Below are 108987 nucleotides of genomic sequence, written 5' to 3'. Positions count from 1 at the left end.
CAATCCGGGCCTGACCGTCGCCTGCATCGTCGGGGACGGCGAGGCCGAGACCGGGCCGCTCGCCGCCGCCTGGCACGCGAACAAGTTCCTCGACCCGCGCTCCGACGGCACGGTCCTGCCGATCCTGCACCTCAACGGCTACAAGATCGCCAGCCCGACGGTCCTCGCCCGCATGCCCGCGGACGAGCTGCGCAGCCTTCTCGTCGGCTACGGCTACGCGCCGGTCTTCGTCGAGGGCGACGACCCGGCCCCGATGCACCAGGCCATGGCCACGGCCCTCGATGCCGCCTTCGACACCATCGCGGAGATCCGGGCGCGCGCCGGACGCGGCGCCGTCGAGCGGCCCCGCTGGCCCATGATCGTGCTGCGCAGCCCCAAGGGCTGGACGGGGCCGCATTGCGTGGACGGCAAGCCCGTCGAGGGCACATGGCGCGCGCACCAGGTGCCGGTCGCCGCCGTCCGGGAGAACGCGGAGCACCGGGCGATCCTCGAAGCCTGGATGCGCTCCTATCGTCCGGAGGAGCTGTTCGCGGAGGACGGCGCCCTCGTCCCCGAACTCGCCGCGCTGCCGCCGAAGGGGGCGCGGCGCATCTCGGCCAATCCGCACGCCAACGCGCACAAGAGCGCGCCCCTGCGCCTACCCGACCTGAGCGTGGCGGCCGTCGCGGTGCCGGAGCCCGGCCGCACCAGGGCCGAGGCCACCCGCGCGCTCGGGACCTACCTTCGGGAGGTGCTGACCCTGAACGCGCCGACGCGCAACTTCCGCATCATGGGGCCGGACGAGACCGCCTCGAACCGCCTCGACGCGGTCTTCGCGGTGACGAGCCGCGCCTGGCAGGAGGCGATCCTGCCGGGCGACGAGAACCTCGCCCGCGACGGCCGCGTCATGGAGGTGCTGAGCGAGCACCTCTGCGAGGGCTGGCTGGAGGGCTACGTGCTGACCGGGCGGCACGGCCTGTTCGCGACTTACGAGGCCTTCGCGCACGTGGTCGATTCGATGGTGAACCAGCACGCCAAGTGGCTGAAATCCGCGCGCGACCTGCCCTGGCGCCGGCCGGTGCCGTCCCTTAACATCCTTCTCTCGTCCCATGTCTGGCGGCAGGACCACAACGGCTTCAGCCACCAGGACCCCGGCTTCATCGACTTCGTGGCCAACAAGCGGGGCGACACGGCCCGCATCTACCTGCCGCCGGACGCGAACACCCTGCTCTGCGTCATGGACCATTGCCTGCGCACCTACGACCGCATCAACGTCGTCGTGGCCGGCAAGCAGCCGGCCCTGCAGTGGTTGAGTCTGGACGAGGCCGTCCGCCATTGCGCGGCCGGCGTCGACATCTGGGACTGGGCCTCCAACGAGGGTGCGGGGGAGCCGGATGTGGTGATGGCCTGCGCGGGCGACGTGCCGACCCAGGAGACGCTCGCCGCGGTGGATTGGCTGCGCCGACATGTCCCCGCGCTCAAGGTCCGGGTGGTGAACGTCGTCGACCTGATGACGCTGCCTGCGCCCGAGACGCACCCCCACGGGCTCGACGACGCAACCTTCGACAGCCTGTTCACCTCCGATCGGCCCGTGGTGTTCGCCTATCACGGCTATCCGTGGCTCATCCATCGGCTGACCTACAAGCGGACGAACCATGGCAACTTCCACGTCCACGGCTTCATCGAGGAGGGCACGACCACGACGCCCTTCGACATGTGCGTGCTGAACCGCCTCGACCGCTTCCACCTCGCGCTCGCCGCGCTGCAGACGGTCCCCCATCTCGGGGCATGCGCCGAGCATGCCGAGCAGGCGCTGCGGGATGCCTTGGCGGCCCATCACGCGTATGTCCGTCGCACCGGCGACGACCTGCCGGAGGTGCGGGATTGGGTCTGGCCGGACCGGCATGCGCATCCGCATCCGGACCGTCGGCGGATCGACGGCGACATCATGCAGTGCGGTCCGACCACGGGGGAAGAGCCTCGCCCGGGCGAAACCCTGGACGACTGGACGGTCGTCACCTGAGGCCGGGCGATGATCCGCGTCCTCGACGCCGGCGCCTCCAGCCTGCGCCGCGCCCTGTCCCGGCCGGGTGCCGACGACCCGGCGTGGCGCGCCCGCGGTCGCCGACACCGGTCATGAGCCGGCGCTCCCGATCGGAGGCCTCGACGCGCCGGTGCTGGGCGCGCTGGACGAACCCCTACCCCTGGCGTCCCATCCTGCCCGCGATCGAGGCGCGCGCGATCGCGGTATCGGTGCCCGACCTTCGGGGGCGCGCGACGGCCCGAAGCGCGCAGGCCGCAGAGGGCATCCCGATGCACGCGTGCCGCGCGAGGCGTCTTCGGGCCGTCTTCGGGGCCGTGCCATCCCCCGGGCTGGACGCAATCGCGGATGAGTCCTTCCGCGAGGACCGCTCCAAACCCGGATCCGGGGGGAGCCGAACCCGGGCCGTGTCCACCCCGGGTCAGGGGGGCGGGAAATCCAGGTTCAGGTAGGCAGGGTCGAATTCGGCGACCTTCCGGAGACCGTCCCAGTCCTCGATGGTCATCCATCGGCATCGCTTGGACACGAGCCCGGCCTGCTGGAGCCTCTTCATGGTTCGGTTCGCGTGGACCGATGTGAGGCCCAGGGCGCTGCCGAGTTCCGTCTGCGTCAGGGGCATCGGAAATCGGAAGGCCTCGGTCATGCCGGCCACCGCGGCCCGGGTGAAGAGTTCGCAGATCAGGTGCGCCATCCCCGCATAGGCTTGACGGTGCCCCGCATTCAGGAGCCAGCGGCGGGTTATGGCCGCCTCGGTGGCGGTTTCGACCTGAATCAGACGGCCGATGCCGGGATGCCGCTCGACGAGCCCGTGCAGGACGCCGTGCGGAATGATGCCGATGCGGCATGGGGTGAGCGTGGCGATGACATGATCCATCTCGCCCCGCAGAAGGCCCTGCAGGTCCAGGGCGTCGCCGGCGAGTTGCAGGCCGAGAATCTGCGGCCTGCCGTCCTTCAAGGGGACGTACCGGCACGTCCAACCCTCCAGCAGAAGGCGGCATTCGGTCGGCGTGTCGCCCTCGCGCACGATGTCCGTGTCCGCCTCGACGTTCACGACCCGGGATACGGATGCGGCGAGGGCATCGATCTCCGCGGCCCAGACGCCGCCGGACCGATCCAGCCTGCGCCGGATGGTCAAGGTCCAATCCACGCCCGACGGGCGCGTGGGGTCGCGGGCGAACTTCCGCCGGCCCGTCTGCGCGTCCCGGGCGCGTGCCAGGGGGAGTGTCGGGGGGAGTGTCGGGGGCCGTGTCGGGCCAGGGGGGGATTGCGCCGCCTCGCGTCCCTGGGCGGTGATCGCTTCGTGGCTCAGCTTTGAGCGCGTCTTCCCTTCGGCTATCGACATCATGCGCCCCCAGTCTCACTGGATGGAAACAGGTCGGCGCCGCGCCGCGGTCGTGCCTTGCGGTGGATCAAAGGCGCCCGGTTCGAAGCCTCCACGCCATCCGGCATCGCGGCACGATGCACCGCCTGCCGCCCGGCGGCCCCCGGAGATCATCGCCGCACCCTGAGGGACGGCGGGGGGCTGTACGCTCCATCGCGCTCACGCGCGCACACCCCCCATCCCGACCCCGCCATCGCGGCCGTCGCGCCCCTCCGTCGAACCGACGGAACGGGCTGCGATGTCGGCCGGCCGCACCCATCGGTACAGGAGACGGTCGACCGCGCCGACCCGGGCGAGAGACAGATCGCGCCAGAAGGTGCGCCCCAGCGTCAGAAGGGTGCTCTCGGCGGGCCCGAACTCCGACGGAGGCGGGCACGGAGGCGGGCACAGGGGCAAGACGGGACAGTCCGCGCCCCCGCCCGTCATGATCCGTCCCCGCCGTCCGGATGGGTGAGGCGGGCGACCTTGAACGTGCGGTAGACCGCGCCGCCGGCATCCCGGATCGAGACGTACTCGCCTTCGACGAAGACGTGGGTACCCAGATGGTAGCCGGCCTCGTCATCCTCGTTCGTCCAGTCCTCGTAGTCGATCAGCCAAGTCGCGCCGCCCTCGCCACCGGCCCGGTGCACCAGGCGGCCGTGCCGGTCCGGCTCGCCGATCCAGAAGCGGCGGACGCGGCACCGGTCGCGGGTCTCGCGCCAGAGCGCCGGGTCGAGGTGCCCGTCTGGCGTGAGGGGCGCCACGATCTCGTAGCCCCGTCCGGTGCTGCCGTCCGGATGCTCCGGGCAGCGCGCCAGCGTCAGCGTCACGCGAGACAGTCCGGGCCGGGCATCGGGTTTCCCCGGAGGTCGTCCACCCTGGAGCGGGGCGGCGTCGAGCGCGTGCGATTCGCCGGACATGGCGGTCCTCCTCAGCTCAGGGCCACGATGCGGTCCTCGACGGCGCGCACGCCCGGCACCGACCACGCGGCGCGCTCGGCCGCATCGCGCTCGGCCCAGGCCGTCACCGCCCCTTCCAGGGTCACCTTGTCCCCCGTGACGGTGACCTTGATCCCCTCCGCCTCGAACAGGGCGCCCCGCCGGAACGCCTCCAGGATCTTGTCCTTGACCGCCGCCGGCGGCACCTGCCGCCGGATTTCGATGAGGTTGGTCACGCCGTGCACGCCGGTGAGCTTCCGGACGGCCGCCTCGGCGCCCGCCACTTGGTACTGCCAGTCCACCGTGCCGGTCAGCGTGACCCAGCCGCCGGCCACCTTCACCTGGATGGCGTCCTTCGGCAGATGCACCGACCAGTCGATGATCGCGAGCGCCCGGGCGGCGATCTGGTCGTCGGCCACCTTCTTCTCGTCGGCGTAGCGGACCGCGATCTCCTGCGCGATGGCGCGCACGCCCCGGACGCGGCGCACGGCGCGCTCCGCCTCCACCTTCTCGGCGTAGCTGCCGACATGGCCGGTGAGCGTCACCACCCCTTCGGAGACGGCGACGCCGATATCCCCGGCGTCCAGGCTCGGGTCGAAGTCGAGTTCGTCGAGCACCGCCCGGCGCAGGTCCTTATCGGTCATGGGGTCCTTCCTCATGGCGTGTCTCCCGATCGTTCTGGCTGGCGCGGGGGCTCCTCGGCGCTGCGGCGCGGCCTAGACGGAGGAGCCTCGATTCAGCGCGACGCCGACGCGCCGCTCGGCCTGGGCGAGCGCGGCGCACCGCTCCAGCTCCGTGCGCAGGCGGGGGATCGTCGCGTCGATGCCGGCCGCCCCGAGATCGGACCGAAGCCTGTCGATCAGCGCTTCGTCCTCGGTCACGACGGCGTACTCCGTGATTGCGGTGACGTAGTCTTCCGCCGCCTGGCCGGTCAGGTTCATCCGCTCGGAGGCCCAGGCGGCCAGGAGCCGGTTGCGCCGGTTGCGGGCGTGGAACCGCGCCTCTTCCTCCTGGACGAAGCGGCGTTCGGCGGCTCGCTCGCGCTCGTCGAACGTCGTGGTCATGGAAGCCTCCATCCCGTGAGCGGTGCCGGACCGCGCCGGCTGCGGTTCGGCCATCCTTCAACCGGCCGGCGCCGCCGGCCTTGAGGCAGATCAAGGTTCGGCGCGCCGATGGCGGGCGCGGTGCGGCGGGCGGGCGGCCCAGGGCTTCACGGTCTCGACCGCCGCGAGGTAGGCGAGGGTGATCAGCGCGATGCCGAGGAGCGTCTGGAGGGGCGGGGCCTGGAAGCCGAACCAAGGCCCTGCCGGCGTGAAGGGAAGGGCCAGCGCGGCCGCCAGCGCGGCGAGTGAGGAGCACGCCAGCGCCGCGCTCGGACGATCCCGCCAGGGGCGCCCGCTCGTCCGGATGACGAAGATCACGAGGATCTGCGTCGCCATGGATTCGAGGAACCAGGCCGTCCGGAATTCCTCCGCCGAGGCACCGAAGAGGAAGAGCAGGGCGCCGAAGGTCAGGAGGTCGAACAGCGACGAGAGCGGGCCCATCACGCCCGCGAACCGGAGGATGGCCGCCATGTCCCAGACCTGTGGCCGGGCGGTCGCGGACGGCGCCACATGGTCGAAGGGGATGCCGACCTCCGAGAGGTCGTAGAGCAGGTTGTTGAGAAGGATCTGCGTCGGCAGCATCGGGAGGAACGGCAGCGTCACCGACGCGACCGCCATCGAGAGCATGTTGCCGAAGTTCGAGCTCGCGCCCATGCGGATGTACTTCAGGATGTTGGTGAAGGTCCGCCGCCCCTCCTCGACGCCGTCGGCGACGACCGCGAGGTCCGAGGCGAGCAGGATCATGTCGGCCGCGGCCTGCGCGACCCCGGTCGCGCCCTCGACGGAGAGGCCGATATCGGCCTGCGCGAGGCCCGGCGCGTCGTTGATACCGTCACCCAGGAAGCCCACGATCGCGCCCCTGGCCTGAAGCGCCCGCACGATGCGCGCCTTCTGGTCCGGGGTGAGCCGTCCGAAGGCGTCCACCTTGCGGGCCTGCACCGCGAGCGCCGCATCGCTCAGGGCCGCGACCTCGGAGCCGGACAGGACCGTGGTGGTGTGAAGCCCCACGAGGCTGGCAAGGCGGCGCACGACCACCGGGTCGTCGCCGGACAGGATCTTCAGGCGCACGCCGGCGCGCGCGAGCCGCGTGACGGCGGCGGCGGCCGTCGGTTTGGGCGGGTCGGCGAAGGCGCAGAAGCCCTCGAAGACGAGGTCGGCCTCATCCGCGGTTCCGGGCGGCCGCATGGGCCCCGACCAGGGCCGCGACGCGACCGCGATGGTGCGCAGCCCCTCCTCGGCCAGGCTCCGGACCTGCCCGAGGGCCGCGCCGCGTTCCTCCGGGCCCATCGGCTCCGTCCCCTCGCCGGCGCGGCGCGCGGTGCACAGCGCCAGGACCGCCTCCGGTGCGCCCTTCAGGATCAGCAGCGGCCCCTCCGGTCCCTGCGCGAGGACCGACCCGGTGCGGCGCCCGTAGTCGAAGGCCCGCTGGCCGGCCAGGACCCACGCCCGGCCCGCGTTCGGGTGATGGTCGACGAGGGCCGCGTCGAGCGAGCTGCGATCCCCGCCGAGATCGGCCGCGACCGCCGCGAGCCGCGACGGCCGCGCGTCCTCGCGGCCCGCCGGATCGAGGCTGCGGCCCAGGGCGATCTCGGCCGAGGTCAGCGTCCCGGTCTTGTCGGTGCACAGCACCGTCATCGCGCCGAGGTCGTGGATCGCGGCGAGCCGCTTCACGATGACCTTGCGGGCCGCCATGCGCAGAGCGCCCCGCGAGAGCGTCACCGTCGTGACCATCGGCAGCAGTTCCGGGGTGAGGCCGACGGCGAGCGCGACCGCGAACAGGAGGGAGTCGAGCACGGGGCGGCCGAGCACGACGCGGGCGGCCAGGACGCTGAGCACCAGGGCCAGGGTCAGCCGGGCGACCATGAGCCCGAAGGCGTGGAGGTCGCGCTGGAAGGGCGAGGATGCCCGCGCCTCGGCCAGAACCGAGGCCGCCGCGCCGAACATCGTGGCGGGGCCGGTCGCGACGACGAGGGCGGTTGCCTTGCCCGTCCGCACGACGGCGCCGCGGAACACGGCGTTCGAGGCCTCCGCCGGCTCTGGAGACGTCACCGGCTCGGCCCGCTTCTCCACCGGGTAGGGCTCGCCGGTCAGGGCGGCCTCGGCCACCGTGAAGGCGTCGCCGTCGATCACGAGGGCATCGGCCGGGACGATGTCGCCGGCCCGCATGCGCAGGATGTCGCCGGGAACCACCTGCTCCACCGGGACCGTGACGAAGCTGCCGTCCCGCCTGACCTCCGCCTTCAGCGCCACCGTGTGGCGCAGGGCCTCGGCGGCCCGTGTGGCGTGGCCCTCCTGCACCGTGTCGAGGCCGATGGATAGGCCGAGGATGGCGACGATGATGACGCCTCCCACCACGTCGCCGGTCACGACCGAGACGAGGCCGGCCGCGATCAGGATCAGGGCGAGCGGTTCGAGCAGGCGGCGGAGCACGGCCTGCAGGGCGCCGCCGGCCCGCGTCCCGGCATCGCTGTTCGGCCCGTAGCGTTCGAGCCGTCGCGTGGCGTCGACCGCGCCGAGCCCGTCGAGCCCGCATCGGAGCTCGGCGCAGAGCGTCTCGAGGCCGCGCACCCAGAACGCCCCGCTCGGCCCGGGCGACGACAGCTCCGTCGGAGTGGCGATGTCGCGCGCGCGCGCCGGAACCGCCGTCATCTCCATGGGTCGACCCGTCGCTCTCCCGCTCGCGGCGGCACGACATCACCGGTTGGGACTGGGGTCGTTGCGGTGGATCAAGCCGCCGCCGCTCTGGCTGACGGCCAGCAGATGCTGCACGGCCGCCGTCAGCGGCCGGTCCCGCGACGGATCGATGAGGCCGTCCGCGACGAAGCCGTCCTGCAGCGAGCCGCCGCCCGCACCGGGCTCCGGCGATAGGCGGCCCTGCGTCCCGGCCGCCATGCCGTCCGGGGTCACCACGCGGTCGGGTGCGATGCCGTTGCCGTCCACCCGGCGGCCCGCGGGCGTGACGAACCAGGCCGTGGTGAGGCGCAGCGCGCGCCCGTCGCGGTGGGCATAGGTGGTCTGGACCGCCCCCTTGCCGTAGGTGCGCGTCCCGATGAGAATCGCGCGCCGGTGATCCTGAAGGGCGCCGGCGACGATCTCGGCCGCGGACGCGGTCCCGCCGTCGACGAGCACGACCAGCGGAAGGCCGTCGATCACGTCGGCACCGGTCCTGTCCAGCGCGAACCGCTCGACGCTGCCGGGGTCCCGGCCGACCAGGCGCACGATTTCGCCCCGTCCGAGGAAGGCCCCGGCCACCGCGACGGCCTGCACGACGAGGCCCCCCGGATTGCCGCGCAGGTCCAGGATGAACCCCGTGAGCCTGTCACGGCCGATGCCGGCCTTCAGGTTCGCCACCGCCCTGAGCAGCCGGCCGGTCGTGAATTCGTCGAAGTGGTCGAGCCCGAGATAGGCGACGGTATCCAGGGCTTTCAGACGCACCGGATGCAGCGGCAGCCACTCCCGGATCAGGACCATCTCGGCCGGGGCAGGCTCGCCCGGCCGGACGACCCGCACGCGCACCGCCGAGTCCGGCTCTCCGCGCAGGCGGTCGGCGACCTGGTCGGGCGCGATGCGCCCGATGGCGACGCCGTCGATCTCCTGGATGATTGTCCCGGGCGTGAGGCCGGCGCGCGCGGCCGGGGCATCGGGAAGCGTGCGCCGCACCGTCCCGTCCGCGTCGACGACCACGCCGATGCCGGCATAGCTCCCCGTATCCTGCTCATCGAGCCGGCGGAACTCGGCCGCGGTGAGGTAGTGTGAATGCCGGTCCAGCGCGGCGAGCATCCCGACGATGGCCGCGTCGATCAACGGACCGTCGCCGCGCATGTCGGCCGCCCGTGACCGGATGGCGTGGAATGCGGCCCCGAAGAGCCGCAGGTCCCGATAGGGCGAGTCCTGGAACCCGTCCGGGCGTAGGCCGACGTCGGGTGCGGCGGGGCTCGTGAGCAGCGCGCCGGCAGCGCCGGCGAGCCAGGCCGCCCCGGCGAGGCAGCACGCGGCGCCGCGACCGAGGGCCGACCGGTCGCGTGCCGCCTTGCTTGCGATCGGTTTGAACGGCATCGCCCGGTTCGACGTCCACGCGCGCGGTGAGGATGGCTCTCCGCGCCCGGCCTCGCCTTGACGTGCGTCAACGTCACCGCGTGTGCGGAGGCGGGCCCTGCGCGATGGCGATCGTCGTCGGAATGCTCGCTGCCCGCTCCGGCCGATCCGGCGGGGTCGGGGTCGCCGGTGACCCGTCGGGTGGCCGGGCCGCCGGCCAGCCCGTCACGCCGGCGCTCCCCAGGAGCGACAGGACCGTCGCGCGCAACGCGTCCACGGGCTGATCGGCGCGGAGCTCGTGCCACGCGAGGGCGCCGCGACCCCGCGCGACCTGGGCCGCCAGGACCGTCGCGGTGGCATCCGAAGGGTCGCCGGCGCGGCTGTCGATGCGGCGCGCGAGCAATGGGGCCGGGGCCTCCAGCCAGACGCCGCAGAACCGGGCCCCCCGGTCTCGGGCGAGGGCCTCGATCTGCGCCCGCTCCGTCGGTCGGTCGAAGACCGCATCGGCGACGACGCAATGGCCCGCGGCCAGGACCCGCCCGGCGTCCCGCCGCAGGATCGCGTAGACGCGCCGCGACACGGTCTGGGCATAAGCCGCCGCCGGGAGCCGCGTCAGGGCGTCGACCCCGTGCAGGCGCTTGCGGATCCGATCGCTCGACAGGATCCGGGCGCCCGGGGCCGCGCCGATCCAGGGGGCCGCCGCCGCCGCGACGCTCGACTTGCCGGAACCGCTGAAGCCGCCGACCGCCAGGAGGCCCGCCGGCCTGTCGGTCAGCAGGTCTTCCCCGAGGGCGAGATACGCGCGCGCCTCGGCGGTCCTGGCGGCGGCGGCCGCGCCGGTTCCGTCCGCCGCTTGAGCCGCCGTGACGTGGGCGCGGATCACCGCGCGCAGCGCCATCAGGACCGGCAGCAATCCGAGACCGTCGGTCTCGTCCGCCCCATCGAGGTAGCGATTGAGCAGGAGGTTGGCGAGGTCGAAGCGCGACCGGTGCCAGAGGTCCATGAGGACGAAGGCGAGGTCGTACAGGATGTCGGTCGTCGCGATGGTCTCGCTGAACTCGATGCAGTCGAACGGCGTCGGCTTGCCCTCGAACAGGCAGATGTTACGCAAGGTGAGGTCGCCGTGGCAGCGGCGGACCTTGCCGGCGGCGCGGCGGGCGTCGAGCAGGGGGGCATGCCGCGCCAGAACCGCCCGGAACCGCGCCGTCAGCGTCGCCACCGCGCCGGTCGAGGCGAGCCCCGTCGCCCGGAGCGCCGCCGCGTTCAAGTCGACGAGCGCCGTCAGGGCGGCGGCCCCGCCCTTGTCGCGGTGAATCTCCGCGCCGGCATGGAAGGCGGCGATGACCTGGGCAAGGTCCGCGATATGGTCCGGTCCGAGGCGACCCTCGCACGCCAGGGTGTCGAACAGGTCCGCCTCCGGGAACCGCCGCATCTCGACCACGGCGTCGACGAGGCTCCCGGTCCCGTCGAAGGCCAGGCCCCCGTCCGGTCCGCGCGTGATCCGCCGGGCGCCGAGGTAGAGCGCGGGTGCCGTGCGGCGGTTGAGCACGACCTCGGCCTCGCAGGCGGCGAGGCGCCGCTCGGGGGTCGAGAAGTCGAGATAGGGGAAGCGGACGGCGCGCTTGAGCTTGAACACGCGGCTGCCGGCCAGGAAGAGCCGGGAGATGTGGGTGGTTACGGTCTCCACCTGTCCCATGCCCGACAGGGCCTGCGTCAGGAACGCGGCGACGGCGTCCTGGTCCCCGGTCGACATGCGGATCGATCCTCGCTGACCCTGGGCGTCGCGCGGGCCGCGGGCGGCGCGGTTTGCCAAGCAGATTTCTGGGCCGATTTCTGGGAGGCGGGCAGGTCTCGCAGCCGCCACAGCCAGGAGCCGGCCGAGACGAGGAGGGCGACGCCGAAGCCCACGTGAGCCCAGGCCGCGGCGTCCTGGAAGCCCAGCGCCCAGGGGGCCGCGCAGGACCAGAGACCGGCCGCCCCGATGGCGTACACTTCTCCCTCACGGGTGCGCATCAGCGTCAGGGCCGCCAAGGCCAGGATCGTCGCCCCGGTGATCCAGGCGTTCCAGGCCGCGATGTCCTCGGATCGGAAGCCGAAGTACCAGGGCGCCAGGATCAGGCCCGCCCCCAGCATGAGGTTCCAGCCCCCCAGGAAGACGTCTTCCGGCTGGTTGTCGATGGTGCGCATCGCCCCTCGTCCCCGGGGTGTGGCGGGCCCTGGGCCGCCGCCGACCGAGATGTGCGCCGATGTCGCCGGATCGGCCTTGAGATGGATCAAGGGCGCCGCCGCCGCGGTGGGGCACGCAGGGACTTTCAGGAGTCTGTGATGGCCGCACCAGCCGACAAGACCGACCCCTTCGATCCATTCGGCGTCGCCGCCGCGATGACCGGATGGTGCTGCCTCCTGAAGGCGGCGCAGGAAATCCGGGACATCGACCAGGAGATGATGGAGACGATGATGGAGGCCGACGCCGCGGCGCCCGCGGGCCTGTCGCCGGAAGCCGGCGCGAAACTCCAGGGCGTCGTCAGCCTGATGCGACGCCTGCAGCTCGACCCCGAAGCCGTTCGGCGGAGCGAGCCCGAGACCATGCGGGCGCTCGAGGCCGCTTGCCGGGCCTGCGGCGCGCGGAGCCGCTGCGAACGCGAGCTCCGGGCCGGAACGGCGGCCCGCACCTACCCGGACTTCTGCCCGAACGCCGCGCGCCTCGACCGGCTGCGCCATGCTTGAGCGGGATCCGGCCGAGGATCCCGAATGGCCCAGCCCGCCGGCCGCGACCGGGTGCCCGGCGGCGGGGACGAAACCCGTCCATGCCCTGCCGGTCGCGGAGGTTCCAGGGCGTTTCGAGACCGCCCTGCCCGCGGGCCTGACCGATGCGGAGGCCCGGCGACGGCGCGCGCGGTTCGGCGCGAACGTGATCGCCACGACCGAGAGGGCCGGCAGGCTGTCCCTGCTCCTGCACCAGCTCGCGAGCCCCGTCGTCTACCTGCTCGCCGCGGCCGGCGGGCTCTCGCTCTACTTCGGGGATTGGCAGGAGGCGGCCGCCGTCATCGCGGTGCTGGCCATCAATACCGGCCTCGGCTTCTTCACCGAGCTGCGGGCGGTCCGATCCGTCGAGGGCTTGCGGTCGCTCGGGACGCGCTCGGCCCGCGTCCGCCGCGACGGGCACATCCGGGTCCTGCCCGCCGAGGATCTCGTCCCGGGCGACATCGTGCTGATCGAGGGCGGCGATGCGGTCCCGGCCGACATCCGGCTGGTCGAGGCGTCGAACCTGGGCGCCGACGAGTCGACCCTCACGGGGGAATCCGTGCCGGTGGACAAGTCGGCACAGCCGGTCGCCGCGGAGGCACGCCTCGCGGAGCGCGCGTCGATGCTGTTCCGGGGCACGCTGGTCACCCGCGGGAGCGGTGCGGGTGTCGTGGTCGCGACCGGCGCGGCGACCGAACTCGGGGCGGTGTCGCGCCTCGTCGCGCAGGCCGACCCGGAGGGGTCGCCCCTGGAACGGCGCCTGGGCCGCCTGTCCGGCCAGATGGTCTGGGCGGTCCTGGGGGTGGCCGTTCTCCTGGCCGGCCTCGGCATCGCAACCGGCAAGGATCTCCGCCTCATGACCGAGGCCAGCATCGCGCTGTCGGTCGCGGCCATTCCGGAAGGCCTGCCCATCGTCGCGACCCTGGTGCTCGCGCGCGGCATGTGGCGGATGGCCCGCAGGAACGCGCTGATCGAGCGCCTGTCGGCCGTCGAGACGCTCGGCGCCACGACGGTCATCCTGACCGACAAGACGGGGACGCTCACCGAGAACCGGATGACGGTGCGGCAATTGTCGGTGCCCTCCGGGCAGGGGGACCTGGCCGAGGGAGGGCCCTCGATCGAAGCCGGACGCCTGCTCCGCGTTGCGGTGCTCTGCAACGACGCCGCGCTCGGATCGGGCGCCGGAGACGGCAGCGGCGACCCGATGGAACAGGCGCTCCTGCGGGCGGGGCGGTCCGCCGGCTTCGACCGCGCGGCCCTCGGGCGCGACCGGCCTCTCGTGGGAAAGCACGCCTTCGAGGCGGCCGTCCGCATGATGGCCACCGTCCATGCTGCGGGGCCGGGCTTCTGGGTAGCGGTCAAGGGCGCCCCGGAGGCCGTGCTCGCCGCCTCGCGGCGCACCGGTGACGGCGCGCATGATCGTCCCCTCGACGCGGGCGACCGCACCCTGTGGCGACGCCGCGTCGAGGATCTGGGGGCACGGGGCCTGCGGGTCATCGCCTGCGCCGAGAGGACGGTCGCGGACCCGGGAAGCCCGCCCTTCGAGGATCTCACGTTCCTCGGGCTGGTCGGGTTGGAGGACCCGGCCCGGGAGGACGTGCCGGCGGCGATGGCGGCCTGCCGCGCCGCGGGCATCCGCGCGGTGATGGTCACCGGCGATCACGCCGTAACCGCCCGGAGCATCGCCCTCGCGGTCGGTCTCGCCGGTCCGGGGGACCGCATCGCGGAGGGCGTCCCCGATGCCGGCCTGCCGGACGGGCTGGAGGATGTCGCGGTCTTCGCCCGCGTGAGCCCGGCCGAGAAGCTGGCGCTGGTCCGCGCCTACCAGGCGAAGGGCGAGGTCGTCGCCATGACCGGCGACGGCGTCAACGACGCCCCGGCGCTGAGGCAGGCGGATATCGGCGTCGCGATGGGCCGGCGGGGGACGGACGTGGCGCGCGAGGCCGCCGCCATGATCCTCCTCGACGATGCCTTCCCGACCATCGTCGGCGCGATCCGCGAGGGGCGGATCATCTTCGACAACATCCGCCGGTTCGTCACCTATCTGCTGGCCTGCAACCTGAGCGAGGTGATGGTCGTCGGGCTCGCGGTCGTGTCGACGCTGCCGCTACCGATCCTGCCGATGCAGATCCTCTACCTGAACGTCGTGACCGACGTGTTCCCGGCCTTCGCCCTGGCCCTCGGCGAAGGCCGGGACGACATCCTCCGGCGACCGCCGCGGGATCCGAAGGAGCCCATTCTGGGGCGGGCGCAATGGACACGGATCGGCCTGCACGCCGCCGCGATGACGGCGGCGACCTTCGCGGCCGGCGCCGCCGCCACGTTCTGGCTCGCCTTCGATCCGGCCTCGGTCGTGACCGTCACGTTCCTGACGCTCGCCTTCGCGCAGCTCTGGCAGGTGTTCAACATGCGCGCCTCCAGCGCGCCGCTCCTCCGCAACGAGGTCACCCGGAATCCCTGGGTCTGGGCCGCCCTGCTCCTGTGCACGGCGCTGCTCGTCGGCCCGGCCTATCTCCCGCCGGTCGGCCGCCTGCTGGGCCTCGTCCCGCTCGATCGGAACGGCTGGATGCTCGTCCTCTCGGTGAGCCTCGCACCGCTCCTGGTCGTCCAACTCGCCACCCTGGCGGCAGGAGCCCGCCGGCCGTCCGGGCGCGACGGCCGTCCGACATGAGGTCCGGTGCACCTCCGCGCCCACGGCCCGCGCGCCTTCGTGTAAGCTGTCGTCCATGAGCAGGATCACGACGGACCCGACCGCAGCGGATTGGGATGCACGGGTGGAGCGGCTGACCGGCCGCCTTCCCGGGCGCCTGCGCGATGCGGTCACGTGGCTGAGAAAGCCCTCGCGGCGGCCGGCGCGGTTGGCGGCGGCGCTCGCCCTGATCGGCGGCGGCTTGCTGTCGTTCCTGCCGATCCTCGGCCTCTGGATGCTGCCCCTCGGCTTCGCCCTCCTGAGCGAGGACATCCCGGCGCTGAAGCCGCGGCTCGAAGCGATGGCGCGGGCGGTGGAGCGGTTCGTGTCCCGCTTCCGCAAGAAGCCCTGACCGGATCGGGTGATCCGGCGCGGTCGCCGACGGTCCGGCGTTGAGCTGGATCAAGGTCGAGCGGCCGCACCCGTCGAGACTCGGGCGATCGGCAGCCCGGAGCTCTCATGTCCCTCCCGTACTCATCGCCCCTCGCCGCCTTGCGCGACATCCTGGTCGCCGTCACCGAGGAGGGCCGCGGCGACGAGCCCGGAACGGCGCTTGGCTATGGCCTCACGCTCGCCGCCGCGGCGGGCGCCCACCTCACCGTGCAGTCCGCGGCCCGCCGTCTCACCATGGTGGGCGGGGCGGGATTGGGGTTCGTCGACGGCCTCGTCGCGGACGAGAACCGGCGCCTGCGCGTCCTTGCCCAGGCCGTCGCCGAACGCGCCGCCGGGGATGCCACCCGTGCGGGGGTGACCTGTACGACCGAGGCGCCCGCGCTGGCCTACCCGGATCTGATCGCCCGGCTCACCGCCCGCGCGCGCCTGGCCGACCTGACCATCCTGGACGCGGAGGCGCGGGAGGTCGATCTCGACCGCGACCTGATCGACGGACTCCTGTTCGGCAGCGGTCGCCCGCTCATCGTGGTGCCTGCGGGCTGCTCGGCCTGGCCTGCCGGTCGGATCGTCGTCGCCTGGGACGGCAGCGCCCAGGCCGCGCGGGCGGCGAACGATGCCCTGCCGTTCCTGCGCGCCGCCGAGGCGGTCGAGATCGTGTCCGTCGTCGGCGAGAAGGACCTGTCGGCCGCGGTCGCCGGCGCCGAGTTCGCACCGCACCTCGCGCGCCACGGCGTGACCGTGTCGGTGAACGTCCTGCCGGTCGTCGACGACGTCGCGGAGACGCTCAGGACCCAGGCGGGCCTGTTCCGCGCCGACATGCTGGTGATGGGCGCCTACCGGCACGCCCGCCTGAAGGAATGGTTCTTCGGCGGCGTGACCCAGTCGCTCCTGGCCCGCAGCCCCCTTCCGCTGTTCCTCGCCCATTGACGGCGCGGCAGCACGATCCGTCGCGACCCGCCGGGGCGGCGTCGCGCTCAGTCCTCGATCATGCGGTGGAGCCGGGCCCGTCTCAGGCTGACCTGGCGGCCGCCGACGCGTTGCAGGGCCCCGTCCTCCTCCAGCTGCGAAAGGGTGCGCGACACGGTCTCGATGGTCAGCCCGAGAAAATCGGCGATGTCGCGCCGGGTCATCGGAAGGGCGAAGGTCCCGGTGCCGCCCAGGCGTGCGTCCACGTCGATGAGGAAGCTTGCCACGCGCTCCGCCGCCGAGCGGCGCCCGAGCAGCAGCATGTGATCCTGGGCGTGCCTCAGATCGTTCGTGGCCATGTCCCAGAGCTGGCAGGCGAACTCGGCCCGGTCGGTCGCGGCGCGCTCGACCTGCCGCCGTTTGAAGATCAGCACCTTGGTGTCGGTGAGCGCCTCGGCGCTGTGGCGGTGGATCTTGCCCTGCTCGAACCCGAACAGGTCGCCGGGCAGGCGGAAGCCGGTGATCTGACGACGGCCGTCGCTCAGCACCTTGTGCGTGCGCACCGCGCCGCTGACGACCTTGTAGACGAACTCGGCCTCCTCGCCCTCGCCGTAGACTTCCTCCTCGCGGGCGTAGGAGAACGGCGTCCCGATCACCTCGGGGCAGCCCGCGAACAGGGCGCTCGCGTCCAGGCTCGGGAAGGGCGCCGAATGGCCTGCCGGGATCTGCGTGGACGTCCGTGCGGTGTAGTCGGTGCTCATCGCTTCGCTCCTCACCTCGTCGTGGGAGCGAGATTGGCCGTCCTCGGGGAGCGATGAAATTCCGGTTCGTGTCTTAAGCGAACTTGCTTACGGACAATTACGTAGTGCCGCGCGTCGGGCTCAGAGGCCCGCGGTCGTCGCGAATGCCCAGGCGGGAACCGGGTCGGGGAGCCCGGGCAGGCCGGAGCGCCCCGCGAGGAGGGCGCCCACCAGGGTGGCGAGCCCGTATGCCAGCACGCCCAGAACCAGCGTGAGGACGTCGGCATGACGGCGCAGGGCGTGGATGCCCGCGCAGCCGACCGTGAAGGACGCGGCGGCCGCGAGCGCGACGGGGTCGAGGGGCATGGCAGCCTCCTGGAAACGATGCCGTGAGGGAGGCGGCCGCGCGCGGCGCAGGGCTGCCGCGGCCGTTCCGGCGCCCGGCCCGCCTCAGACCGAGCGCGCCTGGGGCGACACGTAGAGCCGCCGGAGTTCGAACGCGGCCAGGGCGGCCACCGCGAGCCCGACCCCGACATGCACCCCCATGGCGCCCCTGGTCTCCGCGAAGCCCAGTGCCCACGGCGCCATGGCCGCCCATAGGCCGAGGGCGAGGTTGAGGTACTCTTCCCAATCGTAGGTCCGGCCGAGTGCCAGCAACGCGACGACGGTGATGGCGCCGCCGCTGAGAAAGGCGTTGCGTGCGGCGGCGGAATCGTAGCTCAACTCCAGATACCAGGGTGCGAGGACGAGCGTGATCCCGAGGAGGATGTTGAGCGCGTTCGGGATCATGTCCTCGGTTCGGTTCTCGATGGTTCTCATCGGCTTCCCCCTGACGAAGGGGCCCCGGCGGCCGGACCGAGCGGGCGTCCGGAGCGCGAGCGGCAGACGGCCTGCCGCCTTCCCGATTTTCAGGGTCTCCGTATTGGTGCGGCGATACATTGATCCAGCTCAAGATCTTTGTGTAGGTTTCGCCACAATGTTCATGAATAAGCTTGGCAAATCGTCGGGCCGTGGAGACAAGGGCGACGTGGTCCGGTCCTTTTGCTTGGCCGTACGCTGTGACGGAGCGTTCAGAGCCCTTCGGATCGTCCGCCGCCGCATGCGGACGCCACGCTCGCCTCGGCCAGAGTGGCTCGGCCTCGGGCACGCCGGCGCGCGCCGGTTTGCCGGTCTGGTTTCCGCCGGGTGTGGTCAGGCCGGCTGGTGGAGGGGCGCGGGGCGTGGCGCTGGGGCGGCGTCTCGGGCGGTGTCTCGGGCGACGTCCGGGGCGAGGAGTCCGAGGAGCGCGTCGAAGGCGAGGGGCTTGTCGACCAGCGGGATCCCGGCGGCGCGGGCCCGGGCGCGGATGGCGGGGTCGGGGTGTCCGGTGATCAGGACCACGGGCACGCGGGCATCGAGGTCGTGGAGCCTGGCGCAGACTTCCAGGCCGTCGAGCCCCGGCAGGATGTGGTCGAGGAGGACGAAGGCCGGGCTCGGCCCCGGGAAGGCGGCCAGCAGTTCCGGTCCGTCCGCGAAGGTCTCGACCCGGAGGCCCTCGCTTTCCAGGAGGAAGCGGGTGGAGTGGAGGACGGCCGCGTCGTCGTCCACCACGTAGATGAGGTCGGTCAGGGCAGGCATGAGGTGTATCGGCGGCTGGATCGGCGGCTGGATCGGCAGGTTCGTCGGCGGGGTGCCGGTCCGGGTTCGGGACCGCCAGGATGGGGCGCGATCCGGATCCCGGCCTTGACCTGCCTCAAGGCCGGCTCAGGCCAGGCCCGCCAGCACCGCCCAGCGCACCAGCTCCTGCAGGGTGCCGGCCTGCGTCTTGGCCATAAGCTTCGCCCGGTAGATCTCGACGGTGCGCGGACTGATGTCGAGCGTGCGGCCGATCTCCTTGCTGGTGCCGCCGGCGACCAGCTGGTCGAGGACCTGCCGCTCGCGCTCGCTCAGGGTGCCGACCCGCCGGACGAACTCCCGCAGCGTCGGATCCACCGCCTCGGCCGCGCCGTTGCGTTCCAGGGCGGAGCGCAGCGCCTGCAGGAGGGTCTCGTCGTCGAACGGCTTCTCGATGAAGTCGCAGGCGCCGAGCTTCATCGCCTCCACCGCGAGCGGGACGTCCCCGTGCCCGGTCATCATGATAACCGGAAGCTTGTGGCCGGATGCCCGCAGGCGGCGGAGCAACTCCAGGCCGTTGAGACCGGGCATGCGGATATCGGTCAGGACGCAGCCCGCTGCCGGCTCGACGAGCCGTTGGAGAAAGTCGGTCGCAGTCTCGTAGAGCCGCACCTCGAAGCCTTCGGTGCCGAGCAGGAAGCCGACCGAGTCCCGCATGGCCGGGTCGTCGTCGACCACGTGCACAAGGCTAGCTGGCATGACCGAGGTCTCCATCGTGCGCGGCCGGCAGCGTCAGCCGGAAGGTTGCCCCGCCGGCCTCGTTGCGCTCGACCCATAGGCGGCCGCCATGAGCCTCGACGATGGTGCGGCAGATCGAGAGCCCGACGCCCATCCCGCTCGCCTTGGTGGTGACAAAGGGTTGGAACAGCCGGTCCGCCACCGCGTCCGAGATGCCCGGCCCGGTGTCCACGACGGCAATCTCGACGTGGTCCGTTCCCGCGGGGCAGGCCTCGACGCGCAATTCGCGCCGGTGCCCCTGCTGCATGGCCTCGCGGGCGTTGCGCATCAGGTTGATCAGGACCTGCTGAACCTGAACGCGGTCGGCCAGGACGGACGTGACCCTCGGATCCACGTGCACGCGCGCGACAACGCCTTGCTCCCGGGCCCCGACCAGGGCCAGCGTGCTGGCCTCCTCGATCAGGCTCGCGACGGGCTCGACCCGCTTCTCGGTCTCGCCGCGGGTGACGAACTCGCGCAGGCGCCGGATGATTTGTCCCGCCCGCAAGGCCTGCTCCGCGGCCTTATCGAGCACCTCCACCGTCTTGGCGACGTTCTCGGGACTGGGATGCGCCAGAAGGCGCTTGCAGCCCTTGGTATAGTTGCTGATGGCCCCGAGCGGCTGGTTCAACTCGTGGGCCAGCGTCGAAGCCATCTCGCCCATCTCGCTGAGGCGGGACATGTGGACCAGCTCCGCCTGGAGTTCCTCGAGACGGGCCTGCGTGCGGCGTTGCTCGGTCAGGTCGTTGATGAACCCGGTGAAGAAGACCTGCTCGCCCGCGCGCATCTCGCCGATGGCCAGCTCCATCGGGAAGGTGGAGCCGTCCCGCCTCAGGCCGGTCACGACCCTGTTGGTGCCGATGATGCGGCGCTCGCCGGTCCGCCGGTAGCGGTCGAGGTAGGCGTCGTGCTCGCTCCGCATCGGCTCCGGCATCAGGATGCGGACGTTCCGCCCGACCGCCTCGTCGGCCGCGTAGCCGAAGAGACGCTCGGCCGCCGCGCTGAACCAATGGATCCGGCCTGCCTCGTCGATGACGACCATGGCCTCCGGCACGGTGTCGAGGATCGAGCGCAGGTGAGCCTCGCGGGCCCGCAGGTCGACCTCGGCCCGCTTCTGCTCGTCGATATTGAGCACGACCCCGCGGAGCCGGAAGGGGCTGCGTTCCGGGTCGAGTTGCACCCGGCCGCGCGAGCGCAGCCAGCAGACATGCCCGTCGGGGCGCAGGACGCGGTAATCGACCTCGTAGCTGCCCCCCTCCCGCACGGCTCTCTCGATGGCCTCCGCGCGGGCTGGACGGTCCTCCGGATGCACGAGGGCCTGTGAGGCGGCGAAGGTGGTCAATCGTTCGGCCGGGACGCCGAACAGGCGGGCACAGGTCGGCGACACCGTGGCGCGACCGGTCACGATGTCCAGCGACCAGATGCAGATGCCCACCTCGTCGAGCGTCAACCGCAGGTCGTCGCCGGTCTGAGCGGTGGCATCGTCGCGAGGGTGGCCGGGCGCGTCGACGGGGTTCGTCATCGCTTGCACCCGGAGAGGTCCTGCGGGCCGCGACGATGAAAACGCATCCGTCCCGAACTTCCAATCGGTTGCGCCATGACAACCAAAAATTACTGCATTTTGGAATCAGTGAACAGCCTTATGGCAGTGTTGTTGGTCGAATATAGACGATCCCGTCGGGCGAATGTGCGAAATTGAACACTCCGCATCGTGGGCCGCTTGAGGTGGATCAAGGCTGCCCAGCCGCGACGGGACGAACCATGGGGCCGGCACGAATCGGAGACGCTCCATGTCCAGCCCCTCCCGCTCCCCACTCGCGGGCATCCGCGACGTCCTCGTCGGCACGACCGTGGAGGGCGAGTTCGATCCCCCCATCGCGGCGATCGGCTACGGGCTGACGCTGGCCAAGGCGGCCAATGCGCACCTCACCGTGCAGTCGGCCTCCTGGCGCCTCACGGGCGACGACGCGTGGCTCGGCGAGTTCGACTACGTGGGCGAGGCCCTCGTGGACCGCCGTCTCGACGCGCTGGCGCGCTCCATCGCGGAGCGTGCGGCCGGCGATGCGGCCCAGGTCGGCGTTGTCTGCACGACGGAGGCGCCGGGGCTGACCTACCCGGACGTCGTGACCCGGCTGGCCACGCAGGCGCGCCTGCACGACCTCACGGTCCTGGACGCGGGACCGCGACGGTTCGACCTCGATCGCGAGACCATCGAGCGGGCGCTCTTCGAGAGCGGGCGGCCGGTCATCGCGGTGCCGCCGGGCCGCGACGCCTTCGCCGCACGGCGGATCATCGTCGCCTGGGACGGCAGCGCGCAGGCGGCGCGGGCCGCCAACGATGCCCTGCCGTTCCTGCGCGCCGCCGAAGCGATCGAGGTCGTCTCGGTCTGCGACGACGCGGAGATCCACGAGGCCGTCCCCGGGGCCGAGTTCGCGCCCCACCTCGCGCGGCACGGCGTGAACGTCGTCGTCAACGACCTGCCGAAGGGGGACGGCATCGCCGAGACCCTGCGCAGCCAGGCCGGCCTGTTCCGCGCCGACCTGGTCGTGATGGGAGCCTACCGGCATTCCCCCAAGCGGGAGTTCTTCCTGGGCGGGGTCACCCGCTCGCTCCTGCGGAACAGCCCCGTGCCGCTGTTCCTGTCCCATTGAATCTAGGGGGTCGGCGATGCGCAAGCGACCAACAGCCCGGAGCGGCACGACCACCGGGCCGACGCGCAAGCGTGAGCCGCCGCCCCGTGGCGCCCCGGCGCGCCCCGAAGCCGCGGAGGCGGTGCCGCCGGTGCGCCCCGAACCCGTCGAGGCAGTGCCGCCGGTGCGGGCGCCGAACGCGCCCGATTGGGCCAACCCGTTGACCGAGGAGGAGCGCCGCGCCCTCGAGGCCGGATGGGGCTTCGTCGAATGATGGCCCCGCGGGCGCCGTCGGCTCCCCGGCCCGTGCGGGGGTGTCAGAGCCGGGCCCGCGCGAGTTCCTCGATGGCCTGGATCAGGCGGCGCAGGTCGGCCGGGTCCGGCTGCGCCGGGGCACGCGCGGTCAGGGCTGCGATCAGCCTGTCGACGTAAACGGAGGCGCCGGAATAGGCGAGGCTCCAGTCGGCGAAGCGCCGCCGGTCGATGTCGTCGTACAGCAGCACCGCCACCTCCGTATGGCGCGGGTCGCGACGGATGCTGTCCATCAGGGCATCGACCGCGGGACGCGGCCCCTCCAGGATCTGTGCGAACCGGGTGCGCGACGCCACGAGGGCTCCCGTGACCCGGAGCCGGGCGTTCCGGGACAGAGACGTCTCGACGATGTTCCGGACGTCGGCCTCGGAGGATGTCCGCCGGCTGACGTAGAGAAGCCGACTGTCCATGGCTCTGCCTCCCTGCCGCCGCCCAGCGCGACCCTGACGCGTCCGGGCCGGCGAGCCTGGCCTCGTCGCACGGATCGGACCGGAACGCGGGCGCCGCGGGATGGTGCCGTTCGACGCCCGCGATCGGGAAGCGCTCGTCCAGCCTGCGAACGGCGGCCCCGACGAAGCGCGGGCTCAGTGGCTCATCAGGCAGCAGCGTGGGGAGCGTTCCAGGAGATCGCGCGTGACGCCGCCGAACATCCATTCCCGCAACCGGGAATGGCCGTAGGCGCCCGTGACGATCAGATCCGCATCCTGCCGCAGGGCGAACCGCAGGATCTCCGAGCCGGCATCCTCCTCCGTTTGCAGGTGATGGACGGCGACGTGCGCGCCGTGCCGCGCGAGGTGGCCGGCCACGTCGTCCGCACCGTCGGGCCGGGCGTCGGCGCCGACGGTCGCCACGTGGACCCGGTCCGCCGCCCGCAGGAATGGCAAAGCCGCCGACACGGCCCGCCGCGCTGCGGGACCGTCCCGCCACGCGATAACGATGCGCGACCCCGTCAGGCTCGCGAGCCCCGGCGGCACCACCAGGACCGGCCTGCCGGCCTCCATGAGGACGGGCCCGGGCGGCACGCCGAGCGGTCCCGGATCCGCGTCGCCCGGTCCCCGCCGGCTCAGGACCACGAGGTCCGCGGCGCGGGCCGTCTCGATGACGTGCGTGACGGCGTCCGCGAAGCCGGCGCGCCAGTCCGTGCCGATCCCCTCGGTCTCGGCACGCCGGAACAGGGCCTGCGCCTGTTCGAGGATGGTTTGGACCTGTGCCGTGTTGCGTTGCTCCTGCGCGACGGCATCGTAGACATCGCGGACCAGGAGGGGGGCCGGCACCGGATGGGCCGCCGCGCCCGTGAGCGTCGCCGCGAAGCGCCGGGCGAGGCCGGCGGCGAGGCGCATCCGGTCCAGCGCCGCTTCGCCGAGGTCGGCGGAAACGAGGATGTTGGCGTAGTCCATGGCTCAGCTCCGGCCCGCGTCGATGCCGACGCGGGGAGCCTCGCTGGAGCCGCGAGGGGCCACCTTGATCCAGCGCAAGCCCGCCGGTTGCCGGCGGGCGTCAGGGATGGCCCACGGCCTCCGCCGTCGGCTCGCGCCCGTCCCGGGGGCCGCCGAGCACGCGCATGGCGTTGAGGATCACCGCGACGTCGATGGCCTCCTGAAGGAGCGCCCCCTGAAGCGGCGAGAGATGGCCCAGCGCCGCCGCAACCATGCCGGCGAGGGACAGGCCGAGGCCGATCCACACGCTCTGGAGGGCGATGGCGCGGGCGCGCTTCGCGATGTGGATCGCCTGCGGCAGCGGCGCCAGGCTGTCCACCAGCAGGACGACGTCGGCCGCCTCGGCGGCCGCCGCCGCGCCCCGGGCGCCGAGGGCCACGCCGAGATCGGCCGCCGCCAGCGCGGGCGCGTCGTTGACCCCGTCGCCCACCATCATCACGGGGCCGTTCCGACGCTCGGCGGCCACGGTGCCGGTCTTGGCCGCCGGATCGAGGTCGGCCACGATGGCGTCCACGGGCAGCCCGGCGACGAGCGCCTCGGCGACGCCGCGCCGGTCGCCGGTCGCGAGCACCACGCGCGTGATCCCGCAGGCGCGAAGGTCCATGAGCGCCCGGCCGCCATCCGTCCGCAGCGGGTCCGCGAAGTCCAGGACCGCGGCCGGCGTGCCGTCGACGGCGACCAGGACCGTCGATGCCGCCGCCGCGGCCTGTCGGGGGCCGGCCGCCGGCGGGAAGACGATGCCGTGCCGGCGCATCAGGCGCGCGCCTCCGACGATGACGAGCCGCCCCTCCACCCGGCCGCTCGCCCCCTCGCCGGGGGATTCCGCGACCATCGAGGGCTGCGGAAGGATCAGGCCGCGCCCCCGGGCCTCCTCGACGAGGGCCCGCGCCACCGGGTGGCCCGAGGCCTGATCGACGGACGCCGCGAGGCGCAGGACCTCGGCCTCCCCGTGCGCGCCGAGGGTTCGCAGGGCGGCGAGCCGGGCGGAGCCGCGGGTCAGGGTGCCGGTCTTGTCGATCACCAGGACCCGCACCTGGGCGAGCATCTCCAGCGCGCCGCCGCCCTTGATCAGCACGCCGATGCCGGCCGCGCGCGACAGTCCCGAGACGAGGGCGACGGGCACCGCCAGGATCAGCGGGCACGGCGTGGCGACGACCAGCACCGCCAGGGCCCGGATCGGGTCGCCCGTGGCGGCCCAGGCGCCGCCGGCCAAAGCCAGCGTGAGGGCGAGGAATCCGAGCCCGTAGCGGTCCGCCAACCGCGCCATCGGCGCCTTCTGGGCCCGGGCGGCCTCGACCAGGCGGACGATCCCGGCATAGGTGCTCTCGGCCGCGGGTCGCTCCGCCAAGAGGGTGAACGGCGTGCCGGCATTCACCGTGCCGCTGAGCACGGGCTCGTTCGCCTTGAGGGTGACCGGAAGCGCCTCGCCGGTCAGGCTCGACCGGTCGAGCACCGCCCGGCCCGCCGCGACCCACCCGTCCACCGGCACGACGTCACCGACACGGACCAGGATCCGGTCCCCCGGGACCAGCGCCGCGAGGGCGACCTCCTGCAACACACCGCCCTCCTCGCGCAGGGCGGTGCGCGGCTGGCGCGCGATCAGCGCCGTCATCGCCGCCCCGGCCCGGCCCGTGGCATAGGCCTCCAGCGACTGGCCGCCCGCGTACATCAGGGCGATGACGGCACCGGCCAGCGTCTGACCCAGGAGGAGGGCGCCGCCCATCGAGAGAAGGGCAACGAGGTCCAGCCCGACATCGCCGCGCGCCAAGCTCGTCACGACCTGCGTCAGGAGGACGGCCAGGACCGCCAGGGTTGCGAACGCCCAGGCCGCCGTCGCGAAATCCGGACGCCCGAGCGCCTGCGCCAGGAGGCCCGCGCTGAGGCCCGCCAGCGGCAGGACGGCCAGCCACCTTCGCACCCGCGTCCCCCACTCGGCGGCCGACCATCCTGTTCCGGTTGAGCCTACCGCCGCCGTGGCCATGTCGAGGGTGCCTCCGTCCGCGCCGCCGAGCTAGGGCCCGCCTGGCTCGCGGGCCTTGCGTTGGATCAAACCGTCCCCGTCGAACCGGGCCGGGCTCAGGCCCGTGGGGCGGGACCACGCCAGGTTCCGGCCCCCGCGATGCCGGCGCTCCGACCGGGACGGGGCTGCGGACGACGGTGAATCCGTTGGGCATCGCGGGCTCGGTCCGGCTCTCGACGCGTCGCGTCGGCTTCTCCCTTCGCGACCGGAGCGGGGGAGCGAGGGCCGAGTCCCGGGCGCGGACGGGCCGCGGCCTGCGATGCCCGAGAGATCCGGAACTGGCGCCGAGCCTTGGATCGGGTCGCGGGGCGGCGCGTCCGGCGGCGTCCGACCTGTCCGGTCGGGTTTTTCTCAATAATATCTGAGCGAATATTTGTATTGGATTTGAGATATTGATCTGAATCAATGCGGATCGTACCGGAACTTCATTCGTGGCCCGGATGTCGAGACAGGAGATCCCGATGGCTTCTGAGACCGTGACGCCTCTTCAGGCACCGTCGTCCACCGACCCGATGGAGTCCATCAAGGCCGGCCTGGGTACAGGCTTCGGCGCCTGGCGCGCCTTTGCCGTCGATCTGCCGCTGCGCATCGCCACGGAGACGGTGCGCTTCACGGGCTGCCGTCTCCAGGCCCAGGCGGACCATCTGGCGGCGCTCACCCGATGCGGCTCGCTCAAGGATGCGTTCGAGCTTCAGACGGCGTTCCTGACCAGAAGCATGGCCGACTACCAAGCGGAGGCGCGCACGCTGTCGCACGAGGTCGTCGAGGCGGCCTCCGCCGAGGGGGTGTCCAAGGCGGCCTGAGGGGCCGGACCGCCGCGCCATTCCGAGCGCGCCCGTCTCGATGGCTTCTGCTGCGGTGGGGGCAGGACGGGGGCGGCATGATGGGGGTGGCAGGACGGGCCGCAGGTCGGTCAGCCGACCCGTTCCGCCCTCCGCCGGGTGTTCGCGCGCCGGCCCGATGCGCGCCGTATTTCGCTCTGGCCGGTCTGGTTTCCGCCGGGTGTGGTCAGGCCGGCTGGGGGAGGGGCGCGGGGCGTGGCGCCGGGGCGGCCTCTCGGGCGGTGTCTCGGGCGGCGTCCGGGGCGAGGAGCCCGAGGAGCGCGTCGAAGGCGAGGGGCTTGTCGACCAGCGGGATCCCGGCGGCGCGGGCCCGGGCGCGGATGGCGGGGTCGGGGTGTCCGGTGATCAGGACCACGGGCACGCGGGCATCGAGGTCGTGGAGCCTGGCGCAGACTTCCAGGCCGTCGAGCCCCGGCAGGACGTGGTCGAGGAGGACGAAGGCCGGGCTCGGCCCCGGGAAGGCGGCCAGCAGTTCCGGTCCGTCCGCGAAGGTCTCGACCCGGAGGCCCTCGCTTTCCAGGAGGAAGCGGGTGGAGTGGAGGACGGCCGCGTCGTCGTCCACCACGTAGATGAGGTCGGTCAGGGCAGGCATGAGGTGTATCGGCGGCTAGGTCGGCGGCTGGATCGGCAGGTTCGTCGGCGGGGTGCCGGTCCGGGTTCGGGACCGCCAGGATGGGGCGCGATCCGGATCCCGGCCTTGACCTGCCTCAAGGCCGGCTCAGGCCAGCACCGCCCATCGCACCAGCTCCTGCAGGGGACCGGAAGGCGTGTCGTTTCGTTGTCCTCCGGTTTTGTTCGCGGGCATTCCCCGGTTCTGGTGTGGGTTATAGAATTGCCAAATTTGTCCGCCTACGCTCTCGACCGCATGAATTGAATATCGTCTGAGCGTGAAGACTGCCATGAACAGCACGACACAGCAGGATCAACTCGAGATCGTGAGCGCGCTGGCGGCGTCGCTGGCCGATCGGATGCTGATGGAGCGCCTGACCCAGGGAACGCTGCCGCTGGCGAATGCCAGCCGCCTCTGGACCGCGTCGCTGCTGCTGGAGGAGCACGAGCGCCCCATTCCCCGCATCGTGGCGGACGTCCTGGAACAGGTGCGGCATGTCGAGCCCGCGGAGGCGCCGGAGGGGATGGACCTGGAGTCCGGGCTGGAGTCCGGGCTGGAGTCCGGACCGGAGCCCCGACCGGAGCCCTTGCCGGACGTGACGGCCGAGCGGCATGCCGGCGCGGCCGCGCCGCGCCGGCGCCGGCTCACCCGCCTGCTCCGCCCGTTCCGGCAGGGAACCGAGGCCTGACGCTCCCGGCGTCGGCGGGTCCTGCGGGCGCGACTTGATGTCGGCCCGCCGTCGTTTCGGATCCGGAGTTTCCCGACGGCGCCCGGGACGCTAAGACCCTCTCCAGTGCGGTGGCGGATCCCGTCCCGCGAACGGGCTTCGGGATACGAGTGATGAGCACCCCTGAACGGCGCGTCCGGACCCTGTTCGACGAGGCGGCCATCGCCAGGCGCAACGATGAACTCGCCCAGGAGATTTTGGCTGCCGGGCCCGAGGACCTCCTCGTCGTGGCCGTGCTCAAGGGAAGCTTCATGTTCGCGGCCGACCTGCTCCGGTCGCTCCACCGGGTCGGCCTCGCGCCGCAGGTCGAGTTCGTGCACCTGTCGAGCTACCGTACGGGGACCGTGTCCAGCGGTCAGGTCGAGATCCTGCGCGACGTGCAGAGCGAGGTGCGCGGGCGGGATGTGCTGCTCGTGGACGATATCCTGGAATCGGGCCGCACCGTCGTCTTCGCCAAGGACCTGCTGATGGCCCGCGGCGCCCGGCGCGTCCTCACCGCGGTGCTGCTGGAGAAGCCCGGCAAGCGCGCCGTGACGATCGACGCGGATTTCGTCGGCTTCGTCTGCCCCGATGTCTTCGTCGTCGGCTACGGCATGGATGCCGCGCACGCCTTTCGGCAGTTGCCCTTCGTGGGCGTGGTCGATTACGGGGATGGCGGCCCGGATCTGTTCGATGCCTGACCGAGACGCCGCGGCGCGGCATTTTCGCCGCGCTGCACGGCAGGATTGACGATTCGACGTGCGACGTCTTGACAGGCGGCAAATTCGCCTGTGTCTGTCGACGTTTGGGCGTCCGCATCATCGCGACGGGGCGCTCGCGGGCTTCGGGGACGATCACGGGACCACATGGCGCGCATCCTCCTGGTGGATGACGAAGAGACCGTCCGGGGCTTCCTCAAGCGGGGGCTGGAGATCGACGGCCATGCGGTCGTCACGGCCAGCGATGGCAGTGACGGGCTCGATCGCCTTAACGAGGCCGACGGCGGCTTCGATCTGATGCTCACCGATATCCGCATGCCGCTCATGGACGGCATCGCGCTGGCCCTGGCGGCCAAGCGCGATTTCCCCGACCTGACCATCCTGCTGATGACCGGCTTCGCCGATCAGCGCGAGCGCGCGCGGGGGCTCGATGCCATCGTCACTGATGTCCTGACCAAGCCCTTCTCCCTGGCGGATCTGCGCGCCACGGTGAAGCGGGCGCTGGCGGCCTGAGGCGACCGGCTCGGCGGGACAGTCCACCCGTTCAGACGAACTTAAACATTTCCCTTAGGTTGAGCTTCACGAAGGCGTGCCAGTCTGCTCCCGACTGGATCAGACCGAGTGCGCCCTCGCCATGTATCGCCGGGACCGGGACATCGACGCGGCAGCCTATCAAGCGGACCGCTATGCCTGGGAGCCGGACGATGCGACCTGGCGGGCGGATCGGGACGAGCCGCAGCGGGCACGCAAGGGCTTTTTCGGGCGGCTGTCTTCGCTGATCAAGATCTCCGTCCTTGCGGTGCCGGCGGCGCTGTTCCTGTATGGCAGCTTCGCCGATTGCAGCGGCCGTCCGGCGGCGGGCTGGCTCGGCCTCGTCGGGGCCGGTGCCTGCGCCCGCAACGAGATGCTCGGCAACGTCCTCTCGATCCAGGACAACCTCGCCCTCCTGAAGCGGCTCATCAACTGAACCTTCGGCGTGTCGTGCCGCCGCGCTCTGCTCCGCTCCCCGTGAGTCCGCCATGTCCAGCCGCCCGCTTCTTCCCGCCGCGTCCGAAGGTGCGTCCGATGCCCTCGAGGAGGCGAAGTTCCGCGCCCGCATGGCACGGGTCGGCCCCGAAGCGGCGAACCGTCCCCCCCGCGGGAGCCGGGCACCCGAACGGGGGCGCCGCCTCCGGCTCGGCTGGAAGGGCTGGCTCGTCGTCGACAGCCTGGTCGTGCTCCTGGTCGTCGCGGGGGTGGTGGCCTGGCCGCCGATCCAGGCCTGCCGATACCAGGACCAGACGGTCGGCTTCTACGCCGGCGATTCCGTCGGGAAGTGCATCCGCCGCGGCATCGCCGACCGCCTCGATACCGCGGACCAGCGCTTCAAGCGCCTGATCCGCCGCTCGGGCCAATGAGGCGGGCCGCCGCAATTCTTCGCGCCCCTCGGGTTGAGCGGCGGCACGGCGGCTGGTAGCAAGCGTCTCGCGAGCCGGTGTAGCACAGCGGTAGTGCAGCGGTTTTGTAAACCGAAGGTCGGGAGTTCGATCCTCTCCACCGGCACCAGACGTTTTCCGCACGATCAGAGTGGGTTGGGCCTGCTCCCGGAGCGCGGCGACCGCTCTCCTCACGCAGCGGTCGGGACATCGCCCCTTCGAATCGCCTCCCCCTGGAAGAATCCCGGGACCGGGTCTTCCGTCGACGGACCCGCGCGCGGGGGCGCGCCAGGACGGGTCTGGTCGCGGCCCGTTCGGCTTCGGGAGGAGCGAGACCGCGCCCGGTCGGACAGGCGGCCCGGAGCGCGGTCAGCGTCCGTTCAGGTGCCTCCGCGCATCCTCGGTACAGCCAAGCTGAAAACAAGTATTTCTGAATTGTAACTGAGTATATATCCTGAAAATTCGGCCCAAGCTGGGCCATTTGATAATTAAAATTAGATGAATGCGCAGTTCAGAGCCGATTAAATCCGTCGCGCCTACCAGCCCTGCCGGACAGCGATGAGATGCGTCTCCGCCGCGCCGAGACCGGTCCGGCGGAGGCCGGGCCTCCGGGGCCGCATCGGGCACGGCAGGGGGCGCGACCATGTCAGGGAACGAGGACGATCGGGCGAGGGCGGGCTCCGCCGGAGCGCCGGATGCGACCGAGGGATGCGCCGCGGTCGGGCCGCGCCCGGCGCGGCGGGCCGGTGCGCCCGGTCGTTTGATCGACGGCGCGGCGCGGGACCGGATCGGGCGCGGCCTGCGCCTGCACTACGCCGGGGTGCTGGCGCTGCCGATTCCGGACCGGCTCCGGACGCTGCTCGACGACCTCGCCGCCTGCTCCGACACGGAGGCCTCGCAATGACCCTGATGCTGCAAGCCGCCCCCGCGGGGAGCGGATCCGGTCCGGCGCCCGTCGGGGCCGATGCCGAGATGCGCGACCTCCTTCTGGGCGCGATCCCGGCCCTGCGGGCCTTCGCGTTCTCGCTGACCTACGACCTCGACCGCTCGGACGATCTCGTGCAGGACACGCTGGTGCGCGCGTGGATCAACGCCGCCAGCTTCCGCCGCGGGACCAACCTGACCGCGTGGCTGTTCACGATCCTGCGGAACCTGTTCTACTCCGAGCAGCGCAAGCGCAAGCGCGAGGTTGAGGATGCCGACGGCGTGCATGCCGGGCGGCTCAGCGCCCTCCCGGAGCAGGAGATCCGGATGGAGATGGCGCAGTTCCAGAGCGCGCTGAACCGTCTGCCGCCGGCTCAGCGCGAGGCGCTGGTCCTGGTCGGCGCTCAGAGCTTCACCTACGAGGAGGCCGCGGCGATCTGCGGCGTCGCCGTCGGCACGATCAAGAGCCGGGTCAGCCGCGCCCGGATGCGCCTGATCGAGGTTCTGGGCATGAACGGCGCCGACGATATCGGTCCCGACGCGCAGACCCGTGCGGCCCTGGACGGTCCCTAGGCCGCTTACCGTCGAAGGGGATGCCGGCTCGGCGGGCCGGGAGCCGCGCCGGCGCCTACTTGATGAGCGTCATGATCTCGCGGAACCGCGGGTGGCGCGCCGTGCCGAGCCACTCGAACACCACCATCTCGGTGGTGACGATCTCGGCCCCGTGGGCGGCCATCCGGGTGAGCGCGGCCGCCCGGCTCTCCGTCTGCCGCGAACCCACGGCATCGCACACCACGCAGGCGCGGCGCCCGGCCTCGAGAAGCCCCAGAACAGTCTGCAGCACGCAGATATGCGCCTCGCAGCCGGTGACCACGAGGTCCCGATCCGCGGGCAGCCGCTCGAGGAAGCCCGGCGTCCGGGTGGCACTGAAGCTCATCTTGGGGAAGGCCGTCCCGGGCTCGGGCGCCAGTTCCGGCACGGTGGGGCCGAGGCCACCGGCATTCTGCTCGGTGACCAGGATCGGGACGTCGAGGCGATGCGCGGCGGCGGCGAGGCGGCCCGTATTGGCCAGGATTCCGGCTCCGTCGGCGATCACCGGCATCAGCCGGACCTGAACGTCGATGATCAGGAGAAGCGAGCGAGCGGGATCGATCAGGGGCATCGGTTCGGATCTCGCATGGGGCGCGCACGCCGGAACGGGTTCGGTCGGACGTCCGGTCCGCTCATGTGGTGCTGCGGCTGCCTGCCTGCCGGATTGGGCATGCCGGACCATCGGCCGTCCGCTCACCGAGGCCGGCGACCGCGCGACCCGGCACCCGTCCGATCCGGCAGGCGTGCCCGCGAGGCCGATCGGACGTGCGATATCCGACGCGGGCTGTGGTCGCCACCGCTGCCGGCCGGAGGGCGGGGCGCGCCCCCACTCTCCCGACGGCCTGGGGCGCCTCAAGGGTGATGCGAGGCCGGGCTGCTGCCGCTGCACCATGGCGTCCATCCCGGGCCGGCTCGCCCCGCATCCGCCGTCGCGCTAGGCCATCCGCGGTGAACGGTGGACGATCTCCCGCACGCCGCGCCCAACCACGCCTGAGACCGCTGGGATCGCCCAAGCTGTTCGGTCGTCCCGAGACGCTCGTCCGGCGAGAACGGCGGATCCGGGAGGCGCCGGACGCATCCCCCCAAGCAAAAGGGGCCGGCGATCCGCCAACCCCTTGCGCTGTCGAGCTGAATGAATGGTACCACCGCCCCGGCTCGAACGGGGGACCCCCAGATCCACAATCTGGTTAGGGAGCAGAACAAGCCCTAACTTTCAGGTGGTTCGCGGACGGTCAACGGCTTTGCCAGACCTAGCAAAAACTGCCATTGTGATGCTTCGTTAATAACACGGGGTAACAGGGCATAACGCCCGGTTTCTGTTACCCCTGGTTACCCTGAAGGATCACCAGAGTGGCAGCGCGAGTCCTCACCGTGCAGGCCATCGATCGCTTGAAGCCCGACGCTGCGCGTCGCTTGGAGATCCCGGACGCGACGCTGCCGGGGCTGTATTTCATCATCCAGCCGTCCGGTGCGAAGAGCTGGGCGGTTCGATATCGGCACGATGGCCGAACGAGGAAGCTGACGCTGGGCGCCTATCCCGGTCTCGATCTCGCGCGGGCGCGCGCCGATGGAAGAGCGGCCCTGCACGCCGTCTCCCTCGGTCAGGATCCGGTCGCAGAGCGCAAGGTGGTGGTTCCCTCGCCGACGCGCGATCTGATCGGGTCCGTGATCGAGAGCTTCATTGAGCGACACGTAACACCAAGGAATCGCCCTCGCACCGCAGAGGAGACGATTCGTATCCTGCGGACCAAGGTGCTGCCGGTCTGGGACGGCCGGAAGATCCAGGAGCTCGGTCGCCGCGACGTGATCGAGCTCCTCGACGGGATCGTGGACGCCGGCACCCCGGTCGCGGCGAACCGCACGCTCGCGGCGCTGTCCAAGCTGTTCAACTGGGCGACCGATCGCGGGGTCATCGACGCGAACCCGTGCGTGCGGATCAAGGCCCCGGCCGCCGAGACGAGCCGGGATCGTGTTCTGAGCGACGACGAGCTGCATCTGCTTTGGCGCGCGTGCACCGCGATCGGATGGCCATTCGGGCCGTTCGCGCAGCTCCTGCTGTTGACTGCGCAGCGCCGGGACGAAGTCGCCAAGATGCGGCGCGTCGAGCTGCGCGAAGGTGGGACCCTGTGGACGATACCTGCCGAGCGGGCGAAGAACGGGCAGGCCCATGATGTGCCGCTTAGCGGGACCGCTCAGGCCATCCTGGGATCGCTTCCGAGGGTCGCGGGGAAAGCCGGGTACCTGATCAGCACGACCGGCAACAGCGGTGTTTCCGGCTACGCTAAGGCCAAGGCCCGGCTCGACGCCAAGATGCTGGCGCTGGCTCGAGAGGATGCGGAGAAGGCAGGCGCGGATTCGGAGGCCGTGCAGATCGAGCCTTGGCGGCTGCACGATCTGCGCAGGACCGCTGCCACGGGTATGGCGCGCCTCGGCGTCGAACCGCACGTCGTCGAGGCGGTGCTCAACCATCGCTCCGGGACGATCACCGGGGTGGCGAAGATCTACAACAGGCATTCCTATGGCCCAGAGCGCCGCGCCGCGCTGGAGGCTTGGGCAGCGCATGTGGCCGCGATCTCGGGCGAGGAAAATGCCTGATCTCTGGGTGCCCTTCCACGTGGCTCTGCAGATGGTCGCGGACAGTATTGGGTCGAAGGTCTTGGCCTGGGAGGAGCTGCCTCGGCTGTTGAGAGAGGGCCTTGTTCGATCGATAGCTGAATGCACGGATGTGCACGAGGTAACGGGCGAACATATGAGAAAATATGAGGCCCCTGTTCCGCTAAAGTGGTGGTCGAAGCAAGGGCGTTTTCGTCGATCCAGCTTCAATTCAAAAATGTATTTGATGATCGAAACTAAGAGTGAGTATGTAGACCGGGGTATATGGTTCCATAATCCTCATCTGTACGACAAGATCCGGATATTCGTGCCTGACATAGAAAGGCATGTGCCGCCGAATGTGCATGCGAATTCTGACGATTCCGAGCCTGTGCCGACGCCCACTGCCGGGCCGGCTACGACACGGAAGCGTGGTCCGCAGCCGAAGAAGCTGGATGCCGTCGTATCGGCGATGAGAAAAGTCGACCGCGCGCATCTGGAGGCGATGCGCGAGAAGGACATGGAACACAAATTCAACGCCTCTCGGGACACCTGCCGTCGGGCGCGGGAGCTGGTCTTGTCGGAGTTTCGGAACTGAAACTCCGACAAACTTCGACAATCGACAAATAGCGACACTCGAAAATTCTGATCATCTTGAGCGTGCCCTAACAAGGAGCAACGCAATGCCTCTTCATGACCCAAACGCTAGCGAAGACCTCCTGCCGGCCGTCCAGACGCGGGCTCGGTACGGCGTCAGCGATCAGACGCTCTGGCGCTGGGAGAAAGACGCGAAGCTCGGCTTTCCCCAGCCGCTCCGGATCAATGGACGCCGCTACTGGCGGGTGGCCGAGCTGCAGGCCTTCGAGATCCGGCAGGCCACGAAGAGGGAGGCTGCCTAGAGCCATGACCCGCAAAAAAGCTGAGGGACGGAGCGCCGGCCAGCGCTCACGTCCCTCGGAATGTCTATCTCGCCAGATTGACCATTCCGAAGTAGCACATCCCCGATCCCCCGCCAACGCCTTGATCGCGGTCCTGGACAGCCAGGGTCTTGTGGTCAGCGTGCTCGCTGGCCGCAGCGCCGCCAGGGCATTCCTGCGGGAGGGCCACGCGTGACTGTCAGCCTCGCCGAGAAGGAGGCCTTCGTGCTGGCCGTGATCGCGGACAGCACGCTGACGCCCACGGCGAGGTTCGTCGCGACCGTGCTGGCGATTCGCTTCCTCAACCGGAAGACGCTCCGGTGTGATCCGGCCTTCGAGACCATTAGCCAAGCTGTAGGCTCAAAGCGCCGGATGACCATCCTGGCCGTCGAGGAGCTTGAGAAGGCGGGCTGGTTGAAGGTCGAACGGCGGGGCGGAAGGCACCGGCCCAACATGTTCGAGCTCTGCTTCGACCGTGCCGGAAACGGTACGGAAAGCGGACCCTTGAGCGGAGAAAGGGTGCACCCCAGTGCACCCCTTACCGACGAAACGGTGCAATCCAGTGCACCGTTTGGGGGTGAAAAGGTGCACCACAGTGCACCGTTTAGGGCCGAAAGGGTGCACCCCATTGCACCCGAACCCACCGTCCCTCCGGGACGGGGGGAGAGAGTCCCCACCCGGGGGCCTGGCGGCCCCGGGTTCGAGGCCTTCTGGCAGGCTTACCCGAAGCGCTCTGGCCGGCTGAAGGCTGAGAAGATCTTCGAGCATTTGGTGGCCACGGGACGAGCCTCCGAGAGCCAGCTGATCAGCGCGGCGCAGCGCTATACGGCGGAGCGCGCCGGCGAGGATCCCAAGTACCACCGCAACCCGTCCAATTGGCTCGGGGATGGGGACTGGCTCAACGAGCCCGCGCCGGCCCGCGCCCCGGCCGCCCAAGGCAGCAATCAGCGGACGGGCTCCTTCTCCTTCATGGACTACGCACGGCAAACCCAAGGGAGGTCGCGTTCATGACCGAGGTTACGCACCTGTCCCCGGGGCGAAACCCACTCTCCGATCGCAGCGCCGCGGCGCTGCCGACGCTGGATGACCTGATCGCGGCGAACCGGCAGGTGGCGAACTACGCTGCCGCTCAGGACCGCGCCCGCAACCTGCCGGACTTGCCGAAGCCCCATGCCCTGGTGGCTGGACAGGCCCAGCGTTGGCGAGATCGGGCTCTGTGGCAGCGAGGGCACCTTCTGAGCACCTCCGCTGCCGAAAAGGCGGCCACGGCCGTCAGAGCCGCATTTTCGGGGCCGCCGCACCCGGACGTGATCTCGATGCTGGTGGCTCAGCTGATGGACTGCTTTCAAACGGATAAGCTGAGCAACCCGCGCGTGTTTTTCGAGACGCTCGTGTTCGACCTCGGGGACATGGGTTTTGCGAACGCCACGATTGCAGCCGCGTGCAGCGAGCTGCGGCGCACCTCGAAGTTCCGGCCATCGATCGCAGAGGTAGTGGAGCGCTGCCGTGAGAAGCGCGCCTATGCAGAGGGCGTGCACGCCGGGCACCATCAGTACTGCGAGCGGCTGGAGGCGGTGCACCTGACGCTGCACCACACCGGTGGCGATCCGGATCTGCAGGAGGTCGCGGCCTACTCGCCTTGCCCGGACGAGCCGCTGATCACGGCTGAGTACGCCAAGGGCTCATCCGCAGAGTGGTGGTACGACCTCGACCTGAACCCGGATCTGATGTTCCGCCAGACAGATGCCGGCGAAGAGACCCCCGAGGAATGGAGGGCCCGGTTTCATCGGATGAAGGCCGAGGCCGTGGCGGATCCAGCGGCCTTGAGGCTGCGGATCGAAGCTGCCCGCGGTGCCCAGGTCGGCCGGCGCCTCGCTTGGACCTATCACAAGCGCTCGGGCCTGGGTCGCCGACAGGATGCGATCGTGGAGCTCGAGCGCTTATCCCTGGCGCGTCATCCCGACCGCGAGCCCGAGGATCTGTACTGGGCGTGGCTCGCCGAGGCCGACAAGGCCTTCCGCAGGCGCTTCGCTGAGTTCGAGCCCAACTACAACGCCGAGGAGGCTCGCCGGTACGAGCGCGATGCTCGTGAGCGTGCGGAGCGCGACGCGCGGCTGAGGCAATATCGGGGGCGAGCATGACCCCCAACGAACGCGCCGCTTGCGTCGCTGCGCTAAAAGCTGCCGAACAGGCAGCTGAAGCCCTCCGCGCCGTGCTTGGCGCTAGCGAGCGCGCCTCGGCCGAGCTGGTGCCCTTGGCCGTGGCTTGCCAGGTCTGGGGAGTATCGAAGGACACGGGGCTCAAGCGGGCTCAGCGTGGTCTCGGTCGCAAGATCGCTGGCCGATGGCACGTGCCGGCCGATTCAGTGCTTAATCTATAGGTCAACCGCGCGGGATACTGAGCTCGAGGCGCTGGCCGCAACCAACAGGCAGCACGTCCAGGTCAGCTACCCGGCGGTTAGCCGGCCAGCCATTGATCAAACGTGAGGGATGACCAGCCGCCCATCGGTGTCATTGGGGTCATGGGAGTCATTGGGGTCATGGGAGTCATTGGGGTCATAGGCGTCATCGGCCGCATCGCGGTCATCGGTCTCATAGGAGCCATCGTACCGATTGGCTTGCCGGCGGTGCTCCAAGCAGCAGGTCGTCCGCTTCGATCGAGGCAAGACAGTTGCGAAACCGGTCCGAGCCAACTTGTAGAACTCATAGACCACGCATGACCGCCGGAGATGAAGGCGACCGGTTGCATCCGAAGATTCCAGATGAACTGATCAGGGGTTATCCAGCCGACGAGCTTGGATTGCGGCGAGAACAGAGGATGCATCTGCTGGTCCTGGGCAGTCACTGGAAGTCGGGGCAGTTGTCAGCTGCAAGCGCGCCATACGTGAGGTTGCAGGCATCGTCACGCTGCGCCGCAGCACCCTTCCAATGTGTGATATTTTGGCAACTTCGAGGGACCCTGCCGGTTCGGCGGGAAGACGGGCTGTAGGAGCGCGGCCCCTTCCTAGCGCCAGGGGTCGAAAACCCGGTAACTCCTGTGAACCGTGAATGGGTAACGGCGCGGTTCCTAGAGAAATCAACGACTTAATCGTTACCCCGCTCTTCACCGAGGGGGGTAACGGGTAACTCGTCAGCCGTGAACGGTGAACGCGGCACCCCCAGTCAGCGCCCCAGTCTCGCTGCACGGATCTGCTCCAATCGTGAACACACGAATTGCGGCTCCGCCACGGGTTGCAAGGAAGCTCGCGCCTCGCGGCCGATGTCCGGTTTGCCCTGTCCGTTGTCCGGTTTTGTCCACTCCCGCAGGCCGCGCGCCCGGGGGACACTGCCGGCATGTTCGACGCGATCACCTTCCCTGACCGCCTCACCGTCGCCGTCCCGGCCCAACTCGCCGAGGCCGTGCGCACCGTCGCCGCAGCCCGCGGCCTGACCGGCGCCGATTACGTCCGCGGGGCCGTGCAGGCCCGGCTGATGCTCGACGGTGCCAAGTTCGATCGCCTGCCGGACCTCAAGCGCGTCGCCACCCGCCGCGGGCCGTCCCGCGCCTTCTGATCGGAGATCCCATGCCTCGCACCTCGCCCGCCACCGCCAAATCGGAGCAGACGCCGGAGGCACAGCTCGCCGGCCTCACCCTCACCCGCGAGAACCTGAAGGCTCGCCAGTCCGCCGTCGCGGTCGAGGTAGAGGCTGCCCTCGCCGCGCGCCGCAGGGCCCTCATCGAGGGCGCCTCTGCCGCCGAGGCCGCCGAGGCCGAGCGCGCCTGCCGCGAGATCGAAGGGACGGCCTTCGGCATCACCGATGCCCTGGCCGAACTGGACCGGCGCATCCTCGCCACCGAGGAGCGGATTGAGGCGGAGCGCACCGCCGCCCGGGTCGAGGCCGTCGCAGCCGAGCTGGAGCGAGACAGCGCCGCCATCGACGCCGCCGCCGAGAAGGTCCGCCGAGCCGTCGAGGTCTTGGCCAAGGCCAGCGAGGCCTTCACCGCCGCCATCACCCCGGTGGCCGCGCCGCTCTTCTCCAAGCGGGACATGCACGGCCTGCGGGACAATGAGCCGCCGGAGCAGGTAGCAGCCTATCTCGTGGGGCACATGATCGCGACCGCCATGCCGCGGATCGAGATCTCCGAGGCCGGGCGGCAGCTCCGGTTCGGCTACGTGAGCGCCCGCACGATTGAGGCTACGGATGGTGAGGAGCCGGCCAAGGCGCTCCTCACCGATCCCATGCGCACCCGAGCCGCTCTCGTGCGCGGCGGCGAAGCTCCACCGATCCTGGCGCATTACAACCGTCCCGAGCCGAACTTCGAGCCGGACCGGGACGAGATCCAGGTCTACGTGACCGACGAGTTCTCCTACGTCCGGAAGACCGACTACCTCCCCGAGCTCGTTTTGGTCCGCCAGCAGCATCTGCCGGTCCCCATCGCCGAGGAGGCGATCGCGCAGGGCATGGCCCACCGCACCGAGCCGCCGAACTGGTCGAACGTCATGCGGGCGGCCCAGGCGCGTTCCGGGCAGCCGCGCAGTGCCCTGGAGGTCCAGCCCCTCGGCTTCAACCTTGAGGAGTGGCGCGCCGCGGAGACGAAGCGCCGCCGGGAGGCCTGGCTCGCCGAGCAGCAGCAGGCCGCCTGACCCGAGATCACCGGGCGGCCCCTCCGACCGTCTGGTGAGGCGCCCGCGCTGCCGTTCGTGGTGGGGCGGGATACCGCGGGCGCCACCCCATCTCTCTCGCAGAAGAACGTGAGGCTCATGGCCGACATCAGCCGCAGCGAAGCCGCCCAGATCGCCGAGCACTGCACCGCCTGCGGCGTGCCGCATCTCGCAGCTGGCTTTCTAGGGGAAGGGCTGTCGCTGGATGAGGTGAAGGCCCGCGTCAGCGCCGTCGCCACGGTCAGGCAGATGTCGACCCTCGCGCGACAGAAGGAGCCGAGCATCCCCGCCGACCTCGGCACCAACATGCTCGCCGAAGGCTACGGCGTGTCGGAGATACGAACCGAGCTGTTCGAGCGCATCGTGGCCGAGGAAGAGAAGACCTCGATCTCGTCGCACGTCCCGGCCGACCGCGGCAACGCCGGCATCTCCGCTTCCCGGGCGTCGATGGAGCGGGCGCTGAAGGCCCGGGGCATCACCCCGACAGGCGGGGCCGGCGCATGATCGTCCGCACTCAGGCAGATCGGACCGAAGCCGTCGACGCATTGCAGGCCATGGTCGCGGACTGGCGCACTCGCACCATGCCCGCTGAGGAACAGGCGAGGTTCGACGCCATCGCAGCGGACATCGACGACTACGATGCCCAGGTCGCAGCACGACCGGGACCTGCGCCGCCTGAGCCCCCGCCGGCGCGCCTCGAGCCGCAACATCCACCACTTGCTGCCAAGTTCACGGCTTTCCGACAGGTCCGAAGCGACGCTGATCGCGCCGTGGCTGTAGCTGACCGGCGTGAGCTTCTTGCCGACTGGCGCGCCCGGACGATGCCAGACCACGCGCAGCTCGCTTTCGACAGCCTGACGCAAGCAATTGATGCCTACGACGCGGAGCAGGTCGCGGCTCATGAGGCCGGCCCCTCGATCCACGAGTCCAATCTGGCCTTTGCCGCTGCATTCCGGGCGAAGCGATGACCCTTGTCGAACTCAATGACCTCGATGCCGCGGAACGCGCGGAGGCCGATCGCCTTCGCAGGGACACCCGCACCGCGGCGATCATGGATGCACCCGAGGCCGCGGCCGAGGAGCGCCGGCTGATCGCCTTCGCCTTGCTGCTGCGCCTCGATCTCTCGCCCGACGCCGCCAGGCTGTTCCTCCGGCAGGCGCCGGCGCTCCGCACGGTCGATGAGGTGGCCTCGTGGGTCGGAGCGATCCCGGTCCAGACCAATATGGAGACAATGCAATGACCCAGTGCCCCGAACCGAAGAAGCAGAACGACGCCGATATTGGCGGAGAAGAAGACGTCGGAACCGTTGATGAGACTGAACTCGAATAGAGCCTCAAAGAACGCGGCGCTTTAATCAAGCTGAGGAGCATAACATGGACTACAACGCACCGTCCGGCTCGACCGACCCGAACGCGCCGTTTGTCGGCAAGACCGCGTCGACCCAGGGCTCGAAGGTCCCGCCGAAGGCGCTTGAGTACCCGCAGCGCGAGATCGTCAATGCGATCGCGGCCTCGGGCCAGACGCCTTCGAACGCAGATCTTCTACAGCTCTGGAAGGCGATCCAGGCCGGTGCGAAGTCGGTCAACAACACGCTCAAGATCCCGGGTCGCACACCGTGGCGGCAGAAGACGGCCGGCGTCTACTCGCTGCCTCTACCGGCCGGCACGACCTTCAGCGTCGACTACCTCTACGGCCCGGGTGGTGGCGGTGGTGGAGGCGGCGGGACTGCAGGCGGCGGCGGCGGGGGCGGTGCCCGCACGACCAAGGGCGGCACGGCCACGGTCGCCACGGTTCTGACCGTAACGATCGGCGGCGGTGGAGCCCCGGGAGGCGTTTCGACTGCGGGCGGCACCGGCGGCACGTCGAGCATCGTCGTGCAGAGCGGGTCCGTGATCGGCACCGATGGGGCGACCTACGGGCCCGGCTCGACGCTCTGCGCCTGCACGGGCGGTACCGGCGGCCCCGCTGGGACGAGTTCAGCTCCCCCGCCGGTTTCCGCGACTGCGAGTGGCGGCATCGCCAGTAACGGCGACCAGAACGACAACGGCGATCCCGGCGGCCTGCCGTTCGGGTCGGCCTCGACCATCTGGGTCTCCGGGTCCGGAGGGGCCTCGCCGGGGAACTCGGCTTCGCTGTTCGCGCAGGGTGCGACGCAGGTGACCTCGACCTCTCCTGGCGTCGGCGGCGCCGGTGGCGGCGGATCCTTCGCCGGCACCAAGGGCTCGGACGGTGGCGTCCTGATCTTCAAGTAGCAGAGAGCCATGCAGCTCGCGCTCATCCGGTGGAGCGGGACGATCCCGGTCTGCCACAACGGAGGGACACGGAATTGAGCGAAGACACCCAGGCGGCCGCGCCCGCTCCGACATGGGATACCCTGGCTGTGGTCGTGTTGGCCGGCGACCGCGCCGTGTTCTCGATCGATGCGGCCGGCAACATCCAGGTGCCCGCCACCTACGCGCTGCGCTCCGAGGTCGGCGTGGCCCTGGCCCGAGCGGCTGCCGTGCTCGCGGCCCAGCCCGAGCCGAATTCGTCGCAGCAGATCCTGAGCACGGTGTTCCGGCAGCTCGGCGAGATCGACACCGACGCGGCGCGCGAGGCTTTCGCCAAGCTCGAAGCGGCGGTGAACGGCCAGACACAGGCGCTGGCCGCTGCGACCGTCGCCATGGAGGCAGCCAACGCCGAGATCGGCGCCTCGATCCCGACTGCCCCCGGAACGCACTGAGGAGGACCCGCCATGGCGTCCAAGACCATCGAGGCCAAGCTCCTCATCACTGCGGAATCGCGGGTCGAAGCCGAGATGGCCAAGGTCGCCAAGGCGATCCAGCAGGGCCTCGACGTCACGAAGTACACGGCCGAGACGGCCAAGCTGAGCCGGGCCTGGGAGCAACAAGCGAAGGCGGCCAGGGCGGCCGCGGCCGTGATGGATGCCCGCAAGCCGCTCGAGGCGACGGTGCAGGGGATGCAGCGGGTCGGCGCGCAGGCGACGCGGCTGGCCCGCGAGTACGACGTGGCGAAGAAGGCGGCGGCCGAGTACGGCAAGGCCCAGACGTTCATCAAAGGCAGCGAGCAGGCGGAGCAGGCCGCGCGGCTGGCCGCCGAGGTCCGGCGCCTCGGCGATGCGCATCGAGCGGCCGTCAACGACAGCAAGGCCCTGACGGCAGCCTTCAGCGCCGAGACGGCGGCGCTCCGAGCGGCCGAGAGCGCGGCCTCCCGGTACGGCGTCGACCTGTCCCGGGTCGAGCAGCAGCAGCGCAGCCTGGCGCGGAGCACCGATCAGGCCGCCGCCGCTTTCCGCCGGCAGGTCGCCGCCGAGGAAGCCGGCGCGCGGGCCGCTACGGCCCGGGCTCAGCGCCGGCAGGCCCAGGATGTCGCCGCCGGCGTCGTTGCCACGGCGACGGGCGCCGGTCTGCGCGGCGCCTACGTTCGGTCTCGCGACGGCTGGATCGAGATGGACGAGGCGAGCCGTCGGCAGAGGGCCGTCCTCGGGATCGACCAGGCGAAACAGTCCACCCTCAACACCCAGGCGCTGAAGATCGGTCAGGACACCCGGTTCAGTAACCCGGACGTGGTGAAGGCCCAGACCCGCATCGGGTCGAGCCTGCCCGACCACCTGAAGGATCCGAAGGTCCTCGTCGCGATCACCGAGAACGCGAAGGACTACGCGCTGGCCATGGGCACGACCATGGACGAGGCCTCGTCCGCGGTGCTCGGCCGGATGCTCGGTCTGCGCATGAATATGTCGAACCCGGAGGCGGCGGCAGCGTCGGCCAAGCACGCCACCAACCGCCTGGTCCAGTTCGCCAAGAGCTCCGGCGCCGACCACAACGACCTGATGGGCTACACTAAGTTCGGCGCGGCGCCGAGTTCGGTGGGAGGCTTCTCGGAGGAGTTCACGGACGCGATGGCCGCCCAGCTGCGGCGCATCGGCTACGAAGGCTCCATGGCGGGCAACTTCGTCCGGGCGGCGGCGACCAAGCTCGCGGTCCCGACCTCGAAGGGGCTCGGTGTGCTGGCGGGGTCGGGCCTGAACCACTCCGACTACGTCGCCCCCGGAAACGCGCTCTCGGCGGACAACCTCGGATCGGCGCTGCGGCTGAAGTTCGGCAAGGGGCTGAACGACAGCCAGCGCTCCCGCATCCGCGAGCTGATGGAAGACGAGGACATCGTCGGCAACCGGGAGGAGTTCGTTCCGAAGGTCTCCGCGATCATCCAGGAGACCCTGGCGAGACGGACGAAGAAGGGCGCGGTCAACGCTCAGGATGCCGAGCGGATCGCGAAATCGGTCAACGAGTACCTGTCGGCTTCCGCGGGCGCCGTCGACATTGAGCGCCTGATGCGGGACGTGATCGCCAAGGGCATCACGCCCGCCATGGCGAAGTATCTGTTCGGACAGGAGCACGGCGGTCGAGCACAGGCGCTCGATCTGAAGACGCTCAACAAGGATGTCGAGACGTTCCGCAACACGCCGCAGGATCGGGCGCAGAAGATCGGCGAGGACATCAACGCCGGCACCTACGGCGCCTACCAGCGCATGATCGGTTCGGTCGAGACGTTCTGGATGAAGCTGGGCCAGGTCAACGACGGCCCGTTGACGATGTTCTACGACAAGGTCGGCAACGCGGTCGACGCCGTCACGAACCTGCCTCCCAACGTCATCCAAGCCGGCACCGCCATCGGCGGGCTGGCCGGCGCCGCGATCGCCGCCCGTGGCGCGTTCGGCATGTTCCGTGTCGGGCGCGACCTTCTCGGCTTCGGGGGCGGAGCTGCAGCCCTGAACGGCTCGGCGGTTGCCCTGAACGCTGCTGCAGCCGCCTTGACCGAGGCTGCGGTGCTCCAGGGCGCCAAGACCGCGGCCGGCGCCATACCCGACGCGGCGAAGAAGGGCGGCAAGCTGGCCGGGTTGGCGAAGGGGGCGCTGGGCATCACGGCGATCGGCGGCCTGGCCGAGCTGGCTCAACACTACGACACCCTGAAGATGCCGGAGTTCACGAAGGACGGGATCGGCCGCGGGCTCCTCGGCGCCCTGGATCCAAACTTGCCCGACATGGTGCTGGGCAAGAAGGCGGACGAGGTCGGGAAGGATGCCGGGATCAAGGTCGGTAAGGGCATCGCGGAGGGCGTGAAGGAGAAGGCCCCCGAGGTCGAGGCCGAGGGCAAGACGCTGTTCCAGCGGCTCAACGAGCAGTTCCGGCAAGGCATCTTCATCCCGATCAACTTCGTGCCTGGCGCCGGCGGAGGCGGTGGGGGCGGCGGTCTGATCCAGCGCGCGAGCTTCATCCCGGGCGGCGGCGGTGTCGGCAGAGGGATCGACCTCGGCGGCGCGATGCGCCGCGCCAGCACAGGCGGCGGGGCGGGCGGAGGCGTTGGCGCCGGCATCCCGCGCTTCGGCGGCGGTGGCGGTGGCGGTGGTCGCGGGCTTTCGGCCCGCGACATGCGCAACATCGATCCTGAGTTCGCGGCCCATATCCGGGCCTCGGCGCTGTCGCAGGGGATCGACCCGGACATCGCGCTCCGGATCGCCAATAGCGAGGGCCTACGCGGCTCGAACCCGAACCGGCTCACGCCCGGCGACTACGAGAACGGCAAGCCGACCAGCTTCGGCCCGTTCCAGCTGCACTACGGGCGCTCGGGTGGCCTGGGGAACCGATACACGGCGGAGACCGGGCACCACGCGAGCGACCCGCGGTACTGGAAGGAGCAGATCGACTTCGCGCTCCGGACCGCCCGCAAGGAAGGGTGGGGCGCGTGGTACGGCCGGAGGGGAGCCGGCGTCGGCCTCCGAGACGGCATTGGGACGGTGAAGCCTGTTCCGATGGCGAAGGACGGCGAGCCCAAGCTCGTGAAGGGTCTCGACGGCAAGGAAGGCCTCGACCTCGGCAACGGCACGATGAAGATGCCGGACGGGTCGATCCGGTCAATCACCCGCAGCGGTCTGGAGATCCCGGACGCGCCGGCGGGCAGTCTCGGCGCCGGCACCGGCGGCCGGGCGGACATGCAGGCGGCTGCCGATCGCATGCACGCGGCGGCCGAGCGGTTCGAGAACGCCAGCTTCCACGGCCAGATCGAGCTGACCGGCCTACGTCGCAGCGGGCTCCGCGCCACGTCGCTCAAGATCAAGGGCCGCGGCGGCATGTCGGCGGACCTCGGCATCAGCGAGCCGGGCGCCAAGGAAGACCTGAGCGACTGGACCTGAGGGAGGGCGCACCTTGACCAGCGCTCACCTTCTCGCCCTTATGCGAGCAGGCGGGGACCAGTTTGGCGCGGCGCGAGACCACCATTACCGTCGATTCTTGGGCACGGCGCGTCGAGGAGAAGCGCGCCGCCGCCAAGGCCATGCTCGGCAATCGTCGTGCCTTCATTGAGACGTGGCATCGCTCCGGCGAAGCGGCCGAGTATGCTCTCAAGGGCTATATCCATCGTCGTCAATTCAACGGCGACTGGCCGACTAAAGCCGAGCGGAAAGATCTCCATACGCACGATCTTCGGGCGCTTTTCGATCTGACCGGGCTTGATCGGACAGCCATGCCGCCGAACACCAGGGCCGCTCTTATGACGGTATTTGGTTGGGATCGCGATCACGCGTACACTCTGGACCGGTTGGCGCGGGCCGAAGCCAGGGCCATGTACGAGGCCGTTTTCGGACCTGAAGGATTGGTGGAATGGCTCAGGAGCCATTGAGCGCAGAGCGCCGAGAAGCGGGCCGCGACTATCTCGCCGCCTTGCAGCACCTCGGGCTCAAGCCGGAAGGTCTGCTATGGGCGTTCCACCAGGAGCGCAGGGAACTCCAGCTTGCCATGGTCACGTCGCTCGTGGATCGTATCGGCTCGCTCGACATTTATAAAGTGTTGATGCAGGCTTACGACGCAGCAGGGACGCCAAAGTCCATCGACCCCTTCATTGTCTCACTATACAGTCCGAACAGTGTTTTCGCGAGCGGCCTCAAGAGCGCATATGACATCGAGATTGCTGGAAATCCTGAGGGCCGTTTGAATACAGGTGAGAAAGTCGATTTCGGCGAGATGTGGTTTCAGGCGGGCAGCTTCACTTTTCGGAAGAGCTGGGTCTACGTGGCACTTCGGCGGGCGCCAGAGTCGCGTCATCAAATGAAAGAGTGGGATCGGTTCCGTCATAACGTCGAGCGCTTGGCCGCGTAGCGCTCGACGGTAGCTGGGGATCTGGTCAGCCGCGCGCAGCTCGCCAGCCAGCCGCCTTCGCCTCTTCCTCGCTGCAGAACATGCGCTCGCCGGAGCTCGGGGTGATGACGGTCCGGTCGTAGTCCCGGGTCCCGGGCAGGTGGTAGATCTTGTCGCCCTTGCGCGAGATGTCGCCCTCGATCGCGCACGTGGCCTGTGTGGCCGCCGGTGCGGCCGTAGGGCTATTCGTGGCGCGGAACCGCTGTAAGATTGCTATTACCGGTGCCACTTCCTACCGGATCATGGATTTAGTGGGTGATCGCTCGGCCGGCGCCGTTGGAGAATATCGTGCCGGTCGCAGACTATCTAATCCGAGGCCTCTTATTGATTCGGCGAACTCGAATTACGAGAATACTACGCATGACGGGATCATCCGAAGCCGAAGGCCATAAAATATTCTCAGTGCCGCCGACATTCTTAGAAATATCAGCAGCATTAGACCCTCAGCCATTCGTTGGCGGGGGGAGTGCGTTCAGCGACCCAATTCATCTTGAGGTAGGCCGAGTATGCGGCTCCTTTGAGAAGCTTCAAGATGAAATGATGCTCTTATTTAATGCATTATGCAATGGTAATTCCGAAACCCAAACTTCGATGCTCCGCATCATTGCATCGACGTCATCTTTCGGCGTCAAGCTAGATCTCTGCAAAGAGGCTGCAAGGACATTTATCGAAGACGAGGCACACTGCGAAGCCGTACTTGGCTGGCTCAAATTGTGCAGCAAAGCCTCCGAGATAAGAAATAAAATAGCACATGGCCAGCCAGCCAACATACATTACAATCACGGGGCAGGCCCTGATCGAGGTATCTACTTGGTGCCATGCATGTACAATCCCCGAAAGGGGGGATTTCCGCGTCGAGCGACCGCTTCCGAATACTGCTGGAATGTCGAACAAATAAGGAACTATTACCGAGCTTTCCACGCCCTGTACGCGATGATGATGACCGTCAGAGAGCAGCTCCTTGGGTCCGGCGATGAGGACCATCCTCAAGTTTTAGACCCAGCGACTATGAGACGAGAGCAAACAAAGAAATCGAAGGGATAGTAATCAATTTCGATATCTCAGATTTTTTCAGCTCTAGATGTAGGGTGCAGTCTGCCGACCCTGGACAAAACAAAGCCGAGGCGATTGGAGTGCTGGGGTAAGGTTTGCCACTCACACGTTAGCAGCAGCCTCAGACGTTTTGACTATTCTCAGGCAAATGGCGAAAAGTCGAAAGGCGGCGGCCGCGTTTCCAGATCTGGCTGGCTTGCATCCGTTGGCCAAGGCTTAAACTGCTTCGCGAGTTTAAGGCCCTGGCCTTGATAGTTCGACTTCACGTCGCGTCCGTAAATCTTGGTGGTGTGCCCGTTGGCGATAGGGGCATAGCGCAACCATCCGATAATTTGGCCGTGCTCCAGAGTGAAAGATACGCCGTGAGAACGCACTTCTAGAACGGCCTTGCTGCCTTCCGCACCCTGGCCCTGTGTCCACCCAAACCCAGGGTCGAAGAACCCCGCATAATGTACACGGAACTCCCCTGACCGATTGTCGTAGGGGACCATCTCCGCAGCGACCTGTGGCGGGACGCCAACATCCTCCCGAGTAGCGAGAATGTAGAAATCTCCCTCTTCCAGATTCAGAGAACCGTCCGTGCTGACTAGCTTCTGCCAAAAATCGCGGGGATCGTACTCGCCAATTCGATCAAGATGGATCTTGTTGGCGTTGCGGCGTGCTTTGTAGCCTATGGTTGCCCCGCGATGAGCGCCTTCCAGATCAATTGTTACAGGAACAAGGTTATCCTCACGCAGCGGAAGCCGGTCGTCTAAAACCTTTGTCAGCTGCCCGGCTTCGTACAGGCGGCTGGTTTCCTTCTGTGGCAGAAGCAGCGGCCCTTCGCCCCTTTGAAGGCGAAGCTGATTCAGTCTGATGCCGGGCTTCACGACAATGCTGAAGCTTAGAGGAGCTATCTCGATAAAGAGCGGTCCCTTGTATCCGTAATCTACGCGGTCGAAAGAAACGCCTCGATCAGTGATAAGTCTCGTCAGGATATCTAGGCGGCCAGTCGAGCTTTTCGGATTCGCCACGCCATAGATATCGTGCGGCAGAGAGAGAAACTCCATCAGCTCGACAACGTATATCGCGCCGCGCTCTAGAACGGCACCAGCCGTGATGTCGATTGCTGGAAGGCCGTCGAGTTTCTCAACCTTCTCCATAACCGTCGCGTTGGGCCCTGCGAGGAAGCTCGCTCGCACGCGATATGCCCTGCGCCCGAGGCGCAGATCTAAGCTCGCAGGCTGAATCTGGTCGAGCTCGATCTCAGTTGTGCTTGCGATTGCGCGCGACCGAACCATCTGCTCCAAGAGCTGGAAAGGAAGTACGCCAGTCTTCCGGACATCTACGACATTCGACATGCTGTCATCTTCCGGGAGAAAACCAGAGCGCTCGCTCCTGTCACTCATGGTTAAGGCCCAACTCGTAGCACGCACACCCTGAAGCTTATAACTCAACCGCCGCCGGTGAGTCTCATCGACCAGCCTGTGAGGCGCGGGGATTGTGTGGACGGCGCCGGTCCATGGACGAAGCGGCGGGCGCGACTAAGGGGCGCCTGTCGCGATCGGAGGGCCGGGAGGCGCCGCGGTCGAAGGATCGGTGGAGCCCCCCGACGTTCCATTGGTCGGCCCCCCAGCTGATCTCGCTTGCTCTGCCACGAGATCGGTCACGATTTGGTGCAGGGGGCCTAGGTCCGGATTGCCTGTCGCGGCGAAGGTATCATGCGCGCGTTGAAGTGCGTCGCAATATGCCGATCGTTCCCGCTTGATCAGCTCGGGCAAAATTGGGCTGCCGTCAGGCCATCCGCCCGCCTTGAGACAGAGAACGAAATAACAAGCGGCCCGAGCTGTTCGTCCATTCCCGTTAATAAAGGGGTGAATGTTATTGAGACGCCACAGAACGTATGTAGCCAGCGCCACATCGTCGGTGGTGTTCCAAGCTCGGTTCACGCTGTTAACAAAATCGTCCATAAGCGCCGGCACTCGAAAGAATGCCGGGGGCCGGTATTGTCCCACTTCGACGTCGCAGGGTCGGTATGCGCCGGCATCGATGTGCAGGCACGTGATGGCGTGATAGTTTAGCGCTTTAATTACTTGTTGCGACAGAAACGGCCTGTTTAGGTCCAGACAAGCGCGGACGATAGAGCGAAGAAAATCGTACTGACGATTTCCGTTTTCGGCCTCAAGGGCGCGATAGACCGAATGGTCTTCACGCCCAGTTAGTTCAAATACGATCATCCGACCCGCGAACCTCTCCGCGCTGCCTATCGAGAACTTCGCGCACTTCCTCACGCGTCATGTCGTTGCTCTCCGGCAAGACACCCATGACGAACGAAAGGCGCTGCTGCTCAATCTGCTCCGGCGAAGGATTGCGCCTCGTCACCCGGCGCAAGGCGGAGAGCACGGCCGGATCGGTCCTTAGCTCGGTCATCGCTGCGCACCTCTGTAGCTGAGCCGGAGGTCGAATCCGGCTGAAAAACTATGCCTGCCTTAACCCACGGTGTCACGCGTTGTAAGGTGACAGGGAAAGCCGGGCGCGGTTGTTCGTTCCACGTGCGGCAGCATCGCCACCAGCATTTCTCTGCGACCGCGATAGCGCTCAGGCGGCCGCCGTCGTACCCTTCCGCAGCCGCACCCCGGGCCCCTCGCCGTTCTCGTCGATGAAGATGACGCCGGCGCCAAACGGCGGTGTTCCGTGGAACACCCGCTGCCTGTCCGGGCGCTTGACCTCAGGCCGCGACAAAGGCTTGCCGCCGGAGCATCCACCCTAGAACGCTCGGCATGCCGACCGCCTCCTACCTCACGCGCCGCGCACTCGCCGCCGAGCTGATGATCAGCGAGAGCACCGTGGACGATTACGTCCGACGGGGTCTCCTGCCGCCGCCTATACGCATCTCGCCCAGCTGCGTCCGCTGGCGCTGGGCGACCGTGGACGCGATCCTGCGGGCCTCAGAGAGCCCGAGATGGTCGGTCGAGGATCCGAGCCCAGAGGAGCGCGCAGTACGGGGGATCGAGGCATCCGGGCAGCCCACGCTTCAGGATCGAGCCGCGGCCGAACGCTACGCCCGCGCCGCCGCCGCCGCCGCTTCGCAGCAGGGGTCGGACGGAGGAACTCCCGAGGAGAGGGCCGCTCGGGTAATCGCTTCGTCGAGGCGGCACCTCGGCAATGAGCCGACGGAGGCGGAACGCGTCGCCCGGGCCATCGCAGCCTCAAAGGAGCGCTCGCGACCCGTCCGCAAGCCGAAGAGCGGCTGAGGCTTCAAGCCCCCTCGGTCCGGACCGTCCCGTCAGCGAGCGGCCGCCGGACCGTGTTGATGCCCTTCAGCCTAACTCGCATGCGCTGCGGCCCACTCCTCGAACGATCGTTCAGGATCGGACAGCAATCCGGAGTGGCGATCAAGCGCGCGGTCGATCGCCTTGCGGTCCCAGCGGGTTGTGCCGCGCATCGCCCTCGGCACGATCCCCCGCCGGACCCAGTCGTCGAAGGCGGCGACCGAATCGCAGCCGCAGTATTCCGCGGCCTGCTCGCGGCTCAGCCCTCGCGGTGTGATGCCGAGGGGCAGCTTCGTCATGCTCGCCTCCGGTGCTCGCCTGGATCGGTCCTACGAAGCCGGACGCCCGACCCCTCGCCGTTCTCGTCGATGAATATGACGCTGGCGGCCGCTGGTATAGCCGTTGCAGGCCCTGTCCGATCGCACCCTGCAGAAGGCTTCGTCATGCCGACCAGGAGCCAGGATCCAGCCGAGTACAGCACGCTCGCCGAGCGCTGCGCGGTCGCAATCGCCGACGCGCACTGGTTCCGCAACATGGCAACGCGGGCGTTGCGGGACGGAAAGCCGAGGGGGCGGATCCGCGCCGAAAGGGCCCGAACCGCGGCTCGCATCATCCTGATGCGGGCGAAGCAAGATGCCGCCATGCATCGGATGATTGTCGAGGCGGCGGCGGCCGGGCGGCAGCCTACCTGACGGCCCGCCCTCGACTCCTCTTCCGAGAGGCGAGCCTGTCGTCAATCTCGCGCCAGACGCTTCGCCCGCAGCTCGGCCGTACGCTCTTCCAGCTCTCGCTTCTCGGCCTCAAGCTCCTGCTGGGCCTGCTCCGCCTGTTTCTGGCGGGCTGCGTCCCGTGCCGTCGGCGTCGATAGCTGGCCGCGGGCCTGGGGAGGCAGCTTCGTCATGCCGGGCTCCGGTGCTCGCCCGCGTCGGTCTTGCGGAGCCTGACGCCGGGCCCCTCGCCGTTCTCCTTGATGAAGATGACGCCGGCCGCTTCGAGGGCTCGCGCTATCGCAAGCAGGTTGTTCTGCATCGGCACGGAACGCCCCGCCTCGAAGTTGCGAACTGTGCTCAATCCAACTGATGCCGCCTCCGCCAGAGCGGCCTGAGACCAATCCACCAGCCCTCTGGCCGCTCTGCACTGCGCTGGTGTCACTGCGGGCTCCGTCTAACGATAGGCTACCAGCATAACGAAAATCGTTTGACACAGCCACTCGTAACGAATATCGGTAGCCATAACGCATAGCGCCATTTCTGACGCAGGCGTTCGGCTCAGCGAGCCGATCTTCTCGCATCATCCCGAAGCCTGAAGCCCCGGAGCACACCGGTCATGGCAACGCCCCCGCTCGCCCCGCGCCCGGCAAAGCGCCGGCTCATCACCCCTCCGCCGACCAGAGCTGACGCCCTGCTCGACCCGGACATGCTCGTCCGTGGCCCGGTCATCCGCGCCACGCGGCCGGACACCGCCCACGTCCGCGCGCCGCGCTGGTTGGACGTCGCCGGCGAGCTGCTGACGGCCTCGCTCATTATCGCCGGTGGCGTCTTCGCCTACGGCTTCATCCCGATGGCTTGAGGAGGCACCTATGAAGCCAGCACGCCCCTACCAGCCCGCCGGTCTGCGCCAGCGCGCGGCCGCGCTGCGCCACAACGTGGACCGCCGCGCTAAACCGAAGCCCCCGGCGGTGATGCCGACACCAGGTGCCGTGGCGGCCGCGGTCGATCTCGACGCGCTGTCCGTTCCCGAGCTTGTGGAGTTGCACGATACAGCTTCGGTCCTCGCCGAGGTCTGTGTCGCGATGACCTGCCGCCCCTGCAGCATCGAGATCGCTCCGGACGGCACTGAGGTGCCCAACGCCTCCGGTCGCCTGGCGCACTGGCAGCTCGGCCTATGCACGGCCCTCATGGACCGCTGCATCGATCGCCTCGGCGACGTCGCCGAGACCGCCCGCCGCGACGGCGCGGCCGAACTGCTCGCCACTGCCGCTGAAGCCTTGCGTACGAGACTTTGAGAGATGAGCAACGTCATCCCGTTTCGCCGCCGTCAGCGGTCGATCATCCCCGACACGCGCACTCGCATCGAGGGCGCGCTCGCGCTGGCCCTCGACGCCGTCGACCACCTCGTGGCTGCCCTCGATGAGATGGACGGCGATCCAGATCTCGAAGGGGGCGGCGACGCGGAGCCAAGCCTCGGCGCGCCCGAGGGTCACACGTCTCGGGTGGTGTGGTTGCGCGGCAACGATCGCGATCTGGAGAATGCCTAAGGCGGCACCCGCACCTCGGCAAAGACAAGCCAGGGGTCGCTGTTACCCTCAGCGTTACCCCTGGTCCATCTTCGAGCTGTCTGAAACCAGCTAAGTCCTTGGTACCACCGCCCCGGCTCGAACGGGGGACCCCCAGATCCACAATCTGGTGCTCTAACCAACTGAGCTACGGCGGCACTGGCGCGGGGTGTATCGTGGGCCGCGGCAGTTTTCAAGGCGATGTGTGCACGGGATTTCGACTCCGTGGATAGCGCCGTCCGGCTCCCCCGCGCCGGGCCGGCAGCGCCCCTGCGGCACGCGCCCGTTTGCAACGGGATCGACCCCGGCTGTAACTGCGACGGCGGAGTCGAGGCGTCGACCCCGCCAGTCGAACCGACCGGAGGCGAAGAGGCGGACCGTGAGCGCGCGACAGCCAGCGGGCGCCGGCGGGGGCAGGGCGCCCGGCGAGGGATCGGCCGATGTCCCGGCCCGGTCGGCCGTGCGGCCGAGCCGGCGGACCCGTCGCCGTTGGGCCGGGATCGGCCTCATCCAGGCCCCCGGACGGCTGCGCAGCCTCGTTCGCCGGAGCGAGGGCGGCCTCGTCGCCCTGGCGACCCTGGTGGGCTGCGTCGCCGGCGTGGCGGTCTCAGCCATGACCTGGATCACCCAGACCCTGCGCGAGGGGCTTTACCAGCTGCCCGCGGGGGCGCGCCTCAGCGCCGTCGATGCCGTGTCGCCGGTGCTCCTCCTCGTGGGCCCCTGCCTGGGCGGCGGCGTGCTCGGCCTGCTCATCGTCGCCGCCAACTACGTCCGCGGCCCGCGCAAGCGTCCCGCCATCGACCCGATCGAGGCGAACGCCCTGCATGGCGGCCGGATGTCCCTGCGCGACAGCCTCTACCTCGCACTCCAGAACGTCATCTCGAACGGGTCCGGCGCCTCGGTGGGGCTCGAAGCCGGCTACACACAGATCGCCTCCGGCCTCGCCTCGCGGCTCGGCATCGCCTTCGAGGTGCGGCGCAGCGACCTGCGCACCCTGGTGGGCTGCGGTGCGGCCGGGGCCATCGCGGCCGGCTTCGGCGCGCCGCTCGCCGGCGCCTTCTACGCCTTCGAGCTGATCATCGGCACCTACTCCATCGCCACCCTGACGCCCGTGATCGTCGCGGCCCTGTGCGGCAACCTGATCTCCCGGTCGCTGATCGAGGCCCAGCCGCTCGTCGATCTCGGGGACATGCAGGCGGTCACGACCTCGCACGTCACCAGCTTGGAGATCCTGCCGAGCCTCGCCCTCGGGCTGGTCTGTGCGGGCCTCGGCATCCTGATCATGCGCGGGGTCACCCTGGTCGAGCGCCTCGTCCAGGCCTCGGGCGTCCCGCGGGTGGCGGCGCCCGCCTTCGGGGGGCTGTGCGTCGGCGCGCTGGCGCTGCTGGCGACGCCGCAGGTGCTCTCGGGCGGTCACGGCGCCCTGCACATGCACTTCGCCGCCGAAGGGCAGGGACACGGCATCGCCGCCCTGGCCGGGCTGTTCGCCGCCAAGGCGGTGGCGTCGGCGATCTCGATCGGCTCGGGGTTCCGGGGCGGTCTGTTCTTCGCGTCCCTGTTCCTGGGCGCCATCGCCGGCAAGCTGTTCGCCGCCCTCGCCCCCGTGCTGGTGCCGCCGCTCGCGGATTTCGGCCTCACGCCCCTGGCCTACGCGGTGATCGGCATGAGCGCCCTGGCCGTCGCGATCATCGGCGGTCCGCTGACCATGACGTTCCTGGCGCTGGAGGTCACCGGCAGCCTGCCGATCACCGGCGTCGTGCTGGCGGCGGTGATCGCGTCCTCGCTCACCGTGCGCAAGACTTTCGGCTACTCCTTCGCCACCTGGCGCTTCCACCTGCGCGGCGAGAGCATCCGCAGCCCCCACGATGTCGGCTGGATCCGCTCGCTCACCGTCGGCCGGCTGATGCGCCGCAATCCCGGGACCGTGGCGGTGGATACGCCGCTGCCCACCTTCCTGCGTGCCCATCCCCTCGGCTCGCCCTCCCGGGTGATCGCCGTGGACGGGGGCGGGCGCTATGCCGGCATCGTGAACGTGCCCGAGGCGCACGCGGCGTCCCGGGATTCCGGCGCCGACGCGCAGCCCGTGCTCGCCGACCTGCTCCTCCATGGGGACGATTTCCTCACGCCGGGCATGAACGCCAAGGACGCCGCCGCCGCCTTCGACCGCACGGAGAGCGAGGCGCTCGCAGTCGTCGAGAGTGCCGAGAGCCGGAAGGTGCTGGGCCTGCTCACCGAGAGCCACACGCTGAAGCGCTACAGCGAGGAACTCGACCGCCAGCGCCGGGCGATGGCGGGCGAAACCGACTGATTGTCAGGCCGGCGTGTTGACCGCACGCCCGGGTGCAACAATCACCCTGACATCTCCGACCCGGGCTCCGCAAAAGCCCGATCTCCGACATGCGTGGAGGACACATGCCCGGCCAAGAAAAACCCGGCCAAGAAAAACCCGGTCCAGAAAAACCCGGCCACCCGAACAGCCCGTCCCGCCGCTACCGCATCGCCGTCATTCCCGGCGACGGTATCGGAAAGGAGGTGGTGCCGGAGGGCGTGCGCGTGCTGGAGCAGGCGGCCAAGCGCCACGGCTTCTCGCTCCAGCTCGACTGGTTCGATTTCGCGAGCTGCGACTACTACGAGCAGCACGGCCGGATGATGCCGGAGGATTGGAAGGCGCAGATCGAGACCCACGACGCGATCTATTTCGGCGCCGTCGGCATGCCCGAGCGCGTGCCGGACCACATCTCGCTCTGGGGCTCCCTGATCCTGTTCCGGCGGGAATTCGACCAGTACGCCAACCTGCGCCCGGTGCGGCTGATGCCGGGGGTGAAGTGCCCGCTCGCCGACCGCAAGCCCGGCGATATCGACTTCTGGGTGGTCCGCGAGAACACCGAGGGCGAGTACTCGAACGCGGGCGGCCGGATGTTCGCCGGCACCGACCGGGAATTCGCCCTGCAGGAGACGATCATGACCCGTCACGGGACCGATCGGATCCTGAAATTCGCCTTCGAGCTGGCCCAGAAGCGCCCGAAGAAGCACCTGACCTCGGCCACGAAGTCGAACGGCATCTCGATCACCATGCCGTACTGGGACGAGCGGGTGAAGGCGGTGGCCGAGTCCTATCCGGACGTCCGGTGGGACCAGTACCACATCGACATCCTGACCGCGCATTTCGTCCTGAACCCGGACCGGTTCGACGTGGTGGTGGCCTCCAACCTGTTCGGCGACATCCTGTCGGATCTGGGGCCCGCCTGCACGGGCACGATCGGCATCGCGCCGTCGGGCAACATCAACCCGGAGCGGGTGCATCCGTCCGTGTTCGAGCCGGTCCACGGCTCGGCGCCGGACATCGCCGGCCAGGGGATCGCCAACCCGATCGGTCAGATCTGGTCGGGGGCGATGATGCTGGAGCATCTCGGCGAGCACGAAGCCGCCCGGGAGATCGTCAGCGGGATCGAACGGGTGCTGTCCGAGCGGACCCTGCGCACCCGCGACCTCGGCGGCAACGCCGACACGCAGGCCTGCGGCAAGGCGGTGGCGCAGGCGCTGGGCTAGGGAGGCGGGTTCGCCCTGCCGCACCCTCATCCTGGGGGGCGGCGGAGCCGCCTCGCAGGCGCCTTCCGGAGATCGCGCGACCTCCGGAAGGCGCCTTCGGGGCCTGCGCTCTGCTCCGGCCCCTCCGGACGCGGTGCGCGGGGCGGAGCGCCGTCGCGAAACGCGCGATCAGCGGGGACGGCGGCGCACGCTCACCACGTTGCTGGCCGGCTCCGCCTTGCCGGACGCCGCCGGCAGGGCATCGAGGACCGCCTTGACGATGGCTTTGGCGTCGAGGCCGGCCTCGGCGTACATCTTCTCGGGGCTGTCGTGGTCCTGGTAGGTGTCCGGCAGCGTCAGCGTCCGCACCCGGACCCCGCCCGCGTCCAGCGCGCCCGTCTCCGACAGCAGGTGCAGCACCATCGCGCCGAACCCGCCCCGCGAGCCCTCCTCGATCGTCAGCAGGACCTCGTGGTCCCGCGCCAGATCCAAGATCAGCGCCTCGTCCAGCGGCTTGGCGAACCGCGCATCCGCCACCGTCACCGCCACGCCCTGCTCGGACAGCGTGTCCGCCGCCTTCGAGGCCTCGGCCAGCCGCGTGCCCAGGCTGAGGATCGCCACCCGCGCCTCCGCGTCCCGGCGCACCACCCGGCCCTTGCCGATCGCCAGCACCTCGCCCCGCTCCGGCAGCTCGACGCCCACGCCCTCGCCGCGCGGGTAGCGCAGGGCGATCGGGCCCGAATCATGCGCGTGGGCGGTGGCCACCATGTGCACCAGCTCGGCCTCGTCGGAGGCCGCCATCACGGTCATGTTCGGCAGGCAGCACAGATACGCCAGGTCGAACGCGCCGGCATGCGTCGCCCCGTCCGCGCCCACCAGACCCGCCCGGTCCAGGCAGAACCGCACCGGCAGGTTCTGCAGCGCCACGTCGTGCACCACCTGGTCGTAGGCCCGCTGCAGGAACGTCGAGTAGATCGCCACGAACGGCCGGTAGCCCTCGGTGGCCAGCCCGCCCGCGAACGTCACCGCGTGCTGCTCGGCGATGCCCACGTCGAAGGTTTTTTCGGGGTGGGCTTTCCCAAAAAGATCGATGCCCGTGCCGCCCGGCATGGCGGCGGTGATCGCCACCACCTTGTCGTCGGCATCCGCCGCCTTGATCAGGCTCTCGCCGAACACCCGCGTGTAGGCCGGCGCGTTCGGCTTGGCCTTGGCCTGCACGCCCGAGATCACGTCGAACTTGACCACGCCGTGGTAGCGGTCGGCGCTCGCCTCGGCCGGCGCGTAGCCCTTGCCCTTCTGGGTGACGACGTGCAGCAGGATCGGGCCGTGCTCGGCGTCGCGGACGTTCTTGAGCACCGGCAGCAGGTGGTCGAGATTGTGCCCGTCCACCGGGCCGACATAGTGGAAGCCCATCTCCTCGAACATCGTGCCGCCGCCGACCACCAGCGAGCGGGCGTATTCCTCGGCCGCCGCGGCGCGCTGGTAGAGCGCCTTCGGCAGCAGCTTGCCGAGCTGCTTGGCGGTCTCGCGCAGGGACTGGTAGGCGCCCCCCGAGGCCAGCCGCGCCAGATAGGCCGACATGGCGCCCACCGGCGGGGCGATCGACATGTCGTTGTCGTTGAGGATGACGATCAGGCGCGAGTGCAGGGCGCCGGCATTGTTGAGCGCCTCGTAGGCCATGCCGGCCGACATCGAGCCGTCGCCGATCACCGCGATGGCGTTGCGGCGCTTCTGCGGGCGGCCCTTCACCTTGGCGGTGGCGTTGTCGAGGTCGCGCGCGACCGCCATGCCCAGCGCCGCCGAGATCGAGGTCGAGGAATGGGCGGCGCCGAACGGGTCGTAGACGCTCTCGCTGCGCTTGGTGAAGCCCGACAGCCCCCCGCCCTGGCGCAGGGTCCGGATGCGGTCGCGGCGCTCGGTCAGGATCTTGTGCGGGTAGCACTGGTGGCCGACGTCCCAGACGATGCGGTCGTCGGGGGTGTCGAACACGTGGTGCAGCGCCACCGTCAGCTCGACCACGCCGAGCCCCGAGCCCAGATGGCCGCCGGTGATCGACACCGCGTCGATCATCTCGGCGCGCACCGCCTCCGCAACAGCCGGAAGATCCGATTCCGGAAGACGCCGCAGCGCCGCAGGATTCGGGACACGATCGAGAAGCGCACTCTGCTCGGGGGTAATTGCCACGGCATCAACCTCTAACGGATGGGATCGGTTTGACCGCCGAGCCTCAGGACATGTCGAGTGGGGCAACGCCCTCGGGCCGCCCATCGGAGCCCAGCGTGATCCGCTGGATCCGGGCCTCGGCCCGCTTCAGCAGCGCCTCGCAATGCTTCTTCAGCACCTCGCCGCGCTCATAGATCGCCACCGATTCGTCGAGGGGCACGTCGCCCCGCTCAAGCCGGCGAACGATTTCCTCCAGCTGTTCCAGCGCCTTCTCGAAGGGCAGGTCGCCGGCGGCGGGGGCCCCCTCGGGTCTGCTCGCACTCATCCCAGATACTTCCTTTGGGGGTGGTTGTACGGCGCGAAACCCGGTGCCCACAACCCGGGGGGCCAATCCGCTGGCCGGATCCGCACCGTTTTGGAGCCACGCGGCGGCGTTTGCGCCACACTTCGGCTCACGCCAGCGCCAGGCTGAACGGCGTGCCCTCGAAGGCGTCGGCGCCGCGACCGATGCGCGCGATCGCCGCGACCATGCGGCCGTCGCGGCCGAGCATGCGGTCGGCGATGGCCACGAACAGGGGGTTGGGCGTCGCCGAAGGCGAAGCTGCGCGCAGGGCCTCGGCGATCGCCGCCTCGTCGCGCTCCGGCGCCAGCGCGCAGGCTGCGATATAGGCGGCGGCTGTCGACCGGCTGATCCCGGCATAGCAGTGGATGACGAGCGGCTTCTCCCGTGGCCAGGCCCGAATGAAGTCGAGCACCCGGGCCACATGTTCTTCAGCCGGCAAAACGTGCCCGTCGCGCGACGCGGCGATGTCGCTGACCCCGATGACGACGTGGTTCTCCGCCGCAATCGCGGCCGGCCGCTCCAGCGGCGTGCCGACATTGATCAGCGTGAGCACGTGGCTCGCATCGGTGGCGGCGACCGTCTCGGGCAGACGCGAGAGGGGACAGACGTGGAGGGTCGGCATGGTCTGGCGCCAGTGACCTGCGATCGTGACGGATCGAGGGCGGAGATTCGTCAGGTCGGACACAGAGCGTGGAATCGCGCGAGAAACCGCGCCTCGGCCTCGGCGGTCGGCCACGGCTCGGCCAGGACCAGCACCGGTTCGGGCAGCGCCCTGGCGGGGCCGAAATAGCGTTCGGCCTCGTCCCGGGCGAAACCGGCGAGGCGCACCGCCTCGACATGGGCTGCGATCCGGTCGGCCTGCTTCACCAAACGGGCGAGCGCCGGCACCGGGGCGGTCAGGCCGAAGCGGCGGCGCACCGCGGCGAGCAGACGCAGCTCGATGCCGCGATAGGCGTCGCCGAGGGCGTCCTTCAGGGGTGAGATGATGTCGCCCACGACATATTCCGGCGCGTCGTGCAGCAGGAGTTCCAGCCCGTCCGGATCGGTGCAGGCGGCGTCGAGATGGCGGCCCACCGCCTCGACCAGCAGGCTGTGCTGGGCCACCGAGAAGACGTGCGGCCCATGGGTCTGGCCGTTCCAGCGGGCGACCCGGGCGAGGCCGTGGGCGATGTCGGCGATCTCGATGTCCCCGGGCGCCGGATCGAGGAGGTCGAGGCGCCGGCCGGAGAGCATGCGCTGCCAGGCGCGCGGCGGCTCGCTCATCGGGGCCGGCCCAGTTCGGCGCAGGGTCCGTGCCGGTGGCAGCCGACGAGGTGGTCGTTGACCATGCCCACCGCCTGCATGAAGGCGTGCACGATGGTCGGCCCGCAGAAGGAGAAGCCTTCCGCCTTCAGGGCCTTCCCGATCGCCCGGGAGGCCGGCGACTCGGTGGCGATCCCCGCACGGGTCCGGGCTTTGCCCTGGATCGGCCGGCCGTCGACGAAATCCCAGAGGAAGCGCGAGAAGCCGGGGCCCTGGTCCTCGATCCGCAGCCAAGCCCGGGCGCCCGCGATGGTGCCCTGGATCTTGGCGCGGTTGCGAATGATGCGGGTGTCGGCCATCAGCCGCGCGACATCGTCCTCGGTGAAGCGGGCGATCCGCTCCGGATCGAAACCCGCGAAGGCGTCGCGAAACCCGTCCCGGCGGCGCAGGATGGTGATCCAGGACAGGCCGGCCTGGAAGCCGTCGAGGATCAGCTTCTCGTAGAGGGCCCGGCCGTCATACTCGGGCACGCCCCATTCGGTGTCGTGATAGGCGACATAGAGCGGGTCGAGGCCGGCCCACCAGCAGCGGGGGCAGCCGTCGGAATGGTCGATCAGGCCAGTCTCGGACATCCCGCCACGTTAACGAGAACAGGAGCGGAACGCCATCGTCGGAATGGGGAACGCGCAGCGGCTGTCGCGGCGCGCTCCGCTCCGGCTTCACGCATGGGGGATTGATCCGGTCGCAGGGCCGGCGCGCGCCTTCTGCGACGTCAACCCGGTCACGCCCGGTGAGTGCAAGCCTGAGAGATCGAACGCGAACACGTGGCCGGGCGGCGAGGACGCGTGCGGGCCTGCACGATGAAGCGCCAGCAATGCGCGTGTCTGCTCGCGAGATAGATCGTCCTCTTCGATTTCGAGCATCCTCTCCTGGTCGTCTGGAGGGTCTCCTCAACGCTTGCAGGCTGTCCGCTCGAGGGATGAGAGGGAAGGCACAGGACTGGCGTTGTCGGGGCGGGAGGGAAACGCCCGCTCCGGCCGGACAGCGGTCTCGGTCGTCGTTCTCGTTGGGCGGGCTTCAACGCCTCCCGACATGCTGGCAGAAGTTTCCAAGAATCGCCGCCCAGCCGTCGCGCTGGTGATCGATGGGGACTTGTTCGTCGGGATCGAACGCAATCTTTACGTGCGTTTGCTCGCCCGATGGGGTGAACTCGACCACCGCATTGTGATCACCAAACGCATATTCGATTCGCGTGTTCGGAATAATCTTTGTGTAAGTGCCCTCGAAATCGAAGCCCATGCTTCCGTCCCTCGCCTCCATGCGGGACGTGAACTTGCCACCTTCCTTCAGATCGACGCTTGCGGCTGGGCAATGCCAGTCGTCGGAGGCAAAGTTCCACTGCATGATCTGGTCGGGCGATGTATAGGCCTTCCAGGCGACATCGAGGGGTGCGGGAGCCGTTGCTTCCACGGTGATCCGATTCTGAGTCATTTGTGGTCGCAATCCCGTCGATGTCGAGCTTTCGAGGGGCGCACCTCATATCAGATCAGTTATGGCGGCAACCTCCGAAATGATGTCGACGACGGCCGCGGGTGCAAAGGCGCGTATGTCGGCGAGGGGTGGATGTGCGAGGCTCCGCTCCAGAGCGGCAAACGCACCGGAATGGACATCGCCGTCGCGCCTGCTCGCGACCCTTCCGAGATTGTCAGCGCTTCCGCTTTCTCGCGAGGCGCCTGAGCAACAGGCGTCCTGTGTGGCGTCGAGCGCCCGACATTCGCAAATCAGAGTTGCGCCCCTCGCGCGGCCCATGCCGCCATTTCACCGTCAGCGATCGTCAACGATACGCGCCAGCGGTCGGAGCGGCGCAGAATGTAGACGTGGTCCCACTCGGCGACGAGTGCGTCTCCCTCGCCCCGCATCCGATAGGTCATCCGAGCCTGGGCGACGTTCGGGAAGAGTTCCACCGCCGACCGGAGTTCGCCCAAGGGCTGGACGACCCCCTGCTTGCGATAGAAGTCCATGAGCGTCACGCAATGGTCGCGAAATGCCTCCCTCGGCAACGCGAAGTTGCCGGTCGAAGACGGGAACAGTCCGACCGGCTCCCACAGCTCGCTCAACGCATCGGCGTCGCGGCGCGCGAACGCCTCGACGTAGCTGGCGAAGAACGCTGCGATCTCGTCCTGGAAGGTCATGGTCGTCCTCCTCGATGTCCCCGCCCATGCGACCGATCTGGCCGTCGCTGCGGCCCGGAGGCGAGAAGCCGCTTCAGGGCAGAAGGTCGGGGACGGCTCCCGATCGACCCCGGGCCGGCCTGGGATGCCGGCCGGAGGATGCCGGCTCCTGGGAACCTCTAACGATCCCGGCATGCCGCCCCGGGGTCACAGGAAGCCGCCCCACGCGCAAGCTGATCGTGCTCCGATGCGAATGCCCGGGATCGGGCTGTGATCGGTAACGCGGGGCCCCTGTCCCGGAGTATGCGGCGCCCGCGGAATGCGATCCGGCCTCAGCCCGCCGCGCTCGTCGCAACATCCGGCATCGCGAAGGTCGCGTAGGCCGGGCGCTCCAGCGTCACGGGGCGTTCGCCCGCCCGCGGGGTCTCGCCGGCCGCCAGCGCGTCGCCCAGGCGGTCGATGCGGACCAGGGCGAGGCCGCGGGTTCCGGCGGCGCTGCCCGTGGTGCCGAGCCCCTTGCCGCCCGCCGTGATCTCGGTGCCGGGCTGGGGCGCGGTGTCGGGATAGGCTGCGGCCAGGATGCGGGTCCGGGCCGTGCCCCGGTGCTGCATCCGCGAGACCACCTCCTGGCCGACATAGCAGCCCTTGCGGAAGTCGACGCCGCCGAGCTGGTCCATCAGCGCCTCGTGCGGGAAGGCGTCGCCGAAGGCGTAGTCGCGTCCGCCTTCGGGCACGCCGAGGGCGATCCGGTGCGCGTGGTAATCGGCCTCCGTCGCGTCCGTCGAGAAGGCGCCCGCGGCGGCGTAGAGGCGGGCGCCGAGATCGGCCGCGCGGGAATCCGCTACCGCCTCGGCCGCGGGCGGGACGGCGCCGGCCCAGACGGCCGCCACCGCGACGGTCGGGTCGGCGGCGATCGTCGCCTGCGCGCGCAGACGGTAGAGCGTCAGGCGCTTGGCGAGGTCTGCAGCCTTGTCGGCCTGCACGTCGAGCCGGAAGCCGTCCGGAATCCGCGAGACCAGGAAGTCGAACAGGATCTTGCCCTGCGGCGTCAGCAGGGCGCCGAGGCGCGCCTCACCGGGCTGGAGCGTCTCGACATTGCAGGTCAGGACGCCCTGGAGCAGCGTCGTGGCATCCGGTCCCACGACGGTGACCAGGACGCGGTCCGGCAACAGGGCAACGGGCATGGGCGGCGGCTCCTCGGGCGGCGGGCGGTCCGGCGCGCCGAACCGCAGACCCGGGACGTAGTCGCTGACCGCCCGTGCCTCAACCGTCCGCGCTCACACGCTCAATGCTGCAGGGTGGTGGTGAAGGCGCCCCCGCGGATGCGCTCCGGGAATCCTTCGGCGTACCGGGCGGTGGCTTCCTCGCCGTACGTGGTCACCAGTTCCTGAAACGCCGCGAACAGGGCGGCCTGGGCCATGCAGTCACCGTCGAGACCATCGAGGCAGCCTTCCGCGAACGCTTCCGAGACGTAACTCAGCGCGACGCGTTTCTCCTCGACATCGACCTCGATGGGGGCGGTGTGAGAGCTGTGCTGCATAGCCGGATACTTCCATTGCGCCGGACACGGGGCCCGGCGGACACAATGGATGATAGGCGGGTCCCGGCGGCTCGGCCAGCCGAGAATTTCGGATCGGTTAACACGGGCGCTCAAATCCGATGTTTCGCCGGCATCGCCGGTGCGTGTGTTGCGCCTGCATCACCCTCCGAAACGGCCGGCCAGGGCATGCGACAGCCGGTCGCCCTCGGCGACGTACCGGGCGGCGGCCTCGTGGGCCGCCGGCGTGCAGACCCGGTAGGTGAGCGCATAGCCGCGGTAGCCGCGGTTATAGGCGCCGGCCAGGCGGTCGCGGCGGACCGGGGTCACGCCCTCGGACTCGATCAGGGCTTTCATGCGGGCCGGCCAGTCGGACGCATCCGGCGCTCCGCAGAGGTTGCGCAGGAAGGCCAGGGCCCCGATGATCTCGGACATGCGCAGCAGGTCCCGGTCGTAGGGGGCGGGCACGTCCGCGGGGGCGTTCGCCTCCTTGGGGGCCTCCTTCGCGGCTTCCCGGGCGGTTTCCTTGGCAGGCGCGGCCCCTCGGCCGGAACGCTGCTGGGCCAGGGCCGGCCCGGAGACCAGGCCGGTGAGGAGCGCCAGCAGGCACAGGATCGTCGTCGGCCGCCTCACGCCGTCGCCTCCCCGCCGCCCGTCCGCGCAGGATGTGCATCCACATGTGCATCCACGCGCGCGAAGGCCTCGCGCAGGGTGTCGACCAGTCCCGGGGTGGTCGGAAGGGTCGCGACCTCCGCGAGCGTCGCCCACCGGGTCCCCAGCGCCTCGGGGCCGGCCACGGGTTCGCCGCCGCGCCACAGGGCGGCGTGCGGGTGGACGACGTAGTGATGTCGGGCGCGGCCGGCTTCGTCCCGGAGAATGATCTCGGTGGGCGCGAGCACGCCGACAACCTCCGCGGGCAGGCCGACCTCCTCGGACAATTCGCGCAGGGCCGCCTCGGCCAGGGATTCCCCCGCTTCCACGAGACCGCCCGGCAGGGTCCAGACGCCGCGCATCGGCTCGTTGGCCCGCGCCGCCAGAAGGACGCGGTCGCCGCGGATCACCGCGATCGACGCGCCCACGAAGGGCCGCGCCGGGAACAGGCGGCTGTCGGAATCCGGTGCGCCCGCACTCACGGCGTGCCTCCATCGGGTGCCACGACGGCCACCCGGCCGTCGGCGAGGCCGACGAGCAGCCGCGCCGCGGCGCCCTCGCCGAGGACGACGATGCCGGTCTCGGCGGGAACCGGCAGGGCCACGCGCGCGCGCTCGCGCAGGCCGCCCTTGGCTGCCACGAAGGCGATCTCCGGGCGGCCCGCCACCGGCAGGACGAGTTCGGGGCCGCCACCGGCCGAGGTGGTGACGGCGAGATCCGAATCGCCGTCGCCCGCCGCGTAGCCCTCGGCCTCGCCGGCCGCCTCGATCCGGTCGGGACGGAGCGTCCAGAGCTGGAGCCTGCCCTTGGCGCTGACCGTCGCGGCCTGGCTTTCGCCGGACCCGGAGAAATCGGCGATGCCGACGATCTTCAGCGGTGGCCCCGGCTGGGCGGGCGTGCGGGCGGTGACGGCCCAAGCCGCGCCCGGATCGCCGGCGGGCCGGTCGATCAGCGCGAGCCCTCCGGCATCCGCGCCCGACAGCGTCGCCGCCAGGAGAGCCGGCCGGCCCCCGAGGCGCAGCAGGCGCGGCCGCAGGGGCGCGAACACCGCCTCGCCCCCCGCCGGCACCGTCACGGTGGCCACGGGCACGGGCTTCGGATCGGTGCTGACCGCCATCGGCTGGCGCTCGCGGATCGTCAGGACCGCGGCGGCCGCGCCGCCGTCGGGGGCGCGGGTGCGCCCGGTGAGATAGGCGCTCAGGGGTCCCGAGAGCGTCCGGCGCGAGCCCGGCAGGGCCCCGCGCGGCGTCTCGGCGGCGGTCAGCCCCTCGACGGCCTCCTTGCCGATCGGCCGCACGGTGACGCGGCCCTCGGCGAGGGCGAGCACGGCGCCGCCCTCGTCGCCCCAGACCACGGCGATGGGCGCGCTCTCCTCGTCGCCGGCCTGTTGGCCGCCGGTCTGCGGACCGGTCTTGGCGCCTGTGATCGGCAGGAGCCCGGAGGTCGCCACCGAGACCGCCGCCTCGCTGCGCGAGCCGCGCAGTGCCCGCACCTTGAAGGGCAGGTCGAGGATCCGGATCCCGGGCTCGGCCCGCGCCCCCGCGACGGGCGCGACGCCCACGATGAGGCCCAGGACGACGGCGCGCAGCCTGCGGCCCGGCGCCGGGTGCCGGCGCGCGGCCGTCGTGCCCGCGGATGCGCCAGAGGAAGCGCCCGATCTGGTCAAACGTGCTGGCCGCCGTTGATGTGGAGTTCGGCGCCGTTCACGTAGGACGAGGCCTCGGTGCACAGGAAGTAGATCGCCTTGGCGACCTCGTCCGGCGTGCCCAGCCGGCGCTGCGGGATCTGCTCGACGAGCTTCTCGGTGCCGGGCGACAGGATCGACGTGTCGATCTCGCCCGGCGAGATCGCGTTCACCCGCACGCCGAGCGGCCCGAAATCGGCGGCCATCTCGCGGGTCAGGCCGGCGAGCGCCGCCTTGGAGGTGCCGTAGGCCGCCCCCGCGAAGGGATGGACGCGCGAGCCTGCGATCGACGTCACGTTGACGACCGAGCCCTTGGCCCGGGCGAGTTCCTCGCGCAGGCCCCGGGCCAGCAGGATCGTGGCGAACAGGTTGACCTGGAACACCCGCTGCCACGTGTCGAACTCGGTGGCCAGGGCGCCGAGGCGCTCGCCCTCCGGCCCCTTCGGCGAGATGCCGGCATTGTTGACCAGCGCGTGCAGAACCCCGCCCTCGGCGGCGAGCCGGCCCCGCACCTCCTCGACGGCGCGGGCCGTGTCCTGCGCGTCGGAGAGGTCGACCTGCAGGTGGTCCTCGGGCCCCATCTCCCAGGGGCAGTTCTCCGGGAAGGCGTGGCGCGAGCAGGTGATCACCCGCCAACCCGCGGCCGAGAAGCGCTTGACGGTGGCGTGACCGATGCCCCGGCTCGCGCCCGTGAGCAGCATGATGCGCCGGCGTTCGTTGACGGGGAGGGCCAAAGCCGTAAGCCTCGCTGGCGTTCAGGGGTCGCGGCCCGGTCGGGCGCGGTGCGTGCCGGTGAGCCTCAATGGTCTAGGCGCACGGGGGCCGGAAATCCAGAGCGCCCCGCGGGTCGGGGTCGAGGCAGGGGAGAGAAACGCATGGCCAGCGGGCAGACCAGCGCGGAGCGCATGCCGGAGATCCCGGCCGACAGCCTTTCCCCGGCGCAGACCGAGGCCGCGGCCGCGTTCCAGGCCGAGCGCGGCGTCCCGGTCTTCGGGCCGTTCGTGCCGCTCCTGCGCAGCCCCGAGCTGATGCTGTGCGCGAGCCGGATGGGCCAGTACCTGCGCTACGGCAGCGTCCTGCCGCTCCGGGTCAGCGAGTTCGCGATCCTGGTGGTCGCGCGGGAATGGAGCCAGCCGGTGGAGTGGGCCATCCACCACCCGATCGCCCTGAAGGCCGGGGTCGCCCCCGAGACCGCGCAGGCGCTCGCCGAAGGACGCCGCCCCGACACGATGAGCGCCGACGAGGCGCTGGCCTACGCGTTCTCGACCGAGCTGATGCGCAACCGCGCGGTGAGCGACGCGACCTACGCGGCCCTGGTGGCGCGCTTCGGCGAGCAGGGGGCGATCGATCTCACCGGCATCAACGGCTACTACGCGCTCCTCGCCATGACGATGAACGTCGCGCGCACGGCCCTGCCGGTGGGCGGGCCCGCGGCGCCTCCGCTGCCGCCGCTGGCGGGGCCGGCTTCGGCGCCGCTCGCGCGGCCAGGCCTGAGCCAAGATCCCGCACCGCTTGTGGCGCCGGCCGCTTCGGTCTAACCGTCCTCCCCGTGCGGGCGCCCGACGTGCCGCCCGCCCATTCCCGAAAACCCGGCCGGACGAGAGCCATGGTCGCCCATACCCGCGCCGACTCGGCGCCCAAGCCCACCGACCCGGCCCTCGCCGGCGCCCGGATCCTCGTTGTCGAGGCGCGCTACTACGACGCGATCGCCGACGAACTCCTCGCCGGGGCCCGCGCGGCCATCGCGGCCGCCTCCGCGCAGGCGATCGTGGTGACCGTTCCGGGCGCCCTGGAGATCCCCGCCGCCGTGGCGATCCTGCTCGACGCCGAGCCCTACGACGCGGTGGTGGCGCTGGGCTGCGTCATCCGCGGCGAAACCGGCCACTACGACATCGTCGCCGGCGAGAGCGCCCGGGCGCTCATGGACCTGTCGGTGCAGCGCCGCGTGCCCCTCGGCAACGGCATCCTCACGGTCGAGACCGAGGCGCAGGCCCTCGCCCGTGCCCGGGTCGCCGAGATGAACAAGGGCGGCGGTGCCGCCGAGGCTGCCCTCGGCGTGCTCGCTTTGAAGCGCGCCGCCGAAGCCGCGCGCACCCGATGACGGATACCCCCATGACCGGGACCACCGACACCCAGCCGGAGACGGGCGCCGAGCCCGCCGGCAAGCCCGCCAAGATCAGCCTGCGCAGCGGCGCCCGCCTCGCCGTGGTGCAGGCGCTCTACGAGATGGACATCTCCGGCAAGGGCGTCCTCGACGCGCTCGCCGAGTTCGAGGCCTTCTGGATCGGCCAGGAGGTCGACGGGATCGTCCATCCCCCGGCCGAGACCGCCTTCTTCCGCGACCTCCTGCGCGGCACGGTCGAGGAGCAGCGGGCCATCGACCCGAAGCTCGATCAGGCCCTCGCCCAGGGCTGGCCGCTGCGGCGCATCGAGATCGTGCTCCGGGCGATCCTGCGGGCGGGCGCCTACGAGCTGATGTTCCGCCGCGACGTGCCGGCGGCCGCGGCGATCTCGGAATATGTCGACGTGGCCCACAGCTTCTACACGGCCGACGAGCCCGGCCTCGTCAATGCCGTGCTCGACCGGCTCGCCCGGGAGGTCCGGCCGGGGGAGGTCGGGGCTCAGAAGGCGTCCGGCAAGCCGGGCTCGTCGAAGCCGCTTCCCGGTAAATCGTCCGTCGGCAAACCGTCCTCCGGAAAGCCATCCGCCGGAAAGCCGCCCGCCGGGAAGGCCTGAGCCTTGGCCGGGTCGGCCCGTGCTTCCGAGGAGGGGCTGATCGCCCGCTACTTCGCCCCCCTCGCGGGGCCGGGCGCCCACGGGCTGCGGGACGACGCCGCCACGCTGACGCCCACGCCGGGCCACGACCTCGTCCTCACCACCGATGCCGTGGTGGCGGGGATCCACTACTTCGCGGAGGATCCGCCGGCTTCGATCGCCCGGAAGGCCCTCGGCGTGAACCTCTCCGACATCGCCGCCAAGGGCGCGGTCCCGCGCGGCTTCCTGCTCACCCTGGCGCTCCCCGATGACTGGACGGAGGCTTGGCTCGACGGCTTCGCGGCGGGGCTCGGCGCGGCGGCGGCGGAGGCCGGCTGTCCGCTCCTCGGCGGCGACACGGTACGCTCCGGTGGCCCGGCGCTGATCTCGGTGAGCCTGTTCGGCGAGGTGCCGACCGGCGCCATCGTCCGCCGCACCACCGCCCGGGTCGGCGACCGGATCTGCGTCACCGGCACGATCGGCGACGCCGCCCTCGGCCTGCGGCTCCGCCTGGAGCCCACGGCGCCCTGGGTCGCCGGGCTGGACCCGGCGCTCCAGGCCGAACTCGCCGACCGCTACCTGCATCCGCGCCCGCGGCTCGCCGCGGCGCCGGCGGTCCGCCGCTACGCCTCGGCGGCCATGGACGTGTCCGACGGCCTCGCGGGCGATCTCGCCAAGATGCTGGGCGCGGGTCGCGGCGCCCGGGTCGCGGCCGCCGCCCTGCCGCTCTCGGATGCCGCCCGGCGCGCCTGCGCGGCCGAGCCCGCGCTGATCGACGCGGTCCTGACCGGTGGCGACGATTACGAGATCCTCTGTACCGTTGCGCCGGAGAATGTCGCGGCCTTCCAGGCCGAGGCGGCCGCCGCCGGTCTCACCGTCTCGGCCATCGGCACCGTCACATCAGGCGACGGCCCGCCGCGCTTCGAAATGCGCGATGGCGCCGAGCGCGTATTCGCGGCTGGGTCCTTCAGCCACTTCTGAGATCTGAGCCGGCCCGGATCGTGCGGCGCCGCGGCTGGCCGCGGCTCCGGCCGGATGCCCGATCTGACGACGGACCTCGTCGATCATGTCCGCCGCGACGACCGGAATCCAAGGGCTCACCGGATCCCGGCCCATGCCGGGCGTCTGGGAGAGGGCGTCCTGCAGCGCGGAGATCAGGTCATCCTGGATCGCCACCGGTTGCGCCGCGACCCGTTCGGCGATCAGGAAGCCGACTGCACCGCGCAACACCTCAAGCGTGGCCGCCAGCTTGGCGGCGTGGTCACTGCTCATCGCGAGCCCCGTCAGAGTACAACTAAAAATAGAATACCGGAGCGTTAAAAGAACGTTAATCGACCGCCGGCTCAGCCCGCGGCTGCGGCGATGCCCGGTTGCCATCGCCCCCATGCCGCCGGGCAATGCAAAATAATGCGAAATCGTGGGCCTGCGAGGACCGCGCGCGCGGGCGCATGAGATCCGAGGCCTGAGCGTATTCTCCCACGCGGCGTTTGCGCTCACCGGCGAAGTTTGGCAATCAAGGTATTGTTCTGGGAAGGAAAGCCCCGAATCCGAGCACCGCGTCCCATGGCCGTCGTCCGGCGGTCAAGCTCGACAATCACAAGCCCACGCCAGGCACGATAATGACAAGGACGGTCGAATGATTCCCTTGCTTCTGATCATCGTGGGCGGGCTCTGCGCCGTCGCCTACGGCATCGTCACGATCCTCGACGTGATGCGGCGCGATGCCGGCACGCAGCGCATGCAGGAGATCGCCGCCGCCATCGCCGAGGGCGCGCAGGCCTATCTCCGGCGGCAATACACGACGATCGGCCTCGTCGGCGTCGTCCTGTTCGTCCTCCTCGCCGTCTTCCTCGGGATCAAGGTCGCGGTCGGCTTCCTAATCGGCGCCGTGCTGTCGGGGGCGGCGGGCTTCATCGGCATGAACGTCTCGGTCCGGGCCAATGTCCGCACGGCCCAGGCCGCCTCCACCTCGCTGGGCGGCGGCCTCGACGTCGCCTTCAAGTCGGGGGCGGTGACCGGCATGCTGGTGGCGGGCCTCGCGCTCCTTGGCGTCGCCCTCTACTACTTGTTCCTCACCCGCGGCGCCCATCTCGACCCGTCGAGCCGCGAGGTGATCGACGCGCTCGTCGCCCTGGGCTTCGGCGCCTCGCTGATCTCGATCTTCGCCCGGCTGGGCGGCGGCATCTTCACCAAGGGCGCCGATGTCGGCGGCGACCTCGTCGGCAAGGTCGAGGCCGGCATCCCGGAGGACGATCCGCGCAACCCCGCCACCATCGCCGACAATGTCGGCGACAATGTCGGCGACTGCGCCGGCATGGCGGCCGACCTGTTCGAGACCTACGCGGTGACGGTCGTCGCCACGATGGTGCTGGCCGCGATCTTCTTCTCCGGTCCCACGGGAAGCGGCCGCGACGTCCTCGAGCCGATGATGCTGTACCCGCTGGCCATCGGCTCGGCCTGCATCCTCACCTCCATCGCCGGCACCTACGCGGTGCGGCTCGGGGCCAACCAGTCGATCATGGGTGCCCTTTACAAGGGCCTGATCGCCGCGGGCGTTCTGTCGATCGGGGCGATCGCGGCGGTCAACATGACCCTGCTCGGGGGCTTCTCGACGACCTTCACCACCTCCACGGGCGTCACCTTCACGTCGGGCGGCCTGTTCGGATGCGCGGTGATCGGGCTCGCCATCACGGCGCTGATCGTGGTGATCACCGAGTACTACACGGGCACCAACTTCCGCCCGGTGAAGTCGATCGCCGACGCGTCGGTGACCGGCCACGGCACCAACGTGATCCAGGGGCTGGCGATCTCGCTGGAATCGACCGCGCTGCCGGCCATCGTGATCGTGGCCGGCATCATCAGCACCTACGCGCTCGCCGGCCTGTTCGGCATCGCCATCGCGGTCACCGCCATGCTGGCGCTGGCGGGCTTCATCGTGGCGCTCGACGCCTTCGGGCCGGTCACCGACAATGCCGGCGGCATCGCCGAGATGGCGGGCCTGCCCGCGGAGGTGCGCAAGTCCACGGACGCCCTCGACGCGGTCGGCAACACCACCAAGGCGGTGACCAAGGGCTACGCCATCGGCTCGGCGGGCCTCGGCGCGCTGGTTCTGTTTGCCGCCTACACGTCGGACCTGAACTACTTCATCGCCAATGCGAGCCCGACGCAGTACCGCTTCTTCCAGGGCGTCAGCGTCGATTTCTCCCTGTCCAACCCCTACGTCGTGGTCGGCCTGCTGCTCGGCGGCCTGATCCCGTTCCTGTTCGCCGGCATCGCCATGACGGCGGTCGGGCGCGCGGCGGGCGCGGTGGTGGAGGAGGTCCGGCGCCAGTTCCGGGAGAAGCCCGGGATCATGCAGGGCACCGACCGGCCGGATTACGGACGGGCGGTGGACATGCTGACCCGCGCGGCGATCAAGGAGATGATCGTCCCCTCGCTCCTGCCGGTGCTGTCGCCGGTTGTGCTGTTCTTCGTGATCCAGCTGATCGCCGGAAAGAGCCAGGCCTTCGCCACGGTGGGGGCGAGCCTGCTCGGCGTGATCCTCACCGGACTCTACGTGGCGATCTCGATGACGTCGGGCGGCGGCGCCTGGGACAACGCCAAGAAGTACATCGAGGACGGCCACCACGGCGGCAAGGGCTCCGAGGCCCACAAGGCGGCGGTGACCGGCGACACGGTGGGCGACCCCTACAAGGACACCGCCGGTCCGGCGGTGAACCCGGCGATCAAGATCACCAACATCATCGCCCTGCTGCTGCTCGCGGTGCTGGCACACAGCTGATCGATGGATGGCCGAACCGAAGGTCGGCTTTCCGACCTCTCGGTTCCGCTTGCGGGCCATCTGAGGGATCGCCGGCCGCACCGGATCCGGGCGGCCGATCCGCGGCCGATCCGCTTCCGGCCCGCACGGAGCCGGGCGGATCCTGCGGATGCCTCATTGCTGATCCGACAGGGCGAGGGGCACGGGCACCCGATCGGGCGGTGCCGGGGTTCAACCCTCGGACCGTCGCGGTCGGCGCGGCCACCTGCAGGACGCTGCGCCGACCGTGAACGACCGCGGCAATCCGTCATGTCGAGACCTCGCGTCCGCCGGCCATCATTTTAGCGGGAAGTGTTCACTCTTGAACGGACGCGGCGGCCAAGCTGGGCTATGCCGGCTCGTAGCGCCAGCCTGCCGCGACCGATGCCGCCGAACTCACCGTCCCCGCTGGAGCGGAACCTCCTGCTCCGCTCGCTGCCACCCGTCGAACGGTCGAGGCTTCTCCCCCATGCGGAGGTGGTCACACTGGTGCGCGGCGACGTCCTGTTCGAGCCGGGGGACGAGGTCACCGCGATGATCTTCCCGCTCGACGGGACGGTGGTCTCCCTGATCGTGCCGCTGGAGGAGGGCCGCACCATCGAGACCGCGACCGTCGGTCGGGAGGGGGCGCTCGGCGGCGTTGTGAGCCAGGGCTACCTCCCGGCCTTCAACCGCGCCGTCGTTCAGATGGGCGGGGCAGCGGTGCGGCTGGACGCGGCGCGGATGCAGGCGGCCAAGCGCACCTCGCTGCCGATCCGCAACGCCCTCGTGCGCTACGCCGACTGCCTCCTCGCGCAGGTGGTCCAGTCCGTCGCCTGCAATGCCGCCCATCCCATCGAACAGCGGTGCGCGCGCTGGGTGCTCGCCCTGCACGACCGGCTCGCCACCGATGTCCTGCCGGTCACCCAGGACATGCTGGCGGAGATGCTCGGGGTGCGCCGGACCTATCTCAGCGGCATCCTCAACCGGCTCCAGGCCCAGGGGCTTATCGAGATGGGCCGGGCCAGGATCACGGTCCGCGACCGGCCGGCTCTGCAGGCGGCGTCCTGCGAATGCCATCGCCGGGTGCAGGAGCACTTCGCCCTCGTCCTCGGCGCGACCTTCACGCCGGCCGGAACCCTCGTCGCGCTCGACCCCGACGGCGCGCCCGATCCCCTGGCGACGCACGGGGCCATTTCCGCATGACCGTGATCGACATGGAAGGCGTCGAGCATCTCATCGCCGCCGACCTGCGTCTCGCCGCGCTCAAGGCCTACGGCATCCTCGACACCCCGCCCGAGGCCGCCTTCGACGGCATCGTGCGGCTGGCGACCCGGCTGTGCCTGACCCCGGTCGCCCTCGTCAGCTTCGTGGCCGCCGACCGCCAGTGGTTCAAGGCACGGATCGGTTTTCCTTCGTGCGAGACCGACCTCGAGCGCTCGGTCTGCAAGTACGCGCTGGCCGAGCCGGACCTGCTGATCGTGCCCGACCTCGCGGCCGACCCGCGCACGGCCGACAACCCCCTCGTCACTGGGGAGCCGTTCATCCGGTTCTACGCCGGGGCGCCCCTGCGCGCGCCCGACGGGCAGGTGCTCGGCTCGCTCTGCGTCATCGACACGGTGCCCCGGCCCCAGGGGCTGACCCCGGAGCAGCAGGAGGACCTGCGCATCCTGGCGGCCCAGGTCGTCACCCAGCTGCAGATGCGCCGGGCCGTGGACGAACGCGATCAGGTCCTTGCGTTCCAGGCCGCCGAGCTGCGGCGGGCGCACCGGCTCGACGTCATCGCCACCGCCTCCACGGCCCTGCTCACCGCCGACGACCCCTCCGCGGTCCTCGAACCCATTCTGAGGGACGGGGCCGACGCCCTCGGGTTCGACCGGGCCTGCCTCTACGACGTAACGCCGGACCGGCAGCACCTGCGCCTGACCCACGCGGTCAACATCTCTCCGGACGGGCGCGAGCGCCTGAAGCGCCTGCCGTTCGGGACTCCGCTCTGCGGCATCGTCGCGGAGACCCGCCAGCCCCTGATCCTCAGCGGGTTGCAGGCCAGTCTCGATCCGCGATGGGAGGCGGCCCGCGGCAACGGCCTCGACGCCTATGCCGGGTTCCCCATCGTCAGCCGGGGCGAACTCTGCGCGGTCATCGCCTTCGCCTCGACGCGGGTGGCCGCCTTCGACCGCGAGACCGTGGCGTTCTTCGAGACGCTCGCCCGCCTGATGGCGGCGGTCCACGAGCGCCTCGACGGCGAGGACGCCCTCGCCGAGAGCCGGGCCTACTGGCGCAGCCTGTTCGAGCGGCTGTGCGAGGGCTTCATCGTCGGCGAGGTCATCCGCGAGGCCGGACAGGTGACCGACTGGCGCTACGTCGAGGTCAACCGTGCCTGGGGCGACCTCGTCGGCATCGACGTGAACCAGGTTGCCGGCCGGACCATCCGCGAGGTCTTCCCCGGTATCGAGGACGCCTGGGTCAATGAGTTCGCACAGGTGGTGGAGAGCGCGGAACCGCGCGAGTTCCTGCGGCGGGTCGGGACGCTCGACCGCTGGTACGAGGGCCGCGCCTTCGCCATCGGCGCCGACCGCTTCGCCGTCACCTTCCTCGAAGTCACCGACCGGGTCCAGGCCGAGGCGCGGCGTACGGCCCTGCTGAGCCTCGGCGACCGGTTCCGCGACCTGACGGAGGCCCCGGAGATGATCCAGGCCGCCGCCGAGATCGTCGGCACGACCCTCGGCGTCACGCGGGCCGGCTATGGCCATATCGACGGCGACGTTGAATTCGTCGACATCGAGGAGGGCTGGACCGCACCGGGCGTCGCCAGCATCGCCGGGCGGCACCGCTACGCCGATTTCGGCGACATCCGCGAGCACCTTCGGCGCGGCGAGCCGCTGGTCATCGAGGACGTGCGAACCGATCCGAGAACGTCCTCGGATCCCCGGCTGATGCTCGACGTCGGCATCGGCGCGCTCGTGAACATGCCGGTTCGCGAGCGGGGACGCACGGTGGCGGTGTTCATCGTGCAGGACGACAAGCCCCGCCGATGGTCGCCGGAAACCCTGGCCTTCGTGCGCAACGTCGCCGAGCGTCTGGAGTCGGGCGTTGCCCGGCTCGAGGCCGAGGAGCAGCAGCGCATCCTCAACGAGGAGATCTCGCATCGCCTGAAGAACATGCTCGCGATGGTGCTGTCGATCGCCACGCAGACCCTTCGCGGTGTCCCCGACCGCGCTCCTGTGGAGGCCTTCGAGCGGCGCATCCACGCGCTGTCGACCGCCCACAACGTGCTCCTCCACAAGACATGGACGAGCGCCCCGGTCCGCGAGGTCGTCCATGCGGTCCTCGGCGCTGCGGGGCATGGCGACCGCATCACGGTCACGGGCCCCGATTTCGATCTCGGGCCGCGCGCGACGCTCTCGGTCTCGCTCCTGCTGCACGAATTGGCGACCAACGCCGCCAAATACGGGGCCTTGTCGGTCCCCGACGGGCGGGTCGCCGTGACGTGGCGCCTCGATGACGGCATCGGGGAGCGTGAGGTCGTGCTCGACTGGGTCGAGCGGGGCGGCCCGCCACCTGTGGCCCCCGCGCACTCCAAGCGCGCCGGGTTCGGCTCGCGCCTCATTCGTTTGGGACTGGCCGGATCCGGCGGCGTCGACCTTCGTTACCCTTCCTCTGGCTTCGAAGCGACGCTGCGTGCGCTGCTCGTCCAATTGCAGCATGGATAGGGAGCGAGCCGTGGCTGCAGGGACTGCGAGGCGGAATGCCATCCTCGTCATCGAGGATGAGCCGGTCATGCGCCTCATGGCTGTCGACCTCGTCGAGGAGGCGGGGTTCGAGGCCCTGGAAGCGTTCGACGCCGAGGAAGCGGTGCGCCTTATGGAGGCGCGGCCCGACATCGTCCTCGTCTTCTCCGACATCGACCTCGGCATCGGCATGGCGGGTCTGGACCTCGCCCATGCGATCCGAGACCGTTGGCCGCCGGTCGAGATCATCATGACCTCGGGGAAGATTCAGCCCGAACCCGGGGATCTGCCAGAGCGCGGGCGCTTCTTCGAGAAGCCCTACCGCCGCGACGAGGTCGCCGCGGCGATGCGCGAACTCGCAGCCTGACCGGACGTCGGGGCGATCGGCCGAGCCGGATCCTGCCTCTCCGGCATCGGCCGCGCGGCCCGGCATGGAGACCGACACCCAGACCGGACCGGCCGACCCGAAGCTGCATGGCCGGCGTCGACTCCGGATATCCGGGTCGCGGCGACGACACGGGCGCATCGGCGCCGACCCGGCGACCGACGGCGGCATCGGTGAGCGCCTTCTCGTCGACCGGCCCGAACGGTGACCGCGGACCGCACGGTGCGGATCAGTCGACAGGGCCGGGTTCCGAGCGAGCCCGGCTGTTCACCATTCACCGTGTGCGCCCCCGCACGCGCCTGTCAGCCCTGCTGCGCTGCACCTTGGCATCGCGGCGGCGCAGCGCCACCTCGGCGCGGGAATAAAACCGGACGCGGCCTGCGCCGCACCACAACGAGGTACCTCATGCCGTCCCTGCTCGACCCGATCCGTATCGGCGCCATCGAGGCGAAGAACCGGATCTTCATGGCGCCCCTGACGCGCGGCCGCGGCACCCGCGAGCACGTGCCGACCCCGATCATGGCCGAGTATTACGCCCAGCGCGCCGGCGCCGGCCTGATCCTCACCGAGGCCACCGGCATCAGCCAGGAGGGTCTCGGCTGGCCCTTCGCGCCGGGGATCTGGTCCGACGCCCAGGTCGACGCGTGGCGGCCGATCGTGAAGGCCGTGCACGACAAGGGCGGCAAGATCGTCTGCCAGATCTGGCACATGGGGCGGCTGGTCCACCCGGACTTCCTGGGCGGCGAGAAGCCGGTCTCGGCCTCTGCCACGACGGCGCCCGACCAAGCGCACACGTATTCCGGCAAGAAGCCCTATGCCGAGGCGCGCCCGCTGGAGGTCTCGGAAGTGCCGCGCCTGCTCGCCGATTACGAGCGGGCCACCGCCAATGCCCTGGCGGCCGGCTTCGACGGCGTGCAGATCCACGCCGCGAACGGCTACCTGATCGACGAATTCCTCCGTGACGGCACCAACCACCGCACCGACCAGTACGGCGGCTCCATCGAGAACCGCGTGCGGCTGCTGCGCGAGGTGACCGAGGCGGTGGCGAAGGTGGCCGGGCCGGAGCGCACCGGCGTGCGGCTCTCGCCCAACGGCGCGATCCAGGGCTGCAACGATTCCGATCCGGAGCCGCTGTTCGTGGCCGCCGCCCAGGCGCTCGCCGATGTCGGGATCGCTTTCCTGGAGATGCGCGAGCCGGGGCCGAACGGCACCTTCGGCAAGGCCGACCACCCGCCGATCGCCCCGGCGATGCGGCGCGTGTTCCGCAACCCCATGATCCTGAACGCCGATTACGACGGCATCAGCGGCCAGAAGGTTCTTGATGCCGGCGAGGCCGACGCCATCGCGTTCGGCCGGACCTTCATCGCCAATCCGGACCTCGTCGAGCGGATCGCCCAGAAGGCGCCGCTCAACAAGGACGACGCCGCGACGTGGTACAGCCAGGGGCCCGAGGGCTACATCGACTACCCGACCCTGACGAAGTCCCGCGCCGCCTGACGCGCCCCGGCCAGCATCGTCTGCCGGGCCCCGGCGGGCACGGCAGGAAAGCGCGGCGGTCCCTAGGCAGGGGGCCGCTGCGCGCCTATGTGAGGGCAGGACCATGGATGTGCCTGCACCTCACGCGCTCGCGGAAGCCGGACCGACCGATGGACGCTGGAGCGCCGCGGATCGGATCGCGGAACTTCGTGATCTCGCGATCCTCGATTCGGAGCCGGAGCCGCTCTACGACGATCTCGTGCGGGTCGCAGCCTATGTCTGCCGCGCGCCGGTCGCCCTCGTCAGCCTGGTGGATGCCGAGCGGCAGTGGTTCAAGTCGGAGGTGGGCCTCGGCAAGCGCGAGTTGCCGATCAACTGTTCGGTCTGTGCCCATACGATCGAGGCGGGCGATCTTCTCGTCATCCCGGATCTGACCACCGACCCGCGGACCACTGAGAACCCCCTCGTGACCGGGGCGCCGGCCTTCCGCTTCTATGCGGGCGCGGTGATCCGCGGCAATCATGGCATTCCGATCGGTGCCCTGTGCGTCCTGGACCGGGCCCCGCGGCCGGACGGCCTCGATTCCGAGCAGACCGCGACCCTGCTGGCGTTGGCACGTCAGATCTCGAGCCTGCTGGAGCATCGCCGGACGCTGGCGCGGGTCGCCGCCCGCGAGGCGGAGATCGCCGCGAGCGAACGCCGCTTCCGCGTGATGACCTCCGCCATGCCCCAGATGGTCTGGACCACCCGGCCGGACGGGTTCCACGATTATTACAACGACCGCTGGTACGAGTTCACCGGCGTGCCCTACGGCTCCACCGACGGCGAGGGCTGGAACGGGGTGTTCCACCCCGAGGACCAAGAGCGGGCCTGGGCGCGGTGGCGCCACTGCCTCAGGACGGGCGAGCCCTACGAGATCGAGTACCGCCTGCGCCACCACAACGGCGATTACCGCTGGACGCTCGGGCGCGCCATGCCGATCCGGGACGCCGAGGGGCGGATCGAGCGCTGGTTCGGGACCTGTACCGATATCGACGACCTGAAGCGTGCCGAGGCCGAAGCCCGCAAGCTCGCCGTGATCGTCGAGACCTCCAAGGACTTCATCGGGCTCTGCACCCTCGAGGGCGAGATCACCCATCTCAACGAGGCCGCCCTGGCCCTGGTCGGCCTGCCCGACCTCGCCGCCGCCCGGGCGTGCACGGTGTCCGACTTCTTCACCGACGACAGCCGCCGGATCCTGGCCGAGACCGTCATGCCGGCGGTGCGCCGGGACGGATTCTGGGAGGGCGAGCTGGCCTTCCGGCACTTCGTCACCGGCGAGCCGTTGGCGGTGCTCTACAACATCTTCCCGGTGCGCGATCCGATGGGGACGGAGGTGGGATACGCCACCGTCACCCGCGACCTGCGCGAGGCGAAGCGCGCCGAGGAGGCGCGGGACCTTCTGATCCGCGAGCTGTCGCACCGGATCAAGAACATCTTCGCGGTGGTCGGCGGCCTCGCCGCGCTGACCGCCCGGAGCGATCCTGCGGCCAAGCCGTTCGTGGCGGCGTTCCGCGAGCGACTGGGCGCCCTGGCCCGGGCCCACGAATATGTTCGCCCCCATTCCCCCGACAGCGCCCCGCCGGTGGCCGGCCAGACGGTGCTTGGGCTGATGCGCCTGATCATGGCCGCCTACGAGGAGAACGGACGCGCGCGCGTGGTGATCACCGGGGACGATGCCGAGATCGGCGAGCGCACCGCCACCGCCCTCGCCCTGATCATGCACGAGCAGGCGACCAACGCGGTCAAGTACGGAGGGCTCTCGACGCGGGAGGGCGGCGTCTCGCTGAGCGGGGCCCGGGAGGCAGGCCGCTATACGCTGACATGGCACGAGGAGGGCGGCCCCCAGGTTGCCGGCGCGCCGCTCCGGAAGGGGTTCGGCACCGTTCTGGCCGAGCGCAGCGTCGCCGGCCAGCTCGACGGCGTGCTGGAGCACGACTGGGCGCCGGGCGGTCTCCTGATGCGGCTCTGTGTCCCGCTCGAGAACCTGCGGACCTGACATGACCCGGCCGCCGGCCGCTCCACGGCCGCGTCTCGTCGTCCTCGATTTCGACGGCACCCTGGCCGACAGCTTCCCGTGGTTCTGTTCGGTTCTGAACGGGGTCGCCGACCGCTACCGCTTCCGCCGGGTCGAGGCCCACGAGGTCGAGGGTCTGCGGCTCCTGGGCGCCCGGGCGATCGTGGCCCATCTCGGCATCCCGCGCTGGAAGCTGCCGCTCATCGCCCGCCACATGCACAGGCTGGCCGCGCGCGACGCCGGCCAGATCGCCCTGTTTCCCGGCGTTCCGGCGATGCTGGCCGCGGTCGCGGAGGCGGGCGTGCCGCTGGCGATCCTGTCGTCGAACCGCGCCGACACGGTGCGGCGGGTGCTCGGACCGGACAATGCCGACCGCATCGGCACCTATGCCTGCGGGGCCTCGGTCTTCGGGAAGGCGCGTCGGCTGCGGACGCTGCTCGCACGGACCGGCGTGGCGCCCGACCGGGCTCTCTGCATCGGCGACGAGATCCGCGACCTCGAGGCGGCGCGCGCCCTGGGCTGTCCCTTCGGCGCCGTGGCCTGGGGCTATACCGATTCCCGGGCTCTCGCGGCCCTCGGCCCCGAGCACCTGTTCTCGGAGCCGGCGGAGATCGCCCGCCTCGTGGCGGGCGAGGCCGATCACATGCCGCGATTGGCGCCCGGCACGACGCTGGTGCCGCTGCCGCTGCCGAACGGCTCGTAGCGGGTCAGGCCGCGGAATAGCTGGCTGAGGAAGGCGCGGTCGGCGCCGCTCGTCGGCGTCGTGCGCTCGATGAAGTCGAAGATCCGACCGTCCTGGAGGCCGTAGAGCGCCACCCGCTCGACCTTGAAGGCGGGCGAGAAATAGACCGCCGTCACCTTCTGGTCCTCGACCTGCTCACCCAGGAACATGATCGTCCGGCGGGTGTTCTGCGAGATGTAGTACCAGGACTTGTTGCCCACGGTGGACACCGTCGACGGCGTGCCGAGGATCTGCAGGACCTGCTCGGGGCTCATGCCGGGCTTGATCGTGGCGAGTGCCGCTTGGTCGACCTGATAGCCGTGACGCAGCTCCTCGCCGATGCAGCCGGACAGGCCGGTTCCCGCAAGGCCGAGCAGGGCGAGGCGCGCGAAGGACTGGACGAGACGGCGCCGCATCGGGCCCCCAGAGAGCGTGTTGACGGACGGGGCGCAACCGTCGTCGCCGACACGGGGCTCCGACGGCGCTTGCGCCCTGGGCGTGGGTTGCCGTACCGCGGGGTTATGGCTTTGACAAGGCAAGCTTGGCCACAGATGGCCGGGGTTCGGCACCGATGATCGCCGGGTTGTTCCGGCGCGCGAGCGCGCGGCGCCGCGCCGTCGAGGGGCTGCACGTGGCCTTGAGCATGGCCGCGCGCCGGCCGGGCCTCTACACGCGCCTCGGCGTGCCCGATACCGTGGAGGGCCGGTTCGAGGCCCTTTGCCTGCACGCGATCCTGGTCCTGCGCCGGCTGAACCGGTTGCCGGCGCCGGCGTCCGAGGTGGCCCAGGATCTCGTGAATTCCGTCTTCACCCAGCTCGACGCCTCGCTGCGCGAACTCGGTGTCGGCGACATGGGCGTGTCCAAGCGGATGAAGAAGCTCGGCGCCGCCTTTTACGGCCGGGCCGAGGGCTACGATGCCGCCCTGGAGGCCGGCGACGCGGCGGCGCTGCGCGCCGTTCTCGTCCGCAACGTGCTGGGCGGCGAGGGTGACGGGCGCGGTCTTGCCGCCTACGTGCAGTCCGCCGACGCCGCCCTCGCCGGCGCCGATCTGGACGGGCTGCTCGGGGCCGGGCCGCCCTTCCCGGAGCCGGACGGCTTCGCGCCGGCATCGGTCCACGCTGGAGATGGAGGAAATTCATGACCCGCCACGCCGGCCAGGAGGGCTTTCCCCTCGCGCGCTGGGTCAATGTCGAGCGCCTGCCCCAGGGGCGCGGCGCCGTCACCGTGGAGGCGAGCCCGGCCGAATGCGCGGCGCTCGCCGCCGATTTCGGCATCCCCGGGATCCGCGATCTGGTCGGGCGCTTCGCCATCGAGGGGCCGACCAGCCGTCTCACCGTGACCGGCGCGGTGGAAGCCCTGGTGACGCAGGTCTGCACCGTGAGCCTCGAACCCTTCGAGGCGCCGGTCCATGAACCGGTCGAGGTGGTGTTCACCGATACCGACCGGCTCGCCGGCACCGAGGCCGAGGAAGCCGACATCCCCGACCCGCTGGTCGGCGGCCGCATCGATTTCGGTGCGCTCACCGCCGAGTTCCTGGCGCTCGGCCTCGATCCCTATCCGCGCAAGCCCGGCATCACCTTCGAGCCGGTGGTGGCGGGCGACGATGCGGGGCCCCTCGACGGCCTGCGCAAGCTCCGCGACGGCGGAGCCTGAGGCCGTCGGCGACCGCCCGGAAGCCCGCGCCGCCCGATTTCATTTGCCCGCCGGGCCGGTATCGCTATGGTCCGCCGCGCCCGGCGGGCCCCGTCCCGCCGACGTCTGAACCCTTTCCCGCCGAGACCCGCGACCCGCTACCGACATGTCCCAACGCGTGTGCATCTCGCTCGACGCCATGGGTGGCGACCACGGGCCCACCACGGTCGTGCCCGGCGCGGCCCTGGCCCGGGAGCGTCATCCCGGCACCACCTTCCTGATGTTCGGCGACGAGGCCGTGATCGCGCCGCTGGTCGCCAAGGAGCCCCGGCTCAAGGATTGCGTCGAGATCCGCCACACCAGCGTGGCCGTGGCCATGGACGACAAGCCCAGCCAGGCGGTGCGCCAGGGCCGGGGCAAATCGTCCATGTGGCAGGCGATCCAGGCGGTGCGCGACGGGCAGGCCGATGCCTGCGTGTCGGCCGGCAACACCGGCGCCCTGATGGCGATGTCGAAGATCTGCCTGAAGACCATGTCGGGCATCGAGCGTCCGGCCATCGCCTGCCTGTGGCCGACCGTGCGCGGCGAGAGCGTCGTGCTCGACGTCGGCGCCACCATCGGCACGGATGCCGAGCACCTCGTCGAGATGGCCGTGATGGGCTCCGCCATGGCCCGGATCGTGTTCGACCTCGACCGGCCCACCGTCGGCCTGCTCAATGTCGGCACCGAGGAGATGAAGGGCAACGAGGCGGTCAAGGAGGCCGCCCGGATCCTGCGCGAGATGGAGAGCCCGGGGCTGACCTATCACGGCTTCGTCGAAGGCACCGATCTCGGGCGCGGCACCGTCGACGTGGTGGTGACCGAGGGGTTCACCGGCAACATCGCCCTCAAGACCGCCGAGGGCACCGCCAAGCAGATCGGCACGTATCTCCGCGCCGCCATGACCCGGACGCTGGCCGCCAAGATCGGCGCCCTGTTCGCCCGGCAGGCCTTCAAGGCCCTCAAGGACAAGATGAACCCGAGCCGGGCCAATGGCGGGGTGTTCCTCGGCCTCGAAGGCATCGTCATCAAGAGCCACGGTTCGGAGAATGCGCAGGGCTTCGCCGCGGCGATCGATCTGGCGCACGACATGGCGCGCCATGACATGATCCGCACGATCCGCGAGATGCTCGACCAGACCGCGGCGCTGGCGCCGGCGTGACGCCGGTGCCGGACTGAGCCCCGTCGACGGATGGGATGGAAATCGGACGGCTGCGGCTTCACAACTGGAAATTGTGAATCTGGCGTCGTCCGGGAAGGACAATGATGGCAACCCTCCGCACTGACCCCGAGCCGCACCGGCGCGCGCCCCCTCTGCGCTCGGTGGTGGTGGGGACCGGATCGAGCCTGCCCGCACGGGTGGTGACGAATGCCGATCTGGCCGAGCAGATGGACACCTCCGACGCGTGGATCGTCCAGCGGACCGGGATCCGCCAGCGGCACATCGCGGCCGCCGACGAGACCACCTCGGTCCTCGGCGCGCGCGCGGCCCGGGCCGCCCTGGAGGATGCCGGCCTGACCGCCGACGACATCGACCTCGTGATCTGCGCCACCTCGACGCCGGACCACACCTTTCCGGCGACCGCGACCCAGATCCAGGCGGCGCTGGGCATCCATCAGGGCGCGGCCTTCGACCTGCAGGCGGTCTGCGCCGGCTTCGTCTTCGCGGTCTCGACCGCCGACAAGTTCCTGACCACGGGCGCGGCCCGCCGCGCGCTGGTGGTCGGCGCCGAGACCTTCTCGCGGATTGTCGACTGGAAGGACCGCACCACCTGCGTGCTGTTCGGCGACGGGGCCGGCGCCATCGTGCTGGAGGCGCAGGACGAGGCCGGGGACCGCGGCGTGCTCAGCGCGAGCCTGCGGTCGGACGGGCGCCACCGGGAAAAGCTCTATGTCGACGGCGGTCCGGGTTCCACCGGCACCACCGGCCACCTGCGCATGGAGGGCCGCGACGTGTTCCGGTTCGCCGTGGGGCAGGTCACCGACGTGATCGTCGAGGCTTTCGCGCAGGCGGGCGTCACCGCGGAGGAGCTCGACTGGTTCGTGCCGCATCAGGCCAATCGCCGGATCATCGAGGCCTCGGCTGACAAGATCGGAATCGCCCGGGAGAAGATCGTGCTGACGGTGGACCGCCACGGCAACACGTCGGCGGCCTCGATTCCCCTGGCCCTCGACGTGGCGCGGCGGGACGGTCGCATCCAGGCGGGCGACCTCGTGATGATCGAGGCGATCGGCGGCGGGTTCAGCTGGGGTGCGGCGCTAATCCGCTGGTGAGGCTTCGAGCGGGCGCCTGAAACGATTCGCGGCCCCGCTGCGGTTGACCGGGGGCGGAGCGCCGATTAGCGTGCCGGATCATAGGGATACGCCTTCAGCGTTTGGTGTGGCCGCGCGTGCCGCACCATGCGTCATGGGGCGAACGATGCGGGCGAGGGGACACGGCATGGCAGGCAAGACGGTGACGCGCGCCGACTTGAGCGAGGCCGTCTACCATCAGGTGGGCCTGTCGCGGACCGAGTCGGCCGCCCTCGTCGAGACCGTGCTGTCGGAGATCTGCAGCTGCCTGGCGAGCGGCGAGACGGTGAAGCTGTCCTCGTTCGGCTCCTTCGTGGTGCGCAGCAAGGGCAAGCGCGTCGGCCGCAACCCCAAGACCGGGGTCGAGGTCGCGATCGAGCCGCGGCAGGTGATGGTGTTCAAGCCGTCCAACGTGCTCAAGGCCAAGATCAACGGCCTGAATGGCACGGGCGTTCACGACGACGATTGAGCGGGTCCGCGTGCGGGGCCGCCTCCTGCGGGGCCTGCGCCCCGGAACGGGCTGCGGTTCATCCTGCCCCCGCCCTTGTCCCGGATGCCCGCAAGGTCGCGGACGGTGAACGGGAGCCCGGCACACGACGCACCGCACAAGCGGCACCCGCTCCAAACGCCGCCGGATTCCTCGGCCTCTCAGGCTTGAGTGCGACCCTGCGACCGGTCAAGATCGGGGCGTTCCGAGCCCATTCGCAAGACACCCATGCCGCCAGCCCTCGCCGCCGCACAGACCGACGAACCGCCGACCGGGATCGGCGAGAAGAGCGCTCACGCGTTCCGGACGATCAGCGAGGTGGCCGAGGAACTCGACGTGCCCCAGCACGTGCTGCGGTTCTGGGAGACCCGCTTTGGCCAGATCCGTCCCGTGAAGCGGGCGGGCGGACGGCGCTATTATCGGCCCCAGGATGTCGAGCTGGTGGCGGGCATCCGGCATCTCCTGCACGTGCAGCGCTACACCATCGCGGGGGCGCAGCGGGTCCTCAAGGAGAACGGCGTCCGCTTCGTGCAGGCGGTCGGCCGCGGCGAGGCCGTGGCGGCCGAACCCCTGATTCAGGAGGTCGAGACGGAGGCGGGCTCCCGGTCCGGCACTCTCGGAGCCTCCGACCGGGCGTCCCTGGCCGAAGCCCTGGAGGAATTGCGGGCCTGCCGCGCCCTGCTCGATGGCCTGCGCGAGATGCCCGACCTGGAGGCCTGACCGGCCCAGCCTGACCGTGTCGGCACGACCGCGCGATCCGACACGCGGCCAGCGAACTTTCCGGCGACAACCTGCGTTGTCGCCCGCATGGCCGCGCCCAAACCCAAGTTGACGCCCAGCCAGGAACTGATGGCCCGCATCATGCGGATCGTCCGCACATGCCCGGAGGCGGCGTCCGAAGTCCTGGAACTGATGTTCCTCGTCAGCCAGATCGAGGCGGCTACCGGCGTCGACCGCGAGTACCGCGACGCCAAGCGCGTGATCAGCCGCCTGCGCAATCCGCTCTGGGAGATGGGTCCCACCGACCGGGAGAAACTCCTCGCGGCCGCCGAGACGATTCGCCGGGTCTGCCGTCTGGCCGAGGATGAGATTCCCCCCGCTCCGCTTGCCGATGCCGGGGAGCGCGCGCGGGTCGAAGGGCGGCTCGCCGCCGCCCTGGCCGGCGAATTCGATGCCGCGCAGATCGCCCGCATCACCGGTATCGTCGCGGCGGCGCTCCAGAATTAAGGGGCCGTCCGGGCCCTCGACGCCCGTGCGCGGCGTCCCCACATGGTCTCCACCGAGGAACGGGGCATCCGGACGCGCGTCCGGAGACAGGTCCCGGCTCGGCACTGGAGAGACGCTTCCATGATTGCCCTTCGTCCGCTCGCCGCGCTGCTCGTCGGGAGCATGGCCCTCGCCGGCCCGGCGCTGGCCCAGGCGCCCGCCAGCCGAACCAAGACCGTGGCGCCCGGCAAGACCGTGCGCATCGAGATCGCGCCGAACCTCAAGAAGGATTGTTCTCCTGGGCCGATGCCCGAGTTCAAGGTCTCCGGGCCGCCCAAGAACGGCTCGGTGATCACCAAGGTCGGCAAGCTGAAGACACCGGCGAGCTATCGCTGTCCCAACAAGGAGGCGGCCGTCCAGGCGCTGTTCTACCAGCCCAACTCCGGCTTCACCGGCACCGACGAAGTGACGTTCGAGGTCAAGAGCTCCGACGGTCAAGTGCAGACGCAGACCGTCAAGATTACGGTCGCGGCGTCCGGTGCCAAATCGGGAGACGATGGCAAGAAAGAGGGCACGGATTTGTGAGCCTGGGCCCGCTTAGGCGGTATCTGCCCAGTTCAGCGGCTCGTGCAGCCGTTCGGGGGCCGCACGGAGTCTCATCTGTGCGGCCTTCAGCGCTCGGGAGTGTTGCAAGCAATCGACATGCCGGGCGCCACGCTCGCCGCACTGCGACAAAAGCGGGCCTGTCGGTTGCATCCAAGCCGAGACAGGATGAAGCTGTCACGGTCTGAGAGGGTTATCGAATGCCCATGCATGCGACGAACGACCTTTTCCAGAGCTTCGCCCGAGGGTACGAGGCCCGCCGCGACACGGAGATGACGCTCTCCGAGTACCTGGAGGCCTGTCGCGACGAGCCCCTGATGTACGCCTCGGCCGCAGAGCGCATCCTCGCGGCGATCGGCGAACCCGAATTCGTGGACACCGCCAAGGATTCGCGCCTCGGCCGGATCTTCATGAACCGGACGATCCGGACCTACCCGGCCTTCCGGGAGTTCTACGGCATGGAGGAGACGATCGAGCGGATCGTCTCGTTCTTCCGCCACGCCGCGCAGGGGTTGGAGGAGCGCAAGCAGATCCTCTACCTGCTGGGCCCGGTGGGCGGCGGTAAGTCGTCGCTGGCCGAGCGGCTGAAGCTCCTGATGGAGGTTCACCCCGTCTACGTCCTCAAGGCGGGGGACGAGGTCTCGCCGGTCTTCGAGAGCCCGCTGGGCCTGTTCGATCCCGAGACGATGGGCGAGGAGATCCAGCGCCGTTACGGCATCCCGCGCCGGCGGCTGACCGGCCTGATGAGCCCCTGGGCGCTCAAGCGCCTCGACGAGTTCAACGGCGACATCTCGCGCTTCAAGGTGATCAAGGTCCGGCCTTCCCGGCTGCGCCAGATCGCCATCGCCAAGACCGAGCCGGGGGACGAGAACAACCAGGACATCTCCTCGCTGGTCGGTAAGGTCGACATCCGGCGCCTGGAGACCCTGTCGCAGGCGGATCCCGACGCCTACTCGTATTCGGGCGGCCTGAACCGCGCGAACCAGGGCATCCTCGAGTTCGTCGAGATGTTCAAGGCGCCGATCAAGATGCTGCACCCGCTGCTCACGGCGACGCAGGAGGGCAACTACGTCGGCACCGAGAATATCGGCGCGATCCCGTTCACCGGCGTGATCCTGGCCCACTCGAACGAGGCCGAGTGGCAGACCTTCAAGACCAACAAGAACAACGAGGCCTTCATCGACCGGATCTACGTGATCAAGGTCCCGTACTGCCTGCGCGTCACCGAGGAGCAGCGGATCTACGAGAAGCTGATCTCCAGCTCGGAACTCTCGGACGCCGCCTGCGCCCCCGGCACGCTGGAGATGCTGGCGCGCTTCTCGGTCCTGTCCCGCTTGCGCGAGCACGCCAATTCCAACGTCTTCTCGAAGATGCGGGTCTACGACGGCGAGTCCCTGCGCGAGGTCGATCCCCGCGCCCGCTCGATGCAGGAATACAAGGATACGGCCGGCGTCGACGAGGGCATGGACGGGATCTCCACCCGCTTCGCCTTCAAGGTCCTGGCCGCGACCTTCAACCACGACACCACCGAAGTCTCGGCCGATCCGGTACACCTGATGTACGTGCTGGAGCAGTCGCTCAAGCGCGAGCAGCTGCCGCCCGAGACCGAGAAGAAGTACCTGGAATTCATCAAGACCGAGCTGGCCCCGCGCTATGCGGAGTTCATCGGGCACGAGATCCAGAAGGCCTATCTCGAATCGTACCACGATTACGGGCAGAACCTGTTCGACCGGTATATCGACTATGCCGACGCCTGGATCGAGGACCAGGACTTCAAGGATGCCGAGACCGGGCAGCTCATGAACCGGGAGCTCCTGAACCAGGAGCTCACCAAGATCGAGAAGCCCGCCGGGATCGCCAACCCGAAGGACTTCCGCAACGAGGTGGTCAAGTTCGCCCTGCGCTCCCGCGCCCAGCACGGCGGCCGCAACCCGAGCTGGACCTCCTACGAGAAGCTGCGCGAGGTGATCGAGCGGCGGATGTTCTCCCAGGTGGAGGAACTGCTGCCGGTGATCTCCTTCGGTTCCAAGAAGGATGGCGAGACCGAGAAGAAGCACGGCGAATTCGTCGAGCGCATGGTCGCGCGCGGCTACACCGAGCGGCAGGTTCGCCGTCTGGTGGAATGGTACATGCGGGTGAAGCAGGCCGGCTGAGGCGCGGGGTGTCCGGCCGGGTCCAATCCGGCCGGCACAGGGTTCGACCCTGAGATCCGACCCTTTGCCGCCACAGTTTCGGACGACCGGCCGGTGAAGATCTCGGCCCTGCTGCAAAAGAGGGATCCATCCCTCCGGTAACAGCATGGTACGACAAGGGTCCGGACCCGGCCGGAACACGCGGACGAGGGTTTTCGCAGCGGATGCATATCGTCGACCGACGTTTGAACCCGGGCGGCAAGAGCCTCCCGAACCGCCAGCGCTTCCTGCGGCGCGTGAAGGACGTGGCCCAGCGCGCGGTGCGGGAATCCGCCCGCGAGAAGGACATCAAGGATCTCGGCAAGGACGGCCGCGTCACCGTGCCGGCGGACGGCGTCCGGGAGCCCCGCTTCTCGCGCCAGCCCGGCACGGGCCTGCAGGACCACATCCTGCCCGGCAACAAGACCTACGTCGAGGGCGACACGATCGAGCGGCCCCCGGGCAGCGGCGGCGGCCGTGGTGCCGGTGAAGGCGGGGAAGGCGGCGAGAACAGCGAGGACGCGTTCCGCTTCGTCCTCACCCGCGAGGAGTTTCTGGAGCTCTTCCTCGAGGATCTGGAGCTTCCGGACCTCGCCAAGCGGCGGCTGGCCGTGGTGGAAACCGAGGGGCTGCGCCGGGCGGGCTACACGGTCACCGGCTCGCCGGCGAATCTCGCGCTCACCCGCACCCTGCGCAACTCGATGTCCCGGCGGATCGCCCTCAAGCGGCCGAAGCCCGAGGAAGTCGCGGCCCTGGAGGCGCAGATCCAGGCCCTGGCGGAGGGCGATCCAGAGCGTTCGGAACTGGAGCAGGCCCTGTTCCGGCTGCGCGAGCGGTCGAAGCGGATCCCTTACGTCGATCCGATCGACCTGCGCTTCCGCCGGTTCGAGCCCTATCCGCGGCCGATCGCCCAGGCGGTGATGTTCTGCCTGATGGATGTGTCGGGCTCGATGACCGAGCACATGAAGGACCTCGCCAAGCGGTTCTACATCCTGCTGCACATCTTCCTGACGCGCCGCTACCGGCACGTGGAGATCGTCTTCATCCGCCATACCGACCGGGCGACCGAGGTGGACGAGGAGACCTTCTTCGGCTCCCGGGAGACCGGCGGCACCCTGGTCTCCTCGGCGCTCGTGGAGATGAAGCGCATCATCGCCGAGCGCTACGACCCGAACGACTGGAACATCTACGCCGCCCAGGCCTCGGACGGCGACAACGTCTCCTCCGACGGGCCGACCTCGACGGAACTCCTCCGGTCGCACATCCTCCCGGCCTGCCAGCACTTCGCCTATCTCGAGGTGGGGGACGAGAACGGCCCCCGCGCCGGCTTCGTGGAGCACCGCACCACCCTGTGGCGGACCTACGAGGCGATCGCCAAGGCCGGCGGTCCGATCGCCATGCGCAAGGTCAACCATCGCCGGGAGATCTACCCGGTCTTCCGCGAGCTGTTCGGCCGCAAGGAAGGCCGCGCCGAGGCGGAGGCGTGACACGGAGTGGCGCGACGCGTCCCTCCCGCCTCTGCGGGGGAGGGCGAGACGCGGAGTTGGCCGGATCCAAGCAATCGAACGGGAGGCCGCATGACGCTCGTCAAGGCACGGACGCCCCAGACCATCTCCGGGGGCCAGAAACCCCTGTTCACCGGTAACGACTGGGATTTCGACACGATCCGACGGATCCACGACGCCTGCGAGGCGGTGGCCGGACCGCAGCTGGGCCTGTCCTGGTACCCGAACCAGATCGAGATCATCACGGCCGAGCAGATGCTCGACGCCTACGCGTCGATCGGCATGCCGCTGTTCTACAAGCACTGGTCCTTCGGCAAGCACTTCGCCCAGCACGAGTCCGGGTACCGCCGCGGCCTCATGGGCCTCGCCTACGAGATCGTCATCAACTCCGACCCGTGCATCTCCTACGTCATGGAGGAGAATACGGCGACGATGCAGACGCTCGTCATCGCGCATGCCGCCTTCGGGCATAACCACTTCTTCAAGAACAACTATCTGTTCCGGCAGTGGACCGACGCCGAAGGCATCCTGGACTATCTCGACTTCGCCAAGGGCTTCATCGCCCGCTGCGAGGAGCGCTACGGCCATCAGGCGGTGGAGCAGGTGCTCGACGCCGCCCATGCGCTGATGAGCCAGGGGGTCCACCGCTATCCGCGTAAGAAGCGGCCGGACCTCGCCTCCGAGCAGCGGCGCGAGCGCGAGCGGATCGAGCACGGGGAGCAGATCTACAACGATCTCTGGCGGACCCTGCCGCAGAAGGTCGGCGCCGTCCGCTCCGACATGGCCGCCGAGCGGCGCAAGGCGCTGCTGGAGCTGCCCCAGGAGAACATTCTTTATTTCCTGGAGAAGGTCGCACCCCGCCTGCGCCCCTGGCAGCGCGAGATCCTGCGCATCGTCCGCCTAGTGGCCCAGTACTTCTACCCGCAGCGCCAGACCAAGGTGATGAACGAGGGCTGCGCCACGTACTGCCACTACCGGATCATGAACGCCCTGTCGGAATCCGGGCAGATCACCGAGGCCGCCTACCTCGAATTCCTGCAATCGCACACCAACGTCATCCGGCAGCCGAACTACGACGACCGCTCCTACGGCGGCCACAACCCCTACGCGATCGGCTTCGCCATGATGCAGGACATCGCCCGCATCGCCGAGCAGCCGACCGACGAGGACCGGGCGTGGTTCCCCGACATCGCCGGCACCGGCGACGCCATGGAGGTCCTGCGCGACTGCTGGGAGAATTACCGCGACGAGAGCTTCATCCAGCAGTTCCTGTCACCCAAGCTGATGCGCGACCTGCGCCTGTTCCACGTCGTGGACGATCCGGAGGAGCCGGAGCTGCGGGTCGAGGCGATCCACGACGAGCGCGGCTACCGCAAGCTGCGCCGCGCCTTCGCGCGCCAGTATGACGTCGCGTGGCTCGATCCCGACATCGAGGTGGTGGATGTGGATCTCGAGGGCGACCGGCGCCTGATCCTGCACCACAAGGCGATCAACAAGATCACCCTGCAGAAGGACGACGCCAAGCGGGTCCTGCAGCACCTCGCCGACCTCTGGGGCTACGACGTGGTGCTCAAGGAGATCGAGCCGGCCACCGGCACGGTGCTGGGCGAGATCACCGCCAGCGCACGGCCGATCTTCTTCTGATCGGAGCCGCGCGACGGTTGATTCCATCCGGACACCGCAGGATGCGGGGGGATAGACGGGAGGCGGGCTTCGGATTGCCTCCCGGGAGCGCCCGTGCTGCAAGGGCCCATGACCGCCACGATCCTGACCCTCGCCGAGACCCGTGACTTCCTCGACCGCGAGTTCCCGCAGATGCAGGCGGGCGGGCGGGCCTACCACCTCGAGGCCGTGGGACCGCTCTCGGCGCGGATGCGGCTGGAGGCCCACGAGCGCTTCCTGCGCCCGGGCGCGACGGTGTCGGGGCCGGCCATGATGGCGCTCGCCGACTATGCCCTCTACGCGGCAATCCTCGCCAATATCGGGCCGGTGGCGCTCGCGGTGACCACGAGCCTGAATTTCAACTTCCTGCGCAAGCCCGCCACGGGGGATCTCGTAGCCGAATGCCGGCTGCTCAAGCTCGGGCGGCGGCTCGCCGTCGGCGAGGTGGCGATCACCGCTGTCGGCAGCCCGGATCTCGTCTGCCACGCCACCGGCACCTACTCGATCCCGCCGCGTTGAGGACGCTCAGGCCCGCGCCTCCGCGAGCCGGGCGGCGTAGCGAGCGATCAGGTCGACCTCCAGGTTCAGGCGGTCGCCCTGCCGCCGCTCACCCCAGGTGGTGACCTGGAGCGTGTGGGGGATCAGCAGCACCGAGAACAGGTCGCCCTGGACCGAATTCACCGTGAGCGAGGTGCCGTCGAGGCAGACCGAACCCTTCTCGGCGATGAACTTCGCCAGGGCCGCCGGCGCCCGGAGCGTGAACCGCTCGCTCGGCCCCCAGGCGCCCGCCGTGACGCTCTCGCGCTCCACGATCTCGGCGAGACCGTCGACGTGGCCCGTGACCAAGTGGCCGCCGAGTTCATCGCCGATCTTGAGGGAGCGTTCGAGGTTGATCCGCGTGCCCGCCGCCCAGGAACCTACGGTGGTGCGCGCCAGGGTCTCGGCGGCCGCGTCCACCGCGAAGACGCAGCCGCCCTCGGCCGGCTCGACCGATACCGCCGTGAGGCAGGGGCCCGCGCAGGCGATCGAGGCGCCGAGCGCGATCGTCGCCGGGTCGTAGGAGGCGCGGATCGCGATCCGGCGCAGATCACCTTCGCCCGAGACCGAGACGACCGTGCCGACGTCGCTGACCAACCCCGTGAACATCGCTTACGTCCTGTTGCGCTCGTAGGTCACGGCCTCGTCGGGTCCGAACGTGAGCCGCTCGGCCTCGCGGAACCGGTCGCCCGCCAGGGCCTCCGCCAGGGCGGGCCCCAGCGCCGGAAGACCGCCCGCCGGTCCCAGTTCCACCGGACCGGTGACCAGCGTGCAGGTATCGATCAGATCGGCCCGTGCGAGCGCCTCCGCAAGGCGGGGGCCGCCCTCGCTGCACAGGCGGGTCAGGCCGCGCTCGCCCAGCTGCGCCAGGGCCGCCGGGAGATCGATCCCGCCGGCCGCGTCCGCCGGGACGGGCGCGACCTCGACGCCGAGCGCCTCCAGGGCGCGCCGCGCATGGGCCGGGGCCGAGCGGGTGGTGAGCACCAGGGTCGGCGTGTCGCGGGCGGTCCGCGCCAGGACGCTGGCGGGCGAGAGCCGCAGATGCGTGTCGAGCACGACCCGCAGGGGCGAGCGCCCGTCCAGGCCCGGCAGCCGGACGGTCAGCGACGGGTCGTCCGCCCGGGCGGTGCCGATGCCGATCAGGATCGCGTCGGCATGGGCGCGCCAGAGATGGACCACCCCGTCCGCCACCGGGCCGGTGATGCGCAGGCGCTCCGGACCGGCGGCGGCGCAGAAGCCGTCGCGGGTGCGGGCGAGCTTGAGGTGCAGGGCCGGGCGGCCGCGTGTCACCCGGATGATGTGGCCGACATGGTCGCGCGCCGCCGCATCCCGCATCAGCCCGGTCTCGACCGCGACGCCGCCCTGTCTCAGGAGATCGTGGCCCCGCCCCGCCACCCGCGGGTCGGGATCCTCCAGGGCACTGACCACCCGGGCGATCCCGGAGGCCAGGATGGCGTCGGTGCAGGGCGGCGTGCGGCCGTGATGTGAGCACGGCTCAAGGGTCACGTAGAGGGTCGCGCCGCGGGCGGCGTCCCCCGCGGCGGCCAGCGCCACGGGCTCCCCGTGCGGGCGTCCCCCCCGCGCCGTCGCCGCCGTCCCGAGGATGCGCCCGGTCCCGGGCTCGACCACCACGGCGCCGACCGACGGGTTCGGCCACGTGGTGCCGAGACCGCGGCGGCCCAGCGCTAAGGCGAGGCGCATGAAGTGGGTATCGTCACTCATGGGCGGCCGGCGCGGCGCCGCCCCGGTGCCTCGGGCTCCAGCTCGGCGTCCGGCCCCGGCACGGCCGCCGGCACCGGGCTACCGTCGCTCAGCGTGCCGAGCAGGTCCTCGAAGTCCTTCGCCTCGCGGAAGTTCTTGTAGACGGAGGCGAAGCGCACGTAGGCGACGTCGTCGAGACCCTTGAGCCCCGCCATCACCAGTTCGCCGATCGCCTCGGAGGTCACCTCGGGCTCCCCGGCGCTCTCGAGCTGCCGGGTGATGCCGCTGACCAGCCGCTCGATCCGCTCCGGATCGACGGCGCGCTTGCGGAGCGCCACGTCGATGGAACGTTGAAGCTTGTCCCGGTCGAAGGGCACGCGCTTGCCCGAGCGCTTGAGCACCACGACCTCGCGCAGCTGCACCCGTTCGAAGGTGGTGAAGCGGCCGGCGCAATCGGGGCAGACCCGGCGCCGCCGGATCGCGGCCCCGTCCTCGGAGGGCCGCGAGTCCTTCACCTGGGTCTCGGAGCCGCCGCAATAGGGACACCGCATGGATGGGATACTCGGGCATGGAAACGGCCGCGGACCGGTCGGATCCGCGGCCGTTTCCTAATCCACCGAAGGGCGGCCCGAAAGACCGGCCCCGCTCACGCCTCAGCCGTAGATCGGGAACCGGTCCGTGAGGGCATGGACGCGGCTCTTGACATCGGCCTCGACCGCGCTGTCGCCCGCCTCACCCTTGGCGGCGAGCCCGTCCAGCACCTCGACGATGAAGCCGCCGATCTGCTTGAACTCGGCGACGCCGAAGCCGCGGGACGTGCCGGCGGGGGTGCCGAGCCGGATGCCCGAGGTGATGGTCGGCTTCTGCGTGTCGAAGGGCACGCCGTTCTTGTTGCAGGTGATGTGCGCCCGCGACAGCGCGGCTTCCGCCGCCTTGCCGGTGAGGCCCTTCCGCTGCAGGTCGACCAGCATCAGGTGGTTGTCGGTGCCGCCCGAGGTGATGTCGTAGCCGCCCGAGATCAGCGTGTCGGCGAGCGCCTTGGCGTTCTCCACCACCTGGCGGGCGTAGATCTTGAACTCGGGCTTCAGTGCCTCGCCGAAGGCCACGGCCTTGCCGGCGATGACGTGCATCAGCGGGCCGCCCTGGATGCCCGGGAAGATCGCCGAGTTGAACTTCTTGGCCAGCGCCTCGTCGTTCGTCAGGATCATGCCGCCGCGCGGGCCGCGGAGCGTCTTGTGGGTCGTCGTGGTGGCGACATGGGCGTGCGGGAACGGCGACGGATGGACGCCGGCCGCAACGAGGCCCGCGAAATGGGCCATGTCGACCATGAAGTAGGCGCCCACCGAGTCGGCGATCTCGCGGAACTTGGCGAAGTCCCAGTGGCGCGGGTAGCCCGAGCCGCCGGCGATGATCACCTTCGGCTTATGCTCCTGCGCGAGCTGGGCGACCTGCTCCATGTCGATCCGCTGGTCCTCGCGGCGCACCGTGTAGGAGACCGGCTTGAACCACTTGCCCGAGACGTTCGGCGGGGCGCCGTGCGTCAGGTGGCCGCCCGCGGCGAGGTCGAGGCCCAGGAAGGTGTCGCCGGGCTGCATCAGGGCCAGGAACACGCCCTGGTTGGCCTGGGAGCCCGAGTTCGGCTGCACGTTGGCGAAGCCGCAATCGAACAGGCGCTTGGCGCGCTCGATGGCGAGATCCTCGGCGATGTCCACGAACTGGCAGCCGCCGTAGTAGCGCCGGCCCGGATAGCCCTCCGCGTACTTGTTGGTCAGCACCGAGCCCTGCGCCTCCAGCACGGCGCGGGAGACGATGTTCTCCGAGGCGATCAGCTCGATCTCGTGCTGCTGACGGCCGAGCTCCTTGGCCACCGCCTCGGCGATCTCGGGATCGGTCTCCGTGAGGGGGGCGGCGAAGAAGCTGTTGGAGAAGTGCTTGTCGGCGGCGGTACCGGCGCTCATGGTCTGCCTCTGTTCTGGTAGGGGCGATGCCCGGCCTTTCGTCGGCGTGCACGGGCGGGCGTTCAAGGTGGGATTCCTACACGCGCCGACGGCTCAGGCCAAGCGCAGGCATTTTGCTCGCGCGCCAAGAATAATTTGCCGCAGGCCAGGCGCCCGCTCGTCCGGATGGGGTCGAAGTGTTTTCCTAATGCAACCTGCGATCGCGTGATGGAAGGAAAATAATCATGGAATAAAACAGGAACAAAGACGGCGGTTCTGGCGCGATGCGAGATCATGATCCCGATGTGATCTGGGCGTATTCCCTCGCGGAGCTTCGCTTGAGCCGAGCCTTCGTTGCTCTGGAACGCCAGGGCATCAAAGCCGGATTCAGACTGGATCGGCGACGGGGCCGCGATGGTCGGTGGTGCGGAGAGGGCGGGTCGCTCACCGTCGTTCGCAAGGATCGAACGGGTGATCCTCGGATCGATGCGAAGACCGATGAGATCCTCGATGTCCTGAAGGACGTCGTCGCGAGCACCGAGCCGGGAGAGGGGTTCCTCTACGGGTTCCAGATCCACGCCAGCCTGGCGGCCCGCCTGCGCGCGCTGGATCTCCCCGGGATCGGCAGGCACGGTGTCGAGCAGAGCTTCGTCGCCGGCGACATCGTCCGCCACGGCCTGTCCGGCAGCAGACGCACGCATGTTCTTCTGCGGGATGGCCGGACCAGCGCAGCGCCGGTCCGGGCGATCTGGGACATCAAGACCGGCGAAACGGGTCTGTCGCCGCGCCGCATCCGTGCCCTGCGGGCCGGCGCAGGTGTCGACGACAGCGTCCCGGTCATCGAGATCCATCTGCTCCGCGGCATCTCCGTCACGAGCCGCATCTCTGTCGCCGTTACACGCGGAGTCGTGCTCGCATGAGTATGGAAGCGTACGCCCTGGGTCCGAGACCACTCGCCGGCGTATCGGATTGGCAAGCCGGCCTGGACGCGCTCGGTTTCGATCTGCAGCTTCGTGGAACGACGATTCCGCCGGCCTCGTAGGGCATCTGCCGGCCGTGCGGCGCGGCCGGGCCTCGGGCTTCGAGTGCTCGATCGTGCCGTTCTCGGAATTGAAGGAAACCTATCCGGAGACCGACTTCGCCGGCTCCTGGCCATGCGTGTACGCGTTCTGGTTCGGCACCATCGCGGAATCCATCGGCGCCCTGATGGCGATCACCGCCTGCGTGACATCGGTCGGGGGGCTCGCCTTCTTTCCCGAGGACGGTCGCTTGCTGACCGCCGATCAGGCCGTCCGGTACGCGCGCGAGACGGTGCCCGCGGCTGAGGAACTGGAACGGCAACTCGGCCCCGGACCGGAATGATCCGTCTTCCTCCTCAGCGCCGAGCCTGAGCCGGCCGAGGAGTCCCGGCTGAACCAGCCCCGCCCGCCGGACCTATGTCAGACCTGCGACGCGAGGTTCGTCTCGATCAAGACCGTCTCGGTCTCGAATTCGGCGGCGTGCCACGCCCCGGCCGGGAAGTGGAACACGCTGCCGGCCGAGAACGGCTTGCGACCCTGCTCGGTCTCCAGGACCCCGGAGCCCGCGAGCACCTGCACGAACTGCTCGTGGTCGTGACTGTGGGCCGGCGCCGAGATGCCCGCCGGCACCACCACGCGCACGAGGCTGGCACCCGCACCCGGGATCGCGCGCTTGGCGACGCCATTCCCGGCGACGCTCTCCGTGCGATCGTCCCAGGCGGTCAAATGGTCGCTCATCGGCGGATCTCCTCGGCGACAGGTGGCCGCTTCGATCCGCGGGGTCAACGTCCGCCCGGGCCCTGTCCCTGCGTCAACCGGTCCCGCCGGACGGGCGACCGCGCCGGCCCTTGCCCGCCGCGGGATCGGCGGGCGCCGGATCGGGACGTGCCGGGGTGCCGTCCGAGGACTGGGGCGTCGCGCCCCCGGAGGCAGGCCAGAAGGTCTCGAACAGCTCCTGCATCGCCCGGATGTTGTTGCCCTGAACCTCGGCCCCGGTGCGCATCATCTGCTGGAACACATCCGAGCCGGCTTCGCCTGCAGTTCCCTGCGACGGCTTCGCGGTCGGCTTGGCGGCCGGCTTCGGCGGCGGCGCCGGCGGCTGGACCGCGGGCATCATCGCCTTCGCCATCTCGGCCCAGGCCGGCCCGAACGGGAACGGAACGGGCGGCGGCGGGCTCGACCGCGCCTGCGCGGGCTCGGCCTGCGGCTGGTTCAGCATGACATGGACGATGCTCGCCACCACGGCCCCCGCCATCATCGGCAGCATCTGGCGCAGCACCTGCGCGCCGACGCCGCTCGTGGCCGAGGCCTGCCGCAGCACGGCCTGCATCAGCTGCGCCGAGCCGAACATCTGGCTGAGGGCCTCGAAGCCCTGCGGCGGCGCAGGCTTGGCGGCTTCCAGCCCGAACATCCGGGCGAAGCCGGTCGGGTCCACGCCGACGCTGCGCTGGAGCCCCAGGGTCAGGGCCGGCATCAGCGCCTCGAAGGCGCGGGCCGTCTGCTCAGTCGTCAGGCCGAATTGCTGGGCCATGGCCTGAAGCCCGGCCTCGCCCTGGGCCTGGAACATCTCGAGCGGGTTGAACATGACGCCTCGATCCTGCCCCGGCCGGGACAGGCCGAGACAGGGTATGGTGACCCGTCACGCGGGGAAATACCAGTTCTTCCCCGCGGAACTTGCGCCTTCTCCGCCGTCTCAGTGCAACGGCTCGGGATGGGCATGGCCCGGCGGCAGCGGCGCCGGCCTCTCCAGCACCGCCGCCGCAGCCTCGGGCTCACGCCCGCGCCGGCCGCTCCCTTCCAGGCGGTCCACCGTGCGGCGGGCCAGCAGGATGCCGAGGGCGCCGAAGACCAGGGATCCCACGCCCATCCCGGCGACCACGCCGCGGGGGCCGTAGAGCGCCGCCCCGAGCATCGCCGGGGGGACAGTGCCGAGGGTCGCGCGCCCCCAGTTCAGCAGCGTCGAGCGCAGGGGGAAGCCGAGATTGTTGAAGGCGGCGTTGCCGAGGAACAGCAGCCCATTGAAGAACCAGATCGCGCCGCCGACGAGGCAGAAGAAGCCGAAGAGCTCGGCCGCGACCCCGTGCAGGCCGAACAGGCTGGCGAGCCATCCCCGGGTCAGCGCCAGGACGAGCCAGACCACGGCGACATAGGCCAGCGTCACCCGGACCGCCGCGCGCAGCACGCCGCGCATCCGGTCGAAGAGGCCCGCGCCCCAATTCTGCGCCAGGATCGGGCCGATCGCCCCCGACAGGGCGAACAGGCCGCCGAAGGCCACCGGCGTCAGGCGGTCGATCACCGACGCGGCGGCGACCGCATCGGCCCCGTAGCCGGCGAACAGCCGTGCCAGGAACGCGCTCGCCACCGAGGGGGCGAGATTCGTGAGCACGGCCGGTCCCGCGACGCCGGCCAGGGCGGCGGCGTCGGCCGGCAGCTCGGACAGGTGCGGCCGGCGGAGGAGTCCGTGCCGGGCGACGCCGCGGACGCCCACCGCCACGAAGGTCGCGCGCGCGACGCAGACGGTGATCGCCGCGCCGGTGACGCCGAGGCCGGCCCCGAAGATCAGCAGCGGATCGAGCAGTGCGGTGACCACCGCTCCGGCCAGGGTGACCGACATCGCCTGCCTGGCTTCGCCCACCGCGCGCAGCAGGCCGGTGAACAGCATGCCGGCGGCGAGCAGCAGGTTCGAGGGAAGGGTGATGTGGAGGAACAGGATCGCCACCCGCAGCGCCTCGCCCTTCGCGCCGATCAGGGCCAGGAGCGGGTCGGCGAGCAGCGCGATCAGCACCGCGATGAGGGCGGCCACGAGGCTGCCGAGGACCAGCGCGGAGGTCGCGAGGCGCCGCGCCGCCGCGCGGTCGCGCGCGCCGATGGCCTTCCCGACCAGGGCCCCGGCGGCGATCATCAGGCCGATATTCACCGCCGTGGCGAAGAACTGCACGATGCCGGCGAAGCCGACCGCCGCGGTGAGGTTCGGGTCGCCGAGCGTCGACACGTAGAGCAGCGACAAGAGGTCGACGACGAAGATCGCCATCAGCCCCACCGATCCGGTGGCGGCCATCACCACCACGTGCCGGAGGATCGAGCCGGTGACGAAGCGGCCCGCCTCCGCCGGGGGCGGCCCGTCGGACATGTCAGACATCCGGCCGGTCACGCATCCCGGGCGCTGCCTTCCGCTTCCAGCTCCGCCTCCGAATCGGCCTCCCCCTCGGCGGCGTCCGTCTCCTGCGGCGCCAGTGCGGGCTTCTCCAGCAGCCGCTCGGCCGCCTCGCGCCGGTCGCTGCCCACGAGGTCGCGGGTCTCGGTGCTGAGCGCCCGCGCCGGCCGGACCGGAATGGTCAGCGGCTCGGGCTTCAGACCCGCCGCGGCGCCGCGCATCCAGCCGGCGCCGTCCGGCAGGGCCCCGGCCTGCTGCAGGACGAGGCGGGCGATGTCGCGCTTGCGCACGTCGTCGGCCCGGGCCGAGGCGGCCTCCGGCGACAGGCCGAGCCCCTCCAGCGCCGACCGTCCGAAGGCGAGGGCGGATTCGGCGGTCTCGCGGATCTGGTAGTCGACGTCCCGGTTCATCAGCTCCACCGCGTGCAGGCGGTCGTAGGCGCGCACGAAGGTGCGCACGCTGGAGAACTCCTCGTGGACGATGTCGACGATCTTGAGGGCGCCCTCCCGGTCGTCGACGCAGATGCAGACCAGCTCGACCCGGCCGATCCCGGCGGCGCGGAGCACGTCGAGCCGGGTGCCGTCGCCGTAATAGATGCGGAAGCCGAAGCGCGAGGCGGCGCGCAGCTGCTCCACGTCCTTGTCGATCACCGTGACGGGGATGCCCTCGGCCATCAGCACCTGCGTCAGCACCTGCCCGAAGCGGCCGAAGCCGATCACCAGCACCCTGGCGTCGCCGCTCTCGGTCAGCTCGGTGGAGGGCGCCTCCAGCGCGCGGGTGCTGCGCGCGGTGCGCCGCTCGATCAGCTTGTCGAGCCCCTTGGCGGCAATCGGCCCGATCAGCATGGTCAGCGCGGCGAGCGCCACCGCGAAGCGCGTCGCCGTGACGCCGGTGAGGCCGAGATCCTGGGCCTGAGGCAGCAGCACGAAGGCGAACTCGCCCGCGGGCGCCAGCACCGCCGCCCCCCGCAGGGCCCCCAGCGTGTCCGAGCCGAACAGCCGGAACAGGCCGGCCACGATGGCGACCTTGACCAGGATCGCCGCCAGGGTGGCGCCGAACAGGGCGGGCCAGACCTCCCGCACGAGGTTGCCGTCGATCGACATGCCGACGCTCATGAAGAACAGGCCGAGCAGCATGCCGCGGAACGGCTCGATATCGGCCTCCAGCTGGTGGCGGAAGTTCGACTCGGCCAGCAGGATGCCGGCGAGGAACGCGCCCATCGCCATCGACAGGCCGACCTGCTCCATGAGGAGCGCGGTGCCGAGCACCACCAGGAGCGCGGCGGCGGTCATCACCTCGCGGGCGCCGCTCGCGGCGAGCAGCCGGAAGAAGGGGTTCAGGCCGTAGCGGCCGACCAGCACCACCGCCAGGATCGCCGCGAGCGCCTTGCCGGTGGAGAGGGCCGCTTCCCCGAGCCAGGAGACGTCGGTCGCCTCCCCCGCCGAGGCCAGCAGGGGCATCAGCGCCAGGATGCCGACCACCGAGAGGTCCTGGAACAGCAGGACCGCGAAGGCGCGGCCGCCATAGGCGCTGGAGAGATCGCCCCGCTCCTCCAGGAGCTGCAGGGCCACCGCGGTGGCCGAGAGCGCCAGCGCGAGGCCGATCACCGCGGCGGCGCCCAAGCTGAGGCCCGCCAGGATTCCGGCGCCGCCGAGCACCAGCGCGCAGAGGACGAGCTGCGCGGTCCCGAGGCCGAAGATGTCGCGCCGCATCGAGACGAGCTGCGACAGGTGCAGTTCCAGGCCGACGATGAAGAGCAGCAGCACCACGCCGATCTCGGCGACGCTCGCCGCCGTCTCGGGCTCGGCGATCAGCGACAGGCCCGAGGGCCCGATCAGCACCCCGGCCACGAGGTAGCCCAGCACGGCGCTCTGGCCGATCAGCCGGAAGATCGGCACGCCGATCACCGCCGCCGTGAGGAAGGTCAGGACCGGCGGCAGGAAGCTCGCATGTTCGACGGGGCTCGCCATGGTGATCGTCCCGGCGGTTCTGCTTGATCGGCGCGGGTGGAGCCCCCCGCTTAGCGTGCGCGGGGCCGGGATGCGAGCCGTCCGCGTGTGCCGTTCGGCACCGACGGGTCCGCGCCGGGCGCGGCGCGGGCCGGGATCAGCCCAGGAGTCGCGTGCGGGCCCGGTGCGAGCCGTCGATGAACTCGAAGCCGCCGGCGGCGCTCAGCATGTGCAGGCGCGTGCCCGGCCAGGCCGCCCCGGGCCGCAGGCGCGTCTCGACCCGCTGCGCGTAGGCCTCCTCGTCGAGGCGCAGGATCCGGGCGAGGCCGAGCGCCGCGCCGTAGCCCTCGCGGCAATCCTGGACGGGCCGGATCAGGCCGCCGTCGCGCGCCACGATCGGGCCCGCGGCCCGGGCCGAGCCGATGTCGATCAACACCGGGTTGTGCCGGTGCGGGGTCCAGGGCCCGCGGAAATGCGGCGCGTGCCAGAGATGCAGGGTGTCGGAATAGCTGCCCCCGCCGGCCCGGACCGTGGCGAACATCCACCAGCGGCCGCCATGCTGCAGCAGGGTCGCATCCCCGGCCACGACCCCGTCGAGGAGCACCGCCTCGTGGACCCATCCGCGCGGGAAGTCGGTGGCCCGGTAGAGGTCGATCGTGCCGGAGGCGTGGGATTCCGGGATCATCCAGACCTGTCCGTCCGCCTCGAACACGAACGGGTAGGAGAGATGGGTCTCGAGTTCGAGCACCGGCTCCGGACGGCCGCGGGGTCCGGTCTCCCCGAAGCCCACCGCGGCGATCACGCCCTTGCCGCGGCGATAGTCGAACTCCTCCACGAACAGGGTTACGGCGCCGTGCCGGGCGATCGCGAAGGGGTCGGCGTAGAAGCGCCGGCCGTCTTCGGGAAGGACCTGCCAGCCGCCCTCGGGATGCCGGCGCAGATCGATCAGGTCGGGGCCGACGATCCGGCGCCAGCCCACCCGCCAGTGCGGGCCGTGGAAGCAGAGGGCGTAGAGCCTGCGGGCGATCTGCCGGGCGAGCCCCCCGGCGGCCCGCCGCCGGGCGCCCAGGCCGCCGAGGTCGTAGGCGGTCGCGGGCTGCAGGGGCGCCCCGGCGCCGTCGGGAAGCTCCGTCGAGGCGGCGCCGTCGAGGGCGGCGAGGATCAGCGTGATGGTCCGCGCGAGGTAGCCCTCGAAGGCCGCGAGCATCACCGTATGCGATTCCGCGCCCAGGCGCCCCAAGGCCACCGGCTTGCCGTCCGGTCCACGCAGGGCCGCCACCGGGGCACCATGGGCGAACAGGGCCGCGAGCAGGCCGGCTTCGCCCGGCATCCCGTCATAGTCGAGCCGCCACGCCGGTGCCGATCCCGGTTCCGCAGGCGCGCTCGAGAGATCGAGGACGAGATCGTGGGCGCTGCTGCTGCTGAGCTCCTCGCCCGCGGGGCTCGCCTCGTAGGACGCGAGCGCCACCGGCTCGGCCGCCGTGGCCAGGCCCGGCCGGGGCAGGCCGTGGATGGTGGCCTCCAGCCGGAACAGGAGTTCCGCGTTCGGCGGCAGCCCCCCCGCGTGGTCGACCCATGCGACGCGGATCCGGTGGTCGGGCCGCTGCCCGAGCTGGTCGAGAAGGCGGATATGCCAGCCGCGCAGCGCCCGGCGGTCCAGTCGAACGGTGACGGTCCGGCTGCGGGGGAGCGTCCGCGAGGGCGAAGGCTCGGCCCGGGCGGGAGCCCGGCCGCCGGCCGCCGATGGCCGGTCCATGCCTCCGGTCGCCCGCTCCATCAGCCGGTCGGCCTCATGCCCCGCGTGTCGGCTTTCGTATCGACGTTCACGGCAGCCAGACCCGGTATGCGCCCGGCGGTGACCGCCGATACGGTCGCCGCGCAGGCTCGAATTCTGTTACGCCGCGCCACGATCAAGCACGGCCGGATCGATGTCTACCGGTTCAATCTTAACAGCGGAGACGATTTCTGGGCGGTGAACCGAAAAAATCGAAATTCAGGGCGTCGAATAGGCGGGTGTTGGCAGACGGTGATACAATGCCGTGAAGCCGCGGCGGTTCGCGCCAGAGTCCGCCTTTGAGGGAACCGCGCTTTCAGCTGGACCGTTCGCTTGGCAATGACATGGTGCGGAGACAGGACATGACGCGCAAGACGCTGACGGTGCCCCTCGCGGCGATGCTCCTCGCCGCCACTCCGGGGATGGCCTTTGCCTGGGGCGGCGGTGGCGGTGGTGGCGGCGACAGCGGCAGCGGCCTCTCGCCCTACGCGGCGCTGAGCGGCAACGATCGTTCGGCCGGGGTCAACAACGGCAATTACCGCGACCCAGCCCTCGACCCTTACATCCGGACTTACGATCCGGAGGCCGCGGCCCGCTACGCCGCCCCGCCGGCGGCGCAGCCGCGGTTGCGCGTGCGGCCGTATTACGGCCACCCCTACTGAGAAACCTCGCCCGCTGAAAGACTTGGCTGAGGCCGCCGGGCACGGCGGCCTCGTTCAGGAGCGGCCGGCGCCGCTCGCGCTCCGGACGCGCTTCAGCGTCCATGGACCGCCCGAGAGCTTGCAGCCGGTGCCGCGGACGAAGCGGCTGCGGGCCGGTCCGATCACCGAGGCCAGGAAGTTGCGGCAGATCAGGTCGTCCGAGACATAGGGCAGGCCGGTCGGGTTGACCGACCCGTGAAGCCCGGTCTCCGGATTGTCCCATTTCACGGGCCGACCGTTGCCCTGCGGATCCAGGGCGACGCCCAGGGCGGCACGCGCCCGGCGCCAATCCTCCTCGGCGAGGTCGTCCCCGAAGCTCACAGGCCGCTTCTCGATGCTGCCGGTGACGGTGGGCTCCTCGACCACGCGCGGCGCCGCCGGGGGATCGCCCCGGAAGATCAGCAGAGGCTGGCTGCAGCCGCACAGGGCCATCGCCACCGACACGACCGACACGGACGCGCAGATGCGCGCCCGCCGGCTTGGCCCTTTACACGCGCATCGCCGCATTACACCTGACTCACGACGGGCTTTCCGCTCGACCGAACATGCCGATGTCGGTGCCCCCTCAGGCCCTTGACGCGGCAGGCAGGAGTCTTGGCGTGGATCAGTTAAGGACCGATGACCCGAAGAGCGCGGACTTCACACTGAGCGACGACCCCTTCGGGCTGTTCGCTTCCTGGATGAAGGACGCGGAGGCGGCCGAACCCGAGGACCCGAACGCGATGGCGCTCGCCACCGCCGGGTCGGACGGGCTGCCGGACGTGCGGATGGTGCTGCTGAAGGGCTTCGACGCCCGCGGCTTCGTCTTCTACACCAACACGCAATCCACCAAGGGGGAGGAGCTGGCCCAGAACCCGCAAGCCGCCCTGGTGCTGCACTGGAAAAGCCTGCGTCGGCAGGTGCGGGCCCGGGGCCCGATCACGCCGGTGACGGCCGAGGAGGCGGATGCCTATTTCCAGAGCCGCCGCCGCGAGAGCCGGCTCGGCGCCATCGCCAGCCAGCAATCACGCCCGCTCGCCGATCGCGCCACGCTGATGAGCGCCGTGGCGGACCTCTCCGAGCGCTACGGCGAAGGGCCGATCCCCCGGCCGGAGCACTGGACCGGCTTCCGCATCGCGCCGGTCACCCTCGAGTTCTGGCAGAACGGCGATTTCCGCCTGCACGACCGGGTCCGCTTCACCCGGGCCGGCGACGGCTGGAGCCGCGCGCGGCTCTATCCCTGACCGCCCGCCCGAACGAAGAGAGCCCCGGCAGGGCCGGGGCTCTCGAGAGTGCGGAGCAGTGCGACGAGGCTCAGGCCTCCTCGCCGTCCTTCTTCTCGTCCTCGGAGGTCTCGGCCTCGGCTTCGGCCTTCTCCTCGGCGGCCTCGGCCGACTGCGCCTCGGCGATGGCGGCCTCCTCGGCCTCCACCTCGGCGCCCAGCACGGTCGGCGGCACGATGTTGGCCACCGGATCGGTCGCCTCACCGGTGTAGGTGCCGGCCGGGATCTTGATGTCGGAGACGTGGATCACGTCGCCGATCGCGCGGCCGGTCAGGTCGACCTCGATCGCATCCGGGATCTGATCCGGGGCGACGTCGAGGGCGAGCGTGTGAGCCACGATGTTGAGGGTGCCGCCGAGCTTCTTGATGCCGGGGGCCGCGTCCTCGTTGACGAAGTGCACCGGCACCTCGACGGTGACGGTCTGGCCCGAGACGACGCGCAGGAAGTCGACGTGCAGCGGCACGCCGGAGACCGGGTCGAGCTGGAAGTCGCGCGGGATCGCGCGGATCTTCTTGCCGCCAGCGTTGATCTCGAACAGCGTCGTCTTGAAGCCGCCCGCGTAGATCAGGGTGCGGGTGCGGATGAGATCGACCGCGATGGATTGCGGCGGCTGGCCACCGCCGTAGATGACGGCGGGAATCTGGCCCTGGCGACGAACGGCCCGGGCGGCCCCCTTGCCGACCCGGTCGCGTGCCACGGCCTCAAGCGTCTTGACTGCGCTCATGGCGTGATCCTTACGAATTGCTGGAGCCGGAACGCGAAAAGGCCGCCCTGTGCGGACGGCCAAGCCCTTCCCGACGCGCCCCTGCCTCCAAGGGTGTCTCGGGGGCGCGGGCTGCGCATACACGGATGGGGGTGGGTTGGCAATGTTGCGGTAGAGCCCCTACGCGGCCGCGAGGCCGCGGCGGAGGATGATGCCGATCGCCTCATCCCGGGTGGGACGCTCCGGCTCGGACAGGCGCCACGCCTCGATCGCGTTCAGCACATCCACAGGGATGGAAGCCGCGTCGACCGGCTGGGGGGCGCCAACCATCACACCGAAGCGGCTCAATGCGAAAGGCGATTCACCCTCGGCGGTCAGGTATAGGGTGGTCGCGACCTTTTCTCCGATCGCCAAGCGATCGACGATGTCGTGTGCCTCGTGCAAGTCCAGGCCGAATGCCATCAGGGCCTTCACGAGGTCGACGGGCTGATCGTTCGAGGCCGAAATCTGAAGCACGAGTTCAACGGGGATACCGGAAGGGTGGTGGCCGGCGCCCCCGTTTCGGTCCCGCTCCTGTCGTTCGAGCGCCTCCTTCAATGACGACCGCATCGACTTCAGCCTCTCTCAGGATCTCCGCGCCGATCGCGTTCAGCCCCGCTCGCCCAAGGGCACCCTTGTGCAGCCCCTGGATGTGGGCGCGACGAAAATACAAGGTTCGGCCGATCTGCTCCAGTTCGCCGACAGCCTCCAGCCGTCCGGCAGGCGTCTCGATCTCGATCAGAACCGTATTGCCGCGGCCGTAAGCGAGGATCGCGATCGCAACGGAACCAGCTGGCCACACCCGCGAACCTCGTCGACTCGACGGCCTCCAGGGTGAGCGGGTAAGCGCCCTACCGCAACCCCGCCATGGCCCGCCGCGCCCGGCGCTTCTGCAGCCACAGGGTCAGGCCGAGCGCGGTCCCGATCACCAGGGCCGAGACGGCGGTGGTCATCGTGCCCAGCGCAT

General features: G+C 70.2%; 119 protein-coding genes and 2 tRNA genes (2 of these 121 running past the window's edge). 67 read left to right on the top strand and 54 right to left on the bottom strand.

All coding sequences use genetic code 11. The annotated features are described in order from the left end of the window. Positions 1-2002 carry the 3' portion of a phosphoketolase family protein gene (locus P9K36_RS23240; protein ID WP_043387196.1) on the top strand. The gene continues 545 nt to the left of window position 1, outside the view, so 2002 of the gene's 2547 nt are visible here — the last part of the coding sequence; the start codon falls outside the window, past its left edge; the stop codon is at positions 2000-2002. A gap of 439 nt (positions 2003-2441) precedes the next feature. Here P9K36_RS23240 and P9K36_RS23235 read toward each other — a convergent pair whose 3' ends face one another. From P9K36_RS23235 to P9K36_RS23200, 8 genes are all read right to left on the bottom strand, one after another. Beyond that, positions 2442-3155, bottom strand: a complete 714-nt coding sequence (locus P9K36_RS23235; RefSeq protein ID WP_158713301.1) for a Crp/Fnr family transcriptional regulator — start codon at positions 3153-3155, stop codon at positions 2442-2444. Between the two features lie 668 nt (positions 3156-3823). Next, positions 3824-4300 carry a hypothetical protein gene (locus tag P9K36_RS23230; RefSeq protein WP_081948758.1) on the bottom strand — a complete coding sequence of 159 codons (477 nt, stop codon included), beginning with the start codon at positions 4298-4300 and terminating at the stop codon, positions 3824-3826. An 11-nt stretch (positions 4301-4311) separates the two neighbouring features. After that, complete coding sequence (locus P9K36_RS23225) at positions 4312-4962, bottom strand: BON domain-containing protein (protein WP_043352676.1); 651 nt, start codon at positions 4960-4962, stop codon at positions 4312-4314. A gap of 72 nt (positions 4963-5034) precedes the next feature. Next, positions 5035-5382 carry a DUF1476 domain-containing protein gene (locus P9K36_RS23220; RefSeq protein ID WP_043387202.1) on the bottom strand — a complete coding sequence of 116 codons (348 nt, stop codon included), beginning with the start codon at positions 5380-5382 and terminating at the stop codon, positions 5035-5037. A 90-nt stretch (positions 5383-5472) separates the two neighbouring features. Then, on the bottom strand, positions 5473-8076 hold the full coding sequence (mgtA, locus tag P9K36_RS23215; RefSeq protein ID WP_278306084.1) for a magnesium-translocating P-type ATPase: 2604 nt from the start codon (positions 8074-8076) through the stop codon (positions 5473-5475). A gap of 39 nt (positions 8077-8115) precedes the next feature. Beyond that, entirely contained in the window at positions 8116-9477 is a 1362-nt protein-coding gene (locus tag P9K36_RS23210) for a S41 family peptidase (RefSeq protein WP_278306083.1), read from the bottom strand. A 73-nt stretch (positions 9478-9550) separates the two neighbouring features. Next, on the bottom strand, positions 9551-11209 hold the full coding sequence (locus P9K36_RS23205; protein ID WP_081948759.1) for an AAA family ATPase: 1659 nt from the start codon (positions 11207-11209) through the stop codon (positions 9551-9553). After that, positions 11170-11643 carry an SPW repeat protein gene (locus P9K36_RS23200; protein ID WP_278306082.1) on the bottom strand — a complete coding sequence of 158 codons (474 nt, stop codon included), beginning with the start codon at positions 11641-11643 and terminating at the stop codon, positions 11170-11172. Before P9K36_RS23200 ends, P9K36_RS23205 begins: the two co-directional genes overlap by 40 nt. Positions 11644-11781: 138 nt before the next feature. Here P9K36_RS23200 and P9K36_RS23195 point away from each other — a divergent pair, with 138 nt between their 5' ends. From P9K36_RS23195 to P9K36_RS23180, 4 genes are all read left to right on the top strand, one after another. Next, positions 11782-12183, top strand: a complete 402-nt coding sequence (locus tag P9K36_RS23195) for a DUF6455 family protein (RefSeq protein ID WP_043387209.1) — start codon at positions 11782-11784, stop codon at positions 12181-12183. Then, complete coding sequence (locus P9K36_RS23190) at positions 12176-14872, top strand: cation-transporting P-type ATPase (RefSeq protein ID WP_278306081.1); 2697 nt, start codon at positions 12176-12178, stop codon at positions 14870-14872. Before P9K36_RS23195 ends, P9K36_RS23190 begins: the two co-directional genes overlap by 8 nt. A 55-nt stretch (positions 14873-14927) precedes the next feature. Then, positions 14928-15242 (top strand): hypothetical protein, encoded by a 315-nt coding sequence (locus tag P9K36_RS23185; RefSeq protein ID WP_043387212.1) that lies wholly within the window; start codon positions 14928-14930, stop codon positions 15240-15242. A gap of 107 nt (positions 15243-15349) precedes the next feature. Continuing rightward, positions 15350-16210: a universal stress protein gene (locus tag P9K36_RS23180; protein ID WP_043387214.1), complete on the top strand. Its 861-nt coding sequence runs from the start codon at positions 15350-15352 to the stop codon at positions 16208-16210. A 47-nt stretch (positions 16211-16257) separates the two neighbouring features. On the opposite strand, the gene P9K36_RS23175 is transcribed toward P9K36_RS23180, so the two are convergent. The 6 genes from P9K36_RS23175 to P9K36_RS23150 all read right to left on the bottom strand — a co-directional run bounded on the left by P9K36_RS23175 (position 16258) and on the right by P9K36_RS23150 (position 20821). Then, entirely contained in the window at positions 16258-16950 is a 693-nt protein-coding gene (locus P9K36_RS23175) for a helix-turn-helix domain-containing protein (RefSeq protein WP_043354333.1), read from the bottom strand. 120 nt (positions 16951-17070) lie between these two features. After that, positions 17071-17295 carry a hypothetical protein gene (locus tag P9K36_RS23170; protein WP_043354335.1) on the bottom strand — a complete coding sequence of 75 codons (225 nt, stop codon included), beginning with the start codon at positions 17293-17295 and terminating at the stop codon, positions 17071-17073. 84 nt (positions 17296-17379) lie between these two features. Next, complete coding sequence (locus P9K36_RS23165) at positions 17380-17748, bottom strand: SPW repeat protein (protein WP_043387222.1); 369 nt, start codon at positions 17746-17748, stop codon at positions 17380-17382. Positions 17749-18120: 372 nt separating this feature from the next. After that, on the bottom strand, positions 18121-18546 hold the full coding sequence (locus P9K36_RS23160) for a response regulator (RefSeq protein WP_278306080.1): 426 nt from the start codon (positions 18544-18546) through the stop codon (positions 18121-18123). Between the two features lie 126 nt (positions 18547-18672). Further along, positions 18673-19281 carry a response regulator FixJ gene (fixJ, locus tag P9K36_RS23155; protein ID WP_043388199.1) on the bottom strand — a complete coding sequence of 203 codons (609 nt, stop codon included), beginning with the start codon at positions 19279-19281 and terminating at the stop codon, positions 18673-18675. Next, the gene (locus tag P9K36_RS23150; RefSeq protein ID WP_081948865.1) at positions 19271-20821 is read right to left on the bottom strand and encodes a PAS domain-containing sensor histidine kinase; all 1551 of its coding nucleotides are present in this window, start codon (positions 20819-20821) and stop codon (positions 19271-19273) included. Before P9K36_RS23150 ends, fixJ begins: the two co-directional genes overlap by 11 nt. 268 nt (positions 20822-21089) lie before the next feature. Here P9K36_RS23150 and P9K36_RS23145 point away from each other — a divergent pair, with 268 nt between their 5' ends. Together P9K36_RS23145 and P9K36_RS23140 are read left to right on the top strand one after the other, a co-directional pair. Continuing rightward, complete coding sequence (locus P9K36_RS23145; protein ID WP_043388201.1) at positions 21090-21950, top strand: universal stress protein; 861 nt, start codon at positions 21090-21092, stop codon at positions 21948-21950. Positions 21951-21966: 16 nt separating this feature from the next. Then, on the top strand, positions 21967-22203 hold the full coding sequence (locus tag P9K36_RS23140; protein ID WP_043354346.1) for a hypothetical protein: 237 nt from the start codon (positions 21967-21969) through the stop codon (positions 22201-22203). Positions 22204-22246: 43 nt separating this feature from the next. Here the strand turns inward: P9K36_RS23140 and P9K36_RS23135 are convergent, their stop codons facing one another. The 3 genes from P9K36_RS23135 to P9K36_RS23125 form a co-directional block, all read right to left on the bottom strand. Continuing rightward, the gene (locus tag P9K36_RS23135) at positions 22247-22651 is read right to left on the bottom strand and encodes a BLUF domain-containing protein (protein ID WP_043388204.1); all 405 of its coding nucleotides are present in this window, start codon (positions 22649-22651) and stop codon (positions 22247-22249) included. Between the two features lie 174 nt (positions 22652-22825). Further along, positions 22826-23638 carry a universal stress protein gene (locus P9K36_RS23130; protein ID WP_043388206.1) on the bottom strand — a complete coding sequence of 271 codons (813 nt, stop codon included), beginning with the start codon at positions 23636-23638 and terminating at the stop codon, positions 22826-22828. Between the two features lie 100 nt (positions 23639-23738). Then, positions 23739-25658: a heavy metal translocating P-type ATPase gene (locus P9K36_RS23125; RefSeq protein WP_043388207.1), complete on the bottom strand. Its 1920-nt coding sequence runs from the start codon at positions 25656-25658 to the stop codon at positions 23739-23741. Positions 25659-26158: 500 nt separating this feature from the next. Here P9K36_RS23125 and P9K36_RS23120 point away from each other — a divergent pair, with 500 nt between their 5' ends. Further along, complete coding sequence (locus P9K36_RS23120) at positions 26159-26500, top strand: phasin family protein (RefSeq protein WP_043354355.1); 342 nt, start codon at positions 26159-26161, stop codon at positions 26498-26500. Between the two features lie 205 nt (positions 26501-26705). Here P9K36_RS23120 and P9K36_RS23115 read toward each other — a convergent pair whose 3' ends face one another. Continuing rightward, a complete protein-coding gene (locus P9K36_RS23115; RefSeq protein ID WP_278306079.1) occupies positions 26706-27131 on the bottom strand; it encodes a response regulator in 426 nt (141 codons plus the stop codon). Positions 27132-27438: 307 nt separating this feature from the next. Here P9K36_RS23115 and P9K36_RS23110 point away from each other — a divergent pair, with 307 nt between their 5' ends. The 8 genes from P9K36_RS23110 (at position 27439) to P9K36_RS23075 (ending at position 31486) form a co-directional block, all read left to right on the top strand. Continuing rightward, a complete protein-coding gene (locus tag P9K36_RS23110) occupies positions 27439-27837 on the top strand; it encodes a hypothetical protein (RefSeq protein WP_043388189.1) in 399 nt (132 codons plus the stop codon). 152 nt (positions 27838-27989) lie between these two features. Continuing rightward, positions 27990-28556: a hypoxanthine phosphoribosyltransferase gene (gene hpt, locus P9K36_RS23105; RefSeq protein WP_043354359.1), complete on the top strand. Its 567-nt coding sequence runs from the start codon at positions 27990-27992 to the stop codon at positions 28554-28556. Positions 28557-28721: 165 nt separating this feature from the next. After that, positions 28722-29087 (top strand): response regulator, encoded by a 366-nt coding sequence (locus P9K36_RS23100; protein ID WP_043354361.1) that lies wholly within the window; start codon positions 28722-28724, stop codon positions 29085-29087. A gap of 121 nt (positions 29088-29208) precedes the next feature. Next, positions 29209-29541, top strand: a complete 333-nt coding sequence (locus tag P9K36_RS23095; protein ID WP_043354363.1) for a hypothetical protein — start codon at positions 29209-29211, stop codon at positions 29539-29541. Positions 29542-29593: 52 nt separating this feature from the next. Beyond that, positions 29594-29971: a hypothetical protein gene (locus P9K36_RS23090; RefSeq protein ID WP_043354364.1), complete on the top strand. Its 378-nt coding sequence runs from the start codon at positions 29594-29596 to the stop codon at positions 29969-29971. A gap of 73 nt (positions 29972-30044) precedes the next feature. Next, a tRNA-Thr gene (locus P9K36_RS23085) sits at positions 30045-30119 on the top strand. Between the two features lie 513 nt (positions 30120-30632). After that, on the top strand, positions 30633-30893 hold the full coding sequence (locus P9K36_RS23080) for a NepR family anti-sigma factor (protein WP_043388191.1): 261 nt from the start codon (positions 30633-30635) through the stop codon (positions 30891-30893). Further along, positions 30890-31486, top strand: a complete 597-nt coding sequence (locus P9K36_RS23075; RefSeq protein ID WP_051044938.1) for a sigma-70 family RNA polymerase sigma factor — start codon at positions 30890-30892, stop codon at positions 31484-31486. Before P9K36_RS23080 ends, P9K36_RS23075 begins: the two co-directional genes overlap by 4 nt. 55 nt (positions 31487-31541) lie before the next feature. Here P9K36_RS23075 and P9K36_RS23070 read toward each other — a convergent pair whose 3' ends face one another. Continuing rightward, complete coding sequence (locus P9K36_RS23070; protein WP_278306078.1) at positions 31542-32075, bottom strand: isochorismatase family protein; 534 nt, start codon at positions 32073-32075, stop codon at positions 31542-31544. Between the two features lie 800 nt (positions 32076-32875). Between P9K36_RS23070 and P9K36_RS23065 the strand changes: the two genes are divergently transcribed. The 16 genes from P9K36_RS23065 (at position 32876) to P9K36_RS22990 (ending at position 47892) form a co-directional block, all read left to right on the top strand. Further along, entirely contained in the window at positions 32876-34099 is a 1224-nt protein-coding gene (locus P9K36_RS23065; RefSeq protein ID WP_278306077.1) for a site-specific integrase, read from the top strand. Next, positions 34092-34694 (top strand): hypothetical protein, encoded by a 603-nt coding sequence (locus P9K36_RS23060; RefSeq protein WP_278306076.1) that lies wholly within the window; start codon positions 34092-34094, stop codon positions 34692-34694. The genes P9K36_RS23065 and P9K36_RS23060 overlap by 8 nt, the downstream gene beginning before the upstream one ends. Before the next feature lie 85 nt (positions 34695-34779). Next, positions 34780-34995: a DNA-binding protein gene (locus P9K36_RS23055; protein WP_278306075.1), complete on the top strand. Its 216-nt coding sequence runs from the start codon at positions 34780-34782 to the stop codon at positions 34993-34995. A gap of 210 nt (positions 34996-35205) precedes the next feature. Then, the gene (locus P9K36_RS23050; RefSeq protein WP_278306074.1) at positions 35206-36024 is read left to right on the top strand and encodes a hypothetical protein; all 819 of its coding nucleotides are present in this window, start codon (positions 35206-35208) and stop codon (positions 36022-36024) included. Continuing rightward, on the top strand, positions 36021-37154 hold the full coding sequence (locus tag P9K36_RS23045; RefSeq protein ID WP_278306073.1) for a hypothetical protein: 1134 nt from the start codon (positions 36021-36023) through the stop codon (positions 37152-37154). Before P9K36_RS23050 ends, P9K36_RS23045 begins: the two co-directional genes overlap by 4 nt. Before the next feature lie 1191 nt (positions 37155-38345). Beyond that, a complete protein-coding gene (locus tag P9K36_RS23040) occupies positions 38346-38564 on the top strand; it encodes a hypothetical protein (RefSeq protein ID WP_278306072.1) in 219 nt (72 codons plus the stop codon). 11 nt (positions 38565-38575) lie between these two features. After that, a complete protein-coding gene (locus tag P9K36_RS23035; RefSeq protein WP_278306071.1) occupies positions 38576-39637 on the top strand; it encodes a hypothetical protein in 1062 nt (353 codons plus the stop codon). Positions 39638-39754: 117 nt separating this feature from the next. Beyond that, positions 39755-40159 carry a hypothetical protein gene (locus P9K36_RS23030; RefSeq protein WP_278306070.1) on the top strand — a complete coding sequence of 135 codons (405 nt, stop codon included), beginning with the start codon at positions 39755-39757 and terminating at the stop codon, positions 40157-40159. Continuing rightward, the gene (locus tag P9K36_RS23025; RefSeq protein ID WP_278306069.1) at positions 40156-40623 is read left to right on the top strand and encodes a hypothetical protein; all 468 of its coding nucleotides are present in this window, start codon (positions 40156-40158) and stop codon (positions 40621-40623) included. The genes P9K36_RS23030 and P9K36_RS23025 overlap by 4 nt, the downstream gene beginning before the upstream one ends. Then, complete coding sequence (locus P9K36_RS23020; protein WP_278306068.1) at positions 40620-40895, top strand: hypothetical protein; 276 nt, start codon at positions 40620-40622, stop codon at positions 40893-40895. Before P9K36_RS23025 ends, P9K36_RS23020 begins: the two co-directional genes overlap by 4 nt. A gap of 133 nt (positions 40896-41028) precedes the next feature. Next, positions 41029-41907, top strand: a complete 879-nt coding sequence (locus P9K36_RS23015) for a hypothetical protein (RefSeq protein ID WP_278306067.1) — start codon at positions 41029-41031, stop codon at positions 41905-41907. A gap of 74 nt (positions 41908-41981) precedes the next feature. After that, positions 41982-42377 (top strand): hypothetical protein, encoded by a 396-nt coding sequence (locus P9K36_RS23010; protein ID WP_278306066.1) that lies wholly within the window; start codon positions 41982-41984, stop codon positions 42375-42377. A gap of 12 nt (positions 42378-42389) precedes the next feature. Then, positions 42390-45848 (top strand): phage tail tape measure protein, encoded by a 3459-nt coding sequence (locus P9K36_RS23005; RefSeq protein ID WP_278306065.1) that lies wholly within the window; start codon positions 42390-42392, stop codon positions 45846-45848. 62 nt (positions 45849-45910) lie between these two features. After that, complete coding sequence (locus tag P9K36_RS23000; protein ID WP_278306064.1) at positions 45911-46333, top strand: hypothetical protein; 423 nt, start codon at positions 45911-45913, stop codon at positions 46331-46333. Further along, entirely contained in the window at positions 46315-46809 is a 495-nt protein-coding gene (locus P9K36_RS22995) for a hypothetical protein (protein WP_278306063.1), read from the top strand. Before P9K36_RS23000 ends, P9K36_RS22995 begins: the two co-directional genes overlap by 19 nt. A 399-nt stretch (positions 46810-47208) precedes the next feature. Beyond that, positions 47209-47892, top strand: coding sequence for a hypothetical protein (locus P9K36_RS22990; protein ID WP_278306062.1), 684 nt, complete (start codon positions 47209-47211; stop codon positions 47890-47892). A gap of 149 nt (positions 47893-48041) precedes the next feature. Here P9K36_RS22990 and P9K36_RS22985 read toward each other — a convergent pair whose 3' ends face one another. Together P9K36_RS22985 and P9K36_RS22980 are read right to left on the bottom strand one after the other, a co-directional pair. Beyond that, on the bottom strand, positions 48042-49241 hold the full coding sequence (locus tag P9K36_RS22985; protein WP_278306061.1) for a 2'-deoxycytidine 5'-triphosphate deaminase: 1200 nt from the start codon (positions 49239-49241) through the stop codon (positions 48042-48044). An 862-nt stretch (positions 49242-50103) separates the two neighbouring features. Next, entirely contained in the window at positions 50104-50310 is a 207-nt protein-coding gene (locus tag P9K36_RS22980) for a hypothetical protein (protein ID WP_278306060.1), read from the bottom strand. 350 nt (positions 50311-50660) lie between these two features. Between P9K36_RS22980 and P9K36_RS22975 the strand changes: the two genes are divergently transcribed. Further along, a complete protein-coding gene (locus tag P9K36_RS22975; RefSeq protein WP_278306059.1) occupies positions 50661-51134 on the top strand; it encodes a hypothetical protein in 474 nt (157 codons plus the stop codon). A gap of 71 nt (positions 51135-51205) precedes the next feature. On the opposite strand, the gene P9K36_RS22970 is transcribed toward P9K36_RS22975, so the two are convergent. Then, positions 51206-51451: a hypothetical protein gene (locus tag P9K36_RS22970; protein ID WP_278306058.1), complete on the bottom strand. Its 246-nt coding sequence runs from the start codon at positions 51449-51451 to the stop codon at positions 51206-51208. Positions 51452-51520: 69 nt separating this feature from the next. Between P9K36_RS22970 and P9K36_RS22965 the strand changes: the two genes are divergently transcribed. Further along, positions 51521-51844 (top strand): hypothetical protein, encoded by a 324-nt coding sequence (locus P9K36_RS22965; RefSeq protein ID WP_278306057.1) that lies wholly within the window; start codon positions 51521-51523, stop codon positions 51842-51844. Positions 51845-51885: 41 nt separating this feature from the next. Here P9K36_RS22965 and P9K36_RS22960 read toward each other — a convergent pair whose 3' ends face one another. Both P9K36_RS22960 and P9K36_RS22955 read right to left on the bottom strand, forming a co-directional pair. Further along, complete coding sequence (locus P9K36_RS22960) at positions 51886-52053, bottom strand: hypothetical protein (RefSeq protein ID WP_278306056.1); 168 nt, start codon at positions 52051-52053, stop codon at positions 51886-51888. Then, positions 52050-52268: a helix-turn-helix transcriptional regulator gene (locus P9K36_RS22955; RefSeq protein ID WP_347568059.1), complete on the bottom strand. Its 219-nt coding sequence runs from the start codon at positions 52266-52268 to the stop codon at positions 52050-52052. Before P9K36_RS22955 ends, P9K36_RS22960 begins: the two co-directional genes overlap by 4 nt. 210 nt (positions 52269-52478) lie before the next feature. Here P9K36_RS22955 and P9K36_RS22950 point away from each other — a divergent pair, with 210 nt between their 5' ends. Genes P9K36_RS22950 through P9K36_RS22940 form a run of 3 tightly spaced genes read left to right on the top strand, consistent with a single transcriptional unit; the run spans position 52479 to position 53409 of the window. Continuing rightward, positions 52479-52721 carry a hypothetical protein gene (locus P9K36_RS22950; protein WP_278306054.1) on the top strand — a complete coding sequence of 81 codons (243 nt, stop codon included), beginning with the start codon at positions 52479-52481 and terminating at the stop codon, positions 52719-52721. Between the two features lie 10 nt (positions 52722-52731). Then, complete coding sequence (locus P9K36_RS22945; protein WP_278306053.1) at positions 52732-53157, top strand: hypothetical protein; 426 nt, start codon at positions 52732-52734, stop codon at positions 53155-53157. A gap of 3 nt (positions 53158-53160) precedes the next feature. Beyond that, positions 53161-53409 carry a hypothetical protein gene (locus P9K36_RS22940; protein WP_278306052.1) on the top strand — a complete coding sequence of 83 codons (249 nt, stop codon included), beginning with the start codon at positions 53161-53163 and terminating at the stop codon, positions 53407-53409. A 99-nt stretch (positions 53410-53508) separates the two neighbouring features. Here the strand turns inward: P9K36_RS22940 and P9K36_RS22935 are convergent. Continuing rightward, positions 53509-53585 (bottom strand) — tRNA-His (locus P9K36_RS22935). A 221-nt stretch (positions 53586-53806) separates the two neighbouring features. Between P9K36_RS22935 and P9K36_RS22930 the strand changes: the two genes are divergently transcribed. Further along, on the top strand, positions 53807-55735 hold the full coding sequence (locus P9K36_RS22930; RefSeq protein ID WP_244539026.1) for a chloride channel protein: 1929 nt from the start codon (positions 53807-53809) through the stop codon (positions 55733-55735). A gap of 104 nt (positions 55736-55839) precedes the next feature. Continuing rightward, entirely contained in the window at positions 55840-56976 is a 1137-nt protein-coding gene (locus P9K36_RS22925) for a tartrate dehydrogenase (RefSeq protein ID WP_278306051.1), read from the top strand. A 168-nt stretch (positions 56977-57144) separates the two neighbouring features. Here the strand turns inward: P9K36_RS22925 and dxs are convergent, their stop codons facing one another. From dxs to P9K36_RS22855, 14 genes are all read right to left on the bottom strand, one after another. Further along, a complete protein-coding gene (gene dxs, locus P9K36_RS22920) occupies positions 57145-59139 on the bottom strand; it encodes a 1-deoxy-D-xylulose-5-phosphate synthase (RefSeq protein ID WP_278306050.1) in 1995 nt (664 codons plus the stop codon). A gap of 43 nt (positions 59140-59182) precedes the next feature. Further along, the gene (locus P9K36_RS22915; protein ID WP_043348369.1) at positions 59183-59443 is read right to left on the bottom strand and encodes an exodeoxyribonuclease VII small subunit; all 261 of its coding nucleotides are present in this window, start codon (positions 59441-59443) and stop codon (positions 59183-59185) included. A gap of 127 nt (positions 59444-59570) precedes the next feature. After that, positions 59571-60083, bottom strand: a complete 513-nt coding sequence (locus P9K36_RS22910; protein ID WP_043348372.1) for a protein-tyrosine phosphatase family protein — start codon at positions 60081-60083, stop codon at positions 59571-59573. A gap of 50 nt (positions 60084-60133) precedes the next feature. Next, positions 60134-60724 carry a hydrolase gene (locus P9K36_RS22905; RefSeq protein ID WP_278306049.1) on the bottom strand — a complete coding sequence of 197 codons (591 nt, stop codon included), beginning with the start codon at positions 60722-60724 and terminating at the stop codon, positions 60134-60136. Next, positions 60721-61335: a DNA-3-methyladenine glycosylase I gene (locus tag P9K36_RS22900; RefSeq protein ID WP_278306048.1), complete on the bottom strand. Its 615-nt coding sequence runs from the start codon at positions 61333-61335 to the stop codon at positions 60721-60723. The genes P9K36_RS22905 and P9K36_RS22900 overlap by 4 nt, the downstream gene beginning before the upstream one ends. Positions 61336-61422: 87 nt before the next feature. Then, positions 61423-61626, bottom strand: coding sequence for a hypothetical protein (locus P9K36_RS22895; RefSeq protein ID WP_199807260.1), 204 nt, complete (start codon positions 61624-61626; stop codon positions 61423-61425). 154 nt (positions 61627-61780) lie between these two features. Continuing rightward, positions 61781-62194 carry an SRPBCC domain-containing protein gene (locus tag P9K36_RS22890; RefSeq protein ID WP_278306047.1) on the bottom strand — a complete coding sequence of 138 codons (414 nt, stop codon included), beginning with the start codon at positions 62192-62194 and terminating at the stop codon, positions 61781-61783. Between the two features lie 290 nt (positions 62195-62484). Then, entirely contained in the window at positions 62485-62895 is a 411-nt protein-coding gene (locus P9K36_RS22885) for a DUF4440 domain-containing protein (RefSeq protein WP_043386464.1), read from the bottom strand. 311 nt (positions 62896-63206) lie between these two features. Then, the gene (locus P9K36_RS22880; RefSeq protein ID WP_278306046.1) at positions 63207-64058 is read right to left on the bottom strand and encodes a folate-binding protein; all 852 of its coding nucleotides are present in this window, start codon (positions 64056-64058) and stop codon (positions 63207-63209) included. A gap of 101 nt (positions 64059-64159) precedes the next feature. After that, positions 64160-64414, bottom strand: coding sequence for a hypothetical protein (locus P9K36_RS22875; RefSeq protein ID WP_012320917.1), 255 nt, complete (start codon positions 64412-64414; stop codon positions 64160-64162). Positions 64415-64573: 159 nt separating this feature from the next. Then, positions 64574-65044, bottom strand: a complete 471-nt coding sequence (locus P9K36_RS22870) for a TIGR02301 family protein (protein WP_043348384.1) — start codon at positions 65042-65044, stop codon at positions 64574-64576. Continuing rightward, complete coding sequence (locus P9K36_RS22865) at positions 65041-65544, bottom strand: NUDIX hydrolase (RefSeq protein WP_043386459.1); 504 nt, start codon at positions 65542-65544, stop codon at positions 65041-65043. Before P9K36_RS22865 ends, P9K36_RS22870 begins: the two co-directional genes overlap by 4 nt. Next, on the bottom strand, positions 65541-66623 hold the full coding sequence (locus P9K36_RS22860; RefSeq protein ID WP_278306044.1) for a hypothetical protein: 1083 nt from the start codon (positions 66621-66623) through the stop codon (positions 65541-65543). The genes P9K36_RS22865 and P9K36_RS22860 overlap by 4 nt, the downstream gene beginning before the upstream one ends. A gap of 101 nt (positions 66624-66724) precedes the next feature. Beyond that, complete coding sequence (locus P9K36_RS22855; protein ID WP_043348395.1) at positions 66725-67447, bottom strand: SDR family oxidoreductase; 723 nt, start codon at positions 67445-67447, stop codon at positions 66725-66727. 174 nt (positions 67448-67621) lie between these two features. Between P9K36_RS22855 and P9K36_RS22850 the strand changes: the two genes are divergently transcribed. From P9K36_RS22850 to thiL, 4 genes are all read left to right on the top strand, one after another. Beyond that, positions 67622-68284, top strand: coding sequence for a carboxymuconolactone decarboxylase family protein (locus P9K36_RS22850; RefSeq protein WP_278306043.1), 663 nt, complete (start codon positions 67622-67624; stop codon positions 68282-68284). A 68-nt stretch (positions 68285-68352) separates the two neighbouring features. Beyond that, positions 68353-68847, top strand: a complete 495-nt coding sequence (ribH, locus tag P9K36_RS22845) for a 6,7-dimethyl-8-ribityllumazine synthase (RefSeq protein WP_043348390.1) — start codon at positions 68353-68355, stop codon at positions 68845-68847. 11 nt (positions 68848-68858) lie between these two features. Next, complete coding sequence (gene nusB, locus P9K36_RS22840; protein ID WP_051976213.1) at positions 68859-69482, top strand: transcription antitermination factor NusB; 624 nt, start codon at positions 68859-68861, stop codon at positions 69480-69482. Positions 69483-69485: 3 nt separating this feature from the next. Continuing rightward, a complete protein-coding gene (gene thiL, locus P9K36_RS22835) occupies positions 69486-70481 on the top strand; it encodes a thiamine-phosphate kinase (RefSeq protein WP_053609097.1) in 996 nt (331 codons plus the stop codon). Here thiL and P9K36_RS22830 read toward each other — a convergent pair. Then, on the bottom strand, positions 70401-70877 hold the full coding sequence (locus tag P9K36_RS22830; RefSeq protein ID WP_278306042.1) for a hypothetical protein: 477 nt from the start codon (positions 70875-70877) through the stop codon (positions 70401-70403). The two genes, thiL and P9K36_RS22830, sit on opposite strands and share 81 nt — an antisense overlap. A 259-nt stretch (positions 70878-71136) precedes the next feature. Here P9K36_RS22830 and P9K36_RS22825 point away from each other — a divergent pair, with 259 nt between their 5' ends. The 8 genes from P9K36_RS22825 (at position 71137) to P9K36_RS22790 (ending at position 81629) form a co-directional block, all read left to right on the top strand. Continuing rightward, positions 71137-73281 (top strand): sodium-translocating pyrophosphatase, encoded by a 2145-nt coding sequence (locus P9K36_RS22825; protein ID WP_075380891.1) that lies wholly within the window; start codon positions 71137-71139, stop codon positions 73279-73281. A 369-nt stretch (positions 73282-73650) separates the two neighbouring features. Continuing rightward, a complete protein-coding gene (locus tag P9K36_RS22820) occupies positions 73651-74484 on the top strand; it encodes a Crp/Fnr family transcriptional regulator (RefSeq protein WP_236961966.1) in 834 nt (277 codons plus the stop codon). Further along, complete coding sequence (locus P9K36_RS22815; RefSeq protein WP_274926712.1) at positions 74481-76991, top strand: GAF domain-containing protein; 2511 nt, start codon at positions 74481-74483, stop codon at positions 76989-76991. Before P9K36_RS22820 ends, P9K36_RS22815 begins: the two co-directional genes overlap by 4 nt. A 10-nt stretch (positions 76992-77001) precedes the next feature. Then, positions 77002-77376 carry a response regulator gene (locus P9K36_RS22810; protein ID WP_043348410.1) on the top strand — a complete coding sequence of 125 codons (375 nt, stop codon included), beginning with the start codon at positions 77002-77004 and terminating at the stop codon, positions 77374-77376. Between the two features lie 64 nt (positions 77377-77440). Further along, positions 77441-77602 (top strand): hypothetical protein, encoded by a 162-nt coding sequence (locus P9K36_RS22805; RefSeq protein ID WP_278306041.1) that lies wholly within the window; start codon positions 77441-77443, stop codon positions 77600-77602. 197 nt (positions 77603-77799) lie between these two features. Next, positions 77800-78891 (top strand): alkene reductase, encoded by a 1092-nt coding sequence (locus P9K36_RS22800; protein ID WP_278306040.1) that lies wholly within the window; start codon positions 77800-77802, stop codon positions 78889-78891. 103 nt (positions 78892-78994) lie between these two features. Next, positions 78995-80908 (top strand): PAS domain S-box protein, encoded by a 1914-nt coding sequence (locus P9K36_RS22795; RefSeq protein ID WP_278306039.1) that lies wholly within the window; start codon positions 78995-78997, stop codon positions 80906-80908. Between the two features lies 1 nt (position 80909). Beyond that, on the top strand, positions 80910-81629 hold the full coding sequence (locus P9K36_RS22790) for an HAD hydrolase-like protein (RefSeq protein ID WP_043759239.1): 720 nt from the start codon (positions 80910-80912) through the stop codon (positions 81627-81629). Here P9K36_RS22790 and bamE read toward each other — a convergent pair. Next, the gene (gene bamE / locus P9K36_RS22785) at positions 81566-82063 is read right to left on the bottom strand and encodes an outer membrane protein assembly factor BamE (protein WP_043348419.1); all 498 of its coding nucleotides are present in this window, start codon (positions 82061-82063) and stop codon (positions 81566-81568) included. The two genes, P9K36_RS22790 and bamE, sit on opposite strands and share 64 nt — an antisense overlap. Before the next feature lie 155 nt (positions 82064-82218). Between bamE and P9K36_RS22780 the strand changes: the two genes are divergently transcribed. From P9K36_RS22780 to P9K36_RS22725, 12 genes are all read left to right on the top strand, one after another. Beyond that, the gene (locus P9K36_RS22780) at positions 82219-82788 is read left to right on the top strand and encodes a ubiquinol-cytochrome C chaperone family protein (protein ID WP_043348434.1); all 570 of its coding nucleotides are present in this window, start codon (positions 82219-82221) and stop codon (positions 82786-82788) included. Next, a complete protein-coding gene (locus P9K36_RS22775) occupies positions 82785-83300 on the top strand; it encodes a DUF177 domain-containing protein (protein ID WP_043386443.1) in 516 nt (171 codons plus the stop codon). Before P9K36_RS22780 ends, P9K36_RS22775 begins: the two co-directional genes overlap by 4 nt. Positions 83301-83445: 145 nt before the next feature. Next, complete coding sequence (plsX, locus tag P9K36_RS22770) at positions 83446-84480, top strand: phosphate acyltransferase PlsX (RefSeq protein WP_043348438.1); 1035 nt, start codon at positions 83446-83448, stop codon at positions 84478-84480. A 104-nt stretch (positions 84481-84584) separates the two neighbouring features. Beyond that, entirely contained in the window at positions 84585-85592 is a 1008-nt protein-coding gene (locus P9K36_RS22765; protein ID WP_075381998.1) for a beta-ketoacyl-ACP synthase III, read from the top strand. A 166-nt stretch (positions 85593-85758) separates the two neighbouring features. Continuing rightward, positions 85759-86079 carry an integration host factor subunit alpha gene (locus P9K36_RS22760; protein ID WP_043348440.1) on the top strand — a complete coding sequence of 107 codons (321 nt, stop codon included), beginning with the start codon at positions 85759-85761 and terminating at the stop codon, positions 86077-86079. A 246-nt stretch (positions 86080-86325) separates the two neighbouring features. Further along, on the top strand, positions 86326-86817 hold the full coding sequence (locus P9K36_RS22755) for a MerR family transcriptional regulator (RefSeq protein WP_075380887.1): 492 nt from the start codon (positions 86326-86328) through the stop codon (positions 86815-86817). An 87-nt stretch (positions 86818-86904) separates the two neighbouring features. Further along, on the top strand, positions 86905-87324 hold the full coding sequence (locus tag P9K36_RS22750; protein WP_043759233.1) for a hypothetical protein: 420 nt from the start codon (positions 86905-86907) through the stop codon (positions 87322-87324). A 120-nt stretch (positions 87325-87444) separates the two neighbouring features. Next, positions 87445-87888: a hypothetical protein gene (locus P9K36_RS22745; RefSeq protein WP_043348449.1), complete on the top strand. Its 444-nt coding sequence runs from the start codon at positions 87445-87447 to the stop codon at positions 87886-87888. A gap of 218 nt (positions 87889-88106) precedes the next feature. Beyond that, positions 88107-90059, top strand: coding sequence for a PrkA family serine protein kinase (locus tag P9K36_RS22740; protein WP_043348452.1), 1953 nt, complete (start codon positions 88107-88109; stop codon positions 90057-90059). Between the two features lie 203 nt (positions 90060-90262). After that, complete coding sequence (locus P9K36_RS22735) at positions 90263-91564, top strand: YeaH/YhbH family protein (RefSeq protein WP_043386438.1); 1302 nt, start codon at positions 90263-90265, stop codon at positions 91562-91564. 90 nt (positions 91565-91654) lie between these two features. Further along, a complete protein-coding gene (locus P9K36_RS22730; protein WP_278306038.1) occupies positions 91655-93226 on the top strand; it encodes a SpoVR family protein in 1572 nt (523 codons plus the stop codon). 108 nt (positions 93227-93334) lie between these two features. Next, positions 93335-93763 carry a PaaI family thioesterase gene (locus P9K36_RS22725; RefSeq protein WP_043386434.1) on the top strand — a complete coding sequence of 143 codons (429 nt, stop codon included), beginning with the start codon at positions 93335-93337 and terminating at the stop codon, positions 93761-93763. Between the two features lie 6 nt (positions 93764-93769). Here P9K36_RS22725 and P9K36_RS22720 read toward each other — a convergent pair whose 3' ends face one another. The 4 genes from P9K36_RS22720 to glyA all read right to left on the bottom strand — a co-directional run bounded on the left by P9K36_RS22720 (position 93770) and on the right by glyA (position 97440). Further along, a complete protein-coding gene (locus tag P9K36_RS22720; protein WP_043351065.1) occupies positions 93770-94390 on the bottom strand; it encodes a riboflavin synthase in 621 nt (206 codons plus the stop codon). A gap of 3 nt (positions 94391-94393) precedes the next feature. After that, the gene (ribD, locus tag P9K36_RS22715) at positions 94394-95503 is read right to left on the bottom strand and encodes a bifunctional diaminohydroxyphosphoribosylaminopyrimidine deaminase/5-amino-6-(5-phosphoribosylamino)uracil reductase RibD (protein WP_053609107.1); all 1110 of its coding nucleotides are present in this window, start codon (positions 95501-95503) and stop codon (positions 94394-94396) included. After that, positions 95500-96033 carry a transcriptional regulator NrdR gene (nrdR, locus tag P9K36_RS22710; protein WP_043386431.1) on the bottom strand — a complete coding sequence of 178 codons (534 nt, stop codon included), beginning with the start codon at positions 96031-96033 and terminating at the stop codon, positions 95500-95502. The genes ribD and nrdR overlap by 4 nt, the downstream gene beginning before the upstream one ends. A gap of 102 nt (positions 96034-96135) precedes the next feature. Further along, complete coding sequence (glyA, locus tag P9K36_RS22705; RefSeq protein ID WP_043386430.1) at positions 96136-97440, bottom strand: serine hydroxymethyltransferase; 1305 nt, start codon at positions 97438-97440, stop codon at positions 96136-96138. 317 nt (positions 97441-97757) lie between these two features. On the opposite strand from glyA, the gene P9K36_RS22700 reads away from it, so the two are divergent. Both P9K36_RS22700 and P9K36_RS22695 read left to right on the top strand, forming a co-directional pair. Further along, complete coding sequence (locus P9K36_RS22700) at positions 97758-98339, top strand: hypothetical protein (RefSeq protein WP_278306037.1); 582 nt, start codon at positions 97758-97760, stop codon at positions 98337-98339. Positions 98340-98475: 136 nt separating this feature from the next. After that, positions 98476-98781 (top strand): hypothetical protein, encoded by a 306-nt coding sequence (locus P9K36_RS22695; RefSeq protein ID WP_278306036.1) that lies wholly within the window; start codon positions 98476-98478, stop codon positions 98779-98781. A 77-nt stretch (positions 98782-98858) separates the two neighbouring features. On the opposite strand, the gene P9K36_RS22690 is transcribed toward P9K36_RS22695, so the two are convergent. The 5 genes from P9K36_RS22690 to P9K36_RS22670 all read right to left on the bottom strand — a co-directional run bounded on the left by P9K36_RS22690 (position 98859) and on the right by P9K36_RS22670 (position 105318). Next, positions 98859-99176 carry a cupin domain-containing protein gene (locus P9K36_RS22690; RefSeq protein WP_043386424.1) on the bottom strand — a complete coding sequence of 106 codons (318 nt, stop codon included), beginning with the start codon at positions 99174-99176 and terminating at the stop codon, positions 98859-98861. Between the two features lie 73 nt (positions 99177-99249). After that, on the bottom strand, positions 99250-100023 hold the full coding sequence (locus P9K36_RS22685) for a DUF937 domain-containing protein (protein WP_043356569.1): 774 nt from the start codon (positions 100021-100023) through the stop codon (positions 99250-99252). A gap of 108 nt (positions 100024-100131) precedes the next feature. Further along, complete coding sequence (locus P9K36_RS22680; RefSeq protein ID WP_278306035.1) at positions 100132-101568, bottom strand: MATE family efflux transporter; 1437 nt, start codon at positions 101566-101568, stop codon at positions 100132-100134. A gap of 17 nt (positions 101569-101585) precedes the next feature. Continuing rightward, the gene (locus P9K36_RS22675; RefSeq protein WP_075380882.1) at positions 101586-103562 is read right to left on the bottom strand and encodes a monovalent cation:proton antiporter-2 (CPA2) family protein; all 1977 of its coding nucleotides are present in this window, start codon (positions 103560-103562) and stop codon (positions 101586-101588) included. Positions 103563-103698: 136 nt separating this feature from the next. Further along, positions 103699-105318 (bottom strand): formyl transferase, encoded by a 1620-nt coding sequence (locus P9K36_RS22670; RefSeq protein ID WP_278306034.1) that lies wholly within the window; start codon positions 105316-105318, stop codon positions 103699-103701. 359 nt (positions 105319-105677) lie between these two features. Between P9K36_RS22670 and P9K36_RS22665 the strand changes: the two genes are divergently transcribed. Then, positions 105678-105977, top strand: a complete 300-nt coding sequence (locus tag P9K36_RS22665; protein ID WP_043386416.1) for a hypothetical protein — start codon at positions 105678-105680, stop codon at positions 105975-105977. A gap of 54 nt (positions 105978-106031) precedes the next feature. Here the strand turns inward: P9K36_RS22665 and P9K36_RS22660 are convergent, their stop codons facing one another. After that, positions 106032-106523 (bottom strand): RT0821/Lpp0805 family surface protein, encoded by a 492-nt coding sequence (locus P9K36_RS22660; protein WP_043353509.1) that lies wholly within the window; start codon positions 106521-106523, stop codon positions 106032-106034. Positions 106524-106615: 92 nt separating this feature from the next. On the opposite strand from P9K36_RS22660, the gene pdxH reads away from it, so the two are divergent. After that, entirely contained in the window at positions 106616-107239 is a 624-nt protein-coding gene (gene pdxH, locus P9K36_RS22655; RefSeq protein WP_078947071.1) for a pyridoxamine 5'-phosphate oxidase, read from the top strand. Between the two features lie 70 nt (positions 107240-107309). Here pdxH and P9K36_RS22650 read toward each other — a convergent pair whose 3' ends face one another. From P9K36_RS22650 to P9K36_RS22640, 3 genes are all read right to left on the bottom strand, one after another. Continuing rightward, a complete protein-coding gene (locus P9K36_RS22650) occupies positions 107310-108002 on the bottom strand; it encodes a 50S ribosomal protein L25/general stress protein Ctc (RefSeq protein WP_043386413.1) in 693 nt (230 codons plus the stop codon). A gap of 159 nt (positions 108003-108161) precedes the next feature. Then, positions 108162-108578: a hypothetical protein gene (locus P9K36_RS22645; protein WP_278306033.1), complete on the bottom strand. Its 417-nt coding sequence runs from the start codon at positions 108576-108578 to the stop codon at positions 108162-108164. A 293-nt stretch (positions 108579-108871) separates the two neighbouring features. Continuing rightward, positions 108872-108987, bottom strand: partial view of an ABC transporter permease gene (locus P9K36_RS22640; protein WP_278306032.1) — the 3' portion only. 775 nt of this gene lie beyond the right edge of the window; the window shows 116 of its 891 coding nt (coding positions 776-891); its start codon lies off the right edge, out of view — the gene reads right to left on this strand; its stop codon occupies positions 108872-108874.

Origin of the sequence: Methylobacterium sp. 391_Methyba4 (genome assembly GCF_029691625.1) — a bacterium.
GTDB lineage: Bacteria > Pseudomonadota > Alphaproteobacteria > Rhizobiales > Beijerinckiaceae > Methylobacterium > Methylobacterium fujisawaense.
This window is presented reverse-complemented; position numbering and strand designations above follow the sequence as displayed.

Coding starts and splice junctions, on each gene's coding strand:
- P9K36_RS22965 (WP_278306057.1), top strand. CDS start 51,521: ATGAATATGACGCTGGCGGCCGCTGGTATAGCCGTTGCAGGCCCTGTC.
- P9K36_RS23005 (WP_278306065.1), top strand. CDS start 42,390: ATGGCGTCCAAGACCATCGAGGCCAAGCTCCTCATCACTGCGGAATCG.
- P9K36_RS22775 (WP_043386443.1), top strand. CDS start 82,785: ATGACCCGCCACGCCGGCCAGGAGGGCTTTCCCCTCGCGCGCTGGGTC.
- P9K36_RS23060 (WP_278306076.1), top strand. CDS start 34,092: ATGCCTGATCTCTGGGTGCCCTTCCACGTGGCTCTGCAGATGGTCGCG.
- P9K36_RS22670 (WP_278306034.1), bottom strand. CDS start 105,318: ATGGAGCGGGCGACCGGAGGCATGGACCGGCCATCGGCGGCCGGCGGC.
- ribH (WP_043348390.1), top strand. CDS start 68,353: ATGGTCGCCCATACCCGCGCCGACTCGGCGCCCAAGCCCACCGACCCG.
- P9K36_RS22755 (WP_075380887.1), top strand. CDS start 86,326: ATGCCGCCAGCCCTCGCCGCCGCACAGACCGACGAACCGCCGACCGGG.
- P9K36_RS23230 (WP_081948758.1), bottom strand. CDS start 4,300: ATGTCCGGCGAATCGCACGCGCTCGACGCCGCCCCGCTCCAGGGTGGA.
- P9K36_RS23110 (WP_043388189.1), top strand. CDS start 27,439: ATGAACAGCACGACACAGCAGGATCAACTCGAGATCGTGAGCGCGCTG.
- P9K36_RS22980 (WP_278306060.1), bottom strand. CDS start 50,310: ATGACCGAGCTAAGGACCGATCCGGCCGTGCTCTCCGCCTTGCGCCGG.
- P9K36_RS23070 (WP_278306078.1), bottom strand. CDS start 32,075: ATGCCCCTGATCGATCCCGCTCGCTCGCTTCTCCTGATCATCGACGTT.
- P9K36_RS23075 (WP_051044938.1), top strand. CDS start 30,890: ATGACCCTGATGCTGCAAGCCGCCCCCGCGGGGAGCGGATCCGGTCCG.
- P9K36_RS22940 (WP_278306052.1), top strand. CDS start 53,161: ATGAGCAACGTCATCCCGTTTCGCCGCCGTCAGCGGTCGATCATCCCC.
- P9K36_RS23160 (WP_278306080.1), bottom strand. CDS start 18,546: ATGCCTGCCCTGACCGACCTCATCTACGTGGTGGACGACGACGCGGCC.
- P9K36_RS22685 (WP_043356569.1), bottom strand. CDS start 100,023: ATGTTCAACCCGCTCGAGATGTTCCAGGCCCAGGGCGAGGCCGGGCTT.
- P9K36_RS23035 (WP_278306071.1), top strand. CDS start 38,576: ATGCCTCGCACCTCGCCCGCCACCGCCAAATCGGAGCAGACGCCGGAG.
- P9K36_RS22990 (WP_278306062.1), top strand. CDS start 47,209: ATGACGGGATCATCCGAAGCCGAAGGCCATAAAATATTCTCAGTGCCG.
- P9K36_RS22790 (WP_043759239.1), top strand. CDS start 80,910: ATGACCCGGCCGCCGGCCGCTCCACGGCCGCGTCTCGTCGTCCTCGAT.
- P9K36_RS23150 (WP_081948865.1), bottom strand. CDS start 20,821: ATGACGAACCCCGTCGACGCGCCCGGCCACCCTCGCGACGATGCCACC.
- P9K36_RS22665 (WP_043386416.1), top strand. CDS start 105,678: ATGACGCGCAAGACGCTGACGGTGCCCCTCGCGGCGATGCTCCTCGCC.
- P9K36_RS22895 (WP_199807260.1), bottom strand. CDS start 61,626: ATGCTCGAAATCGAAGAGGACGATCTATCTCGCGAGCAGACACGCGCA.
- glyA (WP_043386430.1), bottom strand. CDS start 97,440: ATGAGCGCCGGTACCGCCGCCGACAAGCACTTCTCCAACAGCTTCTTC.
- P9K36_RS22805 (WP_278306041.1), top strand. CDS start 77,441: ATGGAGACCGACACCCAGACCGGACCGGCCGACCCGAAGCTGCATGGC.
- P9K36_RS22875 (WP_012320917.1), bottom strand. CDS start 64,414: ATGCAGCACAGCTCTCACACCGCCCCCATCGAGGTCGATGTCGAGGAG.
- nusB (WP_051976213.1), top strand. CDS start 68,859: ATGACCGGGACCACCGACACCCAGCCGGAGACGGGCGCCGAGCCCGCC.
- P9K36_RS23040 (WP_278306072.1), top strand. CDS start 38,346: ATGTTCGACGCGATCACCTTCCCTGACCGCCTCACCGTCGCCGTCCCG.
- P9K36_RS22925 (WP_278306051.1), top strand. CDS start 55,840: ATGCCCGGCCAAGAAAAACCCGGCCAAGAAAAACCCGGTCCAGAAAAA.
- P9K36_RS22660 (WP_043353509.1), bottom strand. CDS start 106,523: ATGCGGCGATGCGCGTGTAAAGGGCCAAGCCGGCGGGCGCGCATCTGC.
- P9K36_RS23125 (WP_043388207.1), bottom strand. CDS start 25,658: ATGGCCACGGCGGCGGTAGGCTCAACCGGAACAGGATGGTCGGCCGCC.
- plsX (WP_043348438.1), top strand. CDS start 83,446: ATGTCCCAACGCGTGTGCATCTCGCTCGACGCCATGGGTGGCGACCAC.
- P9K36_RS22680 (WP_278306035.1), bottom strand. CDS start 101,568: ATGTCCGACGGGCCGCCCCCGGCGGAGGCGGGCCGCTTCGTCACCGGC.
- P9K36_RS22915 (WP_043348369.1), bottom strand. CDS start 59,443: ATGAGTGCGAGCAGACCCGAGGGGGCCCCCGCCGCCGGCGACCTGCCC.
- P9K36_RS22820 (WP_236961966.1), top strand. CDS start 73,651: ATGCCGGCTCGTAGCGCCAGCCTGCCGCGACCGATGCCGCCGAACTCA.
- mgtA (WP_278306084.1), bottom strand. CDS start 8,076: ATGGAGATGACGGCGGTTCCGGCGCGCGCGCGCGACATCGCCACTCCG.
- P9K36_RS23030 (WP_278306070.1), top strand. CDS start 39,755: ATGGCCGACATCAGCCGCAGCGAAGCCGCCCAGATCGCCGAGCACTGC.
- P9K36_RS22900 (WP_278306048.1), bottom strand. CDS start 61,335: ATGTCCGAGACTGGCCTGATCGACCATTCCGACGGCTGCCCCCGCTGC.
- P9K36_RS22975 (WP_278306059.1), top strand. CDS start 50,661: ATGCCGACCGCCTCCTACCTCACGCGCCGCGCACTCGCCGCCGAGCTG.
- P9K36_RS23100 (WP_043354361.1), top strand. CDS start 28,722: ATGGCGCGCATCCTCCTGGTGGATGACGAAGAGACCGTCCGGGGCTTC.
- P9K36_RS23165 (WP_043387222.1), bottom strand. CDS start 17,748: ATGAGAACCATCGAGAACCGAACCGAGGACATGATCCCGAACGCGCTC.
- P9K36_RS23170 (WP_043354335.1), bottom strand. CDS start 17,295: ATGCCCCTCGACCCCGTCGCGCTCGCGGCCGCCGCGTCCTTCACGGTC.
- P9K36_RS22795 (WP_278306039.1), top strand. CDS start 78,995: ATGGATGTGCCTGCACCTCACGCGCTCGCGGAAGCCGGACCGACCGAT.
- P9K36_RS22735 (WP_043386438.1), top strand. CDS start 90,263: ATGCATATCGTCGACCGACGTTTGAACCCGGGCGGCAAGAGCCTCCCG.
- fixJ (WP_043388199.1), bottom strand. CDS start 19,281: ATGCCAGCTAGCCTTGTGCACGTGGTCGACGACGACCCGGCCATGCGG.
- P9K36_RS22970 (WP_278306058.1), bottom strand. CDS start 51,451: ATGACGAAGCTGCCCCTCGGCATCACACCGCGAGGGCTGAGCCGCGAG.
- P9K36_RS22750 (WP_043759233.1), top strand. CDS start 86,905: ATGGCCGCGCCCAAACCCAAGTTGACGCCCAGCCAGGAACTGATGGCC.
- P9K36_RS23055 (WP_278306075.1), top strand. CDS start 34,780: ATGCCTCTTCATGACCCAAACGCTAGCGAAGACCTCCTGCCGGCCGTC.
- P9K36_RS23190 (WP_278306081.1), top strand. CDS start 12,176: ATGCTTGAGCGGGATCCGGCCGAGGATCCCGAATGGCCCAGCCCGCCG.
- P9K36_RS22760 (WP_043348440.1), top strand. CDS start 85,759: ATGGCAGGCAAGACGGTGACGCGCGCCGACTTGAGCGAGGCCGTCTAC.
- P9K36_RS22850 (WP_278306043.1), top strand. CDS start 67,622: ATGGCCAGCGGGCAGACCAGCGCGGAGCGCATGCCGGAGATCCCGGCC.
- P9K36_RS23205 (WP_081948759.1), bottom strand. CDS start 11,209: ATGTCGACCGGGGACCAGGACGCCGTCGCCGCGTTCCTGACGCAGGCC.
- P9K36_RS22730 (WP_278306038.1), top strand. CDS start 91,655: ATGACGCTCGTCAAGGCACGGACGCCCCAGACCATCTCCGGGGGCCAG.
- P9K36_RS23210 (WP_278306083.1), bottom strand. CDS start 9,477: ATGCCGTTCAAACCGATCGCAAGCAAGGCGGCACGCGACCGGTCGGCC.
- P9K36_RS22745 (WP_043348449.1), top strand. CDS start 87,445: ATGATTGCCCTTCGTCCGCTCGCCGCGCTGCTCGTCGGGAGCATGGCC.
- P9K36_RS23195 (WP_043387209.1), top strand. CDS start 11,782: ATGGCCGCACCAGCCGACAAGACCGACCCCTTCGATCCATTCGGCGTC.
- P9K36_RS23095 (WP_043354363.1), top strand. CDS start 29,209: ATGTATCGCCGGGACCGGGACATCGACGCGGCAGCCTATCAAGCGGAC.
- P9K36_RS22985 (WP_278306061.1), bottom strand. CDS start 49,241: ATGTCGAATGTCGTAGATGTCCGGAAGACTGGCGTACTTCCTTTCCAG.
- P9K36_RS22650 (WP_043386413.1), bottom strand. CDS start 108,002: ATGAGCGCAGTCAAGACGCTTGAGGCCGTGGCACGCGACCGGGTCGGC.
- P9K36_RS22780 (WP_043348434.1), top strand. CDS start 82,219: ATGATCGCCGGGTTGTTCCGGCGCGCGAGCGCGCGGCGCCGCGCCGTC.
- P9K36_RS22950 (WP_278306054.1), top strand. CDS start 52,479: ATGGCAACGCCCCCGCTCGCCCCGCGCCCGGCAAAGCGCCGGCTCATC.
- P9K36_RS23115 (WP_278306079.1), bottom strand. CDS start 27,131: ATGCCTGCCCTGACCGACCTCATCTACGTGGTGGACGACGACGCGGCC.
- P9K36_RS23135 (WP_043388204.1), bottom strand. CDS start 22,651: ATGGACAGTCGGCTTCTCTACGTCAGCCGGCGGACATCCTCCGAGGCC.
- P9K36_RS23080 (WP_043388191.1), top strand. CDS start 30,633: ATGTCAGGGAACGAGGACGATCGGGCGAGGGCGGGCTCCGCCGGAGCG.
- P9K36_RS23120 (WP_043354355.1), top strand. CDS start 26,159: ATGGCTTCTGAGACCGTGACGCCTCTTCAGGCACCGTCGTCCACCGAC.
- P9K36_RS22995 (WP_278306063.1), top strand. CDS start 46,315: ATGGCTCAGGAGCCATTGAGCGCAGAGCGCCGAGAAGCGGGCCGCGAC.
- P9K36_RS22740 (WP_043348452.1), top strand. CDS start 88,107: ATGCCCATGCATGCGACGAACGACCTTTTCCAGAGCTTCGCCCGAGGG.
- nrdR (WP_043386431.1), bottom strand. CDS start 96,033: ATGCGGTGTCCCTATTGCGGCGGCTCCGAGACCCAGGTGAAGGACTCG.
- P9K36_RS23220 (WP_043387202.1), bottom strand. CDS start 5,382: ATGACCACGACGTTCGACGAGCGCGAGCGAGCCGCCGAACGCCGCTTC.
- P9K36_RS22725 (WP_043386434.1), top strand. CDS start 93,335: ATGACCGCCACGATCCTGACCCTCGCCGAGACCCGTGACTTCCTCGAC.
- P9K36_RS23025 (WP_278306069.1), top strand. CDS start 40,156: ATGATCGTCCGCACTCAGGCAGATCGGACCGAAGCCGTCGACGCATTG.
- hpt (WP_043354359.1), top strand. CDS start 27,990: ATGAGCACCCCTGAACGGCGCGTCCGGACCCTGTTCGACGAGGCGGCC.
- P9K36_RS23185 (WP_043387212.1), top strand. CDS start 14,928: ATGAGCAGGATCACGACGGACCCGACCGCAGCGGATTGGGATGCACGG.
- P9K36_RS22825 (WP_075380891.1), top strand. CDS start 71,137: ATGATTCCCTTGCTTCTGATCATCGTGGGCGGGCTCTGCGCCGTCGCC.
- P9K36_RS23045 (WP_278306073.1), top strand. CDS start 36,021: ATGACCGAGGTTACGCACCTGTCCCCGGGGCGAAACCCACTCTCCGAT.
- P9K36_RS22890 (WP_278306047.1), bottom strand. CDS start 62,194: ATGACTCAGAATCGGATCACCGTGGAAGCAACGGCTCCCGCACCCCTC.
- P9K36_RS23145 (WP_043388201.1), top strand. CDS start 21,090: ATGTCCAGCCCCTCCCGCTCCCCACTCGCGGGCATCCGCGACGTCCTC.
- P9K36_RS22765 (WP_075381998.1), top strand. CDS start 84,585: ATGGCAACCCTCCGCACTGACCCCGAGCCGCACCGGCGCGCGCCCCCT.
- P9K36_RS23225 (WP_043352676.1), bottom strand. CDS start 4,962: ATGACCGATAAGGACCTGCGCCGGGCGGTGCTCGACGAACTCGACTTC.
- P9K36_RS22720 (WP_043351065.1), bottom strand. CDS start 94,390: ATGTTCACGGGGTTGGTCAGCGACGTCGGCACGGTCGTCTCGGTCTCG.
- P9K36_RS22905 (WP_278306049.1), bottom strand. CDS start 60,724: ATGAGCGAGCCGCCGCGCGCCTGGCAGCGCATGCTCTCCGGCCGGCGC.
- bamE (WP_043348419.1), bottom strand. CDS start 82,063: ATGCGGCGCCGTCTCGTCCAGTCCTTCGCGCGCCTCGCCCTGCTCGGC.
- P9K36_RS23130 (WP_043388206.1), bottom strand. CDS start 23,638: ATGGACTACGCCAACATCCTCGTTTCCGCCGACCTCGGCGAAGCGGCG.
- P9K36_RS23140 (WP_043354346.1), top strand. CDS start 21,967: ATGCGCAAGCGACCAACAGCCCGGAGCGGCACGACCACCGGGCCGACG.
- P9K36_RS22885 (WP_043386464.1), bottom strand. CDS start 62,895: ATGACCTTCCAGGACGAGATCGCAGCGTTCTTCGCCAGCTACGTCGAG.
- P9K36_RS22690 (WP_043386424.1), bottom strand. CDS start 99,176: ATGAGCGACCATTTGACCGCCTGGGACGATCGCACGGAGAGCGTCGCC.
- P9K36_RS23175 (WP_043354333.1), bottom strand. CDS start 16,950: ATGAGCACCGACTACACCGCACGGACGTCCACGCAGATCCCGGCAGGC.
- P9K36_RS22815 (WP_274926712.1), top strand. CDS start 74,481: ATGACCGTGATCGACATGGAAGGCGTCGAGCATCTCATCGCCGCCGAC.
- P9K36_RS23180 (WP_043387214.1), top strand. CDS start 15,350: ATGTCCCTCCCGTACTCATCGCCCCTCGCCGCCTTGCGCGACATCCTG.
- P9K36_RS22800 (WP_278306040.1), top strand. CDS start 77,800: ATGCCGTCCCTGCTCGACCCGATCCGTATCGGCGCCATCGAGGCGAAG.
- P9K36_RS22855 (WP_043348395.1), bottom strand. CDS start 67,447: ATGCTGCTCACGGGCGCGAGCCGGGGCATCGGTCACGCCACCGTCAAG.
- P9K36_RS23200 (WP_278306082.1), bottom strand. CDS start 11,643: ATGCGCACCATCGACAACCAGCCGGAAGACGTCTTCCTGGGGGGCTGG.
- P9K36_RS23090 (WP_043354364.1), top strand. CDS start 29,594: ATGTCCAGCCGCCCGCTTCTTCCCGCCGCGTCCGAAGGTGCGTCCGAT.
- P9K36_RS22945 (WP_278306053.1), top strand. CDS start 52,732: ATGAAGCCAGCACGCCCCTACCAGCCCGCCGGTCTGCGCCAGCGCGCG.
- P9K36_RS23015 (WP_278306067.1), top strand. CDS start 41,029: ATGGACTACAACGCACCGTCCGGCTCGACCGACCCGAACGCGCCGTTT.
- ribD (WP_053609107.1), bottom strand. CDS start 95,503: ATGAGTGACGATACCCACTTCATGCGCCTCGCCTTAGCGCTGGGCCGC.
- P9K36_RS23020 (WP_278306068.1), top strand. CDS start 40,620: ATGACCCTTGTCGAACTCAATGACCTCGATGCCGCGGAACGCGCGGAG.
- P9K36_RS22830 (WP_278306042.1), bottom strand. CDS start 70,877: ATGGCAACCGGGCATCGCCGCAGCCGCGGGCTGAGCCGGCGGTCGATT.
- P9K36_RS22960 (WP_278306056.1), bottom strand. CDS start 52,053: ATGACGAAGCTGCCTCCCCAGGCCCGCGGCCAGCTATCGACGCCGACG.
- P9K36_RS22910 (WP_043348372.1), bottom strand. CDS start 60,083: ATGCCGACCCTCCACGTCTGTCCCCTCTCGCGTCTGCCCGAGACGGTC.
- P9K36_RS22880 (WP_278306046.1), bottom strand. CDS start 64,058: ATGCCCGTTGCCCTGTTGCCGGACCGCGTCCTGGTCACCGTCGTGGGA.
- P9K36_RS22675 (WP_075380882.1), bottom strand. CDS start 103,562: ATGGCGAGCCCCGTCGAACATGCGAGCTTCCTGCCGCCGGTCCTGACC.